The sequence below is a fragment of the Salmonella sp. SAL03688 genome, assembly GCF_046551895.1.
Lineage (GTDB): Bacteria > Pseudomonadota > Gammaproteobacteria > Enterobacterales > Enterobacteriaceae > Salmonella > Salmonella enterica.
Window position 1 is genome coordinate 57,672 of record NZ_JBGDVI010000009.1, and the last position, 115,343, is coordinate 173,014.

Annotated in this window: 94 protein-coding genes (2 of these 94 cut by a window edge); 60 read left to right on the forward strand and 34 right to left on the reverse strand. The window is 54.8% G+C overall.

The window, feature by feature from the left end; translation table 11 throughout:
- The 6 genes from sinH to shdA form a co-directional block, all read left to right on the forward strand.
- Nucleotides 1-1,842 carry the 3' portion of an intimin-like inverse autotransporter SinH gene (gene sinH / locus ACLJR2_RS11395; protein WP_000252244.1) on the forward strand. It extends 351 nt beyond the left edge of the window, so only the last 1,842 of its 2,193 coding nucleotides appear in the window; its start codon lies beyond the left edge, outside the window; its stop codon occupies nt 1,840-1,842.
- A 57-nt stretch (nt 1,843-1,899) separates the two neighbouring features.
- Complete coding sequence (locus ACLJR2_RS11400) at nt 1,900-2,865, forward strand: SinI family autotransporter-associated protein (RefSeq protein WP_001149083.1); 966 nt, start codon at nt 1,900-1,902, stop codon at nt 2,863-2,865.
- A 119-nt stretch (nt 2,866-2,984) separates the two neighbouring features.
- A complete protein-coding gene (gene ratA / locus ACLJR2_RS11405) occupies nt 2,985-8,576 on the forward strand; it encodes a DUF823/DUF824 repeat adhesin RatA (RefSeq protein ID WP_219829026.1) in 5,592 nt (1,863 codons plus the stop codon).
- Between the two features lie 165 nt (nt 8,577-8,741).
- Entirely contained in the window at nt 8,742-16,049 is a 7,308-nt protein-coding gene (ratB, locus tag ACLJR2_RS11410; RefSeq protein WP_000837128.1) for a DUF823/DUF824 repeat adhesin RatB, read from the forward strand.
- Nucleotides 16,037-16,150: an IS1 family transposase gene (locus tag ACLJR2_RS11415; RefSeq protein ID WP_001667815.1), complete on the forward strand. Its 114-nt coding sequence runs from the start codon at nt 16,037-16,039 to the stop codon at nt 16,148-16,150. The genes ratB and ACLJR2_RS11415 overlap by 13 nt, the downstream gene beginning before the upstream one ends.
- 557 nt (nt 16,151-16,707) lie before the next feature.
- On the forward strand, nt 16,708-22,653 hold the full coding sequence (gene shdA, locus ACLJR2_RS11420) for a fibronectin-binding autotransporter adhesin ShdA (protein ID WP_057515149.1): 5,946 nt from the start codon (nt 16,708-16,710) through the stop codon (nt 22,651-22,653).
- A 161-nt stretch (nt 22,654-22,814) separates the two neighbouring features.
- Here shdA and xseA read toward each other — a convergent pair whose 3' ends face one another.
- A complete protein-coding gene (gene xseA, locus ACLJR2_RS11425; protein WP_000953169.1) occupies nt 22,815-24,164 on the reverse strand; it encodes an exodeoxyribonuclease VII large subunit in 1,350 nt (449 codons plus the stop codon).
- A gap of 160 nt (nt 24,165-24,324) precedes the next feature.
- Here xseA and guaB point away from each other — a divergent pair, with 160 nt between their 5' ends.
- Both guaB and guaA read left to right on the forward strand, forming a co-directional pair.
- Nucleotides 24,325-25,791 carry an IMP dehydrogenase gene (gene guaB, locus ACLJR2_RS11430; protein ID WP_000944174.1) on the forward strand — a complete coding sequence of 489 codons (1,467 nt, stop codon included), beginning with the start codon at nt 24,325-24,327 and terminating at the stop codon, nt 25,789-25,791.
- Nucleotides 25,792-25,860: 69 nt separating this feature from the next.
- A complete protein-coding gene (gene guaA / locus ACLJR2_RS11435; RefSeq protein WP_000138293.1) occupies nt 25,861-27,438 on the forward strand; it encodes a glutamine-hydrolyzing GMP synthase in 1,578 nt (525 codons plus the stop codon).
- Between the two features lie 266 nt (nt 27,439-27,704).
- On the opposite strand, the gene ACLJR2_RS11440 is transcribed toward guaA, so the two are convergent.
- From ACLJR2_RS11440 to ACLJR2_RS11455, 4 genes are all read right to left on the reverse strand, one after another.
- On the reverse strand, nt 27,705-28,448 hold the full coding sequence (locus tag ACLJR2_RS11440) for an LEM-3-like GIY-YIG domain-containing protein (RefSeq protein ID WP_000651379.1): 744 nt from the start codon (nt 28,446-28,448) through the stop codon (nt 27,705-27,707).
- A 228-nt stretch (nt 28,449-28,676) separates the two neighbouring features.
- Nucleotides 28,677-29,216 (reverse strand): DUF5384 family protein, encoded by a 540-nt coding sequence (locus tag ACLJR2_RS11445; RefSeq protein ID WP_000755800.1) that lies wholly within the window; start codon nt 29,214-29,216, stop codon nt 28,677-28,679.
- Between the two features lie 15 nt (nt 29,217-29,231).
- Nucleotides 29,232-29,747, reverse strand: coding sequence for a glycine zipper 2TM domain-containing protein (locus ACLJR2_RS11450; RefSeq protein WP_001049612.1), 516 nt, complete (start codon nt 29,745-29,747; stop codon nt 29,232-29,234).
- A gap of 240 nt (nt 29,748-29,987) precedes the next feature.
- Entirely contained in the window at nt 29,988-30,179 is a 192-nt protein-coding gene (locus tag ACLJR2_RS11455; protein WP_000075924.1) for a YfgG family protein, read from the reverse strand.
- Between the two features lie 178 nt (nt 30,180-30,357).
- On the opposite strand from ACLJR2_RS11455, the gene ACLJR2_RS11460 reads away from it, so the two are divergent.
- Nucleotides 30,358-30,495 carry a hypothetical protein gene (locus ACLJR2_RS11460; RefSeq protein ID WP_001540598.1) on the forward strand — a complete coding sequence of 46 codons (138 nt, stop codon included), beginning with the start codon at nt 30,358-30,360 and terminating at the stop codon, nt 30,493-30,495.
- Nucleotides 30,496-30,591: 96 nt separating this feature from the next.
- Entirely contained in the window at nt 30,592-32,805 is a 2,214-nt protein-coding gene (locus ACLJR2_RS11465; RefSeq protein WP_000773642.1) for a sensor domain-containing phosphodiesterase, read from the forward strand.
- Nucleotides 32,806-32,845: 40 nt separating this feature from the next.
- On the opposite strand, the gene ppx is transcribed toward ACLJR2_RS11465, so the two are convergent.
- The 4 genes from ppx to purM all read right to left on the reverse strand — a co-directional run bounded on the left by ppx (nt 32,846) and on the right by purM (nt 38,322).
- Nucleotides 32,846-34,387, reverse strand: a complete 1,542-nt coding sequence (gene ppx / locus ACLJR2_RS11470) for an exopolyphosphatase (protein ID WP_043991101.1) — start codon at nt 34,385-34,387, stop codon at nt 32,846-32,848.
- 4 nt (nt 34,388-34,391) lie between these two features.
- Nucleotides 34,392-36,458 carry a polyphosphate kinase 1 gene (gene ppk1, locus ACLJR2_RS11475; RefSeq protein WP_000529555.1) on the reverse strand — a complete coding sequence of 689 codons (2,067 nt, stop codon included), beginning with the start codon at nt 36,456-36,458 and terminating at the stop codon, nt 34,392-34,394.
- Nucleotides 36,459-36,646: 188 nt separating this feature from the next.
- Complete coding sequence (gene purN / locus ACLJR2_RS11480; RefSeq protein ID WP_001028589.1) at nt 36,647-37,285, reverse strand: phosphoribosylglycinamide formyltransferase; 639 nt, start codon at nt 37,283-37,285, stop codon at nt 36,647-36,649.
- Nucleotides 37,285-38,322 (reverse strand): phosphoribosylformylglycinamidine cyclo-ligase, encoded by a 1,038-nt coding sequence (gene purM, locus ACLJR2_RS11485; protein ID WP_000130477.1) that lies wholly within the window; start codon nt 38,320-38,322, stop codon nt 37,285-37,287. Before purM ends, purN begins: the two co-directional genes overlap by 1 nt.
- Before the next feature lie 413 nt (nt 38,323-38,735).
- Here purM and upp point away from each other — a divergent pair, with 413 nt between their 5' ends.
- The 3 genes from upp (at nt 38,736) to ACLJR2_RS11500 (ending at nt 41,535) form a co-directional block, all read left to right on the forward strand.
- Complete coding sequence (gene upp, locus ACLJR2_RS11490) at nt 38,736-39,362, forward strand: uracil phosphoribosyltransferase (protein ID WP_000706208.1); 627 nt, start codon at nt 38,736-38,738, stop codon at nt 39,360-39,362.
- A gap of 87 nt (nt 39,363-39,449) precedes the next feature.
- Nucleotides 39,450-40,739 carry a uracil permease gene (uraA, locus tag ACLJR2_RS11495; protein ID WP_000198343.1) on the forward strand — a complete coding sequence of 430 codons (1,290 nt, stop codon included), beginning with the start codon at nt 39,450-39,452 and terminating at the stop codon, nt 40,737-40,739.
- A 94-nt stretch (nt 40,740-40,833) separates the two neighbouring features.
- Complete coding sequence (locus ACLJR2_RS11500; RefSeq protein ID WP_061835882.1) at nt 40,834-41,535, forward strand: DnaA inactivator Hda; 702 nt, start codon at nt 40,834-40,836, stop codon at nt 41,533-41,535.
- Between the two features lie 26 nt (nt 41,536-41,561).
- Here ACLJR2_RS11500 and arsC read toward each other — a convergent pair whose 3' ends face one another.
- Together arsC and bepA are read right to left on the reverse strand one after the other, a co-directional pair.
- Entirely contained in the window at nt 41,562-41,921 is a 360-nt protein-coding gene (gene arsC, locus ACLJR2_RS11505) for an arsenate reductase (glutaredoxin) (RefSeq protein ID WP_000132650.1), read from the reverse strand.
- Between the two features lie 39 nt (nt 41,922-41,960).
- The gene (gene bepA / locus ACLJR2_RS11510; RefSeq protein ID WP_000489630.1) at nt 41,961-43,424 is read right to left on the reverse strand and encodes a beta-barrel assembly-enhancing protease; all 1,464 of its coding nucleotides are present in this window, start codon (nt 43,422-43,424) and stop codon (nt 41,961-41,963) included.
- 207 nt (nt 43,425-43,631) lie between these two features.
- On the opposite strand from bepA, the gene ACLJR2_RS11515 reads away from it, so the two are divergent.
- From ACLJR2_RS11515 to ACLJR2_RS11530, 4 genes are all read left to right on the forward strand, one after another.
- Complete coding sequence (locus ACLJR2_RS11515; RefSeq protein WP_000892056.1) at nt 43,632-44,699, forward strand: AI-2E family transporter; 1,068 nt, start codon at nt 43,632-43,634, stop codon at nt 44,697-44,699.
- A 275-nt stretch (nt 44,700-44,974) separates the two neighbouring features.
- Nucleotides 44,975-46,162 (forward strand): sugar diacid recognition domain-containing protein, encoded by a 1,188-nt coding sequence (locus tag ACLJR2_RS11520; protein ID WP_001533732.1) that lies wholly within the window; start codon nt 44,975-44,977, stop codon nt 46,160-46,162.
- 67 nt (nt 46,163-46,229) lie between these two features.
- Nucleotides 46,230-47,498, forward strand: coding sequence for a GntP family permease (locus tag ACLJR2_RS11525; RefSeq protein ID WP_000200859.1), 1,269 nt, complete (start codon nt 46,230-46,232; stop codon nt 47,496-47,498).
- Between the two features lie 5 nt (nt 47,499-47,503).
- Nucleotides 47,504-48,643 carry a glycerate kinase gene (locus ACLJR2_RS11530; protein ID WP_000706377.1) on the forward strand — a complete coding sequence of 380 codons (1,140 nt, stop codon included), beginning with the start codon at nt 47,504-47,506 and terminating at the stop codon, nt 48,641-48,643.
- A 46-nt stretch (nt 48,644-48,689) separates the two neighbouring features.
- Here ACLJR2_RS11530 and bcp read toward each other — a convergent pair whose 3' ends face one another.
- Nucleotides 48,690-49,160, reverse strand: a complete 471-nt coding sequence (gene bcp / locus ACLJR2_RS11535; RefSeq protein WP_001068686.1) for a thioredoxin-dependent thiol peroxidase — start codon at nt 49,158-49,160, stop codon at nt 48,690-48,692.
- The gene (locus tag ACLJR2_RS11540; protein WP_000189061.1) at nt 49,160-49,732 is read right to left on the reverse strand and encodes a glycine cleavage system transcriptional repressor; all 573 of its coding nucleotides are present in this window, start codon (nt 49,730-49,732) and stop codon (nt 49,160-49,162) included. Before ACLJR2_RS11540 ends, bcp begins: the two co-directional genes overlap by 1 nt.
- Nucleotides 49,733-49,877: 145 nt before the next feature.
- Here ACLJR2_RS11540 and dapA point away from each other — a divergent pair, with 145 nt between their 5' ends.
- From dapA to tmcA, 5 genes are all read left to right on the forward strand, one after another.
- Entirely contained in the window at nt 49,878-50,756 is an 879-nt protein-coding gene (gene dapA, locus ACLJR2_RS11545; protein ID WP_000494020.1) for a 4-hydroxy-tetrahydrodipicolinate synthase, read from the forward strand.
- 16 nt (nt 50,757-50,772) lie between these two features.
- Nucleotides 50,773-51,807: an outer membrane protein assembly factor BamC gene (gene bamC / locus ACLJR2_RS11550; protein ID WP_000331877.1), complete on the forward strand. Its 1,035-nt coding sequence runs from the start codon at nt 50,773-50,775 to the stop codon at nt 51,805-51,807.
- A 174-nt stretch (nt 51,808-51,981) separates the two neighbouring features.
- Nucleotides 51,982-52,695 (forward strand): phosphoribosylaminoimidazolesuccinocarboxamide synthase, encoded by a 714-nt coding sequence (gene purC / locus ACLJR2_RS11555; RefSeq protein WP_001171630.1) that lies wholly within the window; start codon nt 51,982-51,984, stop codon nt 52,693-52,695.
- 130 nt (nt 52,696-52,825) lie between these two features.
- Nucleotides 52,826-53,689, forward strand: coding sequence for a neutral zinc metallopeptidase (locus tag ACLJR2_RS11560; RefSeq protein WP_001267523.1), 864 nt, complete (start codon nt 52,826-52,828; stop codon nt 53,687-53,689).
- A 15-nt stretch (nt 53,690-53,704) separates the two neighbouring features.
- Nucleotides 53,705-55,723 (forward strand): tRNA cytosine(34) acetyltransferase TmcA, encoded by a 2,019-nt coding sequence (gene tmcA / locus ACLJR2_RS11565; protein WP_001279828.1) that lies wholly within the window; start codon nt 53,705-53,707, stop codon nt 55,721-55,723.
- Nucleotides 55,724-55,749: 26 nt separating this feature from the next.
- Here tmcA and ACLJR2_RS11570 read toward each other — a convergent pair whose 3' ends face one another.
- Genes ACLJR2_RS11570 through ACLJR2_RS11580 form a run of 3 tightly spaced genes read right to left on the reverse strand, consistent with a single transcriptional unit; the run spans nt 55,750 to nt 57,465 of the window.
- A complete protein-coding gene (locus ACLJR2_RS11570) occupies nt 55,750-55,950 on the reverse strand; it encodes a YpfN family protein (protein WP_000383839.1) in 201 nt (66 codons plus the stop codon).
- Nucleotides 55,951-55,977: 27 nt separating this feature from the next.
- On the reverse strand, nt 55,978-57,105 hold the full coding sequence (gene dapE / locus ACLJR2_RS11575) for a succinyl-diaminopimelate desuccinylase (protein WP_001533777.1): 1,128 nt from the start codon (nt 57,103-57,105) through the stop codon (nt 55,978-55,980).
- Between the two features lie 3 nt (nt 57,106-57,108).
- Complete coding sequence (locus ACLJR2_RS11580; RefSeq protein ID WP_000631923.1) at nt 57,109-57,465, reverse strand: ArsC family reductase; 357 nt, start codon at nt 57,463-57,465, stop codon at nt 57,109-57,111.
- A 412-nt stretch (nt 57,466-57,877) separates the two neighbouring features.
- On the opposite strand from ACLJR2_RS11580, the gene ypfM reads away from it, so the two are divergent.
- Nucleotides 57,878-57,937 (forward strand): protein YpfM, encoded by a 60-nt coding sequence (gene ypfM, locus ACLJR2_RS11585; protein WP_001386977.1) that lies wholly within the window; start codon nt 57,878-57,880, stop codon nt 57,935-57,937.
- A gap of 101 nt (nt 57,938-58,038) precedes the next feature.
- Here ypfM and acrD read toward each other — a convergent pair whose 3' ends face one another.
- Complete coding sequence (acrD, locus tag ACLJR2_RS11590) at nt 58,039-61,152, reverse strand: multidrug efflux RND transporter permease AcrD (protein ID WP_001533680.1); 3,114 nt, start codon at nt 61,150-61,152, stop codon at nt 58,039-58,041.
- Between the two features lie 184 nt (nt 61,153-61,336).
- On the reverse strand, nt 61,337-63,037 hold the full coding sequence (gene narQ / locus ACLJR2_RS11595; RefSeq protein ID WP_000216814.1) for a nitrate/nitrite two-component system sensor histidine kinase NarQ: 1,701 nt from the start codon (nt 63,035-63,037) through the stop codon (nt 61,337-61,339).
- 185 nt (nt 63,038-63,222) lie between these two features.
- Between narQ and aegA the strand changes: the two genes are divergently transcribed.
- Nucleotides 63,223-65,184, forward strand: a complete 1,962-nt coding sequence (aegA, locus tag ACLJR2_RS11600; protein ID WP_001078937.1) for a formate-dependent uric acid utilization protein AegA — start codon at nt 63,223-63,225, stop codon at nt 65,182-65,184.
- A 448-nt stretch (nt 65,185-65,632) separates the two neighbouring features.
- Here aegA and pbp4b read toward each other — a convergent pair whose 3' ends face one another.
- Nucleotides 65,633-66,931, reverse strand: coding sequence for a penicillin binding protein PBP4B (pbp4b, locus tag ACLJR2_RS11605; RefSeq protein WP_000673293.1), 1,299 nt, complete (start codon nt 66,929-66,931; stop codon nt 65,633-65,635).
- Between the two features lie 203 nt (nt 66,932-67,134).
- Between pbp4b and nudK the strand changes: the two genes are divergently transcribed.
- From nudK to ACLJR2_RS11620, 3 genes are all read left to right on the forward strand, one after another.
- Nucleotides 67,135-67,710 carry a GDP-mannose pyrophosphatase NudK gene (gene nudK, locus ACLJR2_RS11610; RefSeq protein ID WP_000084036.1) on the forward strand — a complete coding sequence of 192 codons (576 nt, stop codon included), beginning with the start codon at nt 67,135-67,137 and terminating at the stop codon, nt 67,708-67,710.
- 124 nt (nt 67,711-67,834) lie between these two features.
- Complete coding sequence (locus ACLJR2_RS11615; RefSeq protein WP_001270670.1) at nt 67,835-68,878, forward strand: DUF1176 domain-containing protein; 1,044 nt, start codon at nt 67,835-67,837, stop codon at nt 68,876-68,878.
- Between the two features lie 127 nt (nt 68,879-69,005).
- A complete protein-coding gene (locus ACLJR2_RS11620; protein WP_000700635.1) occupies nt 69,006-69,236 on the forward strand; it encodes a hypothetical protein in 231 nt (76 codons plus the stop codon).
- Between the two features lie 62 nt (nt 69,237-69,298).
- Here the strand turns inward: ACLJR2_RS11620 and tkt are convergent, their stop codons facing one another.
- On the reverse strand, nt 69,299-71,299 hold the full coding sequence (gene tkt, locus ACLJR2_RS11625; RefSeq protein WP_001533704.1) for a transketolase: 2,001 nt from the start codon (nt 71,297-71,299) through the stop codon (nt 69,299-69,301).
- A gap of 19 nt (nt 71,300-71,318) precedes the next feature.
- The gene (gene tal / locus ACLJR2_RS11630; RefSeq protein ID WP_001072436.1) at nt 71,319-72,269 is read right to left on the reverse strand and encodes a transaldolase; all 951 of its coding nucleotides are present in this window, start codon (nt 72,267-72,269) and stop codon (nt 71,319-71,321) included.
- A 271-nt stretch (nt 72,270-72,540) separates the two neighbouring features.
- On the opposite strand from tal, the gene maeB reads away from it, so the two are divergent.
- From maeB to eutR, 18 genes are all read left to right on the forward strand, one after another.
- Nucleotides 72,541-74,820, forward strand: a complete 2,280-nt coding sequence (maeB, locus tag ACLJR2_RS11635) for an NADP-dependent oxaloacetate-decarboxylating malate dehydrogenase (RefSeq protein WP_000344299.1) — start codon at nt 72,541-72,543, stop codon at nt 74,818-74,820.
- A gap of 416 nt (nt 74,821-75,236) precedes the next feature.
- The gene (gene eutS / locus ACLJR2_RS11640) at nt 75,237-75,572 is read left to right on the forward strand and encodes an ethanolamine utilization microcompartment protein EutS (protein ID WP_001031445.1); all 336 of its coding nucleotides are present in this window, start codon (nt 75,237-75,239) and stop codon (nt 75,570-75,572) included.
- 12 nt (nt 75,573-75,584) lie between these two features.
- On the forward strand, nt 75,585-76,064 hold the full coding sequence (gene eutP / locus ACLJR2_RS11645; RefSeq protein ID WP_000820749.1) for an ethanolamine utilization acetate kinase EutP: 480 nt from the start codon (nt 75,585-75,587) through the stop codon (nt 76,062-76,064).
- Complete coding sequence (gene eutQ, locus ACLJR2_RS11650; RefSeq protein ID WP_000733867.1) at nt 76,042-76,731, forward strand: ethanolamine utilization acetate kinase EutQ; 690 nt, start codon at nt 76,042-76,044, stop codon at nt 76,729-76,731. The genes eutP and eutQ overlap by 23 nt, the downstream gene beginning before the upstream one ends.
- Entirely contained in the window at nt 76,728-77,531 is an 804-nt protein-coding gene (gene eutT, locus ACLJR2_RS11655) for an ethanolamine utilization cob(I)yrinic acid a,c-diamide adenosyltransferase EutT (protein ID WP_000997656.1), read from the forward strand. Before eutQ ends, eutT begins: the two co-directional genes overlap by 4 nt.
- On the forward strand, nt 77,528-78,544 hold the full coding sequence (gene pta / locus ACLJR2_RS11660; protein ID WP_000582922.1) for a phosphate acetyltransferase: 1,017 nt from the start codon (nt 77,528-77,530) through the stop codon (nt 78,542-78,544). The genes eutT and pta overlap by 4 nt, the downstream gene beginning before the upstream one ends.
- Nucleotides 78,545-78,584: 40 nt before the next feature.
- Nucleotides 78,585-78,875, forward strand: a complete 291-nt coding sequence (gene eutM, locus ACLJR2_RS11665; protein ID WP_000387716.1) for an ethanolamine utilization microcompartment protein EutM — start codon at nt 78,585-78,587, stop codon at nt 78,873-78,875.
- A 112-nt stretch (nt 78,876-78,987) separates the two neighbouring features.
- A complete protein-coding gene (eutN, locus tag ACLJR2_RS11670; RefSeq protein WP_001522340.1) occupies nt 78,988-79,275 on the forward strand; it encodes an ethanolamine utilization microcompartment protein EutN in 288 nt (95 codons plus the stop codon).
- Nucleotides 79,276-79,286: 11 nt separating this feature from the next.
- Nucleotides 79,287-80,690, forward strand: coding sequence for an aldehyde dehydrogenase family protein (locus ACLJR2_RS11675; protein WP_001075640.1), 1,404 nt, complete (start codon nt 79,287-79,289; stop codon nt 80,688-80,690).
- A 10-nt stretch (nt 80,691-80,700) separates the two neighbouring features.
- Nucleotides 80,701-81,540 (forward strand): ethanolamine utilization protein EutJ, encoded by an 840-nt coding sequence (eutJ, locus tag ACLJR2_RS11680; RefSeq protein WP_000929675.1) that lies wholly within the window; start codon nt 80,701-80,703, stop codon nt 81,538-81,540.
- The gene (gene eutG, locus ACLJR2_RS11685) at nt 81,530-82,717 is read left to right on the forward strand and encodes an ethanolamine utilization ethanol dehydrogenase EutG (RefSeq protein ID WP_001147501.1); all 1,188 of its coding nucleotides are present in this window, start codon (nt 81,530-81,532) and stop codon (nt 82,715-82,717) included. The genes eutJ and eutG overlap by 11 nt, the downstream gene beginning before the upstream one ends.
- 119 nt (nt 82,718-82,836) lie before the next feature.
- The gene (gene eutH / locus ACLJR2_RS11690) at nt 82,837-84,063 is read left to right on the forward strand and encodes an ethanolamine utilization protein EutH (protein WP_000512359.1); all 1,227 of its coding nucleotides are present in this window, start codon (nt 82,837-82,839) and stop codon (nt 84,061-84,063) included.
- Complete coding sequence (gene eutA / locus ACLJR2_RS11695; RefSeq protein ID WP_001097527.1) at nt 84,060-85,463, forward strand: ethanolamine ammonia-lyase reactivating factor EutA; 1,404 nt, start codon at nt 84,060-84,062, stop codon at nt 85,461-85,463. Before eutH ends, eutA begins: the two co-directional genes overlap by 4 nt.
- An 11-nt stretch (nt 85,464-85,474) precedes the next feature.
- Nucleotides 85,475-86,836 carry an ethanolamine ammonia-lyase subunit alpha gene (eutB, locus tag ACLJR2_RS11700; RefSeq protein ID WP_000769990.1) on the forward strand — a complete coding sequence of 454 codons (1,362 nt, stop codon included), beginning with the start codon at nt 85,475-85,477 and terminating at the stop codon, nt 86,834-86,836.
- Nucleotides 86,837-86,854: 18 nt separating this feature from the next.
- The gene (gene eutC / locus ACLJR2_RS11705) at nt 86,855-87,751 is read left to right on the forward strand and encodes an ethanolamine ammonia-lyase subunit EutC (protein ID WP_000372335.1); all 897 of its coding nucleotides are present in this window, start codon (nt 86,855-86,857) and stop codon (nt 87,749-87,751) included.
- Nucleotides 87,752-87,760: 9 nt separating this feature from the next.
- Nucleotides 87,761-88,420 (forward strand): ethanolamine utilization microcompartment protein EutL, encoded by a 660-nt coding sequence (gene eutL / locus ACLJR2_RS11710; RefSeq protein WP_001111056.1) that lies wholly within the window; start codon nt 87,761-87,763, stop codon nt 88,418-88,420.
- 12 nt (nt 88,421-88,432) lie between these two features.
- Nucleotides 88,433-88,927, forward strand: coding sequence for an ethanolamine utilization microcompartment protein EutK (gene eutK, locus ACLJR2_RS11715; RefSeq protein ID WP_000606271.1), 495 nt, complete (start codon nt 88,433-88,435; stop codon nt 88,925-88,927).
- Nucleotides 88,928-88,974: 47 nt separating this feature from the next.
- Nucleotides 88,975-90,027 carry an HTH-type transcriptional regulator EutR gene (gene eutR, locus ACLJR2_RS11720; RefSeq protein WP_000753666.1) on the forward strand — a complete coding sequence of 351 codons (1,053 nt, stop codon included), beginning with the start codon at nt 88,975-88,977 and terminating at the stop codon, nt 90,025-90,027.
- 199 nt (nt 90,028-90,226) lie between these two features.
- Here eutR and ACLJR2_RS11725 read toward each other — a convergent pair whose 3' ends face one another.
- The 4 genes from ACLJR2_RS11725 to amiA all read right to left on the reverse strand — a co-directional run bounded on the left by ACLJR2_RS11725 (nt 90,227) and on the right by amiA (nt 93,754).
- Complete coding sequence (locus ACLJR2_RS11725) at nt 90,227-91,504, reverse strand: DUF1963 domain-containing protein (RefSeq protein WP_000344435.1); 1,278 nt, start codon at nt 91,502-91,504, stop codon at nt 90,227-90,229.
- 128 nt (nt 91,505-91,632) lie between these two features.
- Nucleotides 91,633-91,962, reverse strand: coding sequence for a hypothetical protein (locus ACLJR2_RS11730; protein ID WP_001194342.1), 330 nt, complete (start codon nt 91,960-91,962; stop codon nt 91,633-91,635).
- Nucleotides 91,963-91,982: 20 nt separating this feature from the next.
- Entirely contained in the window at nt 91,983-92,882 is a 900-nt protein-coding gene (hemF, locus tag ACLJR2_RS11735; protein WP_000801347.1) for an oxygen-dependent coproporphyrinogen oxidase, read from the reverse strand.
- A 2-nt stretch (nt 92,883-92,884) separates the two neighbouring features.
- Entirely contained in the window at nt 92,885-93,754 is an 870-nt protein-coding gene (amiA, locus tag ACLJR2_RS11740; protein WP_000102880.1) for an N-acetylmuramoyl-L-alanine amidase AmiA, read from the reverse strand.
- Between the two features lie 212 nt (nt 93,755-93,966).
- Between amiA and ACLJR2_RS11745 the strand changes: the two genes are divergently transcribed.
- The 10 genes from ACLJR2_RS11745 to cysM all read left to right on the forward strand — a co-directional run bounded on the left by ACLJR2_RS11745 (nt 93,967) and on the right by cysM (nt 102,486).
- Nucleotides 93,967-94,392: a GNAT family acetyltransferase gene (locus tag ACLJR2_RS11745; protein WP_000406008.1), complete on the forward strand. Its 426-nt coding sequence runs from the start codon at nt 93,967-93,969 to the stop codon at nt 94,390-94,392.
- Nucleotides 94,379-94,828, forward strand: coding sequence for a DUF2919 domain-containing protein (locus ACLJR2_RS11750; RefSeq protein ID WP_000842939.1), 450 nt, complete (start codon nt 94,379-94,381; stop codon nt 94,826-94,828). The genes ACLJR2_RS11745 and ACLJR2_RS11750 overlap by 14 nt, the downstream gene beginning before the upstream one ends.
- Nucleotides 94,829-94,889: 61 nt before the next feature.
- A complete protein-coding gene (locus tag ACLJR2_RS11755; protein WP_000838968.1) occupies nt 94,890-95,465 on the forward strand; it encodes an RpoE-regulated lipoprotein in 576 nt (191 codons plus the stop codon).
- Between the two features lie 94 nt (nt 95,466-95,559).
- Nucleotides 95,560-96,459, forward strand: a complete 900-nt coding sequence (gene yfeX / locus ACLJR2_RS11760; protein ID WP_000084583.1) for a porphyrinogen peroxidase — start codon at nt 95,560-95,562, stop codon at nt 96,457-96,459.
- 237 nt (nt 96,460-96,696) lie between these two features.
- The gene (ucpA, locus tag ACLJR2_RS11765) at nt 96,697-97,488 is read left to right on the forward strand and encodes an SDR family oxidoreductase UcpA (RefSeq protein ID WP_000517460.1); all 792 of its coding nucleotides are present in this window, start codon (nt 96,697-96,699) and stop codon (nt 97,486-97,488) included.
- Nucleotides 97,489-97,645: 157 nt separating this feature from the next.
- Nucleotides 97,646-98,662 carry a thiosulfate/sulfate ABC transporter substrate-binding protein CysP gene (gene cysP / locus ACLJR2_RS11770; RefSeq protein WP_000290274.1) on the forward strand — a complete coding sequence of 339 codons (1,017 nt, stop codon included), beginning with the start codon at nt 97,646-97,648 and terminating at the stop codon, nt 98,660-98,662.
- Nucleotides 98,662-99,495, forward strand: coding sequence for a sulfate/thiosulfate ABC transporter permease CysT (gene cysT / locus ACLJR2_RS11775; protein ID WP_000881745.1), 834 nt, complete (start codon nt 98,662-98,664; stop codon nt 99,493-99,495). Before cysP ends, cysT begins: the two co-directional genes overlap by 1 nt.
- Nucleotides 99,495-100,370 carry a sulfate/thiosulfate ABC transporter permease CysW gene (cysW, locus tag ACLJR2_RS11780; protein WP_000852705.1) on the forward strand — a complete coding sequence of 292 codons (876 nt, stop codon included), beginning with the start codon at nt 99,495-99,497 and terminating at the stop codon, nt 100,368-100,370. Before cysT ends, cysW begins: the two co-directional genes overlap by 1 nt.
- A complete protein-coding gene (gene cysA, locus ACLJR2_RS11785; protein WP_000021073.1) occupies nt 100,360-101,454 on the forward strand; it encodes a sulfate/thiosulfate ABC transporter ATP-binding protein CysA in 1,095 nt (364 codons plus the stop codon). Before cysW ends, cysA begins: the two co-directional genes overlap by 11 nt.
- 120 nt (nt 101,455-101,574) lie before the next feature.
- Entirely contained in the window at nt 101,575-102,486 is a 912-nt protein-coding gene (gene cysM / locus ACLJR2_RS11790; protein ID WP_001093890.1) for a cysteine synthase CysM, read from the forward strand.
- A 32-nt stretch (nt 102,487-102,518) separates the two neighbouring features.
- On the opposite strand, the gene ACLJR2_RS11795 is transcribed toward cysM, so the two are convergent.
- From ACLJR2_RS11795 to ptsJ, 3 genes are read right to left on the reverse strand one after another with little or no spacing between them, the layout of a single operon-like run.
- Complete coding sequence (locus tag ACLJR2_RS11795) at nt 102,519-102,896, reverse strand: YfeK family protein (RefSeq protein WP_000710731.1); 378 nt, start codon at nt 102,894-102,896, stop codon at nt 102,519-102,521.
- Between the two features lie 58 nt (nt 102,897-102,954).
- Nucleotides 102,955-103,674: a GMP synthase gene (locus ACLJR2_RS11800; RefSeq protein WP_001263746.1), complete on the reverse strand. Its 720-nt coding sequence runs from the start codon at nt 103,672-103,674 to the stop codon at nt 102,955-102,957.
- A 14-nt stretch (nt 103,675-103,688) separates the two neighbouring features.
- Entirely contained in the window at nt 103,689-104,981 is a 1,293-nt protein-coding gene (gene ptsJ, locus ACLJR2_RS11805; protein WP_000565111.1) for a transcriptional regulator PtsJ, read from the reverse strand.
- A gap of 82 nt (nt 104,982-105,063) precedes the next feature.
- Between ptsJ and pdxK the strand changes: the two genes are divergently transcribed.
- Together pdxK and ACLJR2_RS11815 are read left to right on the forward strand one after the other, a co-directional pair.
- Nucleotides 105,064-105,930 (forward strand): pyridoxine/pyridoxal/pyridoxamine kinase, encoded by an 867-nt coding sequence (gene pdxK, locus ACLJR2_RS11810; RefSeq protein ID WP_000529618.1) that lies wholly within the window; start codon nt 105,064-105,066, stop codon nt 105,928-105,930.
- Complete coding sequence (locus tag ACLJR2_RS11815) at nt 105,927-106,166, forward strand: hypothetical protein (RefSeq protein WP_000844543.1); 240 nt, start codon at nt 105,927-105,929, stop codon at nt 106,164-106,166. Before pdxK ends, ACLJR2_RS11815 begins: the two co-directional genes overlap by 4 nt.
- 149 nt (nt 106,167-106,315) lie before the next feature.
- On the opposite strand, the gene crr is transcribed toward ACLJR2_RS11815, so the two are convergent.
- The 5 genes from crr to cysZ form a co-directional block, all read right to left on the reverse strand.
- On the reverse strand, nt 106,316-106,825 hold the full coding sequence (crr, locus tag ACLJR2_RS11820; protein ID WP_000522253.1) for a PTS glucose transporter subunit IIA: 510 nt from the start codon (nt 106,823-106,825) through the stop codon (nt 106,316-106,318).
- A gap of 40 nt (nt 106,826-106,865) precedes the next feature.
- A complete protein-coding gene (gene ptsI, locus ACLJR2_RS11825; RefSeq protein WP_000623122.1) occupies nt 106,866-108,593 on the reverse strand; it encodes a phosphoenolpyruvate-protein phosphotransferase PtsI in 1,728 nt (575 codons plus the stop codon).
- 48 nt (nt 108,594-108,641) lie between these two features.
- Nucleotides 108,642-108,899, reverse strand: a complete 258-nt coding sequence (gene ptsH / locus ACLJR2_RS11830) for a phosphocarrier protein Hpr (RefSeq protein ID WP_000487600.1) — start codon at nt 108,897-108,899, stop codon at nt 108,642-108,644.
- Nucleotides 108,900-109,282: 383 nt separating this feature from the next.
- Nucleotides 109,283-110,254 carry a cysteine synthase A gene (cysK, locus tag ACLJR2_RS11835; protein ID WP_000036904.1) on the reverse strand — a complete coding sequence of 324 codons (972 nt, stop codon included), beginning with the start codon at nt 110,252-110,254 and terminating at the stop codon, nt 109,283-109,285.
- A gap of 163 nt (nt 110,255-110,417) precedes the next feature.
- The gene (gene cysZ / locus ACLJR2_RS11840) at nt 110,418-111,179 is read right to left on the reverse strand and encodes a sulfate transporter CysZ (protein ID WP_000255008.1); all 762 of its coding nucleotides are present in this window, start codon (nt 111,177-111,179) and stop codon (nt 110,418-110,420) included.
- Between the two features lie 231 nt (nt 111,180-111,410).
- Here cysZ and zipA point away from each other — a divergent pair, with 231 nt between their 5' ends.
- From zipA to ACLJR2_RS11855, 3 genes are all read left to right on the forward strand, one after another.
- Complete coding sequence (zipA, locus tag ACLJR2_RS11845; RefSeq protein WP_000983131.1) at nt 111,411-112,397, forward strand: cell division protein ZipA; 987 nt, start codon at nt 111,411-111,413, stop codon at nt 112,395-112,397.
- 71 nt (nt 112,398-112,468) lie between these two features.
- Complete coding sequence (gene ligA, locus ACLJR2_RS11850; protein WP_000433267.1) at nt 112,469-114,484, forward strand: NAD-dependent DNA ligase LigA; 2,016 nt, start codon at nt 112,469-112,471, stop codon at nt 114,482-114,484.
- Nucleotide 114,485: 1 nt separating this feature from the next.
- A complete protein-coding gene (locus tag ACLJR2_RS11855) occupies nt 114,486-114,704 on the forward strand; it encodes a DUF3820 family protein (RefSeq protein WP_001519708.1) in 219 nt (72 codons plus the stop codon).
- On the opposite strand, the gene ACLJR2_RS11860 is transcribed toward ACLJR2_RS11855, so the two are convergent.
- Nucleotides 114,701-115,343: the 3' portion of a bile acid:sodium symporter family protein gene (locus tag ACLJR2_RS11860; protein WP_000765569.1), read on the reverse strand. Its footprint extends 356 nt past the window's final position; 643 of the gene's 999 nt are visible here — the last part of the coding sequence; the start codon falls outside the window, past its right edge; the stop codon is at nt 114,701-114,703. The genes ACLJR2_RS11855 and ACLJR2_RS11860 overlap by 4 nt on opposite strands.

Consider the following 115,343-nt stretch of genomic DNA (forward strand, 5'->3'; position numbering starts at 1 on the left):
GGCGAAGGCGGCGATCTGGACGGCAGTTCGCTGGATTATTTTATTCCCTGGTATGACAATCAGAGCACGCTTTTCTTTAGCCAGATTTCGGCTCAGCGTAAGGAAGACCGCACCATTGGTAACTTTGGGCTTGGCGTGCGCCAGAACGTCGGCAACTGGCTGCTTGGCGGCAACGCATTCTATGACTACGATTTTACGCGCGGTCACCGTCGATTAGGTCTGGGAACCGAAGCCTGGACGGATTACCTGAAATTCTCCGGCAACTATTACCATCCTCTTTCTGACTGGAAAGACTCCGAAGATTTCGACTTTTATGAAGAACGACCCGCGCGCGGCTGGGATATCCGCATGGAAAGCTGGCTGCCGTTTTATCCGCAGCTTGGCGCTAAATTAGTTTACGAACAGTACTACGGCGATGAAGTAGCGCTGTTTGGCACCGATAATCTGCAAAAAGATCCTCATGCCGTCACTTTGGGGCTGGAATATACGCCGGTACCGCTGGTCACGGTTGGTACGGATTACAAAGCCGGTACTGGCGACAGTAACGATTTTAGCGTTAACGCGACCGTGAACTACCAGATAGGCACGCCGCTGGCGGCGCAACTCGATCCGGAAAACGTTAAAATTCAGCACTCCTTAATGGGCAGCCGCACCGATTTTGTCGATCGCAACAATTTCATCATTCTCGAATATCGCGAGAAAGATCCGCTGGACGTCACGCTGTGGCTGAAGGCTGACGCCACCAACGAACACCCGGAATGCGTGATTGAAGATACGCCTGAGGCCGCGGTGGGGCTGGAGAAATGTAAGTGGACGGTCAACGCGCTGATTAACCACCATTACAAAATTATTTCTGCTTCCTGGCAGGCGAAAAACAACGCCGCCCGTACGCTGGTGATGCCGGTGGTGAAAGCGGATGCGTTAACCGAAGGTAACAACAACCGCTGGAATCTGGTGCTTCCTGCCTGGGTTAACGCCGATACCGAAGAGCAGCGCACCGCGTTGAACACCTGGAAAGTACGCATGACGCTGGAAGACGAAAAGGGCAATAAGCAGAATTCCGGCGTGGTGGAAATCACCGTCCAGCAGGATCGCAAAATTGAGCTGATCGTCGACAACATTGCCGATACCGATCGCAGCGATCACAGCCATGAAGCCAGCGCGCTGGCTGATGGCGAAGACGGCGTGGTGATGGATCTGCTGATCACCGATTCCTTTGGCGACTCCACGGATCGCAATGGTAACGAACTGGTGGACGATGCCATGACGCCCGTGTTGTACGACAGCAATGATAAAAAAGTCACCCTGGCCCAGACGCCCTGCACCACGGAAACCCCCTGCGTGTTTATTGCCAGCCGTGATAAAGAAGCGGGGACGGTGACGCTTTCCAGCACCCTGCCGGGCACTTTCCGCTGGAAGGCGAAAGCAGACGCCTATGGTGACAGTAACTACGTTGACGTCACTTTTATCGGCGACGACCTGAGCGCGCTGAATGCGGTGATTTATCAGGTCAAAGCCGCCAACCCTGTCAACCTTATCGGCAAAGAAGATAAGCACCCTACGGTCAATAATGCTTACCGTTTCTTGCTGTGGCGCGACAAGAATAAAGACGGCGTATTCCAGATGTCCGAGCAGCTCACGGAAGAAGAGATGGCGCTGTACGACTACCAGTGGGAGTTTACCGGGCAGAGTACAAACGGACATACCGGCGCGCTGGCCAACACCATGAATGAAGATCTTGTCCTGCCAGTAACCAATAAAGAGGCGGCGCAGAAGTTTGCCGCCAATGAGGAAGATGGCGTTCAGGGTTACGGCATACGCGTTACGTATAGCCAGAAATAGCGTCAGCGTTATGGCTGACCAGCCAGCCGCTGAATTTTGAGAAAAAGGAGAGTCTGAATGCAAGCAACAGTAAAACGGCGGCTGACGAAGGTCGCTTTAGCATTAGTAGTTGCCGGGTATTGCGCCGCGCCAGCGGTGGCGGCAAACGGTAATCTGAAATCGGGGCAGTGGCAGATTGTCTCTGAACAGACGGGCACCATTCAGGGTACGGTGCCGTGGATTACCCGTGCGGCGGATAAAACCGCAGATACCGACAAAGATCACGTAACGGTAACGGTCGATCGCGGCGATCGTACCGTTGTGACCGAAGGCGATAAGCAGTTCCACGTTGGCGATAAGGTCACGGTGAACTGGGCGATTGGCGATACGGAAGGCGACCTGGATACCGACAACGCCGCCACGAAACTGACGGTACAGTGGATGAGATACAGCGACCAGAATGGTAGCAATCCCGAAGAGATTGGCACCAAAGGTAGCGATACCTATGAAATTCAGGCGGGTGACGCCGACCACTATATCGGTATCAAAATCACGCCAACCACCACCACCGGTGATCCTGCCGTGGCAACCGAACTGCTGTTGAAAGACCTGTCGACCGATGCGGGCGGTGGTGCGGATGGTGACGATATTCCGGAAGGTCCGGTGGTGGATGAAAACGTCCATGTGGTTATTCATGAGAAAGATTCGAATACCAACCTGTTGAAGAATACAGGGACGAAACTCAAAACGAATACAACCTACCAGGTATTGCTGTGGAGCGATAAGAACGGCAACGGCACCTATGATGCCGGTGAAAACGTTACCGACCAGTATGACTACCGTTGGAAATTCGTTGGCACCAGCGCAATTGCAGGTACTGGTACCGGCGGTATCGTTAACGAAAGCTGGAACGATAAAGACCTTGTCATCCCGCTTACCAACGCCGACGCGAAAACGGCGTTCGAGGGAGCAGACGGCGGCGTTACCGTGGGTACCGACGGTGTCCAGGGCTTTGCTTTGTCCATCGACTACAGACGCAAATAAGTTGTCCTCAACATACCACTCCCCGCGGGGAGTGGTATTTTCCGCGCACTTTGCTTAGCTGCACGCTAAGCAAAGTGGGTTGAATCACGACAGAGAATGAATACGGGTGGCTATCGCTCATGAACAGGAATCGGCAAGTGAATAAAGTGGTACATTTCTTACTGACATTACTGATCATGTTTGCAGCGTCGATCTCGTCTGCGCAGGCCTTACTGAAAGGCGGGACCTGGCAAGAGTTGAACTCAGTGACTGGCGCAATTAACGGCACCGTGCCCCGTGCCGACGGCGCGATGATTCCCGTGTATCAGGGAAGCATACTGCTTGACCCAGCCAAAACCTACGAGATTGCGTTTACCGCCATGCCGCGCGATTTTAGCGCGGATGCCAGCTCAACCTCAATACGTGCGGTCAATTCCAACGATACTGAAGGCGATCTCTTTAGCGACCCGCCGACCATTACCTGGGAAAATCAACAGCCGCCGATCGTGGGCCTGTTATGGGCAGATGCCGCCACGCCCGACATGCCGCTTTCGCCGCAGCCGTTGCTTAACCAGACCTTCTGCGCCCAAAACCTCGCTGGGCGACAGCTGGTTGTCTGGCCGCAGCCAGAAGATGAAACGACCATCCCAGCGCTGTGGCTCTATACCCGCACCGGCATGCCGAATAATGCGGCCATCTCGTTGCTCAAATCGAAAGTGACGCTCAATATTGCTCCGGCAGTAGGCAATCCCGTTTCGGTCAGCGGCGATCATGTTGATGCCAGCTTTGAAGCCTCAAAAGTGAAAGTCGGAGAGAGCATCACCCTCACCATCACGACCAGAGGGTGTGATGGTGAACTGGTTAAAAATGCGCCGTTTGTCATCCGCCGTGAGGATGCCAAAAACCGTCAGGGTGTGGTCAATAACGCTAACCCAGTGCACGTTGGCGATACCGAGCTAACGACCGTGCAAACGGAGTATCGCGGTGTCACCGACGCCGGGGGTAAAGCTACAGTTGTGGTGACGCAGGATAAAGGCCCCGGCGTGAAAACGCATCTTATCGTCGCCTCGCAAAGTTATCCCACGCTGACAGACGGCGTGGATGCCATTTTCACCACCATCACCAGCCCGGACAGCGATAAGGCCAACATGTACGGCCACATGATCGAAAGCACCACTGCGACGCTAAACGGTACGACCTACACCTTCACCCGGCCAAAACTGGCGGCGGAAACCAGCGGCGACGGCACCGTTGTGGATACCAACGAAACCTGGGCGCAGTTTACCTGGAGCGGCGCCGATAACCATTGCAACATTCTGCCGGATGCCGAACAGCTGGTGCAGATGCGACATGAGCACAGCACGCTGGAAACCTGGACCGGCTGGCCGGTGGCGGGCGATGCCGAATACTGGTCGTCAACCAAAGATCAGATGAGCGACTACCACGCAGCCGTCCATATGAACAGCGCGTCGGTCGTCAGGGCCGCCAACAGCGACACGCTGTTGGTCAGTTGTGTGGATAAAGCCCAGCCCGCGGCGCACCCGCAGATAACGCTATCCCCGCAAGGGCCGTATAAAGCGCAGGTGGGGGAGTCGATTGACCTGACGATGACCGTGGTCGACAGGGACACGCAAAAGCCGCTGCCTTACCGCTACATGGAGCTGTTTATCGACCCGGCAAAAAACCGTAAAGGAGAGCATCAGGACGCGTGGGATAACCAGCGGGTCACCGTCAATTCCGAAGACATGCGCGCCTCGTCGCCGGAGCACTATACCGGCGTGACCGACGTCAACGGCCAGGCGCACCTGACGTTAAAACACGACAGCGGCATGGGCGTTGAGACGCCCATCCGCATCGTGATGCCGGACGACGAAGGCGGCAACGTCGAGCTGCCCTTTAGCGTGATATTTACCGTAATCACCAGCCCGGACGTGGACGGCGCCAATATGTGGGGCCATATGCAGGGTGTGGTGGATGCGGGCAACCTGTATAAACGCCCGCTGCTGGCGGTGGAAACGAGCCATAAAGACGGCCAGTTCAGCGAAAACAACGAAGAGTGGGCGACGTTTAACTCGGTGGAAACGGCGACCGCGCAGTGCGGCATCGGCCAGGTGCCGGATCAGTCATCGCTGGCGCATTTGTACAGCGAGCATCCGGGCGGCAAGATGGAAAGCGAACACGGTTGGCCGACCGAAGACTATTTCATCGCGGCGGACAACGACGCCTCCGGGACGGTACACGTCAACCTCGAAAACGGCGATAGCGGCAAATTTACCAACGCGCCAAACTACCTGACCTGCTCGGCCAATGAAATGGTGGCGGTGCTGGACGTTTACTTCAATGACGACCCGGCGACCAAAAACGCCGATATGACCGCCAAAGTGGGTGAACAGATTAAGCTCAACATCCATTCGCGCAACGCTCTTAACGGCATGGCGATCGCCAATACCGACTTCACCATCACCATGGCGAACGGCAGGCGGCGCGACGGGCTGACGACCGGTTTTACCGATACCAGCAACGGCGAGATGCAGTTTGACGGCGCCGGCTACGTTGCCGGGCAGGTTTATCAGGGGATCACCGACGCCAACGGCGATGCGACCATTATCCTCACCCAGGATAAGGGCGTGGGGCTGCTGACGCCGTTAAGCATCGTACCCGTCGATTCATTAATCAGTACGCCGGTTTCCCGCAGCGTGAAGTTTACCGTCGCCACCAGCCCGGATACGCCAAAAGCCAAAATGTGGGGCCATATGGCCGACACGATTACCGCTGGCGACTGGACCTTCGAGCGGACAAAACTGGCGAGTGAAGTGAGCAGCCCGCTGCGTACCCAGGACGAGAACAACGAGACCTGGACGCGCGTCGCCCACACCGACGCGGCGGGCAACCCGGACGCGGGCGGCTGCGCGGCAAACCGCCTGCCGCGTATCGACCAGCTTGAGGCGTTGTACAGTGCCAACAGCGGCGGCGCAATTAACCGCGTCCAGGGGTGGCCGACATTGCTTAACTACTGGTCGTCCACCTTCCAGAGCGCCAGCACGTGGAAACTGCTCTCGCTGTTTAGCGGCAGTGAATTTGCCAACAGCAACGTCTCCATTTACACCAGTTGCCTGGCCAGCGATAACCCGGTGGCGGCCGCCATCACCATTGAACCGGTCGATCCGTCGCAGTGGTACGACGGCAGCGGCGTGCATGCGGTTAAAGTGAAAAAGGGCGACACGATGCAGCTCAAGGTGACGGTGAAGGACGCCAGCGGCAACCCGATCCCGGAAGCGCCGTTTGTGCTCACCCGCGGCGACGGGTACGATCGCAGAGGCGAGAAGTACATCACCAGCGAAGGCGGCGATATACAAGGCATCGTGACGCCTGTGGTGATCGACGGCGAATCGCTGGCCTGGACCAACACCAAAATGGGGTCGCAGACCGGCACTGACGGCACCCGCATCATCAACGTCACCCGCCCGGACACCCACGGCACCCGCACCGCGATTAACGCGACGCTGTATGAAAACGCCGCCGTGAGCGCCAGCATCGACACTATTTTTACCGTTGTCACCAGCCCGGACGTCGACGTCGCCCGTATGTGGGGGCATATGGCGCCGTCGTTAACGGCGGCGGACGGCGCGGTATATCAACGCCCGTTGCTTGATGCTGAACTGTCGAGTGCGTCCAATATAATTCACTATCAGGAAGATAACGAAGAGTGGGCGGCGTTTTACGGGCCGGGCAGTACGAAAACTAACCCAGCCAGTTGCGCTACAGGCTATTTCCCTTCCGTTGAGGCGCTGGATTCGCTGTACAGCAAATACCCGAACCGCACGATAAAAACCGCCCAGGGCTGGCCCATCGACCGCTCTTACTGGAGCGGCTCGGCTGGCAAGTCATTCTCCAGCGCGCCACCAAATACTTATTATATCGTTGATCTGGATGATGATGCGCATCGGACGATAACCAATAGCAGTATCAACGATACGCAATATCAAATTTGCGCTACGACGCCGTTGCCGCAGGCTACGCAGATTACGCTCACCTCCCCGCAGGCGACGGATGAGGCTATCCAGGCGGTGAAGGCGAAAAACAGCGAGTCGATCCCGGTTATTGTTACCACCACCGATGTGACGGGCAACCCGATTCCTTATACGGCTTTTTCGCTTAAACGCGACGCCGGGACGGCGCGTAACGCTGACTATAAATTTAGCGCCACCAACGCCACCAACATGACGGTAACGCCGCTCGCCGGTGCGCAGCAACAGTTTTTCTATGCCTCGTCGGTTCTGAACGGCGTCACCGGCGCGGACGGTACGCTGGCCCTGACGCTTGCCGAACCCGGCGGCATAGGGGTGAAAAACGTGCTGACCGCGAATCTGTATGATACACCGACGGCGACCTCATCGCTGCCGGTGGCGTTCACCGTCCTCACCAGCCCGGACAACGACAAGGCCAATATGTACGGCCATATGCCGGAGACCTTCACCGCCAGCAACGGCGCGGAGTTTAAACGCCCGCTGCTTTATAGCGAGCTGGCGTCGACGACGAATACGTCTAACTACAAAGAAACAAATGAAACCTGGTCCATGGTGAATTATTTTAATACCGGTAATTATGGCGCGTGTTCAATGAATCAGATGGCCGCGCTGGCGGATTACCAGGCGCTGTACGGCGATCACCCCAGCGGCAAGGTCACGACCGACCTTGGGCTGCCCATCAAGAAGAAATGGTGGGCGGGCGACAGTCTGTTAAAAAATCAAACCCTTTACTGGCAGTTTATTGATCTCAGTACGAATAAAGGCGGCACCGCGCAGGAGACTCCTGGTAATTACTATTACCAGCTCTGTCTGACTGAACCGCGTCAGATGAAGATCGCGCTCTCTTCGGAAGCATGGAACGCGGACAAATCAGCGGCCGTGGCGAAAAAAGGCGAAACGATACCGATGACGGTAACGGTGACTAACGACGACGGGCAGCCGCAGGCCGGGGTGGCCGTACTGTTGACGCGTGGATACGCTTATTCGCGCGGTGCGGTGGATAAGCAATACATTAAACCAGGCGTGATTGGCGAGCCGGTTCCGTTTACAACTTCGCCTGCGAATATGATGCTGACGCCGGTTGCACCTGCGGGTACGGCAGTGGCGTTTAATAACCAGAATGGCCTCAGCACAAAATGGTCTGGCTTCACCGGCGATGACGGTAAGTTGCGGTTTACGTTAACTCAGGATAAATCGCTGGGGTTAAAAACGTCTGTCACGGCGGCGCTTGCGAATCAATTTGATGAGGCGGCGAGCGTGGATGCAATCTTTACGGTACAAACCAGCCCGGACACGCCGTATGCGTCATACTGGGGTCATATGCCGGATACCGTGCAGGTGAACGGCGTTACGCTGCGCCGCCCGTATCTGAAAGCCGAGCTCTCTGCCGCGCCCCGGGATACCTGGCCGTTTAATAATGAATTCTGGGGGACGAACTATTATTATCAGTCCGAACACGTGGAAACATCGCTGACACATCTTTGCGGATCGCAGGAAAATATGGCCTCGTTGGACGATCTGAAAGCGTTGCAGAGTGTTATCGGCACGTTGCAATGGCCGACGACATCGTCCTGGGATTATGTGTCGCAAGATGAAGGTCAAAGCAATAAGTACTACTGTTCATTTAACGAAACGACCGGCCAGACAACCTGTACTCGTGAAAAAGCGACGACCTCGGGCTTAGGCTCGTGTCGGGTGCCGTAGTGAATGGGGAATGGGGCCGGGAGCGCGTTTGAATGTTGGGTGACGCTTTGCGGCGCCCAACTTGGGTATCCCTTGTAGCTGGCGCTGTTCCGGTAGCGATGTATTTTTACGTTTTTGTATTCATGGAATGAACTGCAACGAAATGGACTTTTCTCAGGTACGTCAATGAAATCGAAAAAGTGTGTTGGTTTTTTACCCTGGCTGCTGCTATGTGCCCTCAGTTTAACGCCTTTCTTCGCGCAGGCCGTGCGAAGCAGCGGCGCATGGCAGGAACTCACTGAGCAAACTGCGGCTATTAATGGCACTCCGCCTCAGGCCGACAGTGTAACGATCCCGGTATATCAGGGCAGCGTGCAGTTGCGCTCTGATGCGGCGAATCCTGTTGACTACTCCGCGAAGCCCAGCCAGTTCAGCACCAGTGATGCTGGCAGCGCGCTGACCTTAACCAATCCGCACGACACCGAAGGCGATATCTTCGCCGTGCCGCCGCTGGTCTGGCAGGCTGAACGCGCGCCCACCGTCACGCTGGTGTGGGCCGACGCCGCCACGCCGGACACGCCGCTTGATCCACAACCCGTCAGCAATATAAGTTTCTGCGCGCAGAATCTGGCGGGCCGCCATCTGGTGGTCTGGTCGCAACTGGATACCTCAACCGCCATACCGCCGCTGTGGTTGCTTACCCGCACCGGCGTGCCTTATAACACGGCGGTCGAAGTGCTTGATCAAAAGTTTGCCGTGGATATCGCGCCCGCCGTGGGCGACCCGGTAACGCTCGCCGCCGATCATCTGGATGAGTCGCTCAACGCCGCGAAGGTCAAAGCGGGCGAAAGCATCATGCTGACGGTAACGACCAAAGACTGCGGCGGCGAACCGGAGGGCAACGTTGATTTCGTGATTACCCGCGGCGACGCGCAAAACCGCCAGGGCGTGGTAAACAATGCCGCGCCGGTGCGCGTCGGCAACACCGAACTGACCACCACCGCCACGGAATATCACGGTACGACCAACGCCGAGGGCGTGGCGACCGTGGTCGTCACCCAGGCGAACGGCCCGGGCGTTAAAACGCCGCTGATAGCGCACCCGTCGAGCGCGCCAGCGCTGAAAGCCAGCGTGGACGTGATTTTTACCACCCTCACCAGCCCGGACAGCAGCAGCGCCAACATGTACGGTCATATGGCAGAGACGTCCACCGCCACGGTGGACGGCGCAAGCTACACCTTTTACCGCCCCAAACTGGCGGCGGAAACCGACGGTGAAGACCGCACCGCCAGCATCAACAATGAAACCTGGGCGCAGTTCAACTGGGGCCACGCCGACGCGCACTGCGATATTCTGCCGGATGCACGCCAACTGGAAGGGTTAAAAATTGCGCGCGGCGATCTGGCCACCACCCTCGGCTGGCCGGTAGGGCTGACATCCGGTGATGAAGAGTACTGGTCCTCCTCCCAGGGATCGACTGCCACTGACCATATCAGCATTGATATGCGCAGCCGCGCCCTTACGCAGATGCCGGACGCCACGCAATCGCTGGTTAGCTGCGTGGATAAAGCCCCGCCTGCGGTCACGCCGAAATTAGTGATTAGCGCCGATAATTTTGATTCAACGGTCAACGCGGCGAAAGTGAAGGTGGGCGAAGAGATCAACATGAAGATCACCGTCACCGACAGCGCCACCAATAAACCGCTGCCTTATCGCTACTTTAACGTCTACCTGGGCGACGAGCAAAATCGCCAGAATCAAAAGAACGCCGATATTGATAGCGGGCATCAGTGGACGGATGATCCGGTAATTATCACCAATCTGGCAGGCAGCGACGGCCACTATCATGGCGTCACCGACGCCAACGGTCAGTTCTCGCTGGTGTTGACTCAGGATAAGGGTGCGGGCGTATTAACCCCGGTGCGCGTGGTGCTGTTCGACGGCACGGAAGCGACGCAGAACGTGATTTTTACCGTCGTCACCAGCCCGGACGTGGCGCAGGCGCGCATGTGGGGCCATATGCAGGGCGTGGTGGAAGCGGGCAATATCTACAAACGCCCGCTGCTGGCAGAAGAGGCCGCGCAGGATACCGGTTCCGAATTTGAGAATAACGAATACTGGGCGACGTTTAACTCGGTAACGGCGGCGACGAACCAGTGCGGTACCGGCCAGGTGCCGGGGCAACTGCTATTGGATACGCTGTATCAGGCCCATTCCGGTAACGCGATGGAAACGACCTACGGCTGGCCGACGCAGAAACACAGCTATATCGCGGCGGATACTGATGGTTCCACCACCGCGCACGTCAACCTGGCGACCGGCGCGGACAGCATGTTCAGCGGCGCCGAACCGAACTATCTCTCCTGCTCCGGCAATGAGTTGGTGACCAGTCTGGACGTTTACTTTAATGGCGATGAGTCGTTACGTAATGCGGTAGCCAAAGTCGGCGAACAAATCACGATGAACGTCCATTCCGTTAATGCGCTGAACGGGTTAAGTGTGCCCAACGCCAGCTTTACCGTCACCATGTCGCACGGCAAAAATCGCGACAACGCCACCACGGGCTTTACCGATCCCAGCGACGGAACGCTGGTGATGGGCGGAACGCCTTTCGGCTCTTCCCAGGCGTCGATGACGTACCAGGGCATGACCGATGCCGAGGGCAACGCCACGCTGGTGATTGAACAGCCGCAGGGCGTGGGCTTGCTGACGCCGTTGAGCGTACTGCCGGTCAACTCACTGATTACCACGCCCGTCAACCGCAGCGTGAAATTTACCGTTCCCACCAGCCCCGATACGCCGGAGGCGCAGATGTGGGGCCATATGGCGGACACGCTCACCGTAAGTGATATGGAATTCCAGCGGCCAAAGCTGGCGGCGGAAGCGACTGCCGCCACCCGTACCCAGGAGCAGGATAACGAAACCTGGGCGCGCGTCAGCCACGCCGACGCGCTGAATAACCTCAACGCCGGGGGCTGCGAGGCCGGCCATCTGCCGCGCGCCGATCAGCTTGCCGCACTGTATGCCTCCAGCGACGGCAATAAAATCCACACCGTATCCGGCTGGCCGACGACGTATGACTACTGGTCTTCCACCTTCGCCAGCGCCGCTACATGGCAGGCGGTATCACTGGCTGCGGGCGGCTATACCGCTTCCGGCGATGCGTCGGACTACGTGAGCTGTCTGGTCAGCAAAAATCCGACGGCGGCGTCTATCACCATTGAGCCGGTGGATGCGGCATTGTGGTATAACGCAAACAGCGAACACGCGGTGAAGGTGAAAAAGGGCGATACGCTCCAGCTTAAAGTGACGGTAAAAGACGCCAGCGGCAATCCGCTGCCGCAAGCGCCGTTCGTGTTAAGCCGGGGCGATGGCTACACCCGCCAAAATGAAAAACACGTTGCCGGCAGCGGCGACGGCATCGTCTCGGCGGTGGTGATCGACGGCGATTCGCTTAACGACAGCGCCACCCAAATCGGCGGCATGACCGGTGAAAACGGCAGCAAAATCATCAACGTCACCCGCCCGGACACCCACGGGACGAAAGTCGCGATTACGGCGGCGCTGTACAATAACGCCAGCGCGACGGCCAGCATCGATACTATTTTTACCGTGGTCACCAGCCCGGACAGCGACAAAGCCAAAATGTGGGGCCATATGCCGGAAACGACGACGGCGGCCAACGGCGAGGTGTTTAAGCGCCCGCTGTTATCGGCTGAAATCGCCAGCGGCGTTACCCACGGCGACAATACGGAAAACAACGAAGCGTGGGGAATCGTCGATTTTGAAATGGCGAACGACGCCTGCGGCGCGGGATACGTGCCGACCCTTGCCGATATGCAATCGCTGTACGACGCCAGGCCCGGCGGCGCCATGAATACCCAGCAGGGCTGGCCGCTGGATGGTAAAAACTACCAGGACAGCACCGCCGATTTGAGCCGGAGTACGCAAAACCGCTACGTTAAGTCGATTAATCTGCGCGACGGCGGCGTCGGTTCGCTATTGTGGAATGAACAACTCTATTTTGTCTGCCTGCAAAACGCCCATCCGGCGGCGACGCAGATAACGCTCACTTCGCCTGTGTATAACGACAGCGACGGATTCGCCAAAGCGAAAGTCGGCGAGACCATCCCGGTCATCATCACCACGCGGGATGCCCAGGGCAACCCGGCCGCCGACACGCCGGTTATCTTTACGCGCGGCGACAGCGTCGGGCGCGCGAATCAGGAGGTGAATAGCTCGGCGGCGGCGGATATACAGATAAACCACAGCGACGGGCGTAGCAGCGGCGCTAACTATTACACCGCCACGGGCGCCGACGGCACGCTGACGCTGAATATCAGCCAGGACAGCGGCGCGGGCTTTAAAACGCCGCTGACGGCGGCGATAGAACACAACGGCGTAACGAGCGCGCCGCTGCCAGTCATCTTTACCGTGGTCACCAGTCCGGACACGCCGAAGGCCAACTACTGGGGCCATATGGCGGAAACGCTGACCGACAGCAGCGGCGTGGCGTACAGGCGTCCGCTGCTGGCCAGCGAGTTTAGCGCTACGCCCGGCAAAACGCTGACCATCGCCAACGGCTACTACGACAAAGGCGAAACTTGGGGCATGATAACCGTCGATAAAGCCTGGAACGGCACCGGCGGCGGCTGTGGGCGCAACGCGCTGCCGACCGTAGCCAACCTCCAGACGCTGTACGGGACATACCCGGATAACGCCATGCGCAGCCGTAACGGCTGGCCGATGACCAGTTCAGGCAACAACAACGTCAGCCGCTACTGGTGGGCGGGGGATTACGTGATATCGTCAGACGGCACGCAGTCGCTCTACGCGGCGGTCAACCTGTTTAACGACGGCAATGATGTCAAAACGACGACCAGCACCTCGATGTACTACATGCAGACCTGTCTTGCCTCGCCGCGCAGCGCCGCCGCCAGCCTGACGCTGACGCTGGCAGGCCAGGATGAAACCACCGGAAGCGCAAAGGCGAAGAAGGGCGAGCAGATGGCCGCCACCATCGACGTGAAAGACGCCGCAGGTCAGCCGATGAAAAACGTGATGGTGAAAATCAGCCGCGGATCTTCGTACAATCGCGCCAACAGCGCCACATCGTCCTCAAGCGTCACAGACGATATTACGCTGCGTAATGTGATGCCGTCCGGCCTGGCGACATACCTGCTGGATACCTCGGCGAAATATCTGTATGCGCAAACCGATGCCCAGGGACAGGTGACATTTACCCTTGCGCAGGACAGTACCGCCGGTTTAAAAACCACTATCAGCGCCGCCACGATGGACGGCAGCAACCTGACAGACAGCAAAGACGCAATCTTTACCGTAGTGACCAGCCCGGACAGCGATAAGGCCAAATACTGGGGCCATATGCCGGAAACCTTTACCAACAGTAAGGGGGTTGAATTTAAGCGACCGCTGCTGCGCGCTGAACTTTCTTCAACGGCGGACACGTCGGGTTATACGGAAAATAACGAGACCTGGTATACCTGGAGCCGTTATCCGAATATGTATCAGGACACCGCCAGCCCGTGCGATCGGCTGGGGTTGCCGACGGTAAATGATTTACAGACGCTATATACCGATTATCCCAATGGCGCACTCACGACAACGCTTGGCCTACCGGTGGCATCAGGAAAATATTGGGGGGCGGGTAACTCAGTACCGGATGCCACGCACTCAGGCAGTCAGTTCCAGTATGTCAGACTCAGCGATAATAATACGCTGACAACCAAAGCCAATACCGCCACGGCGCAGCTTTGTCTGGCAAAGCGCCGGGACTTGTCGATAGAACTCACCTCCAGCGACATGGATGCGGATAAAGGCGCTCCAGTGGCGAAGAAGGGCGAGAGCCTGCCGTTGACCGTCACTGTGAGGGATGGTTCCGGCACGCCGCAGCCCAATACCGCTATCCGTTTGGGACGAACGCTTTCGATAGACCGGGCGGGTGTCGCTGATGGCAGTTCCGGCGGAGGCATGGTACTCACATCGGTTGCGCCGTCTACGGGCTCAATGACGTTTAACTGCACGGTATCTTCGTGCACAAGTTATTGGTATGGCATTACGGATGAGGATGGTAAAGCGCAACTCGAAGTGACGCAGGATGATTCCCGTGGCCTGAGAACACCGCTGCAGGCGATGCTTGTCGACGATCCGCTGACAGTTAGCGATATGGACGTCATTTTCACCGTCATTACCAGCCCGGACAGCGATAAAGCCAAATACTGGGGACACATGCCGGAAACCGTGACCAACAGCGCGGGCGTGAAGTTCCGGCGTCCGCTGCTGGCGGCGGAGATGACGTCGAATAGCGGTACTTACCTGGTTAACAATGAAACATGGCCCTTAGTCACCGCAGCGAACACTGAAAAAGCGGGCGCAACCGGCTGTGATGCGGAATACCAGCCGTTGTCAGGCGATCTGCAAACGTTGTATGGCGACAATCCTAACGGCGCAATCGGTACAAACTACGGCTGGCCGGTGGCGGGGAACAAATCCTGGTGGGTGGCGGATCGTGCGCCGAATACCGGATATTACCAATTTATAAACCTGAATAGCGGCGGTAAGGGCACCGCCAGTTCATCGACTGCCACCGGCGCTCAGGTGTGTCTGGTCGAGCCGCGTACTTCTACTCCTGCCAGTATTACGCTGACCTCGACGGCGATGGACAGCGCGAAAAATGCGGCGGTAGTGGCGAAGGGAAGCGCGATGCCGTTAACGGTGACGGTAAAAGATAGCAGCGGTAACCCGGTCGCCAACGTCGGTTTTACGTTGTCACGTGGCGATTCGAAAAATCGGGCAGGTATGGTGATAACGGATGGCGACGTGGCAGCGGATGCCGGAGCAGACGATCTCATGCTTAAAGAGCTGACTCCCGCAAGCGCCAGCCAAAGTATGACCACCACCGGGATTGTCTTTACCGGCACTACCGGCAGCGACGGTACGGCAACGTTTACGCTTAATCAGGATAAAAGCCTGGGGTTGAAAACGCCACTCACGGTGAAAGTGACGGACAATACGACTCTTCACGCATCGCTGGATGTGATTTTTATGGTACTTACCAGCCCGGATACGGATAAAGCGTTGTTCTGGGGAAATATGTCGGATACGACATCCGTCAACGGAAAAACGCTGCATCGTCCGTGGCTTCAGGCTGAGATGCTGTCAGGCGTGACGCCAGTATTTACCAACGGAGTGCATGCAAATAACGAGTACTGGGCGATGGCGCATATGGTGGACAACACGAAATGGGATATTGCCAAACAGTGCGGTAGCCTTAGCAAAGCACCGGATAATAACGACCTGTTGACGCTGTATCATTCAATTAGCTCGTTAGGCTGGCCGACGCTGGGCTATCCCTATTTATCTAAATCAACCTCGAGCGGCGGCATGTATTGCGGCGTAGATGAGAATACCAAGAGTCAAAACTGCGCCATTAAGCCGGCAGGCACAGCGGGTTATGCGACGTGCGTGGAGTAACGTATTATGCGTCTGGCACGAAAATAATCTGCTTTTCACATTCAATTGAGCTTCATGAAAAAGTGAAAGTAGCATTCATTGAAAAGTATATGTTCTGCTAATTGGCGTCACCACCGTTTGCCACGCGTGTGTAAAAGCGCCGTCTCCCTTCTGCAACCCGGCATCTGGCGCTACGTATATACTCTAAATAATTCGAGTTGCAGGAAGGCGGCAAGCGAGCGAATCCCCAGGAGCTTACTAAAGTAAGTGACTGGGGTGAGGGAACGCAGCCGCAGCACATGCAACTTGAAGTATGACGAGTATATTTAAAATAACGCCAGGTGTCGCATGATAATCACACCTTTTTGTTTCACGCATTTATTTATTTTAATATATGAAGTTATTAAATGTTATTCACAACATAAATATTTATTAAATGGATGAATGTATTTATATCAATTATAAATCAACCAGAAATTGACCTGGCATTGAAATAAGCCTTGAAATTAGTTAATAATTTGGCTTGGATAATATATTGTTTCAGGTGATTGCAACCATTCATAGAGCTGTATTTTTGTTATTTATTATTTAACCCATTGATATACACCATTTAAAAGCTGTTTACAGCCCAATCAAATCAAGTTTGCTTTGTGAACTTTATTAAAAGGAAGTTTAAAAATTGAACAGGACCTATAGTATTGTCTGGAGCGCCGTGCGGAGTATGTATGTCGTGGCTTCAGAACTGGCGCGAGGCCACAGCAAAGTTAAAATACAGGCGCACGCTAATGAAGTCACCCTTTCTATTGAAAAGCCTGAATCAGGATGGACAATTATTACAAAACACAATGCGCTGGCCTTCGCAATTGTTGCTGCGCTTGGGCTCACCAGTTCGCTGGCTATGGCCGATAATCCGGTGTCCTACATTGACGGAGCTGACCACGACCTGAACGCAGAAACGTCGCCGATTTCTTATTCAGGTACCGGGCAGGGTGTGGCACTGTATCTGGAAGGCCTGGCAACGGATACGGGGGGCTGGCAGGCAACGTTGGGTACAGGCACGGATGTTGTGATTGAAACAGACGGCGGCGGAGACATCCTCCCAGATGGTTCTCATGCGATCGGCACGGCGATTATGCTCGACAAGGGTGCGATGCTTAACCTTACCGACGCACAAATCTCTACGACAGGAATCTACACTGTCGGCATCGATCTCAAAGAAAAAAGTAGCATGACACTAACGCGTGGAAGCATCCTGGTCGGGGGGAATTATGGTGCCCTGACGCTCTATGGCGAGTCAAAAGCAACCTTGATAGGGACTGAGATTAAGGCGACAACGGAAAATAGCAGTGACATAGTATCGCAAGAAGGGAGTACGCTGACCATAAAGGACGACAGCATAATCACGCTGACAGACGGCCAGGTGCGCGTGATTGGCGATACGACACTCAACTCCTTTCTGAATGTGACCGAGAGTACAGTGAGTTCCACGGGTACAGACAGTACTGTTATCGCGTCCAACAAGGGCGTTCTTGATATTACGAACTCGACAGTCACGCACGATAATGCCAAAGGCGCCGCCATTGAGGCCTCAAGCGCGTCGACGCTGAACGTTTTCGGTGATGATAAGAGTCAGATGAGCGTCAACTCCAAAGGCATCGGTATTAAAATCCTTGCCTCCAGCGTGGACATTGACGGCGCCACCATCAACGCCGACGGCGACGGCATCTTTATAACCAGCAAAGGTAAAAGCAGTTGGTATGATGATACTAACGCGTTAACCGTCAATAATGCGGACGTCACTTCCAAAACCGCCGCCGCGCTGCACGTTGACAGCAAAACGAATATTAACGACCCTATCGAGCTCAACAACAGCACATTGACCGGCCCGACCGCCATCAAACTGGACAGCGCTGTGACCGTAAAGGCTACTAACAGTACAACGCTTGATGGCAACGTTGACGCGGGAATCACCGCATCGTCCTTGTCACTGACCAATTCTTCACTGCAAGGGAGCGTCAACGGCCTGAACAGTTCATTGACGCTCGACAACACCAGCCAGTGGAACATGACCGACCCGTCAATCGTCGGCAACCTGACCAACGACGGCGGCATTACGCTGAGCAACGCGAGCGGTTCGACAGGTACGCTGCTGACGGTGGACAATACCCTGACTTTGCAGGGCGGCAGCCAGATAAACGCGACGCTGGATACTGCCAACAGCTCGCCAATTATCAAAGCCGCCAACGTCACGCTGGACGGGACGCTGAACCTTAGCTCAACGGCCACCTTTGTCGCGCCCGAAACCGACGAACACTTTGGATCGGTCACGCTGATTGATTCGCAAACCGCGATCACTACCGATTTTGACAGCGTAACGCTGGATGCCGACACCTCCGCTATGCCGGATTACCTTACGATCAACGCGGGCGTTGATGCGAATGATAATACCAACTACGAGTTGTCTACGGGCTTGAGTTGGTACGCGGGCGCAAATTCTGCGCGCGCTGCGCATGGCACTTTTACCGTTGATGCAGACAGTACCTTTACCGTCACCAGCGAACTGGACGAAACCACGGCTACCTCCGACTGGGATGGCAGCAAGCTAACCAAACAGGGCGACGGCACGCTGATCCTCAGCAACACCGGCAACGACTACGGCGACACTGAAATTGTCGGCGGCATTCTGGCCGCCAAAGACGCCGCCTCGCTCGGCACTGGCGATGTGACGATTGCAGAAAACGCAACGCTTGCGCTGAGCCAGGGCACGCTGGATAACAACGTGACCGGCGAGGGCCAAATTGTCAAAAGCGGTAGCGATGAGCTGATCGTGACCGGCGATAACAATTACTCCGGCGGCACCACTATTTCCGGCGGTACGCTGACGGTTGACCATGCGGATTCGTTAGGCAGCGGCGATATCGACAACAGCGGCGTGCTTAAGGTGGGCGAGGGCGAGCTGGAAAATACGCTATCCGGCAGCGGTTCGCTGGTGAAAACCGGCTCAGGCGAACTGACGTTAAGCGGCGATAACGATTACTCCGGCGGCACCATTATTTCCGACGGCACGCTGATTGCAGATAACGCGGATTCGCTGGGCACTGGCGCTGTTGCCAACAGCGGCGTGCTGCAGGTCGGCGAAGGCGAGCTGGAAAATACGCTATCCGGCAGCGGTTCGCTGGTGAAAACCGGCTCAGGCGAACTGACGTTAAGCGGCGATAACGATTACTCCGGCGGCACCATTATTTCCGACGGCACGCTGATTGCAGATAACGCAGATTCGCTGGGTACCGGGGCTGTTGCCAACAGCGGCGTGCTTCAGGTCGGCGAAGGCGAGCTGGAAAACACCCTTTCCGGCAGCGGTTCGCTGGTGAAAACCGGTACCGGCGAACTGACGTTAAGTGGCGATAACAGCTACAGTGGCGGCACCACCATTACCGACGGTATGCTGACGGCTGACCATGCAGATTCGCTGGGCACTGGCGCTGTTGCCAATAGCGGCGTGCTTCAGGTCGGCGAGGGCGAGCTGGAAAACACCCTTTCCGGTAGCGGCTCGCTGGTGAAAACCGGCACGGGCGAGCTGACGTTAAGCGGCGATAACAGCTATTCCGGCACCACCACTATCACTGACGGCACGCTGATTGCCGCCAACGTTAACGCGCTGGGCGGCGGCAATATCGACAACAGCGGTACGCTGATGCTGGATGCCAACGGCGCATTTGAGCTTGCGAACGTCACCACCCATACCGGCGCCACTACCGCGCTGGCGGCGGGCAGCACCCTTGATGCGGGCCAGCTCACTCAGGAAAACGGCAGTACGCTAAGTATTGACCTCGGCGCGGCCACCGACGACGCCGTGATTACCGCCGACAGCGTCACGCTGGGCGGCACTCTGAATGTTACCGGCATCGGCAGCGTTACAGACAGCTGGACGCCTGAGGCATACACCTATACGCTGATTGACAGCGACAGCGCCATTACGAGCGATTTCGACGATCTGACCATTGCAGGGATGAACCGCGAAGATGTTGACTTCCTGACTATCGACGGAAAAATCGATGAAGCAGACAACACCAACTATGATCTGACGGCCTCCCTCTCCTGGTATGCGGACAGAGACAACGCCACTACCGACGCCCACGGCACCTTTACCCTGAGCGACCCTGACGGCAGCTTTAACGTTGCGGCTACACTGACAGACGTTGATGACACGCTGGATCCGGGTAGCAGATGGGACGGTAAATCGCTGACCAAAGAAGGCGCAGGCACGCTGATCCTCTCCGGCGACAACGACTACAGCGGCGGCACCACCATCAATGAGGGTACGCTGGTCGCCGCCAGTACGACGGCGCTGGGCACCGGTCTGGTAGACAATAACGCTACGCTGGTGCTGGACGCAGACGGTGAAGTCAGCGCGGTGGGCGGCATCACCACTCATAGCGGCGCGACGACCCAACTGGCGCTTGGCACCTCGTTGGATCTCGGCGACAGCGCGTTAATTCAGCAAGATGGCAGTACGCTGAACGTTGAGCTGAATAGTGACTCAGTGCAACCGCTGATCACCGGCGGCAGCGCCACGCTTGGCGGCGATTTGGTCGTCAGCGACGCCAGCCTGCAAGCGCGCGCCTCCGACGCGGAGTTCCAGTCCTTTAAACTGATGGATATGGACAGCGATATCAGCGGCGACTTTACCAGCCTGACGATGAACCTCACTGACCAGCCGGACTATCTGACCGTAACCGGGACAATCAATCCTGAAGATGCGTCAGAATATCTGCTTACCGAAGGGTTGAGCTGGAATGCGACCGCCACGTCAGCGACGCCAGCACACGGCACCTTCACTCTGGGCGCAGGCGATAGCTTTGAAGTCACCAGCGTACTGGGCGATAAAACCGGCAACGGCGACTGGGATGGTAAAACGTTGACCAAACTGGGCGCGGGTAAACTGACGCTGAGCGGCGTGAACACCTACACCGGCGATACTAACGTACAGGAAGGCACGCTGTGGCTGGCCGGAGACGGTACGATTGGCGAAGTGGGCAGCCAGCAGGCGGTGAACGTCGCCTCCGGGGCGACCTTCGGCGGCAGCAATGGTACGACCGTTAACGGTAAGGTGACCAATGAAGGGACGCTGGTCTTCGGCGACAGCGAGGAGACAGGCGCTATCTTCACCCTCAATGGCGATCTGGTCAACATGGGGACGATCGCCAGCGGCAGCACCTCCAGCACGCCGGGCAATACGCTTTATGTTGATGGCAATTACACCGGCAACGGCGGCTCGCTTTATCTGAATACCGTCCTGGGCGACGATGATTCGGCGACCGATAAGCTGGTGATTACCGGCGATGCCTCCGGCACCACCGATCTGTACATCAACGGCATCGGCGATGGAGCACAGACCACTAACGGTATCGAAGTGGTGGATGTTGGCGGCGTATCGACCAGCGATGCGTTTGAGCTAAAAAATGAGGTTAACGCCAGTCTGTATACCTACCGTCTGTACTGGAATGAAAGTGACAACGACTGGTATCTGGCGTCAAAAGCACAGTCTGATGATGACGACAGCGGCGGTGATGACACGCCTTCGGATGGCGGTGACGATGGCGGTAATGTCACGCCTCCGGACGACGGCGGCGACGGCGGCGATGTCACGCCTCCGGACGATGGCGGCGATGTCGCACCGCAGTACCGTGCGGATATCGGCGCGTACATGGGCAACCAGTGGATGGCGCGCAACCTGCAAATGCAGACCCTCTATGACCGCGAGGGCAGCCAGTATCGTAATGCCGATGGCAGCGTATGGGCGCGCTTCAAAGCGGGTAAAGCGGAATCCGAGGCTGTCAGCGGCAATATCGATATGGACAGCAACTACTCCCAGTTCCAGTTAGGCGGCGACATTCTGGCCTGGGGCAACGGCCAGCAGAGCGTTACCGTTGGCGTCATGGCGAGCTACATCAACGCCGATACCGACAGCACCGGTAACCGTGGCGCGGACGGTAGCCAGTTCACCAGTAGCGGCAACGTAGACGGCTATAACCTTGGCGTCTATGCCACCTGGTTTGCCGATGCCCAAACGCATAGCGGCGCGTATGTCGACAGCTGGTACCAATATGGTTTCTACAACAACAGCGTAGAGAGCGGTGATGCGGGATCTGAATCTTATGATTCAACCGCTAACGCCGTCTCGCTGGAAACCGGTTATCGCTACGATATTGCGCTTAGCAACGGCAATACTGTCAGTCTGACGCCGCAGGCGCAGGTTGTCTGGCAGAATTACTCAGCGGATAGCGTGAAGGATAACTACGGCACCCGGATCGATGGTCAGGATGGCGACAGTTGGACAACTCGTCTGGGTCTGCGTGTTGACGGCAAGCTGTACAAAGGCAGCCGTACGGTTATCCAGCCGTTTGCTGAAGCTAACTGGCTGCACACCAGCGATGATGTGTCGGTATCGTTTGATGATGCCACGGTGAAACAGGATCTTCCGGCTAACCGTGCGGAGCTGAAAGTGGGTCTGCAGGCAGATATCGATAAGCAGTGGAGCGTTCGCGCTCAGGTTGCCGGGCAGACTGGCAGCAATGACTTTGGCGATCTGAACGGTAGCCTCAATCTGCGCTATAACTGGTAAGTTAGACAAAACCGGGCGGGTGTTCCCTGCCCGGTTTTGAGGCGAATGACAAACCGGTTGATCGTCAGATTATGGCTACACCTTATCCGACGTGGCGCGTAGGTTGGCTGAGGCGAAGTCGAAACCCAACATCGCGCTGCAAAGGGTGGGGGAGTGTTGGATTACGTGCCCGGCGTGACGGATTTGACTTCACTTTCAAGCCAGCCGTCCTCCAGTCTCGTGGTCATGATATCGCCTGCTTTGACCTGTTTGATCTTTTTCAGCACCTTGCCGTCCGTTGTCGTCGAAACCGTATAGCCGCGCGCCAGCGTGGCTAACGGGCTGACCGCTTCCAGATGCGTGACCGCGTTGCCGAAACGCTCGCGCTGTTCGCTTAACCGTGAGCGGATATTCTCCGTCAGACGATATTCCAGCTGTTGGATGCGCGACTGCGCGCGGTGAATGCGTGGCTGCGGATTTTGCTGGCTCAGGCGTTGACTTACGCGCTGTTGGCGCTGAGTGGCCTGCTTAATCCTGGCCTCAAGCGCAAATCCCATCCGTTGGCGTAGACGTTCCAGCGCGGTTTGCTGACGGGCCAGACGCAGCTGCGGATGTTGCTGTTGCAGACGGTGAAAAATCTGCGTGAAACGGCGGCTGCGGTTGGCGAGGTAGTAGTCCATCGCCATGCCCAGACGCTGCTGGGCGGATTGAATCTGGCGCAACAACTCCTGCTGGTTGCGGCTGACAATTTCTGCAGCTGCTGATGGCGTCGGCGCGCGCAGGTCGGCGACAAAATCAGCTATCGTCACGTCCGTTTCGTGACCGACGGCGCTGACCACCGGAATACGGCTGGCAAAAATCGCCCGCGCCACGCGTTCGTCGTTAAAACTCCACAAATCTTCCAGCGAACCGCCGCCGCGTCCGACGATCAGTACATCACATTCGCCGCGCGCGTTCGCCAGTTCGATAGCACGAACGATCTGCCCCGGCGCGTCGTCGCCCTGGACCGCCGTCGGGTAGATAATTACGGGCAGGGATGGGTCACGACGCTTTAGCACGTGGAGAATGTCGTGCAGTGCCGCACCGGTTTTCGAGGTGATCACCCCCACACAGTGGGCCGGGGAGGGCAACGGCTGTTTATGCTGCTGATCGAACAAGCCTTCGGCCTGGAGTTTGGCTTTTAGCTGCTCATATTTCTGCTGCAACAAGCCTTCGCCCGCGGGCTGCATACTTTCGGCGATGATTTGATAATCGCCGCGCGGCTCGTACAGCGTAATGTTGGCGCGTACTAGCACCTGCTGCCCGTGCTGCGGGCGGAACGTCACCCGGCGGTTGCTGTTACGGAACATCGCACAGCGCACCTGAGCGGTATCGTCTTTGAGCGTAAAGTACCAGTGGCCCGACGCAGGCTGCGTGAAATTAGAAATCTCGCCGCTGATCCATACCTGTCCCATCTCCTGTTCTAACAGCAGACGAACCGTCTGGTTAAGGCGGCTTACGGTAAAAATTGAGGAAGTTTGAGAGGATAACATGTGAGCGGGATCAAATTCTAAATCAGCAGGTTATTCAATCGATAGTAACCTGCTCACGGGGGATCGCAAGCACTATTTGCAAAAAAATGTAGATGCAACCGATTACGTTCTGTATAATGCCGCGGCAATATTTATTAACCTCCCAGGTGAGATATTGCCCATGCTACGTATCGCTAAAGAAGCCCTGACGTTTGACGACGTCCTCCTTGTTCCCGCTCACTCCACCGTTTTGCCGAATACTGCCGATCTCAGCACGCAGTTGACGAAAACTATTCGTCTGAATATTCCTATGCTTTCTGCGGCGATGGACACCGTGACGGAAGCGCGCCTGGCAATTGCCCTGGCCCAGGAAGGCGGCATTGGTTTTATCCACAAAAATATGTCCATTGAGCGCCAGGCGGAAGAAGTTCGCCGCGTGAAGAAACACGAGTCCGGCGTAGTGACCGACCCGCAGACCGTCCTGCCAACCACCACGTTGCATGAAGTGAAAGCCCTGACCGAGCGTAACGGTTTTGCGGGCTATCCGGTGGTGACTGAAGATAACGAGCTGGTGGGTATCATCACCGGTCGTGACGTGCGTTTTGTGACTGACCTGAACCAGCCGGTAAGTGTCTACATGACGCCGAAAGAGCGTCTGGTGACTGTTCGTGAAGGCGAAGCCCGTGAAGTCGTGCTGGCAAAAATGCACGAAAAACGCGTAGAAAAAGCGCTGGTCGTTGATGATAACTTCCATCTGCTTGGCATGATTACCGTAAAAGATTTCCAGAAAGCGGAACGTAAACCAAACTCCTGTAAAGATGAGCAGGGCCGTTTACGTGTCGGCGCGGCGGTCGGCGCAGGCGCGGGCAACGAAGAGCGCGTTGACGCGCTGGTGGCGGCAGGCGTTGACGTTCTGCTGATCGACTCCTCTCACGGTCACTCGGAAGGTGTTCTGCAACGTATCCGTGAAACCCGTGCTAAATATCCTGACCTGCAAATCATCGGCGGCAACGTCGCCACTGGCGCAGGCGCCCGCGCACTGGCGGAAGCCGGTTGCAGCGCGGTGAAAGTCGGTATCGGCCCTGGCTCCATCTGTACCACCCGTATCGTGACTGGTGTGGGCGTTCCGCAGATCACCGCTGTTTCCGACGCGGTAGAAGCGCTGGAAGGCACCGGGATTCCGGTTATCGCTGACGGCGGTATCCGCTTCTCCGGCGATATCGCCAAAGCCATCGCCGCAGGCGCGAGCGCTGTCATGGTGGGTTCTATGCTGGCCGGTACCGAAGAATCCCCGGGCGAAATCGAACTCTACCAGGGCCGTTCTTACAAATCTTACCGCGGGATGGGTTCTCTGGGCGCGATGTCCAAAGGTTCCTCCGACCGTTACTTCCAGAGCGACAACGCCGCCGACAAACTGGTGCCGGAAGGTATCGAAGGCCGCGTAGCCTATAAAGGTCGCCTGAAAGAGATCATTCACCAGCAGATGGGCGGCCTGCGCTCCTGTATGGGGCTGACCGGTTGTGCTACCATCGACGAACTGCGTACTAAAGCGGAGTTTGTGCGTATCAGCGGTGCGGGTATCCAGGAAAGCCACGTTCACGACGTGACCATCACCAAAGAGTCCCCGAACTACCGTCTGGGCTCCTGATTTTCTTCGCCCGACCTTCGCGTCGGGCGATTTATTTAATCTGTTTCACTTGCCTCGGAATAAGCGTCAATGACGGAAAACATTCATAAGCATCGCATCCTCATTCTGGACTTCGGTTCTCAGTACACTCAACTGGTTGCGCGCCGCGTGCGTGAGCTGGGTGTTTACTGCGAACTGTGGGCGTGGGATGTGACAGAAGCACAAATTCGTGACTTCAACCCAAGCGGCATTATTCTTTCCGGCGGCCCGGAAAGCACCACCGAAGAAAACAGCCCGCGCGCGCCGCAGTACGTCTTTGAAGCAGGCGTGCCGGTATTTGGCGTTTGCTATGGTATGCAGACCATGGCGATGCAGCTTGGCGGTCATGTAGAAGGTTCTAATGAGCGTGAATTTGGTTACGCGCAGGTCGAAGTGCTGACCGACAGCGCGCTGGTTCGCGGTATTGAAGATTCCCTGACCGCAGACGGCAAACCGCTGCTGGACGTGTGGATGAGCCACGGCGATAAAGTGACGGCGATTCCGTCCGACTTCGTGACCGTCGCCAGCACCGAGAGCTGCCCGTTCGCCATTATGGCCAACGAAGAAAAACGCTTCTACGGTGTACAGTTCCACCCGGAAGTGACTCACACCCGCCAGGGTATGCGCATGCTGGAGCGTTTTGTGCGTGATATCTGCCAGTGTGAAGCACTGTGGACGCCGGCGAAAATTATCGACGACGCCGTGGCGCGCATTCGCGAGCAGGTAGGCGACGATAAAGTGATCCTCGGTCTCTCCGGCGGCGTGGATTCTTCCGTCACCGCGATGCTGCTGCACCGCGCCATCGGTAAAAATCTGACCTGTGTATTCGTCGACAACGGCCTGTTGCGCCTCAACGAAGCCGAGCAGGTGATGGACATGTTTGGCGACCATTTTGGTCTGAACATTGTTCACGTACCGGCAGAAGATCGCTTCCTGTCCGCGCTGGCTGGTGAGAACGATCCGGAAGCCAAGCGTAAGATCATCGGTCGCGTTTTCGTTGAAGTATTCGACGAAGAAGCGCTCAAACTGGAAGACGTGAAATGGCTGGCGCAGGGCACCATCTACCCTGACGTTATCGAATCTGCGGCGTCTGCAACCGGTAAAGCGCACGTCATCAAATCTCACCACAATGTCGGCGGCCTGCCGAAAGAGATGAAGATGGGGCTGGTTGAACCGCTGAAAGAGCTGTTCAAAGACGAAGTGCGTAAGATTGGTCTGGAGCTGGGCCTGCCGTACGACATGCTGTATCGCCATCCGTTCCCGGGGCCGGGCCTCGGCGTGCGCGTACTGGGCGAAGTGAAGAAAGAGTACTGCGACCTGCTGCGTCGCGCGGACGCTATCTTCATTGAAGAGCTGCGCAAAGCGGATCTGTACGACAAAGTCAGTCAGGCGTTTACCGTCTTCCTGCCGGTCCGTTCCGTTGGCGTCATGGGCGATGGTCGTAAGTATGACTGGGTTGTCTCTCTGCGTGCCGTCGAAACCATCGACTTTATGACCGCGCACTGGGCACATCTGCCGTATGACTTCCTGGGTCGTGTTTCCAACCGCATCATCAATGAAGTCAACGGGATTTCCCGTGTGGTGTATGACATCAGCGGTAAACCACCGGCTACCATTGAGTGGGAATAAGCCGATAATCCTTCCTGTGTTTACATGAACAGGTAAAAATGAATTTAACCCTCTGCTTTTGCAGAGGGTTTTTATTTATGTGCATAGATGAGTTTTCTGTGTAGTGCACAGCTTCTGGCGGCAAAGCACTGCATTGACACAATAGTGGGTTTCACTGGCAGCACACAATCAAATCTGACAGTCGGCTTCGAGCGAGGTGCGGACATTGGTAGCCTCAACAACATGACTAGCATTGAGGTGTATTAATCAACGGGAAGCAGGTCAGTTTATTCCGCCAGCCCGACTTTTACGAAAGGGCTACCATGACTACGCGATTTTTTGATTAGCTTGCCTACGTATAATTCTCTGATTTCTGGTGATGCGATTCGTCCAACAAATTCTGAACGGTTGGTTTCGGGGGGGATGACCAATTCCCGGGTAAAGTATTGCTGAGAGCCTGCCTTCAACCAGCACTGTATCTCGTAAACTTCCATCACCAAACCGCCGTAGGTGGCGTATGCAAATTGTAGGTTTTCATCTTTTGGTACTTTTGCCCAGACGCCACGCGTAGCTTCATATAATGCAAGTGCACTCATGCCAGACTTGTAGGTGCTGTTTAGCAAAAAAGCGAGCCCGGCATGTTCAGGTGCGATTTCCGTCTCTTGCTTAAGAAGAAGATGATTGAGCTCATCCAGCGTGATTCGCCCCATAAGGGAGCTGCTTCCTCGTACTTTGTTGGTCAGTTCTCCAACACCCAAGAGATCAATACATGTTGCTTCAACAAGCTTCGCGGTTGCCTCATCCATGCCATGGCGTAGTATGTCGATACCCAGATTTCCTGTTTTTAACAGATGATTAATTCGTTCTGATTTCGGAGAGTCATCATTATACTTTATATGATCAAGGCAGCGTTCTGACTTGCCTTTGCCTATATAAAACGGCTTCTTAGCTGCATCTTCAGTGTCATAAAATGCATAAACATAGAACTTAGCCATCCCTAACGCTTTTGAGTATTTTGAAAAATCTTTCAAACCTTGCTTCCTTAAGGCAAAAGTACTTAATTTTACTATCGGCACTATAGTTCAGAACTTAAGCGCAAAACAATTAGCGTATAGATTGACCTGCGTCCATTGATGGATATGGGCCAAAGTTAACAACGTCCGCTATTGGCACAGACCTGCCTGTCAGATTAGGTTTAGGTCTGTGCCATAGCTATGTCAGGTCAAATCTGAGCTAATACACATAAATGATTAGCGAAATCAGTTAAACCAGCCGCTTGCCTTTTCCTCACGGGCTTTACCTTCGCTTTGCAGCAGATCGCGACCGCCTTCAGATAGATTTCTGTTTGCATCAGCATGAGATTGAATAACATCTGTCTGGGCAGCTTTACTTTTCAGCTCTTGATCGATGAATTCATTTTCTCTTTTTACCCGGGCCTCTTCCCTGGCCAGCGCCAGTTTTTGTTTCTGAATTTCTAAACGACGAAGCTCATCTTCGTAGCTTTGATCGCGCGCTTTATCTTGCGCGGCTTCCGCTGCCAATTTTGCTTGCCGTGCTTTCCGTTCAGCTTCTGCCGCTTTTGCTCGCTGCTTAGCAACCGCTGCCGCATTGGCTTGCCTTTGTCTTTCCTGTTGAGCCTCTTGATCTCGTTTGGCTTGCAGAGCATCACGCTGTCTGTTTTCTTCATTTTTTCCTTGCTGTTCAGCCTGGGCTACCGCCGCAAGCTGATCCTGCAAAGAAGAAGATAAAACCGAGCCGCTTAGGGTGAATAAAACAGCGCCTAAAATAACTTTCTTCATAAAATCTCCCGATAGTTAGCTTTTCTCAGGACATTTCGTATTGGGTTGAATTCGCGTTTCGTTATCTTTGGTCGATATCACCATAGCCAGACCGGTGGTAAATTGGCACGTTTTTCCCACTTGGGTGGAGGTATAAACCTTCGTTCCTTCTTTGTAAGTCAAAGATACGGCTTCAACTAACGTTTTATCTTTAACTAATGAACCCGCCGCTGCGCCAACGGCTCCGCCGCCAACCGCGCCGGCAGTAGTACCCAAACCGCTACCTGAGCCCACGTTATGACCAGTAACGCCGCCCGCTACAGCCCCAAGAATTGCGCCGAAGGTCTGAGCGGTTTTTTTATTGGCGGTGTTATCTACGGCAACTTTCGCTGGCAAAACAGAGATAATATTGACGGTCTTTGTTTCTTGCTTCGCGTTTAACTGCCCGGTTTGGTAAACATCTGCGGCGTAGTCATCCGCATTGGACTGGCATCCGGCAAGAGAAAAAGAGGCAAACAAAACCAGAGGCAAAGCATTTTTTTTTAAATTCATCACAATTCCTTGTTTAGGTAATAACGCAAAAAGGAATGTATTTAAGACTAATCTTAAAAAAAGTAAACTATTGTTTCTTGTAGTTGATTGTTTTTTTAGACTAAAAAACAAAGCATTAGATAATACGATGCTTTGTTTTTATCGGTTCATGCTAAGCCAGGGAAGGGGATAACAGAGCGCTGGATAACACGGCAAACCTGTGACGATAATACCGCCATCACTATTTTAACGGATAACAGCTTAACGTTGTCCCGGCGTGGTGACAGAAAGCGATGATTGTTGCGCTTCTTTTTTATCCTGATGGTGCTGCCAGGCGCCGATAGAAGAGTAGACGAAACGTCCAAAGAAGAAGAGAAAACTGATAAGCAGTACGATACGGGTCATGCGAGTGTTAAATCGATGTCGTTTTCGCATACTGTTGGCCTGACTCACAAAGGGTTCCTTAACGTTGGCCCAGCGGTATGGGCGGGATCAGGCTGGGTTCTTCAAGGGTATTATCAAGGCGAAGAACGTAACAAGCCTGCGTTCACTCTACATTAAGGCATACTGCGAACCGATGGTCAATTCCTCTTAATGTAAAATTGCGTCAGTTGATTTATCTTATATTGTTATGGAAGATAATTTTAGTATTTACATTAATAATAAATTAATGATAACAAAGAATAAAAAGGCGAATAAAGGCTGCAGGAGAAAGGTAATAATTGACTTAAATCAAATGTTACTTTTGTTTAATAATTACAATCGATGACTATCGTGTGATGTATATCGCATCATCAATTTAAAGTCAGGTGGGATGCCTGTCTGTTAACGCCCCTTTGGGATTGGGGGGTTCTGCTGAGCATCTATGAAACTAAATAAAACTTATATAAATATCAGAGATAAATGGTGGGGACTACCGCTCATCCTTCCTTCGATTTTACTACCTGTTTTAAGTAGCGCAAATACTTATGCGCTTACCAGCACTGGAAATGTGGTTCTTTTTTACCTGCCGTTAGCTTTTATGCTTAGCCTGATGCTCTTTTTCGGCTGGGCAGCACTGCCGGGCATTGTGCTTGCTATCTTCTGGCGCAGATACCCGCAGACAGGGCTGTATGAAACCCTTTCTGTGACGATGCACTTTATCATTACTATCGTGCTAAGCTGGGGCGGCTATCGTGTCTTTTCCCCCCGGCGAAACAATGTTTCCCACGGCGACGCCCACCTGTTGTTTCAACGAATATTCTGGCAGGTATTTTGTTCAGCAACATTATTTCTGGTCATCTACCAGTTTGCCGCTTTTGTTGGCATGTACGAAAGCAAAGCCAGCCTGATGGGGGTAATGCCCTTTAATATCAACACGCTGATTAATTACCAGGCGTTACTGGTCGGTAACCTTGTCGGCGTGCCATTGTGCTATTTTATTATTCGTACTCTCCGCAATCCGCTGCACCTGCGGGGGTATTATCAGCAATTAAAGCTACAGATTGATAGCAAGGCCACTAAAAAAGAGATCGTTATTTGGCTGGCCGTATTGACTACACTAATGTTTATACTGTGTATGCCATTGACTGATAATAGTTCAATATTTAGTACCAACTATACGCTTTCGTTATTATTGCCGGTCATGCTGTGGGGCGCGATGCGCTATGGCTATAAGTTTATTTCAATTATCTGGGCCGTCGTGCTAATTACGTCGATTCATTATTATCAGCGTTATATGCCCTGGTATTCAGGTTATGATACGCAATTAGCGATTACCTCTTCGAGCTATCTGGTTTTTTCTTTTATTGTTAATTATATGGCTGTACTGGCCACGCGTCAGCGCGTAGTGAGTGGTCGCGCACGGCGGCTGGCCTATCTTGACCCGGTTGTACATCTTCCCAATTTACGTGCGTTAAACCGCGCGCTCCAAAATGCGCCCTGGTCTACGATCTGTTTTTTACACGTGCCGGGCCTGGAGCTATTGGGTAAAAATTATGGCGTCATGCTACGCATCCAGTATAAGCAAAAGCTCTCTCACTGGATTACGCCGATGCTGGCCTCAAATGAGTGCGTCTACCAGATGTCAGGGCACGACCTGGTGCTGCGTCTTAATACAGAGGCGCATCAGCAGCGTATTGAAGCGCTGGATAAACATATTAAGCAGTTTCGGTTTATCTGGGATGGACTGCCGCTACAGCCGCCTGTGGGCGTGAGCTACTGCTGCGTGCGTTCTCCGGTTAGCCACCTTTATCTGCTGTTGGGCGAATTAAGCACCAGTTCCGATCTTTCGTTGACGACTAACGCGCCGGAGGATTTACAGCGGCGCGGCGCAATGCACCTGCAGCGCGATTTGAAGGGCAGAATTGCGATGATGAATCGCCTGCAACAGGCGTTGGAGCACGATCATTTTTTCCTGATGGCGCAGCCTATTTTCGGTATTCGTGGGGACGTTTATCATGAAATTTTACTGCGACTCAGGGATGACAACGGCGACGTTATCAACCCGGACAATTTTTTACCCGTGGCGCATGAGTTTGGTTTGTCTTCCGCTATCGATCTCTGGGTGATTGAAAACACGCTGCGGTTTATGGCGGCCAGCCGGGAATATATGCCCGCGCATCGTTTTGCCATTAATCTGTCGCCAACATCGGTATGCCGCGCTCGTTTTCCTGCAGAAGTTAAGCAGCTGCTTACGCAATATCAGGTTGAACCCTGGCAACTGGTTTTTGAGGTAACGGAAAGCAACTCTCTCACCAATGCTGAGCAGGCGCAGTTGACGCTGGGACAGCTACAGCAGTTTGGCTGTCAGATAGCGATTGATGATTTCGGTACTGGCTACGCCAGCTATGCGCGGCTGAAAAACGTTGACGCCGATATTCTTAAAATTGACGGCAGTTTTATTCGCAATATAGTGTCAAACAGTCTCGATTATCAGATTGTGGCTTCTATTTGTCATTTAGCGCGAATGAAAAATATGCAGGTCGTCGCGGAGTATGTCGAGAGCGAAGAAATACGAAGCGTCGTGCTCTCGTTGGGAATCGACTATCTTCAGGGATATTTAATTGGCGAGCCGCAGCTATTATCTGAGATTCAGTAAAGGCAGACGCCGCGGCGCGGCGCGGCGTCTGATCCACAATTTACGCGGCGATCTCCGGCGAGCTTTCTTCCTCAATATTGAGACGCCAGTCAGTTACCGCTTCCCAGTACTGCTGTTCTTTTTCCAGATCAAGCAGTACCAGCGCATTCTGGCTGAACCAGTCATGCGGAAAACATAACGTCCAGTGGCTGTCATCGGTCGTTAGCCGCAGCGTCGGCGGCGTGGTGGTCGCCTGCCGCTGGTTGTTCAGTAATACGCCCAGCCGAAGTAGCTGAATTAACGGCAGATACTGTTTTTTCTTAAACAGCGTAAAGCGGGGCATATCATCCAGTTTTATGGCTTTACGATGATAACGCACCAGCGTCGCCATCATCATTTGCTGCTCCTGATTAAAGCCGGGCAAATCGCTGTGTTGCAGAATATAAGCCGAATGGCGATGTAAACCGCTGTGATTAATATTCAGTCCAACCTCATGCAGCATTGCCGCCCAGCGAAGCAACGCTTCAAGCTGCGGATGCGCCAGTTTTGGCTGCTGGGCCTGCCACTGTTCGTACATCTGCATGGTGGTTTCCAGCACGCGTCTGGCCTGTTCTCTGTCAATGTTGTATTGATTGGCCAGACTTTTTGCGGTACGGCTGCGAACATCCTGATGGCGGAAGCGGCCTTCCATTTCATACAGCACGCCTTCGCGCAACGCGCCGTCGGAAAGGCGAAGCTCGCGGATAGCCAGAGCATCAAAAACGCCGCACAGAATCGCCAGGCCCGGCACAAAGACCGCTTTTCGTTCTTCAGACAGACCCGGCAGGCTGAGCGCATTAAAGGAGCGGTGCTTCAACACTTCTGACTTCAGTTTATCGAGGCGCTCCGGCGTAATGAAGCCATCTTTCTCACCCAGCGCCAGGAGAACTTCATGAGCGGCCTTAATCGTACCGGAAGCGCCCATCGCCACGTTCCAACCCTGAATACGATACTGCCAGGTTAAGGTTTCCAGTTTTTGCGCCGCCGCCATTCGGGCGCGCTGGAAGTTTTCTTTATTGATAACGCCGCCGGGAAAGTAGAGCTGCGCGAAGCTCACGCAGCCCATACGACGGCTTTCAACCAGCCTGGGTTCGAAGTTTTCGCCAATGACCAGCTCTGTTGACCCGCCGCCGATATCGATCACCAGCTTGCGGCCTTTTTCCGGCTGCGTATGTTCTACGCCCATAAAAATCAGGCGCGCTTCTTCGTTACCGGAAATAATCTCTATCGGGTAGGGAATAACCTTTTCCGCGCGTTTGAGAAAATCAGCGGCATTTTGCGCCTGACGTAACGTATGGGTGCCTACGATACAGACGCTGGAAGGGGAGAAACCTTGTAAGCGTTCAGCAAACAGCGACAGACAGCTAAGCCCCCGTTCCATGGCTTCTTCGCTGAGTTTGTTATCTGCGCCCAGCCCGTCCGCCAGATGGACGCGCTGTTTTAAGCGCCCGATAATCTGCATTGCGCCGTCAACCACGCGGGCAATGACCATATGAAAGCTGTTTGAGCCGAGATCGACCGCAGCGAACTCCTGCGGGCGGGGGGATTTATCGTAAATTGGCATAGCGTTAGTCTGGTTGCTCGAGTGATTTGATGTAGTCATAAATTGCCAGCTGCGCCTGGACTTTACGGCGATTGCCGCGCGGTACGTAGCGATTGCTGAGTTCTTTATCGATAAAACGCGCTTTTACCGTGTCGCTAAACAGAATGTCAATGATATCCAGGACGCGCTGTTTAAGCCGCGGGTCGAGGATAGGCGTAGCGACTTCGATACGGTAGTCAATATTACGCGTCATCCAGTCAGCTGAAGAGAGCCAAACTTGCTTATCACCGCCGTTTTCGAAAATATAAACCCGATCGTGTTCCAGATAGCGATCCACGATGCTAATCGCGCGAATATTATCGCTAATGCCTTCCAGTTGCGGAATAAGAGAGCACATACCGCGCACCAGCAGATTGACCTGGACTCCCGAACCCGACGCGGCGTATAGCCTGTCGACCAACCCTTTATCGACCAGGTTGTTAAGCTTTAAGGTAATCCCTGACGGTAAGCCTTGCTGGGCATTGGCGATTTCACGATCGATCATCTCATACAGCAGACGCCGTGAGTTTTGTGGAGAAACCATCAAATAATCGAAAGTGACCGGGCGATAGGGGTTTTCAATAAAATTAAAGACCCGGCGCACTTCATTGGTAATGCGCGCATCGGCGGTCAGCAGCGAATAATCGGTATACAGCCGCGCCGTTTTTTCGTTGAAGTTACCGGTGCCGATATGCGCATAACGCACCACGTCATCGCCCTCTTTTCGTGAGATGAGAAAGAGTTTGGCGTGAATTTTCAGCCCAGGCGCAGAGAAAATAACATGGACGCCCGCTTCGGTTAACCGCTTGGCCCAGTGAATATTCGCCTCTTCATCGAAGCGCGCCTGCAACTCCACCACCACGGTGACTTTTTTGCCGTTATGGGCGGCATGGATCATCGAGTCAATAATGCGCGAGTCTTTCGCTACGCGATAAATATTGATTTTGATCGCCAGCACGCTTGGGTCAAACGACGCCTGACGCAGCAGTTCCAGCACATGTTCAAAGGTGTGATAAGGATAATAGAGCAGCACATCACGTTCACGAATCGCGTCGAAACCGTTACGAAACTTCTCTTTATCAAACCAAAGATGGCGTAACCGCGGTAACGGTTTATTGACCAGGTTGGCTTTACCGACATTCGGAAAATTAATAAAGTCTTTAAAATTGTGGTAGCGCCCGCCGGGTACGATTGAGTCATACCGGGAGATCGTCAGTTTTTCCCGCAGCACGTCGACCAGCGCGGCGGGCATATCGCGTTGGTAGACAAAGCGCACAGGTTCAGCGGTCAGGCGCTGCTTCAGGCTGGAAGACATCAGCTCCATCAGACTGGATTCCATCTCATGCACCAGGTCATATTCGGCATCGCGGGTCATTTTCATCGAATAGGCATTAAGCGCGTCATAGTCGAAGAACCCTTTAAAAATGTCATCCAGGCAGTAGCGCAGAATATTATCCAGAAGAATCATCGGTTTGCGTCTGCGCGGTGTTTCCGGCGGCAGATTAACGAAGCGTGGGACTTTGTCGGACGGTATCTCCAGCAGCGCATAGTTGATGGTGTCGCCGCGGATAATCTCCACCGCCAGATAGGTGTAATCATCCTTTAAAAACTGAACAAGATCCGTCTCCCGGTTAATGAGAATCGGGGTAATATGCTGGCGCAAATAGTGCTTAAAATAGTGGCGCAACCAGCTTTGTTGGTTCACCGAGAGCTGACGCTCGTTGATCAGAAAGATTTGATTACGCGCCATTTCCAGCAGTAATTCGTTGTACAGGCCGTCGAACTCCTGGTCTGCTTTCAACACGCGGGACTGAATTTTGCCTAACAAATGGCGTGAATGAGAATTTGAACCCTGTTCTTCGCTGATAATAATACGTCGTTTCAGTTCAGCGAAACGCACTTTGTAGAACTCGTCGAGGTTATTAGAATAGATTCCCAGGAACCGCATCCGCTCAATCAACGGGTTGGATTTGTCCGCCGCTTCCTGTAACACGCGTTCGTTAAATGCTAACCAGCTTAGTTCTTTCTCGATATATAGCTTTTCCTGACCCATTACTACCTATACTCCGTTTTATTCACGGGACACTGCCTGATGATTATGGCGAGCATTACGCGTTAATGTCCAACTGCGCCAGAAAAATATGACAATAAACTGATAGCATAAAGGAAGGGAAAAGAGTAGGCCGGATAGGCATTTATGCCGCCATCCGGCAAGCAGACACAGTCCTGTTCGATGACGTATTATTCGTCAGACGCATAACCTTGCGGCGGCAGACGACGCCCGTCCAGCCAGGCGGCGTTATCGCGCATCTTTAGACGCCCCTGCGCAAACCAGCTAATCACCAGCGGATAAATCGCATGTTCCTGAGTCTGTACGCGTGCGGTGATATCATCTTCGCTGTCGTCGGCAAAAACCGGCACCTTCGCCTGGAGAATGACCGGGCCGCCGTCGAGTTCGTCTGTCACGAAATGCACTGAGGTACCGTGCTCCTCATCGCCGTTTTCCAGCGCCTGGCGATGGGTATGCAACCCCGGATATTTTGGCAGCAGGGAAGGGTGAATATTCAGCAGACGCCCGTAGTAATGCGCGACAAACATCGGACTCAGAATACGCATAAAACCGGCCAGCACGACCACATCGGGCGCATACGCGTCTATCTTGCGAATCAACTCGCGATCGAAGGCGTCGCGGCTGTCAAACCGATCGGCAGTCAGCGCTTGCGCCGGAATGCCGGCTTCTCTGGCGCGTTCAAGGCCGAACGCGTCGGCCTTATTGCTGAATACTGCCCTGAGGGTGCCTTTAATTTTCTTCGCTTCGCAGGCATCGATAATCGCCTGTAAATTGCTTCCATTGCCGGAAATCAGCACCACAATATTCATTATTCAATAACCACACGCTGTTCGGAATCAGAGGCTTTGATGATACCGATTTTCCATGCGTTTTCACCTTTCTCGTTTAGCAGAGCAAGCGCTTTGTCCGCTTCCGGAGCGGAGAGCGCAATCACCATGCCGACGCCGCAGTTAAAGGTACGGTACATTTCATGTCGGCTGACATTACCGGCGGTTTGCAGCCAGGTAAAGATGGCGGGCCACTGCCATGACGACTCATTAATTACCGCTTGGGTATTCTCCGGCAGAACGCGCGGAATATTTTCCCAAAAGCCGCCGCCGGTGAGGTGGGCGATAGCGTGCACATCGACGTTTTCAATCAGTTCCAGAACCGATTTTACGTAGATACGGGTCGGTTCAAGCAGATGATCGGCCAGCGGCTTCCCTTCCAGCAGAGTGGTTTGTGGGTCGCAGCCGCTAACGTCAATAATTTTCCGCACCAGCGAATATCCATTCGAGTGCGGGCCGCTGGAGCCGAGCGCAATCAGCACGTCGCCTTCGGCAACCCGGGAGCCGTCGATGATTTCTGATTTTTCGACTACGCCGACGCAGAAACCCGCCACATCGTAATCTTCGCCGTGATACATGCCCGGCATTTCCGCCGTCTCGCCGCCGACCAGCGCGCAGCCGGATTGCAGGCAGCCTTCGGCAATACCGTTGATCACGCTGGCAGCGGTATCGACATCCAGTTTACCCGTGGCATAGTAATCGAGGAAAAACAGCGGTTCCGCGCCCTGAACGACCAGATCGTTTACGCACATCGCCACCAGATCAATACCGATAGCGTCGTGACGCTTTAAGTCCATCGCCAGGCGAAGTTTGGTGCCTACGCCGTCAGTGCCGGAAACCAGTACCGGTTCACGATATTTTTGCGGCAACGCGCACAGCGCACCGAAACCGCCCAGACCGCCCATAACCTCCGGGCGGCGAGTTTTCTTCACTACGCCTTTGATTCGATCAACCAGAGCGTTACCCGCATCAATATCGACGCCGGCATCTTTATAGCTAAGAGAGGTCTTATCGGTCACTGCCTGGTTCCCCACGTTTTTTCTTGCGGTAAAAGTTAAATTCGGCGCAATTCTAACAGGGAAAGCAAACGTTTGCGAGCGTGGTCTGCGCCCTGGATATCCGGACGATTTTTTTGGCATGGTTTCGGTCGCTGCTTGAAAATTTCTCTGTTGGTAAAAAAGAAAAGGATATCCAGCACTTGGTTTACGACAGGCGGTCGGGACAGGCCATTCATCCTTAAAATTGCTAAGATTCAAACGGTTGTTAGCCTTTATCGCCTGTTTCAACGTGAGTGATTTATACTCACTTTTCCGCTATCTGCGCTTTTGGTTGATCCAGGTCAAGCATACATTGTGTTGCGTCAGAGAGGAAAAGCGGTATAATCCGGCGATTTTTTTTGTGGTTGCCAGTCATCTGAGGATAGGAGAAGAGTATGAAGATCGTGGAAGTCAAACACCCACTCGTCAAACACAAGCTGGGTCTGATGCGTGAAAACGACATTAGCACTAAACGCTTTCGTGAACTCGCCTCAGAAGTAGGCAGCCTGCTGACGTATGAAGCGACAGCCGACCTGGAAACGGAAAAAGTCACCATCGAAGGCTGGAATGGCCCGGTGGAAATCGACCAGATCAAAGGTAAAAAAATTACCGTTGTGCCGATTCTGCGCGCGGGTCTGGGTATGATGGAAGGCGTTCTGGAAAATGTACCGAGCGCGCGTATCAGCGTAGTCGGGATGTACCGTAACGAAGAGACGCTTGAGCCAGTACCTTATTTCCAGAAACTGGTATCGAACATTGATGAGCGCATGGCGCTGATCGTCGACCCGATGCTGGCGACCGGCGGTTCTGTCATCGCGACCATCGACCTGCTGAAAAAAGCAGGCTGTAGCAGCATTAAGGTGCTGGTGCTGGTCGCCGCGCCGGAAGGCATTGCGGCGCTGGAAAAAGCGCACCCGGACGTTGAACTGTACACCGCCTCTATCGATCAGGGGCTTAACGAGCACGGATACATTATTCCGGGGCTTGGCGATGCCGGCGATAAGATTTTTGGTACCAAATAAGTGAATAAATAATTAAAAGCCGACTTTAAGAGTCGGCTTTTTTTTGAATAAAACAACTCATAACAAACACACTTAGAGGAAAACACTATGACGCGCCGTGCTATCGGGGTGAGTGAAAGACCGCCGCTTTTACAGACAATCCCGCTTAGTTTACAGCACCTTTTCGCCATGTTTGGCGCGACCGTGCTGGTGCCAGTTCTGTTTCATATCAACCCCGCGACGGTGCTGCTGTTTAACGGTATCGGAACGCTGCTGTATCTCTTTATCTGCAAAGGTAAAATTCCGGCCTACCTCGGATCGAGCTTTGCCTTTATTTCCCCGGTATTACTGTTGTTGCCGCTGGGTTATGAAGTGGCGCTGGGCGGTTTTATTATGTGCGGCGTGCTGTTCTGTCTGGTCTCTTTCATCGTTAAAAAAGCGGGCACCGGCTGGCTGGATGTGATGTTCCCGCCTGCGGCAATGGGCGCAATCGTTGCCGTCATCGGTCTGGAGCTGGCTGGCGTCGCGGCGGGGATGGCCGGATTGCTGCCTGCGCAAGGGCAGTCGCCGGACACGAAAACAATTATCATCTCCATGGTCACGCTGGCGGTGACGGTGTTCGGCTCCGTACTGTTTCGCGGTTTCCTGGCGATCATTCCGATTTTGATCGGCGTGCTGGCAGGCTATGCGCTGTCATTCGCGCTGGGAGTGGTCGATACCACGCCGATTGCCCAGGCACACTGGTTTGCGCTACCGACTTTCTATACGCCGCGTTTTGAATGGTTCGCGATCCTGACGATTCTGCCCGCGGCGTTGGTCGTGATCGCCGAGCATGTCGGTCATCTGGTGGTGACGGCGAATATCGTCAAAAAAGATTTAGTGCGCGATCCCGGTTTGCACCGCTCAATGTTCGCTAACGGACTATCGACGATCGTTTCCGGTTTCTTCGGCTCCACGCCGAATACCACCTATGGGGAAAATATTGGCGTCATGGCGATCACCCGCGTTTACAGTACCTGGGTTATCGGCGGCGCGGCGATTTTCGCCATTCTGCTTTCCTGTGTTGGCAAACTGGCGGCGGCGATTCAGATTATCCCGTTACCCGTGATGGGCGGCGTCTCGCTGCTGTTGTACGGCGTTATCGGCGCGTCGGGGATTCGCGTATTGATCGAATCAAAAGTCGACTACAACAAAGCGCAAAACCTGATCCTCACCTCGGTGATTTTGATCATCGGCGTGAGCGGCGCGAAAGTGCATATCGGCGCGGCAGAATTGAAAGGGATGGCGCTGGCGACCATCGTCGGGATTTGCCTGAGCCTGATTTTTAAACTGATTAGCCTGTTGCGTCCGGAAGAAGTGGTACTGGAGGCAAATGATGCGGAGCCTCCGCATCAGTAACGGGTTGCCGGGCAGCGATGCTGCCCGGTTCTATCTCAAGGGAATTATGTGGTAAACTCAGCGCGATTTTATGTCATCCTGGGTTGAGGTATCTCTGAACACACCGGCACAGCTCTCTTTGCCACTTTATCTTCCTGACGACGAAACTTTCGCAAGTTTCTGGCCGGGGGATAACGCCTCTCTACTGGCCGCGTTACAAAACGTGTTGCGCCAGGAACATAGTGGATATATCTACCTTTGGGCGCGTGAAGGCGCGGGCCGCAGCCATTTGCTGCACGCCGCCTGCGCTGAATTGTCGCAGCGTGGAGATGCGGTAGGCTACGTCCCGCTCGATAAACGTACCTGGTTCGTGCCGGAAGTGCTCGACGGTATGGAACACCTCTCGCTGGTGTGTATTGATAACATTGAGTGTGTCGCTGGCGATGAACTGTGGGAGATGGCGATCTTTGATCTCTATAACCGCATTCTGGAGTCCGGTAAGACGCGGTTATTGATCACCGGCGATCGTCCGCCAAGACAGTTAAATCTGGGCTTGCCCGATCTCGCTTCCCGTCTGGACTGGGGGCAAATCTATAAACTCCAGCCTCTTTCCGATGAAGACAAACTTCAGGCGCTACAGTTGCGCGCCCGGTTACGGGGGTTTGAACTGCCGGAAGATGTCGGGCGGTTTTTACTCAAACGTCTTGATCGCGAAATGCGTACGCTGTTTATGACGCTGGATCAGCTCGATCATGCGTCGATCACTGCCCAGCGAAAATTGACGATCCCGTTTGTCAAAGAGATTCTGAAACTGTAATACGCCGCGACGGCGGCGTTCAACGGTTAACCGAGGATGTCCAGTACCTGCTCAGGCGGTCGGCCAATGCGCGCCTGACCATTTGCCACCACAATGGGGCGCTCCATCAGTTTAGGGTGTTCAACCAGCGCCTGGATTAACGCCTCTTCACTTAGCTGGCTATCCGCCAGGTGAAGCGTTTTATAGAGATCTTCTTTCTGGCGCATCAGTTCGCGCGCGCTGGACATGCCCAACATACGCAGCAGTTCCCGCACGGTGGCGGCATCGGCGGGCGTATCCAGATAAAGCACCACTTCCGGTTCCACGCCGTTAGATTTCAGCAGGTTCAGCGTGTCGCGGCTCTTCGAGCAGCGCGGGTTATGGTAGATTTTAATCGTGTCGGTCATGAGTTCTCCTTGTGACGCCATCCGGCTAATAAACGGCGATTACATTTTCGTGTATGGCTTGAAGCGTTCCTGTAACTGGCGCAACTGGTCGATACGCGCATCGTAACGCGCCTGTTGCTGGCTACCCAGTTTTGCCTGGGCGCTGGCGCTACTGAGCAGTGAAATTGCCTGATCCAGTCGTCCCGCCAGCGCATAACTTTCAGCGCGCGCCGCCAGCTCCTGATCGCGGTTGTTCAGCGCGGCTTCGGCCTGAGCGAGCAGATCCCAGCCGTTACCGTCATCTTTATGGCTAAAGGTGTAGCGATTCAGAATGGTTTCCGCCGCTTTCGGCTGGCCTCCCTGGAGGTACGCATTGGCGAGGTTTAACTGCAGCACAGGATTAACGCGCAGATCGCGGGCATTTTTCAGGCGATTAATCGCGTCGTTGGCTCTTTTCTGCCCCAGGTCAATATCGGTGGCGAGGTCAAGATACCAGGCATTGTTCGGTTCCGCGCTTAACAGCGGCTGCAACGTTTTGCGCGCTTCATCGTACTTGCTCGCTTCCATCGCCTGCAACGCCCGGCCATATTGCGCCGCATGTTGCTGACGCACGTTGCCTTTAGACCACTGATCCAGCAGGTCGCTGGTGAGCTGGTTACGTCCGGAATTGTACATTCCCAGGGCGCGCGCTTTGGCGAAATAAAAGTCGGCGGAAGATTGCACCACGACCGGGCGCATCTGGTTGGCACGGTTGCGGGCATCCGCAAGGCGGCTTTCCGGTAAGGGGTGAGTGAGCAAAATTTCAGGCGGTCGCGTGGAGTAACGCGCCTGGTCGAGCAGTTTTTCGAGGAAAGAGGGCATCGCCTGTGGGTCAAATCCGGCGCGTTGCAGTACCTGAATACCAATACGGTCGGCTTCTTGCTCATTTTGCTGGGTGAAACTTATCATTCCCTGGCGCGTTCCCGCCAGAGTACCGGTTAGCGCCGCCATACCGGCCTGTGGGCTGGCCATGGCCAGCAAAATGGAACCCAGCGCGCCCACCCAGGTAAGCGGCGCGCTGCGCTTTTGATCTTCCATCGCGCGCGCCAGGTGGCGCTGCGTCACGTGGGAGATTTCATGCGCCATGACTGAAGCTAGCTGGCTTTCGTTATCCGCGTAGCGAAAAAGTGCCGAGTGCAGCACCACATTGCCGCCAAAGAACGCGAACGCGTTGATTTCGTCATTATTGATCAAGAAAAAATGGAAGGGCGTTTTGACGGAGTCGGCGTGCGAGACCAGACGCATACCCAGCGCGTTAATGTATTGCACCAGCAGCGGATCGTTGATTAACGGCGCGCTGCCGCGTAGCTGGCGCACATAAAAGTCGCCCATTTGCATCTCTTGTCCGATAGAAAGCGTGCTTCCTGCCGAGGTTCCCATATCGGGCAGCGTGTCGGCAGGGTCGGCAAATGCGGGCGCGACCTGACCGAGAGCCAATGCTGCAATGAGGGTTGCCACCAGGTTTTTTTTCAACTGCCTGAACATAACCTCTATCCTGTTGTTTTGAGATAGCCCTTTGACCAACGTCGTGAAATATCGTTCCACGCTCCGACACTTCATAAGTGTAACTGTGATGAGCACAGACTCACTATTTTAGTTTCCTGAATCAACGATAAAAAGCGAAGTCTTTTTTGTGACATTTCGATACAATTCGGCATCACAATCCCGCAGTTGAGTTCTGGGAAGGGTTTTATGCTCGAAATGTTAATGCAATGGTATCGCCGTCGCTTCAGCGACCCGGAGGCGATTGCCTTGCTGGTCATTCTGGTGGCTGGTTTTAGCATCCTCTTTTTCTTTAGCGGCCTGTTAGCGCCGCTGCTGGTCGCTATCGTACTGGCCTACCTGCTGGAGTGGCCGACGGCGCGCCTGCAGGCGATTGGCTGTTCCCGGCGCTGGGCAGCCTCCATTGTCCTTATCCTCTTTGTCGGCATTCTGTTATTAATGGCGTTTGTGGTGATGCCGATTGCCTGGCAGCAGGGTATTTACCTGATTCGTGATATGCCCGGTATGCTGAATAAACTGTCCGATTTTGCCGCGACCTTGCCGCGACGCTATCCGGCGCTGATGGATGCGGGCATTATTGATGCGATGGCGGAAAACATGCGTACCCGGATGCTTAACATGGGCGATTCGGTGGTGAAGTATTCGCTGGCTTCGTTAGTCGGGCTACTGACGCTGGCGGTATATCTGGTGCTGGTGCCGCTGATGGTCTTTTTCCTGGTAAAAGATAAAGAGCAGATGCTGAATGCCGTGCGCCGCGTGCTGCCGCGTAATCGCGGGCTGGCGGGGCAGGTGTGGAATGAGATGAATCAGCAGATCACCAACTATATCCGCGGAAAAGTGCTGGAGATGGTGGTGGTGGGCGTGGCGACCTGGCTGGGCTTTTTGCTGTTTGGCCTCAACTATTCGCTACTGTTGGCGGTACTGGTGGGCTTTTCGGTCCTGATCCCCTATATCGGCGCCTTTGTGGTGACAATTCCGGTGGTGGGCGTCGCGCTGTTTCAGTTTGGCCTGGGGACGGAATTCTGGAGCTGTTTTGCCGTTTATCTGATTATTCAGGCGCTGGATGGCAATCTGCTGGTACCGGTACTTTTCTCCGAAGCGGTGAATTTGCATCCGCTGGTGATTATTCTGTCAGTGGTGATTTTCGGCGGTCTGTGGGGTTTCTGGGGAGTGTTTTTCGCCATTCCATTGGCGACGCTGATTAAAGCCGTTGTCCATGCCTGGCCGGATGGTCAGGTGACAGATGCCTCATCCTGAGCGGCCTGTACAAAAGTTGTAAAGCGTGAACGACATCATAGTGCCCTGCCGCCATTTTGCGCACGCCTGATGAGGGACAAGCGCTTAGAAAGCCGCTCTTTTTTTAATGCCGCACCGTGTTGCGGCATTTTTATTGTCGGAACCTACAAAATTCTCGCTGTAAAGCCGCCAAAATTTGGTGACTTAGCCTAAGCATTCTTCTGAGAAATTCGTTAATAAGTGACATCATTGATGCGAGATTGTTTTTTTAATGTGAAGCGATAACGAAACAGGGAATGAGTGTGTTGAGAAAACATTACTTGAAAGGGTATACCGCGCGGCAAATTGTACAGCGAGCCATGAAAATTATTCCTTACTCGGTAAACGTCATGGATGAACATGGCGTCATTATCGCGTCTGGCGAACCTTCGCGGCTTCGCCAGCGTCATGAAGGAGCCATTCTGGCGCTGAAGGAAAACCGTATTGTAGAAATTGATTCCGCTACCGCCAATCAGCTAAAAGGCGTGCGATCCGGCATTAATCTTCCCATCTCTTTTCATGAACAGCTTATCGGCGTGGTCGGCATTACCGGCGAACCGGAGGAGGTTCGCGCGTATGCCGAGCTGGTTAAAATGGCGGCGGAGCTGGTGATCGAGCATATGGTGCTGATCGAACAGCGACAGTGGGATAAACGCTATCGCGAAGAGCTGATCAACCAATTGATTTTGCGAGAAAATTCAACAGAGTCGTTGCGCTCTATGGCGGCCTATCTGGGCATTGATCTGGCGGTTCCCAGAGTGGTGCTGATTATTGAACTTTCCCAGCCGGATCGCGAAGCGCTGCGCAATGTAATGGATTATTTCGAGAATCACGCGCGCAACCATTTGGTGACGTTTACCGAATTTAATGAATTAATCATTATTAAGCCTATCACGTTAAAAGAGGGAAAGTGGAATACCCGCCAGGAAATGGGTGAATTGCAGATTTTTAAATCATGGGCTGCATCATCGGGCTTTAGCCGTATTTTGGTTGGGGGCTATTTTGCCGGCGAGACGGGATTGCACCGATCTTTGCTCACTGCGAGAGCCACGCAGGCGATGGCGAAAAGACAAAAGCTGCGCAGCCAGTACATTTTTTATCATGACCACGCGCTTCCCGCGCTGCTAAGCGGGCTGTCTGAAAGTTGGCAAGTGCAGGAGTTATCGCGTCTGTGGCTGCAACTGGCGCAACATGACGCGAAAGGCGTATTGCAACAGACGCTGCGGACCTGGTTTGAACATAATTGTGACCTGACGCAAACGGCCAAAGCATTGCATATTCATGTGAATACATTGCGCTATCGCTTACAGCGCTGTGAGGATATTACGCACATAAAAATCAATGAGTTAAAAAGTACGCTTTGGCTTTATATCGGTATGGAGCTCCAGGCCGAATCTGTACCGTCCGACAAGTTACCGCTGCCAGGTCGAATCGAAATTTGTTGAAAGCTCCAGCGGATTTTTAGGCGGGTTTTTCCATACTGCGCGCTCCATGTTAAAGGAGGCGCAGTATATGACGTCGATATCCACCCTGGGAGCCATTGCCGCATTGGTTGTGGCCATCGTATTAATTTTAAGAAAAGTGTCGCCAGCCTACGGCATGATGGCGGGCGCGCTGGTCGGCGGTTTGATTGGCGGCGCCGATCTTCTGCAAACCGTGTCGTTGATGGTGTCAGGCGCGCAGGGCATCGTTAATGCCGTATTGCGTATTCTGGCCGCAGGCGTACTGGCGGGCGTATTAATTGAGTCCGGGGCGGCGAATACGATTGCTGAGACGATTGTCCGCAAAGTGGGGGAAACCCGGGCGTTATTGGCATTAGCCATTGCCACACTATGTCTGACCGCCGTCGGCGTATTTATTGATGTGGCGGTGATTACCGTCGCGCCGATTGCGCTGTCGATTGCGCGTAATGCAGGGCTGTCAAAAAGCGCTATTCTGCTGGCGATGGTCGGCGGCGGCAAAGCGGGTAACGTGATGTCACCCAACCCGAACGCTATTGCCGCCTCCGATGCGTTTCATGTTCCTCTTACCTCTATTATGCTGGCGGGCGTGGTTCCGGGCATCGTTGGGCTTATTATCGCCTATCTGTTAGCGAAACGGCTGAATAATAAAGGCGCGGGCGTCGCCGATCATGAAGTGACTCACCATGATGACTCCGTCGCCAGACCCGGCTTTCTGGTGGCGATTAGCGCGCCGCTGGTCGCTATTTTCCTGCTTTCTCTCCGTCCGTTTGCCGGCATTTCCATTGACCCGTTAATTGCCCTGCCCGTAGGGGGATTGGTCGGTCTGCTGTTGATGGGACGCGCGCGCCACTGTAACCAGTACATGGTCGCCGGTCTGATGCGTATGGCGCCTGTCGCTATTATGTTGCTGGGAACCGGTACGCTGGCCGGCATTATCGCTAATTCCGAACTTAAAGATGTCCTGATTCATGGCCTCACCGCTTCGGGATTGCCGTCCTGGCTGCTGGCGCCCGTGTCTGGCGCCATGATGTCAATGGCGACGGCCTCAACCACGGCGGGAACGGCGGTGGCGTCCGGCGTTTTCTCTCCCACGTTACTTGAACTTGGCGTTTCCGCCCTGGCGGGAGCCGCTATGATCCATGCGGGCGCCACGGTGCTGGACCATCTGCCGCACGGCAGCTTTTTCCACGCGACGGGCGGCAGCGTCAATATGCAAATTCATGAACGTTTAAAGCTAATGCCGTATGAAACGCTGGTGGGGTTAGCCATTACCTTTATTTCTACTCTGATGTTCGGTTTCTTTGGTTTTGCAGGATAATCCCTATGAAAATTGTTATTGCTCCTGATTCATTTAAAGAAAGTTTGTCCGCAATGGCGGTCGCTGAGGCGATAGAAAAGGGGTTCCGCGAAATTTATCCTGACGCCGACTACGTTAAAGTGCCCATGGCGGATGGTGGGGAAGGAACCGTACAATCAATGGTGGAGGCCAGCGGCGGGCGTTATGTCGACCAGTGGGTACAAGGCCCGCTTGGGCAACCGGTGGCCGCGCGCTGGGGAATGCTGGGCGATAGCGATACCGCCGTGATTGAAATGGCGGCGGCATCCGGGCTGCATCACGTTTCGCCTGAATTGCGCAACCCGCTTAATACCACCAGCTACGGCACCGGCGAGTTAATCGTCGCGGCGCTGGAGCGTGGCGTAAAGCGTATTATTCTGGGAATTGGCGGCAGCGCGACGAATGACGGCGGCGCGGGGATGATGCAGGCGCTTGGCGTTATATTGCGCGATAAACAGGGGCGCTCGCTTTCTCCGGGCGGCGAGGCGCTGGCGGCGCTGGCCTCTATCGATCTGTCCGGTTGTCACCCATTGCTGCGTAAGGTATCGATAACCGTGGCGTGCGATGTCAACAATCCGCTGTGTGGTCCCCAGGGCGCATCGGCCATTTTTGGCCCACAAAAAGGGGCGACAGCGGAAATGGTGAACACCCTGGACGCGGCGCTGGAAAACTGGGGCCGGCATATTTATCAGGCTACGGGACGTGAGGTGATTAATGCTCCCGGCGCGGGCGCGGCAGGTGGAATGGGCGCCGCGCTTTTAGGGTTGCTCAATGCGGAATTACGCGCCGGCGTAGAGATTGTCGTGGAAACGCTACAGCTTGAGCAGGCGGTTAAAGATGCCGATCTGGTGATTACCGGAGAAGGTCGGCTGGACAGCCAAAGTATTTGCGGCAAGACGCCGATTGGCGTCGCCAGAGTGGCGAAGCGGTATCATAAACCGGTTATCGCGCTCGCCGGTGGGCTGCAACACGATCATCACGTTGTGTATCAGCAGGGTATCGATGCGGCGCTGTCGATTTTGTCGCATATCGTTACGCTGCCGGAAGCCTTACACGAGGCGGAATATAACCTGAGCCTGTCGGCGCGCAATGTGGCGGCGATATGGCGTCTGGCGCGGCAAGCCTGACGGCGCATTCCCTTTCCAGGCCGCACATCAGCGCGGCCTGAGGCTTTTACGCGTTTTCTTTCAGCCAGTTCAGCACCACATCATGGTGATTGCTGGTTTTAAAATCATTAAAGACGTGCTCAATCTTACCATCAGCGTCAATCAAAAAGCTGATGCGGTGAATGCCGTCATACGTTTTGCCCATAAACGACTTTTCGCCCCAGACGCCGAACTGTTCACACACCTGATGGTTTTCATCGGACAAAAGGGTAAAGTTCAGCAGCTCTTTTTCAGCGAAACGGGAGAGTTTTTCAGGTTTATCGGTGCTGATGCCCAGCACGTCCACGCCTGCTTTTTTGAGCTCGTCCATGTTATCGCGTAAGCCGCAGGCCTGCACGGTACAGCCGGGTGTCATGGCTTTTGGGTAGAAATAAACCAGAACGCGCTGTCCCTGGAAGTCGGTCAAATTTACTTGTTCCCCGTCTTGATCCGGCAAGCTAAATTTCGGTGCGATATCACCGGCTTTCAGTGGATTCATTACTTAACTCCATCCTGTTCATCATGTTGTGAGTAATTGACGACGTTTATACTGCCTTGCGCATTGAGTTCTGTACATAGTGCTTTAAAGGCTTGCTCAATATTTGCGGAATTTTGCGACGCCGGGCTATGTGCGGTGATTTGAATAAATAATTGCGCAGCTTTATCACCTTCAGCCGGCTGCGTGCGGGAGACCAGCTCCGCAATATTCATTTCATGACTATTAAACAGCGCGGTGAATCGCTCAATTAAATGCGGGGAGTCGGCGACCTCAACCTGAACCCATACCGTCGCGGGCATTGCCGGGCGGGGACGGTCGGACGTCCGTTTCATCACAATCAGCAGATCCAGCTCCGCGCCTTTTAACGGCAATGTCGATTCAATCAAGGTAATCGCGTTCCACGTGCCGGACAACAGCATAATAAACGTGAATTCATCGCCCAGCATCGCCAGTCGGCTGTCTTCGATATTACAGCCGCAACTGCTGACATGGCGAGTAATGGTATTCACAATACCGGGCCTGTCGGCGCCCAGCGCAGTGATAACCAAATAGTGTTGTGATGACGGTGTCAAACCAGTTATTCCTTTGAGCGGTGAGGTAATCTTAAGGAAACCATAAAAAAAACCTGCATACAACAATCAGAACGGCTTTGGTCGCTTGCTTTTATTGCCATACCAAACGTACCATTGAGAGACTTGTTTGCACAGAGGATGGCCCATGTTCACGGGAAGTATTGTCGCGCTTGTTACGCCGATGGATGAGAAAGGTAACGTCAGTAGGTCTTGCCTGAAAAAACTCATTGATTATCATGTCGCCAACGGTACCTCGGCGATTGTTTCGGTTGGCACTACCGGCGAGTCTGCCACGCTAAGCCATGATGAACATGGCGATGTCGTGATGATGACGCTGGAACTGGCTGACGGACGTATTCCGGTTATCGCCGGCACGGGCGCAAACGCGACCGCGGAAGCGATTAGCCTGACGCAGCGTTTTAACGATAGCGGTATTGTAGGCTGCCTGACGGTAACGCCGTACTACAATCGTCCCACGCAGGAAGGTTTGTTCCAGCATTTCAAAGCCATCGCGGAACACACTGACTTGCCGCAAATTCTGTATAATGTGCCGTCCCGTACCGGTTGCGATATGTTGCCGGAAACCGTGGGTCGTCTGGCGGAAATAAAAAATATTATCGCTATCAAAGAGGCGACAGGGAACTTAACCCGCGTTCACCAGATCAAAGAGCTGGTTTCAGACGATTTTATTCTGCTTAGCGGCGATGACGCGTCTGCGCTGGACTTTATGCAACTGGGTGGTCATGGCGTGATTTCCGTTACGGCTAACGTAGCGGCGCGCGAGATGGCTGACATGTGCAAACTGGCGGCGGAAGGGCAATTTGCCGAGGCGCGCGCTATCAACCAGCGTCTGATGCCGTTACACAACAAACTATTTGTCGAACCCAATCCTATCCCGGTGAAATGGGCATGTAAGGCATTGGGTCTTGTGGCGACCGACACGCTGCGCCTGCCAATGACGCCTATCACGGACCATGGTCGTGACATCGTCAAAGCAGCGCTTCAGCATGCTGGCCTGCTGTAAAGTTTAGGGAGATTTGATGGCTTACTCAGTACAAAAGTCGCGCCTGGCGAAGGTTGCGGGTGTTTCGCTTGTTTTGCTGCTCGCTGCCTGTAGTTCCGATTCGCGCTACAAGCGCCAGGTAAGCGGCGATGAATCCTATCTGGATGCCGCGCCGCTTGCTGAACTTCACGCCCCGGCAGGAATGATCCTGCCGATAACGACCGGCGACTACGTTATTCCGGTCACGAAGGGGAGCGGCGCGGTTGGTAAGGCGTTGGATATCCGTCCGCCAGCGCAGCCGTTAGCGTTAGTGAGCGGCGCGCGTACCCAGTTCTCTGGCGATACCGCTACGCTATTGGTGGAAAATGGTCGTAGCAGCACGCTGTGGCCGCAAGTCGTCAGCGTGATTCAGGCGAAAAATTATCCGATTGAAAAACGTGACGATGCCAGCCAGACCCTGACGACCGATTGGGTGAACTGGAACCGCCTGGATGAAGACGAACAGTATCGTGGACGTTATCAAATCTCGGTGAAGCCGCAGGGCTATCAGCAGGCGGTAACGGTAAAACTGGTTAATCTGGAACAGGCTGGCAAGCCGGTCGCTGACGCGGCGTCGCTGCAGCGCTATAGCACTGAAATGATGAACGTCATTTCCGCCGGTCTGGATAAGACCGCTACGGATGCGGCAAATGCCGCGCAGAACCGTTCCGCCGCAACGATGGATGTGCAGAGCGCCGCTGATGATACCGGTTTACCTATGCTGGTCGTTCGCGGTCCGTTCAACCTCGTGTGGCAGCGCCTCCCGGCCGCGCTGGAAAAAGTGGGCATGAAAGTCACCGACAGCACTCGCTCTCAGGGCAGCATGGCGGTAACGTACAAACCGTTGTCTGACAGCGACTGGCGGGATCTGGGCGCTAGCGACCCGGGCCTGGCATCCGGAGACTATAAATTGCAGGTTGGCGATTTAGATAACCGCAGCAGCTTGCAGTTTATCGATCCTAAGGGGCATACTCTGACGCAAAGCCAGAACGACGCGCTGGTTGCCGTCTTCCAGGCAGCGTTCAACAAGTAATTTAACAGGGCTGGAGTAATCCGGCCCTTTTTTCTGATAAGATACGCAAACGTGTGCGTCGGTACAAAAACGCGATTTAACCGCTATTTCGCACCACAATTACAGGCCGGCGTCTCCGGCAGGCGTAGCAGGAAATGAATACTTATCGTTAATTCACACCCAGGAGTGTTAAAGATGCAAAAGCAAGCTGAGTTGTATCGTGGTAAAGCGAAAACCGTATACAGCACGGAAAACCCGGACCTGTTGGTGCTCGAATTCCGCAATGATACGTCAGCAGGGGATGGCGCGCGCATTGAACAGTTTGATCGCAAGGGCATGGTAAATAACAAATTCAACCATTTCATTATGACCAAACTGGCCGAGGCGGGCATCCCGACCCAGATGGAACGTTTGCTGTCTGATACCGAGTGTCTGGTGAAGAAGCTGGAGATGGTGCCGGTTGAATGTGTGGTGCGCAACCGTGCGGCTGGGTCGCTGGTCAAGCGTCTGGGCGTGGAAGAAGGCATGGAGCTTAACCCGCCGATATTCGATCTGTTCCTGAAAAACGACGCGCTGCACGACCCGATGGTGAATAGTTCCTACTGTGAAACGTTCGGTTGGGTAAGTCAGGAAAATCTGGCGCGTATGAAAGAGCTAACCTACAAAGCCAACGACGTACTGAAAAAACTGTTTGATGACGCGGGTCTTATCCTGGTGGATTTCAAACTGGAGTTTGGCCTGTATAAAGGCGAAGTGGTGCTGGGCGATGAGTTTTCGCCGGACGGCAGCCGCCTGTGGGATAAAGAGACGCTGGACAAAATGGACAAAGACCGCTTCCGCCAGAGTCTGGGCGGTCTGATTGAAGCCTATGAAGCCGTCGCGCATCGCCTGGGCGTGAAATTAGATTAATTCCGCTTCTGACCGGGGGGCAACCGCTCTCCGGTATCATCCTTTCCTCATTCTGATAGCGTTTACCTGTGGTAATCCTGCGCCTGACCGCCTACGATCATCTGTATAACAAAGAGAGAATGAGGTGATTATGCGCTGGCAAGGGCGTCGTGAAAGCAACAATGTAGAGGACAGACGTAATCGGCCTGGCGGCCCTTCGCTGGGGGGCCCTGGCTTTCGTCTTCCGCGCGGGAAAGGCGGCATCATTCTGTTGGTGGTGGTGTTGGTCGCAGGGTACTATGGGGTGGATTTAACCGGTCTGTTGACCGGTCAGCCGGTTTCGCAGCAGCAGTCGACGCGTTCGATAAGCCCCAATGATGATGAAGCGGCAAAATTTACCTCGGTGATCCTGGCGACGACCGAAGATACCTGGGGGCAACTCTTTCAAAAAATGGGCCGCGGCTATCAGCAGCCAAAACTGGTGATGTACCGTGGTATGACGCGTACCGGCTGTGGTGCGGGTCAGTCCGTGATGGGGCCGTTTTACTGCCCGGCGGACGGCACCGTTTATATCGATCTCTCATTTTACGATGATATGAAAAATAAGCTGGGCGCGGACGGTGATTTTGCCCAGGGTTATGTCATCGCCCACGAAGTCGGCCACCACGTACAAAAACTGTTAGGTATTGAGCCGAAAGTACGCCAGTTGCAGCAAAACGCGTCGCAAACGGAGGTGAATCGCCTTTCGGTGCGCATGGAGCTACAGGCGGATTGCTTTGCTGGCGTGTGGGGACACAGTATGCAGCAGCAAGGCGTACTGGAGGCGGGCGATCTGGAAGAGGCGCTCAATGCCGCACAGGCTATCGGCGACGATCGCTTACAGCAACAGGGGCAGGGGCGCGTCGTGCCGGATAGTTTTACCCACGGCACCTCAGAACAGCGCTACAGCTGGTTTAAGCGTGGATTTGACAGCGGTGACCCGGCGCAATGTAATACGTTTGGCAAAAACTTTTGATAAACTGGGGCAGGGATGTCTGATATCGATGCGCTACAGGCGTTAACGTCGCAAATGACACAGGAAGGCATTCGCCGTTTACTGGTCATCAGCGGCGATGCGGCGTGGTGCCGGGAGCGGGCCGAGGCGATACGCGCTGCATTGCCCGGTGACTGGCTGTGGGTCGCGCCAGACGCGCCCGCACAGCCGCGCTGTACGCCACAGGCGTTACAAACGCTGCTGGGCCGTGAATTTCGTCATGCGATATTTGATGCCTGGCAGGGCTTTGACGCCGCAGCGTTTGCCGCCCTGAGCGGGACCTTGCGGGCCGGAAGCTGGCTGCTTCTGCTGATGCCGCCGTACGAGACGTGGGAAAGCAGGCCTGATACCGATTCACTGCGCTGGAGCGACTGCGCGCAGCCTATCCCTACACCGCAGTTTGCACAGCATCTTAAACGGACTCTTTCCCGCGATCCGCAAACGCTGCTGTGGCGACAGCGCCAGCCGTTTTGCTGGCCATCTTATCCTTCCCGTGAACGCTGGCGACCCGCCACCGGCGAGCCGCAGCCGGAGCAGGCGGCTATCTTATCGCGTTTACGTGAAATGCCGCCCGGCGTGGCGACGGTGATTGCCCCCCGTGGGCGCGGCAAATCGGCGCTGGCCGGGCAATTCATCTCCCGGATGGCGGGCACGGCTATCGTGACCGCACCGGCGAAAACGGCAACGGATATCCTGGCAGCGTTTGCCGGTGAGCGGTTCTGTTTTATGGCGCCGGATGCGTTGCAGGCGAGCGGGGCAAGAGCCGACTGGCTGGTGGTTGACGAGGCGGCGGCAATCCCCGCGCCGCTGCTGCTGCAACTGGTTTCGCGCTTTCCCCGCATACTACTCACCACCACCGTTCAGGGCTACGAAGGCACCGGACGCGGTTTTTTACTTAAGTTTTGCGCCCGTTTTCCGCAGCTTCACCGCTTCACGCTTCGTCAGCCTGTCCGCTGGGCGCCAGAATGCCCGCTGGAAAATATCGTCAGCGAGGCGCTGATATTCGACGATGAAGCGTTTGCGCAGGCGCCGCATGGCGCGATAGCAATCTCGGCGTTTTACCAGCAGACCTGGAGGGAGACGCCCGTGTTGCCGAGGGCTGTGTATCAATTACTGTCGGGGGCGCACTATCGTACTTCGCCGTTGGATCTGCGCCGAATGATGGATGCGCCAGGGCAGCATTTCTTGCAGGCTACGGCGAATAACCGTGTGGCGGGCGCCCTCTGGCTGGTCGAAGAGGGCGGGTTATCCGCAGAACTCAGTCAGGCTGTATGGGGCGGTTTCCGGCGGCCGCGTGGAAATCTGGTGGCGCAGTCGCTGGCGGCGCACGGTAGCGACCCTTTAGCCGCGACGCTGGTCGGGCGTCGCGTAAGCCGTATCGCGGTGCACCCCGCCCGCCAGCGCGAAGGCATCGGTCAGCAGTTGATTGCCTGCGCGTGCGAGCAGGCGGCGCAGTGTGATTATCTTTCCGTCAGCTTTGGCTATACGCCGGAGTTGTGGCGCTTCTGGCAGCGCTGCGGTTTTGTGCTGGTACGGATGGGCAACCATCGGGAGGCGAGCAGCGGTTGCTATACGGCGATGGCGTTATTGCCGCTGAGCGACGCGGGAAAACGGCTGGCGCAGCAGGAACACCGACGTTTGCGCCGCGATGCGGATATCCTGACGCAGTGGAACGGCGAGGCGATACCGCTGGCGGCGTTAGATGAACAGGCGCTTAATGATGAAGACTGGCGTGAGCTGGTCGGTTTTGCGTTCGCGCACCGCCCGCTACTGACATCGTTAGGTTGCCTGCATCGTTTACTGCAATACAGCGCATTGCCATTACCGGCGCTGAGAGGGCGGCTGGAAGAAAAAGCCAGCGATGCCGAACTGTGCGCCCGGCTACGCATTTCAGGCCGTAAAGCTCTGCTGGCGTTGCAGCGTGCGCAGGCGGCGCAGGCGCTGATTGCGCTGGATGCCGGACGAACGCAGCGTTTACGCGACGTAATGCCCGGCGGTGGGGACCATGCCGGATAGCGATACCTGTCCGGCATGTTATCCGGTTACTTTTTCGGCTGATCTTTCTTCGGCCAGTCGTCTTCATCGTCCCACTTATCGTTAAAATCGCGATGCGGGGGCAGCTCAGGTTTATTGGCAAGGAATTTCTTATGGTCGATGCGTTTGAGATCTTTGATCACATTCAGCAGTACGCCTACCAGAAACACCAATACCAGAATCCACCAATATTTTGCCAGCCAGTCCATGCTTATTTCCTCTTACCGGAACGCTCATCAGGCGACGAGCTGTTCCATAATGCGTTGATACATACGGGCCAGTAGCTGGAGATCGGCGGCATTCACACATTCATTAATTTTATGAATGGTGGCGTTCACCGGCCCCAGTTCTACCACCTGCGCTCCCATACGGGCGATAAAACGTCCGTCGGACGTACCGCCCGTCGTCAGTAATTGCGGTTTAATTTCATTATAGTGCTCAATGGCGTTTACCACCGCGTCCACCAGCTTGCCGCGTGCGGTCAGGAACGGCTGGCCGGAAAGCCACCAGTCTACGGTATAGCGTAGCTGATGCTTCTCAAGCAGCGCATGTACCCGCTCTTTGATCATCTCATCGGTCAGTTCCGTGCTGAAACGGAAGTTAAACTGCACGAACAGTTCGCCGGGAATGACATTATTGCTGCCGGTGCCTGCCTGGATATTGGCTACCTGCATACTGGTGGCCGGGAAAAAGTCATTGCCCCGATCCCACTCGATAGCGACCAGTTCATTAAGAAAAGGCGCGGCGCGATGAACAGGGTTATCCGCCAGATGCGGATAGGCGACGTGCCCCTGAACGCCATGAATAGTGAGGTTACAGGTGAGGGAACCGCGGCGCCCGTTTTTGACGACATCGCCCACAATTTCAGTACTGGAAGGTTCGCCGACCAGACAGTAATCCAGCCGCTCGTTACGGGCCATCAGCGCTTCAACCACCTTTACGGTGCCATTTTTTGCGCTGGCTTCCTCATCAGAGGTAATCAAAAACGCGAGGCGGCCCCGGTGATGAGGATGCTGCGCAACAAAACGTTCAGCAGCCACCACCATGGCCGCCAGTGAACCTTTCATATCCGCCGCGCCGCGACCGAACAACATTCCGTCGCGAATCGTAGGCTCAAACGGCGGATTGATCCAGCGATCGACATCGCCAGCCGGTACGACGTCAGTATGCCCGGCGAACGCCAGCGTTTCGCCACGCCCACTCCATGCCCAAAAATTTTGCGTGTCGCCAAAATCCATATGCTCAATGGTAAAACCGATTTTACGCAGGCGTTCAATCATTAATGCCTGACAGCCTGCGTCATCCGGACTCAGGGAGGGGCGACGAATAAGTTGCTGTGTCAGCTCAATAACCGGGCACGACATAGACTACACCTCATCAAAAAACTGCTGATAACGGGATTCACTGAAACCAAGCAGCATAGGCTTCCCGGGCGCGCAGAGCAATGGGCGTTTGATGATTGCCGGCTGTTCAACCATGAGAGCAGCGGCGGAGTCGGCATCGGTAATCCCGCTGCGGTCGCCTTCATCCAGTTTGCGCCATGTTGTGCCGCGCGTATTCAGTAACGGCTGCCAGCCGAGTTCGGCAATAAAGGTATTAAGAAGAGGGAGGTCTATGCCATCCACACGGTAATCGTGAAAACGATAATCAATGCCATGCTCCTCCAGCCAACGGCGCGCTTTTTTGATCGTGTCGCAATTCTTAATGCCATAGAGGGTAATCATATTGAATCCTTTAACGCGAAATTCGAATAAATAATCAATAGTATCGTCTGCGGGATAATAAGTGTGGCTGTTAATGGTTATTTATCCAGCGCTGATCGGCAATCAATATAACATTGTTGAGTGAATGTGAATAATGATTCCAAAACGTTCCAGATGTGGCTTGTTTATAATTCGCGAGGAAAATCCTATTTTGCGCACATGCAATTGATTGTTTTTTAACCCGATTTGATAAAGTAGTAGAAAAGGTATTAATGTTGCTAAATATTGCAGTAAGTCACATAAAATTTACGGCTACAGCGCCATAGTAATATCATAGACAGCATAACCAGAGGATATCGCAACAATCGGTTAAATGAACTTCTCTCTATACCGCTAACTACGTAGAATACCCATAATAATAAGAGAGGCTATTATGATTGAACGTGAACTGGGGAACTGGAAAGATTTTATCGAAGTCATGCTTCGTAAATAAATGCCTGGAAGGCACCGCGCTCCCATAGGGGATAAGAAAAGGCGACTCAACGAAAGTCGCCTTTTTTGTGCCCGACACCTCGTATCAGGCTGGCCGGGAGCTTATTCCGGGCGCGGCTTCAGCGGGAAGCGGCGACGTATCAGCACGAAAAACAGGGGTACAAAGAAGATAGCCAGAATGGTTGCTGAGATCATTCCCCCCATCACGCCGGTTCCGACAGCATGTTGGCTACCCGAGCCTGCCCCGGTGCTGGTGGCCATCGGCAATACGCCAAAGATAAACGCCAGCGAAGTCATCAGTATCGGTCGCAGGCGCTGGCGGCTGGCGTACAGCGTGGCGTCTAACAGCGCGTGTCCCTTCTGATTCATTTCGTTGGCGAATTCCACAATCAGAATCGCGTTTTTCGCCGAGAGGCCGATAACGGTCAACAGCCCCACCTGGAAGTAAACATCGTTTTCCAGCCCGCGCATCCAGGTAGCGAGTAGCGCGCCAATGACGCCGAGCGGCACAACCAGCATCACCGAGAAGGGCACCGACCAGCTTTCATACAATGCCGCCAGACACAGGAAGACGACTAATAGCGAAATAGCGTACAGCGCGGGCGCCTGCGCGCCGGAGAGCCGTTCCTGGTAAGACATGGCTGTCCATTCCAGGCCAAAACCGCCCGGTAGCTGATGCACCAACGACTCCATGACATCCATCGCCGTCCCGGTACTAACCCCCGGCGCGGCCTCTCCGACAATTTCTACCGCCGAATAGCCGTTATAGCGTTCCAGACGCGGCGAGCCGGTTTCCCAGCGCGAGGTGGCGAAGGCGGAGAAGGGGACCATGCCGCCATCTTTGTTACGGACATACCAAAGATTAATATCATCCGGCAACATACGATATTTCGCTGCGGCCTGAACATAGACCTTCTTCACGCGGCCCCGGTCCATAAAGTCGTTGACGTAGCTCGATCCCCAGGCTGTTTGCAGGGTGTCGTTGATATCGTCAATTGATACGCCCAGCGCCTGCGCTTTCCGTTGGTCAATATCAATTTGCAGTTGCGGGCTGTCGTCCAGGCCGTTGTGGCGCACGCGGGTCAAGGAACTGTTTTTCCCGGCCAGCTCAATGAGTTGATCTCGTGCGGCCATCAGCGCGTCATGGCCTGCTCCGGCGTGATCCTGTAATTCCATATCAAAACCGGCGGAGCTGCCCAGACCGCTAATTGCCGGCGGGCTGCTGGCGAAGACGCGAGCTTCTTTAATCTGGTTAAACGCTTTTGTCGCCCGCTCAATAATGGCGAACGAGGAGCCGGTGGTGGGATCGCGCGCGTCCCAGTCTTTCAAGCGAACAAACATGCGCGCGACGTTTTGCCCATTCCCGCCGGGGCCGGAACCTACCGTCGAGAAGACCGACATAATGTTGTCTTTCTCATGGGTGAAGTAATAGTTTTCAACCTTTTCAACGACTTTCAGGGTCTGCTGTTGCGTAGAACCGCTCGGTAGCTGGATAGACGTAGTGAACATGCCCCGATCTTCTTGCGGTAGAAAGGAGGTGGGGAGACGCAAAAACAGGAACACCATGCCGCCAAGCAACAGAACATAAATCAGAATCCAGCGCAGGCTGCGATGCAAAATTTTCGCTACGCCTTTCTCATAACGTTCGGCATTACGATTGAAGGTACGGTTAAACCAGCCGAAAAATCCGCGTTGCCCGTGCTGTTCGCCTTTGTGCAGCGGTTTTAATAACGTTGCGCACAGCGCCGGTGTCAGGATCATGGCGACCAGCACCGACAGCACCATTGCCGAGACAATGGTGATAGAAAACTGACGATAAATCGCCCCGGTGGTACCGCCAAAGAACGCCATCGGCACGAATACCGCAGACAGCACCATCGCGATACCGACCAGCGCCCCCTGGATTTGTCCCATGGATTTGCGCGTCGCTTCACGCGGCGTGAGCCCTTCTTCGCTCATGATACGTTCGACGTTTTCCACCACCACGATGGCATCGTCGACCAGGAGCCCGATCGCCAGCACCATCGCGAACATGGTTAATGTGTTAATACTGTAGCCGAACGCGTAAAGCACGGAGAAGGTGCCCATTAATACTACCGGCACGGCGATCGTCGGAATCAGCGTGGCGCGAAAGTTTTGCAGGAACAGGTACATCACCAGGAAAACCAGCGCGATAGCCTCCAGCAACGTTTTGACCACATCGATAATCGAGGCTTTGACAAAGGAGGTGGTTTCATACGCGATCTTGTATTCCAGCCCTTGAGGGAAGTACTGCGCCAGCTCGTTGAGGCGATCCAGCACCAGCTTCGCGGTCGCCATTTCGTTCGCGCCGGAAGCCAGCTTAACGCCAAGACCGGAAGCCGGCTTGCCGTTAAAACGGCTGAGGTAGTCATACTTTTCCGCCCCCAGCTCCACGGTGGCGACATCGCCCAGTTTGACCTCGGAACCGTCCTGATTAACGCGCAGGGTGATATCGCGAAATTGTTGCGGCGTTTGCAGCAGTGACTGCGCATTAATGGTGGCGTTCAGCGCCTGTTTGTCGACCGAAGGCGTACCGCCAAGCTGCCCGACGGCGATTTGCGCATTCTGCGACTCAATTGCATCGGTCACGTCTTTCGTGGTCATCTGAAAACTATTCAATTTGGCCGGATCGAGCCAGATACGCATAGAGTACTGTGAACCATAAGCGTCAATATCGCCGACGCCGTTGACGCGGCTGAGCGGGTCCTGAATATTACTGGCGACGTAGTCGGCGATATCCTGCTTGTCCATAGAACCGTCGGTAGAGACGAAAGCGATGGTCAAAATATTGGTATCGCCCGTTTTGCGTACCGTGACGCCTTGATCCTGTACCGCCTGCGGCAGTTTACGCATCGCGGACTGTAACTGGTTTTGCACCTGCTGAACCGCCTCATCAGGATCGGTTCCCGCAATAAAGCTCAGGGTGATGGTCGCCTGTCCGGTTCCGCTGCTTTGTGATGACATGTACATCAGATTATCGAGGCCCGTCATATTCTGCTCAATAACCTGGGTTACGGTATTTTCCAGCGTTTGCGCCGACGCTCCCGGATAATTCGCGGTAATACGTACGTTGGGCGGCGCCAGATCGGGATATTGTTCAACAGGTAAAGAGAAAATGGCTAACGCCCCTGTCAGACACAACAGGATAGCCAGCACCCAGGCAAAAATGGGGCGATCGATAAAAAAATTCGCCATTAAAGGGAAACCTCGTGTTTCTACATATCGTTATAGATTTGAACTGCTTCACTGTAGCGGCAAGCTACGAGCCAAACGTGGAGAAATAAAGGAGATAATGTAAATTATCATGCGCTTTTACAGCATACTTTTTGTGCCAACGCCGGAAAGCCTGACATCTGGCCTTCCGGCGATTTGCCGTTCTTTACGTTAACTGACTCTCTTCCTTGTTGGAGGAGCGAAAACTGATACTGACCAGTGTGCCGCCGCCGGAGGGTTGCGAAAAATTCAGCGTGCCGCCAAGGCGCTCCGCGCGCTCACGCATTATATTCAGACCATAGTGTCCGGCAGGCTCATGCGGTTCGCCGATACCAATGCCATTATCGCGAATATAAACGGTATGATCGCCGTCAGGCGCGGTGACGCAGCTCACGGCGATTTCGCTCGCGTTGGCGTGTTTAATGGCGTTCAGGACCGCTTCGCGCACAATTTGCAACAAATGCACCTGCATTTGCGCATCCAGCGCCAGCGTGGGTAAACGGCAATCCAACGTGAGTTTGGCCGGGGTCTGACTCTGTAAATCTTCCAGCATCTCATGCAATGCGGAGGGTAAATCGGCCTGCTGTAACGTCAGACGGAACGTGGTGAGTAGCTCGCGAAGCTGACGGTAGGCGTCGTTCAGCGCTCTGGAAAAATCCGCCATGATGCTTTGCGCGCCGGCGTTATCCTCAGGAATAGCGCGCTTCAAAAGCGTTAACTGAATACGTAAATAAGAAAGTACCTGCGCCAGCGAATCGTGTAGCTCACGGGCAATCGTCGCGCGCTCTTCCATTAACAAAAGTTGCTGGAAGTGTTTTTGCGCCTGATTAAAGTACAAACCACGCCCCAGCATCGTGGAGACGCTGTTCAGCAGCGGCGTAGAGGCATTAACGTTGGGGCTTTGCCAGTGGAGTTCGCCATAGACCGTGTCCTGCATCGTCACTGGCAGCATTTGCATCGGCAGGTCGGGGCTTTGCGTGCCTTCGCTAATCCGCCAGTTATCGCCCACGGTTAACTCCAGATACCAGGCGGCGTCATGTTCACGGACAATTTGCAAAATATGGCGAAAACAGTGGACGTCGATTTGGCTGGTATTCAGCGCCTGAGAGCACTGGTATAACACCTCCAGGCGGCGGTGCGCTTCGTGCAGATCGTGCGTTTTTTCTTCCACCGAGGCTTCCAGCGAACGGTAAAGTTTATGCAGCTCGCTCGACATCTGGCTAAACGTTTTCGCCAACAATCCCAGCTCATTGGGTAAGCTGGTATCCAGCGGCAGCGGGGCGAACTGACCATGTTCAATACGCTGACTGGCGGTGACCAGTTGATTCAGCGGGCGAACGACCTGCTGGCGAATACGCCGTAGGGTAAAAAAGACCAGAGTAAATATGCCGATACCGCCCGCCAGCGATATGGCGACGACCAGCATGACTTTACGCTCGGCGTAATGCTGTAACGCCAGAACGAAGAGATCAATTTGATCGACATAATTGTTGATATTGGTCTGATACCAGGCAATGTCGCCGTCCTGTAGGCGGCTATTCATCTCCAGCCAGTTGGCGTGCAGGCGCGCGTAGCGAGTTTTCACCGCCTGCGGCACATACCAGGCGTTGAGATTTTGCAGTACCGGCGAGTTGAGCGCGTGCTGGAAAAGTTGACGATGCGCATTAATCTGCGGGCTACGGCTTTGCAGATCGTAACCCAGCCGATAGCTCTGCATTCGTAGCGAACCGGCGATATTGATCGCTTCGGCATCCCGTAAACTGCTGGTCAGCGTCAGTAATGCGCTGCCGGTGGACAGAATAGACAACAGCACAATATAGAAAAAAGCCTTAGCCAGACTGGCTGAGACCGGGCGTTTAACCGTCACGCTGGCACTCCCCGCATTTAGCTGAATCGCAATTGCATTTGCTTTGAAATAAATTGATCTGCCACAGGTTCTGGACAGATAGTTGTGCTTCCTGGGCAGATGAACATTGCCGACCCCGCCTTCGTCAGTTAATAACAATGCTCATATAAAGAATAAGGTTTTTACAACCAAAACAGAAGGATGCCATGAATCGTTTTATTATGGCCAATAGCCAGCAGTGTCTGGGCTGCCATGCCTGCGAGGTCGCCTGCGTAATGGCTCACAATGATGAGCGACATGTCCTGACGTCACAGCGCTATCAGCCCCGAATTACTGTCATTAAACATCAGCACCAGCGCAGCGCGGTCACATGTCACCATTGCGAAGATGCGCCCTGCGCCCGTAGCTGTCCGAACGGCGCGATCGCGCATATTAACGACAGCGTGCAGGTCAATGCGCAGAAGTGCATCGGCTGTAAATCCTGCGTCGTCGCCTGCCCATTCGGCACCATGCAGATGGTATTGACGCCTGTCGCGCCAAACCAGTTCAAAGCCAGCGCGCATAAATGCGATCTGTGTCAGGGACGTGAACAGGGTCCGGCCTGCGTGGAAAATTGCCCGGCGGATGCGTTGCAACTGGTCACCGAAGACTCGTTGACCCGTCTGGCTAAAACGCGACGGCTGCGTACCGCCCGGCAGGAGATTCGCCCCTGGCATACCGTGGATACACAACACAGTGGGGCAGCAAGCAGCAAAGCCGAGCGTATGCAGGCGACGCCGCCGCGCGGCGAACCGGATAAACTGGCGATTGAAGCGCGTAAAACCACCTTTGAGGAAATTTATCTGCCGTTTCGCGCCGCGCAGGCCGAGCGTGAAGCGGCCCGCTGCCTCACATGCGGGGAACACAGTATCTGCGAATGGACCTGTCCGCTGCATAACCATATTCCCCAGTGGATCGAACTGGTGAAAGCCGGCGATATTGATGCGGCGGTAGAGCTTTCTCACCAGACCAACTGCCTGCCGGAAATTACCGGGCGCGTCTGTCCGCAGGACCGGCTATGCGAAGGCGCGTGTACACTCCGCGATGAGTATGGCGCGGTTACCATCGGCAACATTGAGCGCTATATCTCCGATCGCGCTCTGAGCAAAGGCTGGCGTCCCGACCTGTCGGACGTACAGAAGAGCGACAAGCGCGTGGCGATTATCGGCGCGGGGCCGGCAGGTCTTGCCTGCGCTGACGTGCTGGCGCGCCATGGCGTAAGCGCCACCGTCTACGATCGCCATCCGGAAATCGGCGGTTTGCTCACCTTTGGTATTCCGGCTTTCAAACTGGATAAATCTCTGCTGGCGCGCCGTCGGGAAATCTTCAGCGCGATGGGGATTCGTTTTGAGCTTAACTGCGAAGTGGGGAAAGATATTTCTCTGGAGACGCTGCTGGAGAGTTATGACGCCGTCTTTGTCGGGGTAGGGACCTACCGTTCCATGAAGGCTGATTTACCGAATGAAGACGCGCCGGGGGTATATGATGCGTTGCCATTCCTCATCGCCAATACCAAACAGGTGATGGGCCTTCCGGCGTTGCCTGACGAGCCGTTTATTGATACTGCGGGTCTTAACGTGGTTGTGCTGGGCGGCGGTGACACCGCAATGGACTGCGTACGTACGGCGCTGCGTCATGGCGCTGCTAACGTCACCTGCGCTTATCGCCGCGATGAGGCCAATATGCCGGGGTCGAAAAAAGAGGTGAAAAACGCGCGGGAAGAGGGCGCGAACTTTGAATTTAACGTTCAGCCGGTTGAGTTGGTGCTGGATACGCACGGGCGCGCCAGCGGTATTCGCTTTTTGCGTACGCGGCTTGGCGAACCGGATGGTCAGGGGCGACGCCGCCCGGTACCTGTACCGGACAGCGAGTTCGTGATGCCGGCGGATGCGGTCATTATGGCGTTTGGTTTTCATCCGCATGGTATGTCGTGGCTGGAATCGCATGGCGTGAAGGTGGATAACTGGGGACGTATTGCCGCCAGCGTCGAGAGCGAGTTTCGTTACCAGACGTCCAACCCGAAAATTTTCGCCGGCGGAGATGCGGTGCGCGGCGCCGATCTGGTGGTGACGGCGATGGCAGAAGGCCGACATGCCGCGCAGGGGATACTCGACTGGTTAGCTAAATAAGCATATTTGTAGGCCGGTTAAGGCCTGGAACGGTTAAATGATTGAGTGATAAAAAATCTTAAACTTATTGGCTAACCTTACTCCGTTTGCAGAAATGTTGACGCTCGCAGGGCTGGACGCCCTGCGATAAACATTTTCCCGTCGGGTCGACGTTTAACAGGCCTGATGAGGCCAATCTTAGTATTGAAAATAGAGTGTAAATTGAAGGAAGGGACGCTATCAGAATCCCTTCTTAGAGCCTATCCCATTAGGGCTATTTTACTTGCCATTTTGGTCCTGGGCAGTGCTCGCCAAAACGCGTTAGCGTTTTGAACGCCGCTTGCGGCGGCCCGAAGGGCGAGCGTAGCGAGTCAAACCTCACGTACTACGTGTACGCTCCGGTTTTTGCGCGCTGTCCGTGTCCAAACTGGCTGCGCCAATAACGCCTGGTGGGACAGGCTCTTAATTTTTATTTTAAGGAACCATATATCTGGTCAACAATCCAGCCATATGTCGCCGCAGGTAATAATCCACTGACAAAAACATTCGGATTCACTTTAGGATTTGCTACCGGCGAGTGCGGCCTGTTACCTAAAATCACAATCGCCATATGATTAACCGGATCGATAGACGTCAGCGTTCCGGTCCATCCGGTATGTCCATACGTTTGCGGACTGGCTAATACCCCGAACGTGGGGGTCATTGAGGCGTTGCCGTTAACGCGCCACCCCAGACCAAAGGTAGCGTCTTCTGGCGAGCGGCGAGTAAACTGCGCAACCGTTTTGTCGTCGAATAGCTTCACGTTACCGTAGCCGCCCCCATTGAGCATGACTTGCATTAACACAGCCATATCATGGGTGTCAGAAAACAGTCCGGCGTGTCCTGAAACGCCGCCCATTGAGTACCAGGCTTTTTCGTCATGCACCTGGCCCCATAGTGTATTGGTGCGAATATTGGGGAAATGAATCACGCCGTCACGCGTGTTGCCGTGTAGTTCCGTTGCGGCGATTTGCGGCGGCGTGAAGCCTTTCATCAGCGGGTTAAAGACGGTATGTTTTAATCCGAGCGGTTTATAAATGGTGGTTTCGACGTAGCGATCTAATGGCATTGCCGTTATCGATTCAATGATAAAACCAAGAATCATATAATCCACGTCGCTGTAGATATGCTTCGACCCAGGTTGATATTCCAGCGGTGTCTTTTTAATCATCTCCAGAGTAGTGCTTTTACTCTGTGAAAATAATTTACCGGCGACGTTTTTATTGGGATATTGTGGGTCGGCAGGAAAGCCCGCGACGTGATGAAGAATATCAATAATGCGGAGTTTATCTTTGCCTTTTATTTTATCCCCAGGCATATCCTTAAAGCCGGGGATATATTTTGATACCAAATCATTGACATCTATTTTTCCTTCATACACTAGTTTTTGCAATGCGAAGTTAGTGGCATACATTTTTGTGTTTGAAGCCAGATCATACATCGTATTAGTGGTCGCCCGAATGGGATGGGCTAACAGCGTGGAACCGTCATATTTTTTGGCATAGCCCCAGGCTTTTTGTAGAACAATATGATTATCTTTTATCACCAGAAGATTGATGCTGGGATATCCGGCATCAATTTGATTTTGAATCCAGCCATCAAGTCGGTGAAGTTTTTGGCTATCAAACCCTACCTGATCAGGGCTCGCGGTGGTCAATACCGGATACTCAACGGCAAAAGCTGAAAGGGAAAACGTCAGTAGAACCGTCGCAACGAGAGTAAATTTCATGATGATTCCCTCAGTCTCACTCCGGCCGTCAAATCATATCGCGAGCATGGACTCTGCGGCCCGGAGAAGCAGAATATAGTCATGGCAGTGACAGAAAAATATGGCTGTACGTCCGTTCAGTCGGCATTAAGGATTAACCCTTCAGCAGACAAAACCGACCTCACGGCGTAATATTAATGCTCTTTTTACACCCTGGAGCCAGCATGTCGCAAACCATTACGCTTATTAAGGATAAAATTCTTTCTGATAATTATTTTACTCTGCGCAACATTACCTATGACCTGACCCGTCGTAATGGCGAGGTTATCCGTCACAAGCGTGAGGTTTACGATCGCGGGAATGGCGCAACTATTCTGCTTTACAACTCAACTAAAAAAACCGTGGTTCTGGTTCGTCAGTTTCGCGTGGCGACATGGGTCAACGGTAATCAAGACGGTATGTTAATTGAAACCTGCGCTGGCCTGCTTGATAACGACGAGCCGGAGGTCTGTATCCGTAAAGAGGCCATTGAAGAGACAGGGTATGACGTTGGTGAGGTACGCAAGATATTTGAGCTTTATATGTCGCCAGGCGGCGTCACGGAGCTGATTCATTTCTTCATTGCCGAATATCATGATAGCGAGCGTGCCAACATCGGCGGCGGCGTGGAGGACGAAGAGATTGAGGTGCTTGAACTGCCGTTTTCCCGGGCGCTGGAAATGGTGCGCTCAGGCGAGATTCGGGACGGTAAGACCGTGTTATTGCTTAACTATTTACAGACGTCTCATCTAATGGACTGAAAAAAAAGAAATATATTTCTTTACACAAAAAAGACCAATCCGATAAATCTGATTGAGAACCCTGAGGCGCGCAAGGAAGATACCGCCTTAGCTGTGTTGTTCTGAATCTGGGGTTGTTCCGTTCATGCGCTACCGCGTTATTCTTTTTTGTCTGTTTGGCCTGTTGCCGGTCCAGCTACTGTGGGCTGCGCCAGCGCAACGGACTTTTTCCGACTGGCAGGTCACCTGCAATAACCAAAATTTTTGCGTAGCGCGCAATACTGGCGAACATCATGGGCTGGTGATGACATTAAGCCGCAGCGCCGGGGCGCGTACCGATGCGGTACTGCGTATCGACCGCGGCGGTTTGGCGCCGCCCGACGCTAAAGAAGCCGCAATTGCGCCTCGCTTATTGCTGGATGGCAAACCGCTTTCGTTCAACAGTCCACACTGGCGCGTGTCGCCCTGGCATCTCATGACCGGCGATCCTGCCACCATCACCGCATTTTTACAGACGATTCAGGATGCGCAGGCTATCACCTTAAAAAACGGCGTTCAGACGCTTTCGCTGGCGGGATTAAAAGCGGCATTACTGTTTATCGACGCGCAACAAAAACGTGTGGGCAGCGAAACCGCCTGGATTGAAAAAGGAAACGAACCGCCGCTCAGCGTGCCCCCGGCACCGGCATTGAAGGGGATCGCCGTGATTAATCCAACGCCCGTACCGCTGAGTGAGGAAGAACGCGACGATCTGCTGGACTACGCCGCATGGCGGGTAAACGGCATTCGTTGTTCGCTTGACCCGCTGCGTCGCGAGACGCAGGTCAGCGCGTTGACGGATGATAAAGCGTTATTGATTGTTAACTGCGAAGCCGGCGCCTATAACACTATTGATCTCGCCTGGGTAGTTTCACGCAAAAAAACGCTCGTCTCGCGCGCCGTACGTTTGCGGCTGCCGTTTAATCGCGGCGTCGAAAGTAATGACATGGAGTTGATGAACGCCTTCTTTGACGAGAAAACGCGCGAGCTGGTGACGTTGGCGAAAGGGCGGGGGTTAACCGACTGTGGTATCCAGACGCGCTGGCGTTATGATGGCGATCGTTTTCGTCTGGTACGTTATGCCGAAGAACCGAGCTGCGATAACTGGCACGGGCCGGATGCCTGGCCTACGCTGTGGATCACGCGTTGAATCCTGGTTGTTATCCCCTTTTCAGAATAGGGATACACCTATTGAGGTTTCATTTATGGTATAGAGATTGCTACGTTACGGTAGGATTGTTACTTTACCCGATAGCCTCACCACAGCAGGAAATAGTATGAAAATAAATAATGGCCCCGTATTATGCCCCCATTGTGGCTGCCTGAGCGCTTATTATGAAATAGATCGGCTGGCGGCGATAAGAGAGAAAGTGAATAAAGAAGGCGGATCAGCGGCATGGGATTCAACATTACAGGCGCATAAAAAAAAGGCCTTTTGCCTGATGTGCCATAAATCCATTGATGAGGTCGTCATCGGGCAGTCAGATGCGCCTGAGTCTACGAAGTAATTTTGCACAGCCTACAGAACAGGTCTGCAGACTGTGCAAAGTCTGTGTTGCTAACGCTCGCCTTAGCCTTTGATGTTCAGCACCCGGCGGGCTTTTTCTACAATATTTTCCACGGTAAAGCCAAAATACGGGAACAGTTTGTCAGCCGGAGCGGATTCACCGTATCCCGTCATGCCGATAATTGCGCCTTTTAGGCCAACATATTTATACCAGTAGTCGGCTATACCGGCTTCCACCGCGACGCGGGCGGTCACGTGCGCCGGTAGCACTGATTCGCGATATGCCTCGTCCTGCGCATCGAAAATATCCGTTGAAGGCAACGACACCACGCGAACGTTATGCCCCTCGCCAGTCAATTTTTCCGCCGCCTGGAGGGTAATTTCCATTTCCGATCCGGTAGCGATCAGAATGATATCCGGCTTGCCGCCGCTATCTTTCAGAATATAACCGCCGCGAGCAATCGCTTTCACCTGTTCCGGCGTGCGTTCCACCTGCGCCAGATTCTGTCGCGAGAGAATCAACGCCGTCGGCCCGTGCTGACGTTCAATGGCCAGCTTCCAGCCGACCGCCGCCTCAACCTGATCGCAGGGACGCCAGGTGCTGAAGTTTGGCGTTAAGCGCAGGCTCGCCAGTTGTTCCACGGCCTGGTGCGTCGGGCCATCTTCGCCCAAACCGATGGAGTCGTGGGTATAGACCATAATCTGCCGGGCTTTCATTAAGGCCGCCATACGTGCCGCGTTACGCGCATATTCGACAAACATCAGAAACGTGGCGGTATACGGTACAAAGCCGCCGTGGTGGGCGATGCCGTTGGCAATGGCGGTCATGCCGAATTCGCGCACGCCATAGTGGATGTAATTACCTGCCGGATCCTCTTTCAACGAGGTCGAACCTTTCCAGATAGTCAGGTTGCTCGGCGCCAGATCCGCCGATCCGCCCAACAGTTCCGGCAACAGGGGACCGTAGGCATTGAGCGTATTTTGCGATGCTTTACGGGTGGCGATTTTGGCCGGATTAGCCTGCAAGTCGTTAATAAATTTTTGCGTGGCGGACTCCCATGTCTCCGGCAGTCCGCCGCTCATCCGGCGGGTAAACTCCGCGGCCAGCTCAGGATAAGCCTTCTCATAAGCAGCAAACTTTTCCTGCCACTGCTGCTGCGCTTTCTCGCCTTTTTCACGGCCATCCCACGCGCGGTAAATTTCTTTTGGGATCTCAAACGCCGGATGATGCCATCCCAGCTTCTGGCGGGTCAGCGCCACCTCTTCTTCGCCCAGCGCCGCGCCGTGCGACTCCTCCTTCCCGGCTTTATTCGGCGAGCCAAAACCTATCACCGTCCGACAGATAATTAGCGAAGGTTTATCTTTTACGCTCTGGGCTTCCAGAATGGCTTTTTTCACCGCCTCCGGATCGTGCCCGTCAATGTCATGCACGACATGCCAGTGGTAGGCTTCAAAACGTTTGGCGGTATCGTCGGTAAACCAGCCTTCGGTTTCGCCATCAATGGAGATGCCGTTGTGATCGTAAAAGCCGATCAGTTTGCCCAGTCCCAGCGTACCAGCCAGCGAACACACCTCATGCGAGATCCCCTCCATCAGACAGCCGTCGCCCATAAAGACATAGGTGTAGTGGTCGACAATCTCATGGTCCGGCCGGTTGAACTGTGCGCCTAACGTACGCTCGGCAATCGCCAGCCCGACGGCATTCGCCAGCCCCTGGCCCAGCGGCCCGGTGGTGGTTTCAACGCCGGGCGTATAGCCAATCTCCGGGTGACCTGGCGTTTTAGAGTGCAGTTGACGGAAGTTTTTTAGCTCCTCCAGCGGCAGGTCATACCCGGTTAAATGCAGCAGACTATAGAGCAGCATGGAGGCGTGACCGTTGGAAAGGATAAAACGGTCACGGTCATACCAGGTCGGATCGGTGGGGTTATGTTTAAGAAAATCGTTCCATAGCACTTGAGCGATATCCGCCATCCCCATCGGCGCGCCGGGGTGCCCGGAATTGGCTTTTTGAACGGCATCCATGCTCAGCGCACGAATCGCATTGGCAAGGTCTTTACGGGACATAAATCACTCCATGCAAGGTTTATAGTTTGGCGGCAAGCAGGTCTTCCAGTTTGCGCTGGTCAACAGCAAAAAGACGGATACCTTCCGACAGCTTCTCTACGGCCATCGCGTCCTGATTATGTTCCCAGCGGAACTCCGCTTCCGTCATTGGCGTAGGGCGGTGGAACATCTGCGAGGAAGGCACCAGTTTACGGATCACCGGTTCTTCTTTTTCTTTCAGCTCTTTAAGCAGGTTAGGGGAGATAGTCAGTCGATCGCAGCCGGTTAGCGCGAGGATTTGCTCAGTACGGCGGAAACTTGCGCCCATCACGATGGTTTCATAGCGATGTTGTTTAAAGTAATCGTAGATATTGCGTACCGATTTCACGCCGGGATCTTCCTCCACGACATACGGCTCCAGCGGACTACGCGCCTGATACCAGTCGTAAATTCGGCCCACGAACGGAGAGATTAAATAGACGCCCGCTTCGGCGCAGGCGCGCGCCTGGGCAAAAGAGAACAACAACGTCAGGTTGCAATTAATGCCCTCTTTTTCGAGCTGCTCGGCGGCGCGAATACCTTCCCAGGTCGCGGCGAGCTTGATCAGAATGCGTGATTTATCAACATCCTGCTGCTGGTAGAGATCCACCAGATGGCGCGCTTTCTCGATACTTTTTTCTTTATCGAACGATAACCGCGCGTCGACTTCAGTGGAGACGCGACCGGGAATACTTTTCAGTATTTCCGCGCCAAAATTGACCGCCAGTTTATCGCTGGCTGCTGCAACCTGCTGTTCCTGCGTACCGCCGTGTTTTTTCCCCCAGGCAATCGCATCCTCAATCAAATGACCATACTGCTCAAGCCCGGCGGCTTTTAACAGTAAAGAGGGATTTGTCGTGGCATCCTGCGGCTGGTAGTGGCGGATGGACTCAATGTCGCCGCTGTCGGCGACGACGGTAGTGAATTGTTTGATGCCGTCTAGCTGGTTCATAGGAAATACTCCTTGAAAAGTAAAGTGTTAGATGAGTGTGTTGATTCACACTTCTGAAAGATTGATACACTACATAACCAAAAAGCATAGCAGACAGGCATGGTATTGCTGGTATAAGCAGGTAACATGGCCGTTATAAGTTGATAACAAACTCTTGCGCCGTGTCGTGATAGTTTGCAGACCTTCAAAGTTTGTGTTGCGCAGTACGGTGATAATGTGCGGCGCACCAGGCCGCGTCACTTTTTGAACGATACGTGAAAGGAACAACAAGATGGATGAGCAGTTAAAACAAAGCGCCCTTGATTTCCACGAATTTCCGGTACCCGGTAAAATTCAGGTTTCTCCGACTAAGCCCCTTGCCACCCAACGCGATCTGGCGTTGGCTTACTCGCCAGGCGTGGCGGCACCCTGCCTGGAAATCGAAAAAGATCCGCTGGCAGCCTACAAATACACCGCGCGTGGCAACCTTGTCGCGGTCATTTCCAACGGTACAGCGGTGCTGGGGTTAGGCAACATTGGCGCGCTGGCCGGCAAGCCGGTCATGGAAGGCAAAGGCGTTCTGTTTAAAAAATTCGCCGGCATCGATGTGTTTGACATTGAAGTCGATGAGCTTGATCCGGACAAATTTATCAATGTGGTCGCAGCGCTGGAGCCGACCTTTGGCGGCATTAACCTCGAAGACATTAAAGCGCCGGAATGTTTCTATATTGAACAGAAACTGCGCGAGCGCATGAACATCCCGGTTTTCCATGACGATCAGCACGGAACGGCGATCATCAGTACTGCCGCCATTCTTAATGGCCTGCGAGTCGTAGAGAAAAATATTTCCGACGTGCGGATGGTCGTCTCCGGCGCAGGGGCGGCGGCAATCGCTTGTATGAACCTGCTGGTCGCGTTGGGGATGCAAAAGCACAACATCGTGGTGTGCGACTCTAAGGGCGTTATTTACAAAGGCCGTGAGCCGAATATGGCGGAGACCAAAGCGGCCTATGCGGTAGACGACAGCGGCAAGCGCACGCTGGATGAGGTCATTGACGGCGCGGATATTTTCCTCGGCTGTTCAGGCCCGAAAGTGCTGACTCAGGAGATGGTGAAGAAAATGGCCCGCGCGCCAATGATTCTGGCGCTGGCCAACCCGGAACCGGAAATTCTGCCGCCGCTGGCGAAAGAAGTGCGTCCGGACGCCATCATCTGTACCGGTCGTTCCGACTATCCGAACCAGGTGAACAACGTATTGTGCTTCCCGTTTATCTTCCGCGGCGCACTGGACGTCGGCGCGACGGCGATCAACGAAGAGATGAAACTGGCGGCGGTCCGTGCGATTGCCGAGCTGGCGCACGCCGAACAGAGCGAAGTGGTGGCCTCGGCCTATGGCGATCAGGACCTGAGCTTTGGGCCGGAATACATTATTCCGAAACCGTTCGATCCGCGTCTGATTGTCAAAATCGCTCCGGCGGTCGCGAAAGCGGCAATGGATTCCGGCGTGGCGACGCGCCCGATTGCTGACTTTGATGCCTATATCGATAAACTGACCGAGTTTGTCTACAAAACTAACCTGTTCATGAAACCGATCTTCTCGCAGGCACGCAAAGATCCGAAGCGCGTAGTGCTGCCGGAAGGGGAAGAGGCGCGCGTGCTGCACGCAACCCAGGAGTTGATAACCCTGGGGCTGGCGAAGCCCATCCTGATCGGGCGTCCGAGCGTGATCGAAATGCGTATCCAGAAACTGGGGCTACAGATCAAAGCGGGCGTTGATTTCGAGATCGTGAATAATGAATCCGATCCGCGCTTCAAAGAGTACTGGAGCGAGTATTACCAGATCATGAAGCGTCGCGGGGTAACTCAGGAACAGGCGCAGCGTGCGATGATCGGCAACCATACGGCCATTGGCGCGATCATGGTGCAGCGTGGGGAAGCGGATGCGATGATCTGCGGCACCATCGGCGACTACCATGAGCATTTCAGCGTCGTGAAAGCCGTCTTTGGCTACCGTGACGGCGTGCATACGGCAGGGGCGATGAACGCCTTACTGCTGCCAAGCGGCAACACTTTTATCGCCGATACTTATGTTAACGAAGATCCCACGCCGGAACAGTTGGCGGAGATCGCCGTAATGGCGGCGGAAACCGTTCGCCGCTTTGGTATTGAGCCGAAAGTCGCGCTGTTGTCGCACTCTAACTTTGGTTCCTCAAATTCGCTGTCCGCCAGCAAAATGCGCGAAACCCTTGAGCGGGTACGCGAACGAGCGCCCGATCTGATGATTGACGGTGAGATGCACGGTGATGCGGCGTTGGTGGAAAGTATTCGTAATGACCGGATGCCGGATAGCCCGCTGAAGGGAGCCGCCAATATTCTGGTGATGCCGAATATGGAAGCCGCCCGCATTAGTTACAACTTACTACGCGTCTCCAGTTCCGAAGGCGTCACGGTCGGTCCGGTCCTGATGGGCGTGTCTAAACCGGTACATGTATTAACGCCGATCGCCTCTGTACGCCGTATCGTGAATATGGTGGCGTTAGCGGTAGTTGAAGCGCAAACCACGCCGCTTTAATAACGCATTACTCTCTCTTCTGGCGCAGGTTCTCCTGCGCTTTTTTTATGCGCCGCTGGGCTTCGCCATGGCATGAAAGGCTCGGGTGGGGATATTCTGGAACCTATTGCGTTACCCCTACTTATTTCACTGAATCTGTACTATGCACAAATCGAGTGATACGCATTATTTTTATCAATGGTAGTAATACAAAGAATAGTCGGTGAGTATTTATTGCGGAACAGGCTTAAATTCAGAATGACGCCTGAAAATGTGATGCACCACGATATTTATCGTTAACACCTTCGACAGAAGTCCCTTTTATTTTCTTTCTCTTAGTGATCTACCTCACCTTTTACATCACCTTGCCGAATTTTGTTATTTACTCCGACAAAAAATTGCCACGATGACGGCAGTTTCAGTGGAGACGGTGAGCAATGAATAAAGAACGCATTATTCAGGAATTTGTGCCGGGCAAACAGGTCACGCTGGCGCATCTCATTGCGCACCCTGGTGAAGAACTGGCGAAAAAGATCGGCGTTCCCGATGCCGGCGCGATTGGCATTATGACCTTAACGCCGGGGGAAACGGCCATGATCGCTGGCGATTTAGCGATGAAGGCTGCGGATGTACACATCGGTTTTCTCGACAGATTTAGCGGCGCGCTGGTGATTTATGGCACCGTCGGCGCAGTAGAAGAAGCGCTATTACAGACGGTCAGCGGGCTGGGGCGATTATTAAACTTTACCCTGTGTGAGTTAACAAAAAGTTAATTGGTGGCGGTAATGAAACGTATTGCTTTTGTCGGCGCGGTCGGCGCCGGAAAGACAACGCTTTTTAACGCGTTACGGGGAAATTATTCCCTCGCCAGAAAAACGCAGGCCGTGGAATTTAATGATCATGGCGATATCGATACGCCGGGTGAATATTTTAGCCATCCCCGTTGGTATCACGCCTTAATTACCACGTTGCAGGATGTGGACACGCTGATTTATGTCCACGCGGCAAACGATAAAGAAAGTCGCTTACCTGCCGGGTTATTGGATGTTGGAACCCGTAAACGACATATCGCCGTTATCAGCAAAACGGACATGCCGGATGCCGACGTCGCCGCTACGCGGCAGTTGCTTTGCGAGATTGGGTTCCGGGAGCCGATTTTCGAGCTCAACGGCCACGACCCGCAAAGCGTGCGGCAGTTGGTGGATTATCTGGCGGCTTTCAGTGAACAGGAGGAAGAGGCAGGTGAAAAAACTTATCACAGCTAACGATATTCGTGCGGCCCACGCCCGCGGCGAACAGGCGATGTCGGTAGTGCTGCGCGCCAGCATTATTACCCCGGAGGCTCGCGAAGTGGCGGAACTACTGGGCTTCACGATTACCGAATGCGACGAGTCCGTCCCGGCATCCACATCGGCGCAGGCGTGTAAAAGCGAAAGCCAGCGCATTCGGGAAGCCATCATCGCGCAGCTCCCGGAAGGGCAGTTTACTGAAAGCCTGGTGGCGCAGTTGATGGAAAAAGTGCTGAAGGAAAAGCAGTCGCTGGAACTGGGGACGATGCAGCCGAGCTTTACCTCCGTCACGGGTAAAGGCGGCGTGAAAGTCATTGACGGCAGCAGCGTGAAATTTGGCCGCTTCGACGGCGCCGAACCGCACTGCGTCGGCTTAACCGATCTGGTTACAGAGCAGGATGGCAGCAGCATGGCCGCCGGGTTTATGCAGTGGGACAACGCCTTTTTCCCGTGGACGCTGAACTACGACGAAATCGACATGGTGCTGGAGGGCGAATTGCACGTACGCCATGAAGGCGAAACCATGATTGCCAAAGCCGGAGATGTGATGTTCATCCCTAAAGGCTCCAGCATTGAATTTGGCACGCCAACGTCCGTGCGCTTTCTGTACGTCGCCTGGCCTGCAAACTGGCAATCCGTATGAACGATTTCATCACCGAAACGTGGCTCAGAGCGAATCATACGCTCAGCGAAGGATCGGAGATCCATCTGCCCGCTGATGCACGACTGACGCCCTCGGCCCGGGAACTGCTGGAAAGCCGCCGCCTGCGCATTAAGTTTCTGGATCCGCAAGGCCGGCTGTTTGTCGATGATGACGAACAGCAGCCGCAGCCGGTACATGGCTTAACCAGTAGCGATACGCACCCACAGGCCTGCTGTGAACTGTGCCGCCAGCCGGTGGTGAAAAAGCCCGATACGCTGACCCATCTGACGGCGGACAAAATGGTCGCCAAAAGCGACCCGCGCCTCGGCTTTCGCGCCGCGCTCGACAGCGCCATCGCGCTAACCGTGTGGCTACAAATCGAACTGGCGGAACCCTGGCAGCCGTGGCTTTTCGATATCCGCTCGCGGCTGGGCAACATTATGCGCGCCGACGCTATAGATGAACCACTGGCGGCGCAGTCTATCGTCGGGCTGAACGAGGATGAGCTGCATCGGCTTTCCCACCAGCCGCTGCGCTATCTCGACCACGATCACCTGGTGCCGGAGGCCAGCCACGGTCGCGATGCGGCGCTGCTTAATCTCCTGCGAACCAAAGTCCGCGAAACGGAAACCCTCGCCGCACAAGTGTTTATTACCCGTAGTTTTGAGGTCTTGCGCCCGGACATTTTACAGGCGCTGAACCGTCTCTCCAGCACGGTTTACGTGATGATGATTTTGAGCGTGGCGAAACATCCGCTGACGGTCGCCCAAATTCAACAACGGTTGGGAGAGAAGCCATGATCATTGAACGCGCCCGCGAACTGGCGGTACGCGCCCCCGCCAGAGTCGTCTTTCCCGATGCGCTGGACGAACGCGTGCTGAAAGCGGCGCATTACCTGCAACAGTACGGTCTGGCTCGCCCCGTTCTGGTCGCCAGTCCGTTTGCGCTGCGTCAGTTTGCCCTGAGTCATCGTATGGCGATGGATGGCATTCAGGTCATCGACCCACACAGCAACCTGAGTATGCGCCAGCGTTTTGCGCAACGCTGGCTTGCCCGTGCCGGAGAAAAAACGCCGCCGGACGCAGTGGAAAAGCTTAGCGACCCGCTAATGTTCGCTGCCGCCATGGTGAGCGCCGGTGAGGCTGATGTGTGTATCGCAGGCAACCTGTCGTCAACGGCGAACGTGCTGCGCGCAGGGCTGCGGGTGATTGGCCTGCAACCCGGGTGCAAAACATTGTCGTCTATTTTCCTGATGCTGCCGCAGTATGCTGGTCCGGCATTAGGGTTCGCCGATTGCAGCGTAGTGCCGCAGCCGACGGCGGCGCAGCTGGCGGATATCGCTATCGCCAGCGCCGACACCTGGCAGGCCATTACCGGCGAAGAGCCGCGCGTGGCGATGCTGTCATTTTCAAGCAACGGCAGCGCCCGTCACCCCAATGTTGCCAACGTGCAGCAGGCGACAGAGCTCGTTCGCGAACGTGCGCCGCAACTGCTTGTGGACGGTGAATTGCAGTTTGACGCCGCTTTCGTCCCGGAGGTCGCCGCGCAAAAAGCGCCTGACAGCCCGCTGCAAGGCCGCGCCAACGTGATGATTTTCCCGTCGCTGGAGGCGGGCAATATTGGCTACAAAATAGCTCAGCGTCTGGGAGGCTATCGCGCGGTTGGGCCGCTAATTCAGGGGCTTGCCGCGCCGATGCACGATCTCTCCCGAGGCTGTAGCGTGCAGGAAATTATCGAACTGGCGTTGGTGGCAGCCGTGCCGCGCCAGGCTGACGTGAGCCGCGAACGCAGCTTACACACACTGGTTGAATGAACGGTCCCGTTCTGGACCCCTTTAATGAGAGGAAAACACGATGGAAGCATTAGGAATGATTGAAACCCGGGGCCTGGTTGCGCTGATTGAGGCCTCCGATGCGATGGTAAAAGCCGCACGCGTGAAGCTGGTCGGCGTGAAGCAGATTGGCGGTGGCCTGTGTACGGCCATGGTGCGTGGCGACGTGGCGGCGTGCAAAGCCGCAACCGATGCTGGCGCCGCTGCGGCGCAGCGCATTGGCGAGCTGGTCTCCGTACACGTGATTCCACGCCCGCACGGCGATCTGGAAGAAGTGTTCCCGATCAGCTTCAAAGGCGACAGCAACATTTGATGGTAGGCCGGATAAGACGCGCAGCGTCGCCATCCGGCATGAATGCGCGCCATTGCCTGATGGTGCGCAGATTCAAGGCCTACGACCCAACGGGCAATCCATGGAGGCGGATATGAAACTGGCAGTCGTCACAGGACAAATCGTATGTACCGTCCGCCATCAGGGACTGGCGCATGACAAATTGCTGATGGTGGAAATGATCGATGCCCAGGGCAACCCCGACGGGCAGTGTGCCGTCGCTATCGACAGTATCGGGGCGGGAACCGGAGAGTGGGTACTGCTGGTCAGCGGCAGTTCCGCACGCCAGGCGCATCGCAGCGAATTATCACCGGTCGATCTGTGCGTCATTGGCATCGTCGATGAAGTGGTGGCTGGCGGGAAAGTGGTTTTCCATAAATAGGACTGAACATCATGAATCAACAGGATATTGAACAGGTGGTGAAAGCGGTACTGCTGAAAATGAAAGACAGCAGCCAGCCGGCCAGCACTGTTCATGAGATGGGCGTTTTTGCCTCCCTGGATGACGCAGTGGCGGCAGCAAAACGGGCCCAGCAGGGGCTGAAGAGCGTGGCGATGCGCCAGCTTGCTATTCATGCCATTCGCGAGGCGGGCGAAAAACACGCCCGAGAATTAGCGGAGCTTGCCGTCAGCGAAACCGGCATGGGACGCGTTGACGATAAATTTGCTAAAAACGTGGCGCAGGCGCGCGGCACGCCGGGCGTCGAGTGTTTATCTCCGCAGGTGCTGACCGGCGATAACGGCCTGACGCTGATTGAAAATGCGCCGTGGGGCGTGGTGGCCTCGGTCACGCCGTCCACCAATCCGGCGGCGACGGTGATTAATAACGCCATCAGCCTGATTGCCGCAGGCAACAGCGTCGTGTTTGCCCCGCATCCGGCGGCGAAAAAGGTCTCTCAGCGGGCAATCACCCTCCTCAATCAGGCGGTGGTCGCCGCCGGCGGCCCGGAAAATCTGCTGGTCACCGTGGCGAACCCGGATATCGAAACCGCCCAGCGGTTGTTCAAATATCCCGGTATTGGCCTGCTGGTGGTGACTGGCGGCGAAGCGGTGGTGGACGCGGCGCGTAAACATACTAATAAACGCCTGATCGCCGCCGGTGCCGGTAATCCCCCGGTGGTGGTGGATGAGACCGCCGACCTGCCGCGCGCTGCACAATCCATCGTCAAAGGCGCGTCGTTTGATAACAACATCATCTGTGCCGACGAAAAAGTGCTGATTGTGGTGGATAGCGTCGCCGACGAGCTGATGCGTCTGATGGAAGGTCAGCACGCGGTGAAACTGACCGCCGCTCAGGCCGAACAGCTCCAGCCGGTGCTGCTGAAGAATATTGATGAGCGCGGCAAAGGCACCGTCAGCCGTGACTGGGTCGGTCGTGACGCGGGCAAGATCGCCGCAGCCATCGGCCTGAACGTCCCGGATCAAACGCGCCTGCTGTTTGTGGAAACGCCCGCCAACCATCCGTTTGCCGTCACTGAAATGATGATGCCGGTACTGCCGGTGGTGCGGGTCGCCAACGTCGAAGAAGCCATCGCCCTGGCGGTACAACTTGAAGGCGGTTGCCACCATACGGCGGCGATGCACTCGCGCAATATCGACAACATGAACCAGATGGCGAACGCCATCGACACCAGCATTTTCGTCAAAAACGGGCCGTGCATTGCCGGGCTTGGATTGGGCGGAGAAGGCTGGACCACCATGACTATCACCACGCCAACCGGCGAAGGGGTGACCAGCGCGCGCACCTTTGTGCGGCTGCGTCGATGCGTGCTGGTGGATGCGTTTCGCATTGTATAAGGGATGACTCATGGCGCACGACGAACAACTCTGGCTCACCCCAAGACTGCAAAAAGCGGCGGCCCTGTGTAACCAGACGCCCGCCGCCAGCGATACACCGCTGTGGCTGGGCGTCGATTTGGGCACCTGCGACGTGGTGTCGATGGTGGTCGACGGCAACGCCCAGCCGGTGGCGGTGTGCCTTGATTGGGCCGACGTTGTGCGTGACGGCATCGTCTGGGATTTCTTCGGCGCCGTCACCCTCGTGCGCCGCCATCTCGACACCCTTGAACAGCAGCTCGGCTGCCGCTTTACCCACGCGGCGACCTCGTTCCCGCCGGGCACCGACCCGCGTATTTCGATCAACGTGCTGGAGTCTGCCGGGTTAGAAGTCAGCCACGTACTGGATGAACCGACGGCGGTGGCGGATCTGCTGGCGCTTGATAATGCAGGCGTGGTGGATATTGGCGGCGGCACTACCGGCATTGCCATCGTCAAACAGGGCAAGGTGACTTACTCCGCCGATGAAGCCACTGGCGGGCACCATATCTCCCTGACGCTGGCGGGCAACCGCCGTATTCCCCTGGAAGAGGCGGAACAGTACAAGCGCAGCAATGCGCAGGAGATTTGGCCGGTAGTGAAGCCGGTGTACGAAAAGATGGCGGAGATCGTTGCTCGCCACATTGAAGGGCAAGGAATTGCTGATTTATGGCTGGCGGGCGGTTCCTGTATGCAGCCGGGCGTGGAGGCGTTATTTCGCCAGCGTTTCCCGGAGTTACAGGTGCATTTGCCGCAGCACAGCCTGTTTATGACCCCGCTGGCGATAGCCAACAGCGGGAGAGCGAAAGCGGAGGGACTCTATGCAAGCTGAACTACAGACGGCGCTATTTCAGGCATTCGACACCCTGAATCTGCAACGGGTGAAAACGTTCAGCGTACCGCCGGTCACGCTGTGCGGGCTTGGGGCGCTCGGCGCCTGTGGACAGGAAGCGCAAGCGCGAGGCGTAAGCCATTTGTTTGTGATGGTCGACAGCTTCCTGCATCAGGCGGGAATGACCGCGCCGCTGGCACGCAGCCTGGCGATGAAGGGCGTGGCGATGACGGTCTGGCCGTGTCCGCCTGGCGAGCCGTGCATCACCGACGTCTGCGCGGCGGTCGCGCAACTGCGTGAGGCGGCGTGCGACGGCGTAGTGGCCTTTGGCGGTGGTTCGGTGCTGGACGCGGCGAAAGCGGTCGCCCTGCTGGTGACTAACCCTGACCAGACGCTGAGCGCCATGACCGAGCACAGTACATTACGCCCGCGTCTGCCGCTGATTGCGGTGCCGACCACCGCCGGAACCGGTTCTGAAACCACCAACGTGACGGTGATTATCGACGCGGTCAGCGGGCGCAAGCAGGTGCTGGCGCACGCGTCACTAATGCCGGACGTGGCGATTCTTGATGCTGCCGTGACCGAAGGCGTTCCGCCAAACGTGACGGCGATGACCGGTATCGATGCGTTGACGCATGCGATTGAGGCCTACAGCGCGCTCAACGCCACGCCGTTTACCGACAGCCTGGCGATTGGCGCGATAGCGATGATTGGCAAATCGCTGCCGAAAGCCGTGGGTTACGGCCACGATCTGGCGGCGCGTGAAAATATGTTACTGGCCTCCTGTATGGCGGGAATGGCCTTTTCCAGCGCCGGTCTGGGGCTGTGTCATGCGATGGCGCACCAGCCAGGGGCGGCGCTGCATATTCCGCACGGCCAGGCCAACGCTATGCTGCTGCCAACGGTCATGGGCTTTAACCGGATGGTATGCCGCGAACGCTTCAGTCAAATCGGCCGGGCGCTAACCAATAAGAAATCGGACGATCGCGATGCGATTGCGGCGGTGAGCGAGCTGATTGCCGAAGTGGGGCAGAGCAAACGGCTGGCTGACGCTGGCGCCAAACCCGAACACTACAGCGCATGGGCGCAAGCCGCGCTGGAGGATATTTGTCTGCGCAGTAACCCACGCACCGCCACACAGGCACAGATTATCGACCTGTACGCGGCTGCCGGGTAATGCCTGTAGGCCGGATAAGGTGCTCGCACCGCCATCCGGCAATAACACGGCGTTAATGCCGGAGGCGACGTAAACGTCTTATCCGGCCTACAAATCATAAATGGCAGGGAGTAAGGGCTATGGGAATTAACGAAATCATCATGTACATCATGATGTTCTTTATGCTGATTGCCGCCGTGGACAGAATCCTGTCGCAGTTCGGCGGGTCGGCGCGCTTCCTCGGTAAATTCGGCAAGAGTATCGAGGGGTCTGGCGGCCAGTTTGAAGAGGGCTTTATGGCGATGGGCGCGCTGGGACTGGCGATGGTCGGTATGACCGCGCTGGCGCCGGTGCTGGCGCATGTACTGGGGCCGGTTATTATCCCGGTATACGAAATGCTGGGCGCGAACCCATCCATGTTTGCGGGTACGCTACTGGCCTGTGATATGGGCGGATTCTTCCTCGCCAAAGAGCTGGCCGGCGGTGATGTCGCGGCGTGGCTATACTCAGGATTAATACTTGGGTCGATGATGGGGCCGACCATTGTGTTCTCCATTCCGGTGGCGCTCGGCATTATCGAACCGTCTGACCGCCGCTACCTGGCGCTTGGCGTACTGGCGGGTATCGTCACCATTCCGATTGGCTGCATTGCGGGGGGACTGATCGCCATGTACTCAGGCGTGCAGATCAATGGTCAGCCAGTGGAGTTTACCTTCGCGCTGATCCTGATGAACATGATCCCGGTATTGATCGTCGCGGTGCTGGTAGCGCTGGGGCTGAAGTTCATCCCGGAAAAAATGATCAACGGTTTCCAGATTTTCGCCAAATTTCTGGTGGCGCTGATCACCATCGGTCTGGCGGCTGCGGTGGTTAAATTCCTGTTGGGCTGGGAGTTGATTCCGGGACTCGACCCGATCTTTATGGCGCCAGGCGACAAACCCGGCGAAGTGATGCGCGCCATTGAAGTGATCGGCTCTATCTCCTGCGTGCTGCTCGGCGCGTATCCGATGGTGCTGTTACTGACCCGCTGGTTTGAAAAACCGTTGATGAATGTCGGTAAGCTGCTGAACGTAAATAATATTGCGGCGGCAGGCATGGTAGCGACCCTGGCGAACAATATCCCCATGTTCGGCATGATGAAGCAGATGGATACCCGCGGCAAAGTGATTAACTGTGCATTTGCCGTCTCTGCGGCGTTCGCGCTGGGCGACCATTTAGGCTTCGCCGCCGCCAACATGAACGCCATGATCTTCCCGATGATTGTCGGCAAGCTGATCGGCGGCGTGACGGCGATTGGCGTGGCGATGATGCTGGTGCCGAAAGATGACGCCGCCCAGGTGAAAACCGAAGCGGAGGCGCAATCGTGAACACTCGCCAGCTACTGAGCGTCGGTATCGATATCGGCACCACCACCACGCAGGTGATCTTCTCGCGCCTGGAGTTGGTTAACCGTGCGGCGGTGTCGCAGGTGCCGCGCTACGAATTCATCAAACGCGACATTAGCTGGCAAAGCCCGGTCTTCTTTACGCCCGTGGATAAGCAGGGCGGTCTGAAAGAGGCCGAACTTAAAGCGCTGATTCTGGCCCAGTATCAGGCCGCAGGCATCGCGCCTGAATCGGTGGACTCAGGGGCTATCATTATCACCGGCGAAAGCGCCAAAACCCGCAACGCCCGTCCGGCGGTCATGACGCTCTCGCAGTCGCTGGGCGACTTTGTGGTCGCCAGCGCCGGGCCGCATCTGGAATCAGTCATTGCCGGTCACGGCGCCGGAGCGCAAAGTTTGTCTGAGCAGCGGATGTGCCGGGTGCTGAATATTGATATCGGCGGCGGCACGTCTAACTACGCGCTGTTTGACGCGGGAAAAGTCAGCGGCACCGCCTGCCTTAACGTCGGTGGTCGCCTGCTGGAAACCGACGCTCAGGGGCGCGTGGTTTATGCCCATCAGCCGGGGCAGATGATTATCGATGAGGTGTTCGGTTCGGGTACTGATGCTCGCGCCTTAGCTGCCGCACAGTTGGGGCAGGTGGCGCGGCGGATGGCGGATCTCATCGTCGAGGTTATCACCGGCGCGCTCTCGCCGCTGGCGCAATCGCTGATGCAAACCGGGCTGCTGCCCGCCAATATTACGCCGGAGGTGATCACCCTTTCCGGTGGGGTAGGTGAATGCTACCGCAACCAACCTGCCGATCCGTTCTGCTTTTCTGATATCGGGCCGCTGCTGGCGACCGCGCTGCATGAGCACCCGCGTCTGCGCGAGATGAACGTGCAGTTTCCGGCGCAAACCGTACGCGCCACGGTCATTGGCGCTGGGGCCCATACGCTCTCGCTTTCCGGCAGTACTATCTGGCTTGAAGACGTCCAACTGCCGCTGCGCAACCTGCCGGTGGCGATCCCGCAGGATGACGCCGATCTGGTGAACGCCTGGCGGCAGGCGCTTCTCCAGCTTGATCTCGACCCGCAAACCGACGCTTACGTGCTGGCGCTTCCCGCCACGCTTCCGGTGCGTTACGCCGCATTACTCACGGTCATCAACGCGCTGACGGCTTTTGTCGCGCGTTATCCCAATCCACATCCCCTGCTGGTGGTGGCCGAGCAGGATTTTGGTAAAGCGCTGGGCATGTTATTGCGCCCACAGTTACCGCAACTTCCGCTGGCGGTCATCGATGAGGTGGTCGTGCGGGCGGGAGACTATATCGACATTGGTACGCCTCTTTTTGGCGGATCGGTTGTGCCGGTGACGGTGAAATCACTCGCATTTCCTTCCTGAGGGAACGACTTATGAAACTAAAGACCACATTGTTCGGCAATGTTTATCAGTTTAAGGATGTAAAAGAGGTACTGGCTAAAGCCAACGAACTGCGTTCGGGGGATGTGCTGGCCGGGGTTGCCGCGGCAAGTTCGCAGGAGCGCGTAGCGGCAAAACAGGTACTGTCGGAAATGACGGTGGCGGATATCCGCAACAATCCGGTGATTGCCTATGAAGAGGACTGCGTGACGCGCCTGATTCAGGACGACGTCAACGAAACGGCCTATAACCGGATTAAAAACTGGAGCATCAGCGAACTGCGCGAATACGTGCTGAGCGATGAAACCTCCGTGGACGACATCGCGTTTACCCGCAAAGGCCTGACCTCCGAAGTGGTGGCGGCAGTGGCGAAAATCTGCTCCAACGCCGACCTGATCTACGGCGGCAAGAAAATGCCGGTGATCAAAAAAGCCAATACCACCATCGGTATTCCGGGCACCTTTAGCTGCCGTTTGCAGCCGAACGATACCCGTGACGATGTACAGAGTATCGCCGCGCAAATCTACGAAGGGCTTTCTTTCGGCGCAGGCGATGCGGTGATCGGTGTTAACCCGGTGACCGATGACGTGGAGAACCTGACCCGCGTGCTCGACACCGTTTACGGCGTTATCGATAAATTCAATATTCCGACCCAGGGCTGCGTGCTGGCGCACGTCACCACCCAGATCGAAGCGATTCGTCGCGGCGCGCCGGGCGGACTGATTTTCCAGAGCATTTGCGGCAGCGAGAAGGGCTTAAAAGAGTTCGGCGTGGAACTGGCGATGCTCGACGAAGCGCGGGCTGTGGGGGCGGAGTTCAACCGCATCGCCGGGGAAAACTGCCTGTACTTTGAAACCGGGCAAGGCTCGGCGCTGTCGGCTGGTGCGAACTTTGGTGCCGACCAGGTGACGATGGAAGCGCGTAACTACGGGCTGGCGCGCCACTACGATCCGTTCCTGGTGAACACCGTGGTGGGCTTTATCGGGCCGGAGTATCTCTACAACGACAGGCAGATTATCCGCGCCGGTCTCGAAGATCACTTTATGGGCAAGCTGAGCGGCATCTCGATGGGCTGCGACTGCTGCTATACCAACCATGCCGACGCCGACCAGAACCTTAACGAAAACCTGATGATTCTGCTCGCCACTGCCGGCTGTAACTACATCATGGGGATGCCGCTCGGCGACGACATCATGCTCAACTACCAGACCACCGCTTTCCACGATACCGCCACCGTCCGTCAGTTGCTGAATTTACGGCCATCGCCGGAGTTTGAACGCTGGCTGGAAACGATGGGCATTATGGCAAACGGTCGTCTGACCAAACGGGCGGGCGATCCGTCACTGTTCTTCTGATGACGCGGGGATAACACCATGGATCAAAAACAGATTGAAGAAATTGTACGTAGCGTGATGGCGTCAATGGGACAGGACGTACCGCAGCCCGCCGCGCCGTCAACGCAGGAAGGCGCAAAGCCGCAGTGCGCCGCGCCGACGGTGACCGAAAGCTGCGCGCTGGATTTAGGTTCCGCAGAGGCAAAAGCCTGGATTGGCGTCGAGAACCCACATCGTGCGGACGTGCTGACCGAACTGCGTCGCAGTACCGCTGCTCGTGTATGTACCGGGCGCGCTGGCCCACGTCCACGTACCCAGGCGCTGTTGCGCTTCCTGGCGGATCACTCCCGTTCGAAAGACACCGTGCTCAAAGAAGTGCCGGAAGAGTGGGTCAAAGCGCAAGGGCTGCTGGAAGTACGTTCGGAGATCAGCGACAAAAACCTGTACCTGACGCGCCCGGATATGGGGCGTCGCCTGAGCCCGGAAGCCATTGACGCGCTGAAGTCACAGTGTGTGATGAACCCGGATGTGCAGGTAGTGGTCTCCGATGGCCTCTCTACGGATGCGATCACCGCCAACTATGAAGAGATCCTGCCGCCGTTGCTTGCCGGTCTGAAGCAGGCCGGGCTGAACGTCGGCACGCCGTTCTTTGTGCGCTATGGCCGCGTGAAGATTGAAGATCAGATTGGCGAAATTCTCGGCGCGAAGGTCGTCATCCTGCTGGTGGGCGAACGTCCGGGGCTGGGGCAGTCGGAAAGTCTTTCCTGCTACGCCGTCTATTCCCCGCGCGTGGCGACCACCGTCGAGGCCGACAGAACCTGTATTTCAAACATTCATCAGGGGGGGACGCCGCCAGTAGAAGCTGCCGCCGTGATTGTGGATTTGGCCAAACGGATGCTGGAGCAGAAAGCGTCCGGCATCAACATGACCCGTTAAGGAGACATCATGCCTGCATTAGATTTGATTCGACCTTCAGTGACTGCCATGCGCGTGATTGCCTCCGTGAATGACGGCTTTGCGCGGGAACTTAAATTACCGCCACATATACGTAGCCTCGGACTCATCACGGCAGATTCTGATGATGTGACCTATATTGCCGCTGACGAAGCGACCAAACAGGCGATGGTGGAAGTGGTCTATGGCCGCTCCCTCTATGCCGGGGCGGCTCACGGGCCGTCGCCTACCGCTGGTGAGGTGTTGATTATGCTGGGCGGACCGAACCCGGCGGAAGTGCGCGCCGGTCTGGATGCAATGGTCGCCAGCATTGAAAACGGCGCGGCGTTCCAGTGGGCGAACGATGCGGAAAATACCGCATTCCTGGCGCATGTGGTTTCGCGTACCGGCTCGTACCTCTCGTCTACCGCAGGTATCGCGCTGGGCGATCCGATGGCCTATCTGGTGGCGCCGCCGCTGGAAGCGACATTCGGCATTGACGCGGCGATGAAATCCGCTGACGTTCAACTGGTGACTTACGTGCCGCCGCCGTCGGAAACCAACTATTCGGCCGCGTTCTTAACGGGAAGCCAGGCCGCGTGTAAAGCCGCCTGCAACGCCTTTACCGACGCCGTGCTGGATATCGCCCGTAACCCTGTCCAGCGTGCGTAACGGAGGCTGCCAATGATCAATGCCCTGGGATTACTGGAAGTGGACGGAATGGTCGCCGCCGTCGATGCGGCGGATGCCATGCTGAAAGCGGCCAACGTGCGTTTGCTTAGTCATCAAGTGCTCGACCCTGGCAGGTTAACGCTGGTGGTGGAGGGCGATCTGGCGGCGTGTCGTGCGGCGCTGGATGCCGGAAGCGCCGCCGCGCAGCGCACAGGCCGTGTGATTAGTCGCAAAGAAATTGGTCGTCCGGAAGAGGACACCCAGTGGCTGGTTGGCGGGTTTGCGCGTGCGACAACGCCGACTGAGAAAGCGCCCCAGGTACCCGCAACGCCTGAGTTCGCTGAAGCGTTACTGGCGCTGCTGGCATCAGTACGCCAGGGAATGACGGCGGGAGAGGTGGCCGCGCATTTTGGCTGGCCGCTGGAGCAGGCCAGAAACGTGCTGGAACAACTCTTTTCTGACGGAGCGTTGCGTAAACGCAGTAGTCGCTATCGCATCAAAAATTAATCTGTCGGAGGGCCGGGCGTCCTGGCGGGCGTCCGGCATAGAAGATCATGAAAAAGACCCGTACAGCGAATTTGCACCATCTTTATCATGAAGCGTTACCCGAAGACGTTAAACTTACGCCCAGAGTCGAGGTGGACAATGTTCATCAGCGACGGACGACGGATGTCTATGAACATGCTCTGACTATCACCGCCTGGCAGCAGATCTACGATCAGTTACACCCGGGTAAATTTCATGGCGAGTTCACGGAAATCCTGCTTGATGAGATTCAGGTGTTCCGTGAATACACCGGCCTGGCGCTGCGTCAGTCGTGTCTGGTTTGGCCAAACTCTTTCTGGTTTGGTATTCCGGCGACGCGCGGCGAACAGGGATTTATCGGCGCGCAGGGGCTCGGCAGCGCCGAGATTGCCACCCGACCGGGAGGCACCGAGTTTGAACTGAGCACGCCGGATGATTACACCATTCTGGGCGTCGTTATCTCGGAAGATGTTATTTCCCGTCAGGCCACGTTTTTGCATAACCCGGAAAGGGTGCTGCATATGCTGCGTAACCAGTTAGCGCTGGAGGTAAAAGAGCAGCATAAAGCGGCGCTGTGGGGCTTTGTGCAGCAGGCGCTGGCCACCTTCAGCGAGAGTCCTGAAACCCTGCATCAACCTGCGGTGCGTAAGGTCTTGAGTGATAATTTATTGCTGGCGATGGGCACGATGCTGGAAGAGGCGAAGCCGATTCATAGCGCCGAGAGCATCAGCCATCAGGGATATCGTAGGCTACTGTCGCGGGCGCGGGAATATGTGCTGGAAAATATGTCGGAGCCGCTGACGGTGCTCGACTTATGTAACCAGCTACACGTTAGCCGCCGCACGCTGCAAAATGCGTTTCACGCCATTTTGGGCATTGGCCCCAATGCGTGGCTGAAACGTATTCGCCTCAATGCAGTGCGCCGGGAGTTGATTAGCCCGTGGTCGCAGAGCACCACGGTCAAAGATGCCGCGATGCAGTGGGGATTCTGGCATCTGGGGCAATTTGCCACCGATTATCAGCAATTATTTGCCGAAAAACCGTCGTTGACGCTGCATCAACGGATGCGGCAGTGGGCTTGATATTGATGGGTAGGCTCTCCGGTTGCTGATAACGTGCGCGTGTCGGGAATTACCCGGTGGCGGCTGGCGCCTTACCGGGCCTACGGATTCGCTGCCGTCTGTGGTTGGTAGCCCGGACAAGGCGCGCCAGCGCCGCCTCCGGGGAACCGCGCGCACAACGTGCAAAACAGTTTTGTCATCAGGTCATGAGGATGAACGTTTATGTTTGCTGATAAGACGTTGCCGTTGTTTGGCAGGAGGGGCAGATAAACCCGTAAAGCATTCCTTCCGCATATTCCTCTTCCTCAATATCTTCATAGCTTAGCTGCGCAAGAAACATCATCGTTTGCGCGCACGTTGGGCACGTGGGGTAGTCTGCATCCTGAACCCATGCGGGATGGCCGCCGAGCTGTGAGAAGGTGGTGGGTAAAAATATTTCAGCAGCGAATAGCGGCAAACGGGATTCCCCGGGGTGCAGAACATCAAGCGGTAGCGTTATCCAGTCAGAGGAATTCTCCACCGCCAGCGTCGAGAGCGCATTTTTTTCGTACCATCGCGGCTGGCCTTGCGGATCGACGGTGGCGAAAACGGTGTTATATGCCGTACAACACTGACAGGTCAGAATACGAATTTGACCGGGCCAACCCTGCGTGCTGAGGCCGACGGCGCTCGGCGCAACCTCAAACAGATTGATTAGCGGCAGGGAACAGTGTGGGCAGTTTTCACCATATTCTGCGACGGCGCGAAAAACGGCAGGCTGTTCAGGTGCCTGTTTTACCAGATGGGTACATTGCGTAAAGTAAAGATCGCGCCTGCGGCCATTTTCAGTGAGCTCCCATCCCGCCTGGTGAGCATAGCGATGAGGGAGGATATGAAGTGAAGCACTCCACGCAGGTGGTTCCTGGCGCCAGCGGTTAAAATGCTCAACGACAACCTCATCGCCAATCCAGGCCAGGGCGCAAAGAATGCCGTCACGGTTTTCGTCATCGGTTTCCACCTTCTGCAAAAGCGCGTCGCGTACGTCAGGCGGCGCACGGTGAAAAGGTAGGGGTGAAGAGAGCTCCAGTTCCTCTTCATTTATTACCTGGCGCAGGAAATTATCCAGATTGGCCTGGGTAAATGCCGCCAGGCACAGCGCAATTTCCTGAGCTTCCTCCTGCCATCCGGAATCAAATAATTCTTCTGCATAATCGACCATGTCGCGGCTTTCATCATCGGAGAGCTTTTTGTAAAGCTCATCGGTCGGAATGGGGCAGGGAATCCACTCGATTAACGGATCGTGTTCCCGGGGTTCATGAACGAGTTTAAGCATTTCAACAGGGTTGGTAATGCCACTGAACGCGTCGATCGTTTTTCTGTTTTTCCGGATATATTCTTCCTGCTCTTGCCGATAGCGCGCCTGGACGCAGGGCATGCAATAGCCCTCCGTGCGGGCAGCCGTTGCTGGCAGGATGAAATGTGAGCATTGCGGGTTTTTACAAGGAATACGCTCGTCCATGTGGTAGTGCTCCACTGCAAATTCTACGAGTGCTTACTGTACTGTTTTACTAATGATAACGGCAGCGGGCGGTTATCCGAATTCTTTATCTACAATGAACTCGTTTATTTCTACGAGCCTGCTTTTACTCAACGGCCAACCGGATAGGCGATAAACAAACCGGCTATCGTCAGAATACATGCCAGTATGCATAGCAAGATACAGTTAACGCTTTTACGCGGAATATGAATAATAAAGCAGAGTAATGCTATCAGGGCCATGACCACAGGGATGGTCACCATATTGATAACCAGAAGCACGATCAGACCGAAGCTCACCCCTCCGCTATGAGGGATGAATATTCTTTCTTCAAAATATATTTCTAGCGTAATGGCAAGCAGGCAGCCAATAAAACTTATACCCAGATGGGGATGCCATTTGGCGTCACTGGTTACTACTTTCCGTGTATTTGTTTGCATTGTTTTACTTTATAAATAAGTTAAATCCAGTCGCGTACCTGAATAAACTCGCTCAGCGCCGCTTCCGGGCTACCCGCTTCCGGCTGCCAGTCGTACTCCCAGCGCACCAGCGGCGGCATCGACATCAGGATAGATTCAGTGCGCCCGCCGGTTTGCAGACCAAACAGGGTGCCTCTGTCCCACACCAGATTGAACTCCACGTAGCGACCGCGGCGATAAAGTTGAAAATTACGCTCCCGCTCTCCCCAGACCATCGCTTTGCGTCGTTCGACAATCGGTAAATACGCCCGGGTGTAGCCGTTGCCGACCGCCTGCATAAAGTCGAAGCAGTAGTCGAAATCCGGCGTATTCAAATCGTCAAAAAACAGGCCGCCGATACCGCGCTGCTCGTTACGATGCTTGAGGAAAAAGTAGTCATCGCACCACTTTTTATAGCGCGGATACACATCGTCACCAAACGGCTGGCACAGGTCGCGGGCGGTGCGGTGCCAGTGAACGGCATCCTCTTCAAAGCCGTAGTAGGGCGTTAAATCGAACCCGCCGCCAAACCACCATACCGGATCGGCGCCCGGTTTTTCGGCAATAAAAAAGCGCACGTTAGCATGGCTGGTGGGAATATACGGATTGTGCGGATGCACCACCAGCGATACGCCCATCGCTTCAAAACTACGCCCGGCCAGTTCTGGCCGATGTGCGGTGGCGGACGCGGGCATTGCATCGCCGTGAACGTGAGAGAAATTAACGCCCGCCTGTTCGAAAATTCCGCCGTTGCGTAATACCCGGCTGCGTCCGCCGCCGCCCGCTTCGCGTCGCCAGCTATCTTCGACAAAGTTTGCGCCATCCACAGCGGATAACGTTTGGCAAATATCATCCTGCAGGCGTAGCAGAAACTGTTTTACGTGATGTGCATCGGGTTTCATGATTACCGTTTCTTCGTGTGTGCTTTCTGATTATCAAACCAGTGAAAATAACTGATGATGCCGTTGGCGATCGCCGTAGCGATTTTCTGGCGAAACGCCGTCGTGCCCAGCAGGCGTTCTTCTTCCGGATTGGTAATAAACGAGGTTTCGACCAGTACCGACGGAATTGACGGTGATTTTAGCACCACGAAAGCCGCTTGTTCGGTAGTGCGGCTGTGTAATTTATGTATCGGTTTGATTTTCTTGAGAATATGCGAACCCAGCGTCAGACTGTTTTTAATCGTATCGGTTTGCACCAGATCAAACAAAACTTGTTGTAATAGATGATCCCGGTCAGTGGCTTTTTTACCCGCCACTTCGTCCGCGCGGTTTTCACGCTCGGAGAGATACTTCGCCATGGCGCTACTGGCCCCGCGGTTGGAAAGCGCAAAAACGGAAGCGCCCGCCGCTTTCGGGTTGGTAAAACCATCGGCATGAATGGACATAAATAGATCCGCGCCGTGCTTATGGGCGATTTCCACCCGATCGTACAGCGGAATAAAGGTATCCCCTGTCCGGGTTAAACGCGCATCGATTCCGTGATTTCGCAAAATAGCGCGTACGTTTTTGGCAATTGCCAGTACGACGTGTTTTTCCTGAGAACCGTTGCGGCCAATCGCGCCGGTATCGATGCCGCCGTGTCCGGGGTCGAGCATCACCAACCGTTTACTGCCGGTTTTTTTGGTTTTGGGTTTGCTGTGACCATTACTGGTTTTTAGCGTTTCTTCTTTGGCTATTGCGTGCGACATACCTGACAGCGTCAGGGCCGCCAGACCTGTTTTGAGTACCTGGCGGCGCGAAGTGAGAGTTTTTAGGAGTTTAAAAGTGCTCATACGGCCTGAGTTGTGAAAATTAAGTTCAAGATGTTATATCGTATCGCGTAATCCGTTACGACGGTTGGTGATGAGAATTGTTTTACTTTTCATTTCAATACGTGACACATCGCCATTATGCCATTTTTTCCGCTACATCGCGTCAGATATTGGCTGAATCAGATGTTTGCGCCATAATCTTGGTTTTTCCACCCGAAAAGGCAACGAATACCATGGAAATACGCGTTTTTCGCCAGGAAGATTTCGAAGAGGTGATTACCCTCTGGGAGCGTTGCGACCTGCTGCGTCCATGGAACGATCCTGAAATGGATATTGAACGCAAGGTGAATCACGATGTCAGCTTGTTCCTCGTTGCGGAAGTTAGCGGCGAAGTCGTCGGTACGGTAATGGGCGGTTATGACGGGCATCGCGGCTCGGCGTATTACCTGGGCGTTCACCCGGAGTTCCGCGGGCGCGGCATTGCGAATGCGTTGCTTAACCGGCTGGAAAAAAAACTCATCGCCCGCGGGTGTCCGAAAATCCAAATTATGGTGCGCGATGATAACGATGTTGTGCTGGGCATGTATGAACGTCTGGGGTATGAGCATTCTGACGCCCTAAGTTTGGGTAAACGCCTGATTGAAGATGAAGAGTACTGAGTTTCATCCAGCCGATTATGATGTACACGGACGTTTACGCCTGCCGTTTCTGTTCTGGTGCGTACTGCTACTTCAGGCGCGCGCCTGGGTACTCTTTGTCATTGCCGGTTCATCCCGTGGACAGGGTAATACTTTGTTAAACTTTTTTTATCCCGACCATGATAATTTTTGGCTGGGGCTGTTGCCCGGCGTTCCGGCGGTAGTGGCATTTTTACTCAGCGGGCGGCGTGAAGCGGTTCCTGGTGTGTGGCGCTGGCTGCGCGGACTCCTGATCCTTGCTCAACTGGTGTCGTTGTGCTGGCTGCCGGCGATGTGGCTGGGGGGCGACCCGGTCAACGGCGTCGGGCTGGCGCTGCTGCTGGCGGACATTGTCGCGCTGATCTGGCTGTTAACCAATCAACGTTTGCGTGCCTGTTTTTCCCTTGAGAAAGAATAACGGCACTTTTTGGCGAACCCGCACTCCAACCAACGTTAATTAATAAAAGAAAGGAAGTGAGATGAAATCGCTGCGTTTGACTTTACTCGCACTGCCGCTGGCGCTGACCGGCTGCTCGACGCTCTCCTCGGTCAACTGGTCTGCCGCAAATCCATGGAACTGGTTTGGTTCTTCGACAGAAGTCACTGAGCAAGGCGTGGGAGCGCTGACCGCCGCCACGCCGCTGGAAGAGCCGGCTATTGCAGAGGCATTAGATGGCGATTATCGCCTGCGTAGCGGTATGAAAACCGATAACGGCAACGTGGTGCGCTTTTTCGAAGCGATGAAGGGCGACAACGTCGCGATGGTGATCAACGGCGAGCAGGGCACCGTGAGCCGTATTGATGTGCTGGACAGCGACATCCCAACCGCCGCGGGGGGCAAAATCGGTACGCCGTTTAGCGACCTTTACAGCAAAGCGTTTGGTCACTGCGAGCCGGTTTCCAGCGATAGCCATACCAGCGTCGAATGTAAAGCCGAGGGAAGTCAGCATATTAGCTATGTTTTCTCCGGCGAGTGGAGCGGACCGGAAGGCTTAATGCCTCCTGATGACGTCTTAAAAAACTGGGACGTGCGCAAAATTATCTGGCGTCGTTAATTTGCGCCTGAACAAACCGCTTCGCTTAAAAACAAGGTAAAATAGCCTCCATTAATGCCACGACTGCGTGGCATTCTCATTTTCAGGAGGAATCATGTCTCAGGTTCAAAGTGGCATTTTGCCGGAACATTGCCGTGCGGCAATTTGGATTGAAGCCAATGTGAAAGGCGACCTGGACGCCCTGCGCGCGGCCAGCAGAACATTTGCCGATAAACTGGCGACCTTCGAAGTCAAATTTCCGGACGCCCATCTTGGGGCCGTTGTGGCGTTTGGCAACAACACCTGGCGCGCCCTGAGCGGCGGCGTCGGGGCGGAAGAACTGAAAGATTTTATTCCTTATGGTAAAGGGCTGGCGCCGGCCACGCAGTATGACGTGCTGATCCATATCCTTTCCCTGCGCCACGATGTGAATTTTTCTGTTGCCCAGGCGGCGATGGAAGCCTTCGGCGACTGTATCGATGTGAAAGAAGAAGTTCACGGCTTCCGTTGGGTGGAAGAACGCGATCTGAGCGGCTTTGTCGACGGGACAGAGAACCCGGCAGGCGAAGAGACGCGTCGTGAAGTGGCGGTGATCAAAGATGGCGTGGATGCCGGCGGCAGTTATGTGTTCGTGCAGCGTTGGGAACACAATCTCAAGCAACTTAACCGGATGAGTATTCACGATCAGGAGATGATGATCGGGCGTACCAAAGAAGCCAATGAAGAGATTGACGGCGATGCGCGTCCGGCAACATCTCACCTGAGCCGCGTCGATCTCAAAGAAGATGGCAAAGGGCTGAAGATTGTGCGTCAGAGCCTGCCATACGGCACCGCCAGCGGTACTCATGGTCTCTATTTCTGCGCTTACTGCGCACGCCTGCACAATATCGAACAGCAGCTTCTGAGTATGTTCGGCGATACCGACGGTAAACGCGACGCAATGCTGCGCTTCACCAAACCGGTGACTGGCGGCTACTATTTTGCGCCGTCGCTGGATCGCCTGTTAGCGCTATAAGGTAAAACCCTGTCGGATGGCAGCGCAAACGCTTTATTCGACCTACGATTGGTAGGCCTGATAAGCGCAGCGCCATCAGGCAGAACAGCATAAAAATGCCCATCCCCGCCTCCGCGGGGATTTTTTTACCTAATATTTACCTGAATTAGTGAGCTATTCCTCAGCACTTATTTGTTATTACTGTATTTTCAGTGTTAATGGAGTGTAAGACTCCATATTCAAAAGGAGACATTGAAAATGGGTAAACTCACGGGCAAGACAGCATTGATTACGGGCGCATCGCAGGGCATTGGCGAAGGGATCGCTCGCGTATTCGCACGCCACGGCGCGAACTTAATCTTGCTGGATATCTCCGATGAGATTGAAAAGCTGGCGGATGAGCTGGGCGGGCGCGGACATCGCTGTACTGCCGTTAAGGCTGACGTCAGAGATTTTGCTTCGGTGCAGGCGGCGGTTGCGCGCGCCAAAGAGACTGAAGGTAGAATTGATATTTTGGTGAATAACGCTGGCGTGTGCCGTCTGGGCAATTTCCTCGATATGAGTGAAGAAGATCGCGATTTCCACATTGATATTAATATTAAAGGTGTCTGGAACGTCACCAAAGCCGTCCTGCCGGAGATGATTAAACGTAAAGATGGCCGCATTGTGATGATGTCTTCCGTTACGGGAGATATGGTGGCGGACCCGGGTGAGACGGCCTATGCGCTGTCAAAAGCCGCCATTGTCGGTTTAACCAAATCGCTGGCGGTAGAGTACGCGCAGTCCGGTATTCGTGTGAATGCCATTTGCCCCGGTTATGTAAGAACGCCGATGGCGGAAAGCATTGCCCGTCAGTCTAACCCTGACGATCCGGAATCGGTATTAACGGAAATGGCAAAAGCCATTCCGCTACGCCGTCTTGCCGATCCGCTGGAAGTAGGGGAACTGGCGGCATTTCTGGCTTCCGATGAGTCCAGCTATCTTACCGGAACGCAAAACGTCATTGATGGCGGCAGTACCCTGCCTGAAAGCGTAAGCGTAGGCGTCTGATTGATGCCGGTCTCCTCCTCACGCCGCGTGGGGAGGGATTCTCTTATTCCCTTTTCAACTTTCAAATCATCAAACGGTATATAAAACCGTTACTCCTTTAGCGCTGGTTATAAATATGATGACCATAAGAAAGTCATTAAATTTATAAGGGTGCGCAATGGCCGTTAACTTACTGAAAAAGAGACCCCTGACGCTGGCAGCAATGCTGTTACTGGCAGGGCAGGCGCAGGCAACGGAGCTGCTGAACAGCTCATACGATGTCTCCCGCGAGCTGTTTGCCGCCCTTAACCCGCCGTTTGAGCAACAATGGGCGAAGGATAACGGCGGCGATAAGCTGACGATTAAGCAGTCTCATGCCGGGTCATCAAAACAGGCGCTGGCGATTTTGCAGGGACTGAAGGCAGACGTCGTGACCTACAATCAGGTGACCGACGTACAGATTCTTCATGATAAAGGCAAACTGATCCCTGCCGACTGGCAAAGCCGTCTGCCGAACAACAGTTCGCCATTCTATTCCACTATGGGCTTCCTGGTGCGCAAGGGGAACCCGAAAAATATTCACGACTGGAGCGATCTTGTACGTTCCGACGTGAAGCTGATTTTCCCTAACCCGAAAACCTCCGGCAACGCCCGTTACACGTATCTGGCGGCATGGGGCGCGGCGGATAACGCGGACGGCGGCGATAAAGCCAAAACCGAACAGTTTATGACCCAGTTCCTGAAAAACGTCGAAGTGTTTGATACCGGCGGTCGCGGCGCTACGACTACCTTTGCCGAGCGTGGTCTGGGCGATGTGCTGATTAGTTTTGAATCGGAAGTGAACAACATCCGCAAACAATATGAAGCCCAGGGATTTGAAGTGGTGATCCCGAAAACGAACATTCTTGCTGAATTCCCGGTTGCCTGGGTGGATAAAAACGTGCAGGCCAACGGCACAGAAAAAGCCGCCAAAGCTTACCTGAACTGGCTGTATAGCCCGCAGGCGCAGACCATCATTACCCATTACTACTACCGCGTGAATAACCCGGAAATCATGGGCAAGCAAGCAGATAAATTCCCGCAGACCGAACTGTTCCGCGTGGAAGACAAGTTTGGCACGTGGCCTGAGGTGATGAAAACGCACTTTGCCAGCGGCGGCGAGCTGGACAAACTGTTGGCGGCGGGGCGTAAGTAATGCTTGCCGTTTCTTCCCGACGCGTGCTGCCCGGCTTTACGTTAAGCCTCGGCACCAGTTTGCTGTTTGTCTGCCTGATCCTACTGTTGCCGTTGAGCGCGCTGGTGATGCAGCTCTCACAGATGAGCTGGGCGCAATACTGGGATGTCGTGACCAACCCTCAGGTGGTGGCTGCCTATAAAGTGACGCTACTGGCGGCATTTGTAGCGTCGATTTTTAACGGCGTGTTTGGCCTGTTGATGGCGTGGATTTTAACCCGCTACCGTTTTCCAGGGCGCACGTTACTGGATGCGCTGATGGATCTGCCATTTGCGCTGCCGACAGCGGTGGCGGGGTTAACGCTGGCCTCGCTGTTCTCAGTGAACGGTTTCTACGGTCAGTTTCTTGCGCAGTTTGATATCAAAGTGACCTATACCTGGCTCGGTATTGCGGTGGCGATGGCCTTTACCAGCATTCCATTTGTGGTGCGCACCGTCCAGCCGGTACTGGAAGAGCTGGGGCCGGAATATGAAGAAGCGGCACAAACGCTGGGGGCCACCCGCCTGCAAAGTTTTCGCAAAGTCGTGCTGCCTGAGCTGTCGCCTGCGCTGATTGCCGGCGTGGCGCTCTCTTTTACCCGTAGCCTTGGCGAGTTTGGCGCGGTGATTTTTATCGCTGGAAATATCGCCTGGAAAACAGAAGTGACCTCGCTGATGATTTTTGTGCGTTTGCAGGAGTTTGATTACCCAGCCGCCAGCGCCATTGCCTCGGTGATCCTTGCGGCGTCACTGCTGCTGCTGTTCTCAATTAACACTCTGCAAAGTCGCTTTGGTCGACGTGTGGTAGGTCATTAATGGCGGAAGTGACTCAATTGAAGCGATACGACGTCCCCCGTATTAACTGGGGAAAATGGTTTCTGATTGGCGTCGGGATGCTGGTTTCGGCGTTTATCCTGCTGGTGCCGATGATTTACATCTTCGTGCAGGCGTTCAGCAAAGGGTTAATGCCGGTACTGCAAAATCTGGCCGATCCGGACATGCTGCACGCCATCTGGCTGACGGTGTTGATTGCCTTGATCGCAGTGCCGGTGAATCTGGTGTTCGGCATTCTGCTGGCGTGGCTGGTGACGCGCTTTAACTTCCCCGGACGTCAGCTATTGCTGACCCTGCTGGATATTCCCTTTGCCGTCTCACCGGTGGTGGCCGGTCTGGTTTATCTGCTGTTTTATGGCTCCAACGGCCCGTTGGGCGGCTGGCTGGATGAGCATAATTTGCAAATGATGTTCTCCTGGCCGGGGATGGTACTGGTCACTATTTTTGTCACCTGCCCGTTTGTGGTGCGCGAACTGGTGCCAGTGATGCTCAGTCAGGGCAGTCAGGAAGATGAGGCGGCGATTTTACTGGGCGCATCCGGCTGGCAAATGTTTCGCCGCGTGACGTTGCCGAATATTCGCTGGGCGCTACTCTACGGCGTGGTATTAACCAACGCCCGCGCGATTGGCGAGTTTGGCGCGGTGTCGGTGGTGTCCGGCTCGATTCGCGGCGAAACGTTATCGCTACCGTTACAGATTGAATTACTGGAGCAGGACTACAACACCGTCGGCTCCTTTACCGCCGCCGCATTGTTGACGCTAATGGCGATTATTACCCTGTTTTTGAAGAGCATGTTGCAATGGCGTCTGGAGAATCAGGAAAAACGCGCGCAACAGGAGGAAAATCATGAGCATTGAGATCGCCAGAATTAAGAAATCGTTTGGTCGTACTCAGGTACTGAATGATATCTCGCTGGATATTCCTTCCGGCCAGATGGTTGCCTTGTTGGGGCCGTCAGGTTCCGGCAAAACGACGCTGCTGCGCATTATTGCCGGGCTGGAACATCAGTCCAGCGGCCATATTCGTTTCCACGGTACGGACGTTAGCCGCCTGCACGCGCGTGAGCGTAAAGTCGGTTTTGTGTTTCAGCACTATGCGCTGTTTCGCCATATGACGGTGTTTGACAACATCGCTTTTGGCCTGACGGTGTTGCCGCGACGCGACCGCCCAACTGCGGCGGCGATTAAAACGAAAGTGACGCAATTGCTGGAGATGGTGCAACTGGCGCACCTCGCGGATCGCTTCCCCGCCCAGCTTTCCGGCGGACAAAAACAGCGCGTGGCGCTGGCGCGCGCGCTTGCCGTAGAACCGCAAATTCTACTGCTGGATGAACCGTTTGGCGCGCTGGATGCCCAGGTACGTAAAGAGTTACGTCGCTGGTTGCGCCAGCTACATGAAGAACTGAAATTCACCAGCGTCTTTGTCACCCACGATCAGGAAGAAGCGACGGAAGTGGCGGATCGGGTGGTGGTGATGAGTCAGGGCAATATCGAACAGGCTGATGCGCCGGATCGGGTGTGGCGTGAACCGGCAACCCGCTTCGTACTGGAGTTTATGGGCGAGGTGAACCGCCTGACAGGCACCGTCCGCGGCGGGCAGTTTCACGTTGGCGCGCATCGCTGGCCGCTGGGTTATACGCCCGCGTACCAGGGGCCGGTCGATCTGTTCCTGCGTCCGTGGGAGGTGGATATTAGCCGCCGCACCAGCCTGGATTCTCCGCTACCAGTACAGGTCATTGAGGCCAGCCCGAAAGGTCACTATACACAGTTAGTGGTACAGCCGCTGGGGTGGTATCACGATCCGCTGACGGTGGTGATGGCGGGTGACGACGTCCCGCAGCGCGGCGAGCGTTTGTTTGTCGGCTTACAGAACGCACGTCTCTATCATGGCGACCAGCGTATTGAGCCCCATGAGGTGCTTGCTCTTGCGGAGTCTGCCTGATAGGTTAATTTGCATAGTTATCGCCCGGTGGCGCTTCGCTTACCGGGCCTACAGCGTATATCGTGATTTTGTAGGCCGGGTAAGCACAGCGCCACCCGGCATTTTTATTGAGCTGAAAACGTGAATACATTAGAACAAACCATCGGCAATACGCCGCTGGTCAAATTACAACGGCTGGGGCCGGATAACGGCAGTGAAATCTGGGTCAAGCTGGAAGGCAATAATCCGGCAGGATCGGTGAAAGATCGCGCGGCGCTATCGATGATTGTCGAGGCGGAAAAGCGCGGGGAAATTAAACCGGGCGATGTCCTGATTGAAGCGACCAGCGGCAACACTGGCATTGCGCTGGCGATGATCGCCGCGTTGAAAGGTTATCGCATGAAGCTGTTGATGCCGGACAACATGAGCCAGGAGCGTCGGGCGGCAATGCGGGCCTATGGCGCGGAACTGATTCTGGTCACTAAAGAGCAGGGAATGGAAGGGGCGCGCGATTTAGCGCTCGCTATGTCTGAACGAGGCGAGGGCAAACTGCTCGATCAGTTTAATAATCCTGATAATCCCTACGCCCACTACACGACCACCGGCCCGGAAATCTGGCGGCAAACGTCAGGTCGCATCACCCATTTTGTCTCCAGCATGGGCACGACCGGCACCATTACCGGCGTGTCGCGTTTTCTGCGCGAGCAGAAAAAGCCGGTGACGATTGTCGGTTTGCAGCCGGAAGAGGGCAGCAGTATTCCGGGCATTCGCCGCTGGCCTGCCGAGTATATGCCAGGGATTTTCAACGCCAGCCTGGTGGACCAGGTGCTGGATATTCACCAGAATGATGCCGAAAACACCATGCGTGAACTGGCCGTTCGTGAAGGCATTTTCTGCGGCGTGAGTTCCGGCGGCGCGGTAGCGGGCGCGTTACGCGTCGCACGAGCCACGCCCGGCGCGATAGTGGTGGCGATCATCTGCGATCGCGGCGATCGTTACTTGTCTACCGGCGTGTTTGGTGAAGAGCATTTCAGCCAGGGGGCAGGGATTTAAACGAGGTGCCATCGTCGTATGACACCCGTGTGTTATAGCGTTTTATCCGTTTCCGCAATAAGCGCATGTAAATAAGGCTGCGCGTTTTCATCGCTTTTACCGGGAATTTTAACGATATAGGGTTTTCCGGTGATGGACGACGACGACGCGACTTTATCGATAAACTGTTCGGCGGTGTCGATACGATTGCGTGTGTTACCCAGTTTTAAGCGCAGGTGCGATACGGCTTCCTCGCAGTTATGCGCATCACCGTTACGAACGAATGTCAGATCCTTTTTCTGCGCCAGCGCATTCAGCATGGCGTTAATGCGCGCTTCTTCATGGGCGTTTAGCTTCGCCCAGGCGGGTAGGGTCAGCAGGAGCGCAACGACGGCGCAGACAATTTTCTTCATGGTAAAATCCTTTTTCATGCGATAATCACTGCACCTCAGACCGTTAGCCGGGTAATAAGTTGCACTCCTGGTGTGGTTATTTCTGTGAGTGCGCCAGCGTGAGTTCATCCAGAAAACGCCACAGCTTTTCATTCATTTGCTGGTAATCCCATGCGCGCATCTCGGCAACCGAGCGGATAAAACGCTTCCCTTGCGCGTCAGCCAGCTCCTGCTGCGAATGTTGGATTAATCCTTCAACCGCCTCGACGGTAAATTCCATATGACACTGGAAGCCGTAGACAAAATTGCCGTACTGCACTATCTGACGTGGACAGCCTTCGCTTTCGGCCAGCACGGTCGCCTGATCGGTGAGTCCTGGCATATCGTTGTGCCAGTGGCCGACGGTTAACGGGGGGCCAAAGTGGGCGATAAGCGGATGCCGCAGACCGGCTTCAGTGAGCGTAATAGGGTAGTGACCAATCTCTTTTTCCGGACTTTGGCACACAGCGGCGCCCAGCGCCTCGCCAATGAGCTGTGAACCAAGACAAATGCCGATAACCATTCGCCGGGCCGAAATCGCCTGATTAATTAAGTGCTGTTCGGCGCGAGAGTCAAAGTACGGGCACTCTTCGCGGGTGGTGCGCGGCGACTGCGGACCGCCAAATACCACGAGCATATCGAACTCATCGGCATTGGGCGGTAGCGCTTCTCCGGCATAGACGCGCGACCATGAAATGGTATAACCGCGATCTTCAGCCCATTTCAGATAAGCGCCAGCGGATTCAAACGACTCATGGACAACAAAATGAACTCGCACGTTATTTTCTCCTGTTAGCGATTTAGCGCCTGATGGATATCAGCCGCCAGCGTGTTGATCTCGCTGTCATTTAATGTCGACAGCGTGATACGTAGACCGTGAGACGGCGCGCTTACGCCAAAGGCTTCTCCCTCACGTACCAGCCAGCCGGATTTTGCCAGCGTAAACGCGGTAGCCTGGCTATGGGTGTCCAGCGGGAGCCAGGCATTCACGCCGTCGCCGGGAGAAATGGCGATGCCATATTGCTGTAGGGCGCGGGCCAGTTTTTGTTGCCGGGTGGTGTAAAACAGCCGCGTTTGCGCCAGCCTGTGCTGATACTCAGGGTCGGTCAGGCAGGCGTAGACCAGATCCTGTAACAGATGGCTGACCCACTGACTACCGGCATTTAGCCGTAGCCGAAGTTTTGCCGAGGTCGCGCTGTCGCTGGCGACAATAGCAAGACGTAAATCAGGGCCGAGGGCTTTGGAAACGGAGCGTATCACCGCCCAGTGTTGCGTTGTCTGCGCAATAACCGACTGCCAGGGCGACGAAGAAAGTAGAGCGAAGTGATCGTCGATAATGACCAGTACCTGAGGGTAACGCGCCAGTATATTTTGCAGCGCAGCGGCACGGCGAGCGCTCAGGCTACAGCCGGTAGGGTTGTGTGCGCGCGGCGTTAAGATCACTGCCCGCGCGCCCTGGTTTAGCGCCTGTTCCAGCTTTTCAGGCTGCATTCCTTCGCTATCCACACTGACCGGGCTGGCGCTAAAACCGGCATAGCGCAGCATATTGATACTGCTTAAAAAACAGGGATCTTCCACCGCGACGCTGTCGCCCGGCAGCAGATGCGCGCAAAGCAGTCTTTCGATAGCGTCGATAGCTCCGCTGGTGATATCAATTTCGCCTGCGACGGGGGTGGCATCCCGTAGCCAGCGCGCCGCCCAGGCGTGTAGTTCAGGGGAAACGGGCGCATCGCCGTAGAGATGCGGCGTGCGGCTGAGACGAGCAAAATAACGGCTAAGGTCAGGCAGACGCTGCGGATCGGGATTGCCGCCGGAAAGGTCGTGCAGAGGCGTATGCGGATCGCCGCCTTCCAGCGCTACGGGAGACGGACTGCCTTTAATCACCGTCCCATTGCGGCCTAAACTTTGCGCCAGTCCCGCCGTTATCAGCCGTTTATACGCCGCTGCGACGGTATTGCGGTTCACCTTTAATTCGCTTGCCAGCTCCCGTACCGGCGGGAGCGAATCCTCCGCCCGTAACGTGCCGGCGATAATGTGTTGACGGATACTGTCAAAAATTTCGTTAGCGGTTTTTCCGTCGATCATTATTGACCTATGACAAAATGAATTTTAGCATATGACAATGATAATGAGGCGGTAGCCTGCTGTCCAGCGAGAGGAAAATTTTATGGGACAAGAGAGTGATATTCAGTCAGTGCTCTTCGACGACAACCATCGGGCGTTACAGACCGATATCGTCGCCGTCCAGTCACAGGTCGTGTACGGCAGCGTAGGCAACAGTATCGCTGTTCCGGCCATTAAAGCGCAGGGACTACGCGTGACGGCGGTCCCGACGGTGCTATTCAGCAATACGCCGCACTATAAAACCTTTTATGGCGGCATTATTCCCGCCGAGTGGTTTGCAGGCTACCTTACGGCGTTGAATGAGCGCGATGCGCTACGTGAATTAAAAGCGATTACCACCGGTTACATGGGCAGCGCAGACCAAATTGTCTTGCTTTCGAAGTGGCTAATGGCGATCCGGGCTTCGCATCCGGAGGTGTGTATTCTTGTCGATCCGGTCATTGGCGATACCGACAGTGGAATGTATGTGCAGGCGGAAATTCCGCAGGCTTATCGCACACATTTGTTGCCGCAGGCGCAGGGGCTAACGCCGAACGTATTTGAGCTGGAGATGCTGAGTGGTAAACCGTGTCGCACGCTGGAAGAGGCGGTGGCGGCGGCGCAATCGCTGCTTTCCGATACGCTGAAATGGGTGGTTATCACCAGCGCGCCGGGCGAATCTCTGGAGACCATAACGGTTGCGGTCGTTACTGCGCAGGTCGTGGAGGTCTTTGTCCATCCGCGGGTGGCGACGGAATTAAAAGGGACGGGAGATCTCTTCTGCGCCGAGCTGGTCAGCGGTATTGTGCAGGGAAAAAAACTGACGACCGCGGCAAAAGATGCGGCGCAGCGCGTGCTGGAGGTGATGACCTGGACACAGCAGTGTGGCTGTGATGAGTTAATTCTGCCGCCGGCAGGGGAGGCGCGATGAAGAGTTATCGGCTGGTGGTTCGCCAGCAGGGACGTATCGTGGGGCATTTTGAAACGAGCGGGCTGGACGCGCTGGAAGATATTTGCGTAGCGCGGGCGATGTTTGGCATCACTGGCGGCTATCAGTGCGAGTTGCAAGTGTCCGATTCCGAACGCAGGATGCTGGAGAGTGGCCCGAATGGGATGAAGATCCTGATGCGCGAGAAGTGCTTTCGCCCGGTGACCTCGCAGTTGTAACCCGTGGATTGGCGCTGAAATGTTCGCAACCTTGTAGGCCTGATAAGCGTAGCGCCATCAGGCAGTGCGCCGCACCATCGCCGGATGGCGGCGCAAGTACAGGCAAAAAAAATGGCGCCCAAAGGCGCCATTCTTCACTGCGGCAAGAATTACTTCTTAATGCGGATAACCGGAGTTTCACCCACGGTCACGCTACCGGACAGTTTGATCAGTTCTTTGATTTCATCCATGTTGGAGATAACAACCGGAGTCAGGGTAGACTTGGCTTTTTCTTCCAGCAACGGCAGATCGAACTCGATGACCGGATCGCCAACTTTCACGCGCTGACCTTCTTCAGCAATACGCTTGAAGCCTTCGCCTTTCAGCTCAACGGTGTCGATACCGAAGTGAACGAACAGCTCAATGCCGCTATCGGATTCGATAGAGAACGCATGGTTGGTTTCAAAGATTTTGCCGATGGTACCGTCAACAGGGGCGACCATTTTGTTACCGGTTGGTTTGATAGCGATGCCATCACCAACGATTTTTTCAGCAAAAACTACATCCGGCACGTCTTCGATGTTGACGATCTCGCCAGAGAGCGGGGCAACAATCTCAATAGTTCCGGTGTCTTTCTTATCATCAGAAACCAGAGATTTTAGTTTATCGAACAAACCCATGATCTTCTCCTAAGCAGTAAATTGGGCCGCATCTCGTGGATTAGCAGATTGTTTTTTCTTCAATGAACTTGTTAACCAGCGTCATTAACTCGTCCGTTGTCGGTTGAGCAAGAGCCTGCTCTGCTAACACCTTCGCATCTTCGAAGTTCGTGTTACGGATAATCTTCTTAATGCGCGGGATAGAAATGGCGCTCATAGAGAATTCGTCCAGACCCATCCCCAGCAACAGAAGTGTAGCACGTTCGTCGCCTGCAAGCTCACCACACATGCCAGTCCATTTACCTTCTGCATGAGAAGCATCAATAACTTGCTTGATCAAGTTCAGTACGGACGGTGACATTGGCTGGTAAAGGTGTGAAATCATATCATTACCACGGTCAACTGCCAGGGTGTACTGCGTTAAATCATTGGTGCCGATACTAAAGAAATCAACTTCTTTGGCTAAATGACGCGCAATTGTCGCCGCAGCCGGTGTTTCCACCATCACGCCAATCTCAATGCTTTCGTCAAATGCTTTACCTTCGTCACGCAGTTCCTGTTTGTAGATTTCAATCTCTTTGCGCAGCGCGCGAACTTCTTCAACAGAGATGATCATCGGGAACATAATGCGCAATTTACCGAAAGCGGAGGCACGCAGAATCGCGCGAACCTGGTCACGCAGGATCTCTTTGCGATCCATGGCGATACGCACGGCGCGCCAGCCCAGGAACGGGTTCTCTTCTTTCGGGAAGTTCATGTACGGCAGCTCTTTGTCGCCGCCAATGTCCATGGTACGGACGATAACCGCCTGCGAGCCGCACGCTTCAGCGACCGCTTTATAGGCGGCAAACTGCTCTTCTTCCGTTGGCAGCGCGTCGCGATCCATGAACAGGAATTCAGTACGATACAGACCAACGCCTTCCGCGCCGTTACGCTCAGCGCCTTCAACGTCGCGAACGGTACCGATGTTGGCGCAAACTTCGACCTGATGTCCATCCAGCGTGATTGCCGGCAGATCTTTCAGTTTTGCGAGTTCCGCTTTCTCGGTCGCAACCTGCTCCTGGACGGCGCGCAGTTGCTCAATAACATCGTTGGTCGGGTTGACGTAAACCTGGTTGTTTACGGCATCCAGAATCAGATAGTCGCCGTTTTTCACCTGAGAGGTGACGCTACCGGTACCTACGATCGCTGGCAGTTCCAGAGAACGCGCCATGATGGAGGTATGAGACGTACGTCCGCCCGCGTCGGTGATGAAGCCCAGCACTTTCTGCAGGTTCAGCTGTGCGGTTTCTGACGGCGTCAGGTCAGCGGCAACCAGGATAACTTCTTCCTGAATCGCGCTCAGATCGATAATGGCCAGACCCAGGATGTTGCGCAGCAGGCGCTTACCGATATCACGTACGTCAGCCGCACGCTCTTTCAGGTATTCGTCATCCAGTTCTTCCAGGGCAGTAGCCTGACCTTCGATAACTTCATGTGCGGCTGCGTCAGCCGTCATGTGCTTATCTTTAATCAGGGCTATGATTTCCTGCTCCAGCTCCTCATCTTCGAGCAGCATAATATGCCCTTCAAAGATGGCTTCTTTTTCTTCACCGAACGTTTTACCAGCTTTTGTCTTGATCGCTTCCAGTTGCGCAGATGCCTTGGCACGACCGCTCAGAAAACGTTCAACTTCCTGATCAACCTTGTCGGCAGAAATTTTTTTCCGGTCAATGACGATTTCGTCTTCTTTCAGCAGCAGTGCTTTGCCGAAAGCGATACCCGGGGATGCTAAAATGCCTGAAATCATAACCCTACCTTACTTGTGACTGATTTTTAAAAGAACCCGGAAAAAAACTTACTCGAGTTCCGCCATCAGTTTGACCAGATGTTCAACCGCTTTCTGCTCATCTTCACCTTCTGCGGAGATGGTGACGACGGTGCCTTGAGTCAGGCCCAGAGTCTGCAGTTTAAACAGGCTTTTCGCGCTGGCGCTTTTGCCGTTGGAAGTCACAGTAATCTCAGAAGTGAAGCCTTTTGCTTCTTTAACAAACTGAGCAGCAGGGCGGGTGTGCAGACCGTTCGGAGCGGTAATGGTAACTTCTTGCTGGAACATTGTATTTCCCCAACTTATAGGTTTAGTGTTGTGGAACTAAAGTCTAGCCTGGCGGCTCAACTTTAGCCTGTATTGTTAGCGCCGGCGTAAACGGGACGCGACACAAAAGGTGTTCTACGCAATCCGTTGCTGGCAACTTATGGCCGCTGACGTTTCGCTCGTCATTAAACATTATGCCGCGAAAGGAAGATTTGAACCAAATCATAAAATCGATTCAGCTAACGCTTTTCCTGTAACGATTAATTTCGCGCATCAAAATAATTAGTCTGGTTAAATACCAGTTCCGGCAGGGTGAATCAATGCCAGGTGAGGTGAAAGTTTGAAGCAGGCCACAAAAAAGCACCCAAAAAGGTGCTTTTTTACGCGTTTTTAACATGTTGGCATCACTGTTGCAGTTCTTTCTCAGTAAAGAGATCGGCGAACAACGCGGTGCTCAGATAACGCTCACCTGATGAGGGTAGGATAACCACAATATTCTTATTGGTAAAGCTTTCATCTTCCTGCAGCTTAAGCGCTGCAGCAACCGCGGCGCCGGAAGAAATTCCCGCCAGAATACCTTCCTCTTCCATCAGACGGCGCGCGGTAGAAATGGCTTCTTCATTGGTGATGCCAACCACTTTATCAATCAGTTTCAGATCCAGGTTGCCCGGGATGAAGCCTGCGCCGATGCCCTGAATTTTATGTGGGCCCGGTTTGATTTCTTCACCAGCCAGCGCCTGGGCGATAACCGGGGAGTCAGTGGGTTCTACCGCAACGGTGATAAGATCGGTTTTACCCTTCGTCCCTTTGATATAACGCGTGACGCCGGTTAACGTACCGCCAGTACCGACGCCGGAGATAAACACATCCACCTGACCATCGGTGTCTTCCCAGATTTCCGGGCCGGTGGTTTTTTCATGGATTTCCGGGTTGGCAGGGTTGCTGAACTGCTGGAGCAGGAGATATTTTTGCGGATCGCTGGCGACAATTTCTTCGGCTTTCTGAATAGCGCCTTTCATCCCTTTCGCCCCTTCGGTCAGCACCAGATTCGCGCCTAATGCTTTGAGTAGCTTGCGGCGTTCAATGCTCATGGTCTCCGGCATGGTCAGGGTGAGTTTGTAACCGCGCGCGGCGGCGACATACGCCAGCGCAATACCGGTGTTGCCGCTGGTCGGCTCCACCAGTTCCACGCCAGGTTTCAGTACGCCACGCTTTTCGGCATCCCAAATCATATTGGCGCCGATACGGCACTTGACGCTGAAGCTCGGGTTGCGCGACTCCACCTTCGCCAGAATGCGTCCATTACCGATACGGTTCAGTCGAACCAGCGGCGTATGACCGATAGTCAGCGAGTTATCTTCATAAATCTTACTCATGGCCTGTCCTTAACTGTATGAAATTGGGATACCTTCCCAGCATACCTTCCAGCCAGATATGGGGAAGTAAGGATTTCGCATATCTATATGCTGATGGGGAATAATGGTTATCAGTATGGAATAAGAGACAGCATAAGCCATCTCTTATTTATACATTTTTACGTTATTTCCATAACGCGTGCTTAGCACGCCAGCAATCAACCCACATTGCCGTCGCGCCACAGACGGCGACAGGCATAATGAACAGGTTAAGCACCGGAATCATCGTAAAGAGGCTGGTGAGCGCGCCAAATTGCATATTCGCCACCTTCTGCGTGCGCAACGCGGCGCGCATCGTTTTAAACGGCACTTTGTGGTTATCAAACGGGTAGTCGCAATACTGGATCGCCAGCATCCAGGCGCTGAACAAAAACCACAGCACCGGCGCGATGGTTTGGCCAATGCCAGGAATAAAATAGAGAACCAGCAGCACGATAGCGCGCGGCAGATACCACGCCAGCTTTTGCCATTCACGTTTCATAATGCGCGGTACATCTTTCATGATGCCGAGTATGCCGGTATCTGGCGGCGTTGCGCCGGTTAACCGCGCCTCAAGCTGTTCGGCTAAAAGGCCGTTAAACGGCGCGGCGATCCAGTTGGCGAGGGTAGAGAAAAAATAGCCAAAGACCAGCAGAACAGAGATAACCGCAATCGGCCACAGCAGATAGCTCAGCCATTGCAGCCAGTCCGGCACATGACTCATCAACGAAGGTATCCAGGCGTCAAGCTGGGTAAACAGCCACCAAAATGCGCCGCCCATCAGCACAATGTTGACCAGCAAAGGTAAAATAACAAAGCGGCGGATTCCCGGTAGGGTGACTAACTTCCATCCTTGCGAGAAATAATAGACGCCGCTACGTGGTACGGTTGTGGATGATGAAACCATATTCAGGACATACTCCTTTTTCTTAAAGCCCTGGGTAAACGTGGGATATCTTACCCGGTTATCAGACGGTGGATAGTTCGGAAATGTTCGAAAAAACAGCAAAAAGCACATTTTCCTTCATCTTTATGCTGCGAAAGCCAACAGTACACTTGCACTTGACGTAATCGGCAAATACTCTTAGTGAGTAAATGTTTGCCGTGGTGGCAAGGTGTTAGAACAACAGAGAATATAATGATGCAGGATTTGCGTCTGATATTAATCATTGTTGGCGCGATCGCCATAATCGCTTTACTGGTACATGGTTTCTGGACCAGCCGTAAAGAACGATCTTCTATGTTCCGCGATCGTCCACTAAAACGCATGAAATCGAAACGTGACGACGACTCGTATGACGACGATGTCGAAGAAGACGAAGGCGTGGGTGAAGTTCGTGTTCACCGCGTAAATCATGCCCCCGGCCAGTCGCAGGAGCATGATGCCCCTCGTCAGTCGCCGCAACACCAGTACCAGCCGCCTTATGCGTCTGCGCAACCGCGTCCAGCGGCGCCGCCGCAGCCGCAAGCGCCGATGCAACAGCCGGTTCAGCAACCGGTCCAACCTGCGCCGCAGCCTCAGCAGGTTCAGCCATCTGCGCCGCCGGTACAGCCGCCGCAACAGCAGTCTGCACCGCCGTCGCAAGCGCCGCAGCCTGTTGCGCAGCCCGCGCCGCCGCCATCAGCGCAAACCTTCCAGCCTGCGGAACCTGTGGTTGAGGCGGAACCGGTAGTGGAAGAAGCGCCGGTTGTGGAAAAACCGCAGCGTAAAGAGGCGGTCATCATTATGAACGTCGCGGCCCATCATGGCAGCGAGCTTAATGGTGAAGTGTTACTGAACAGTATTCAGCAGTCAGGCTTTAAATTTGGCGATATGAATATTTTCCATCGTCATTTGAGCCCGGACGGCAGCGGCCCGGCCTTGTTCAGTCTCGCGAATATGGTCAATCCGGGAACGTTCGATCCTGAAATGACGGACTTCACTACGCCTGGCGTCACTATCTTTATGCAGGTACCGTCTTACGGCGATGCGCTGCAGAATTTCAAGCTGATGCTGCAATCCGCGCAGCATATCGCTGATGAGGTCGGCGGCGTCGTGCTGGATGACCAGCGTCGGATGATGACGCCGCAGAAACTGCGCGAATATCAGGACCGCATCCGCGAGGTGATGGACGCTAACGCCTGAGGTTAACGCAGGTGTGACATTTTTAACGTAACCCCCGCCTGTCGGGGGTTTTTTATCATTGATGGTGTGATATGGAACCAATCGAACAACAACTGACAGAACTGCGAACCACGCTTCGCCATCATGAATATCTGTATCATGTGATGGATGCGCCGGAGATTCCCGACGCCGAATATGACCGCCTGATGCGGGAACTGCGAGAGCTGGAGGCGCAACGTCCGGACCTTATCACGCCGGATTCGCCCACGCAGCGTGTTGGCGCGGCGCCGCTGACGGCATTCAACCAGATTCGCCATGAAGTACCGATGCTGTCGCTCGATAACGTATTTGATGAAGAAAGCTTCCTGGCGTTTAACAAGCGAGTGCAGGATCGTCTAAAAAGCACGGAAAATGTCATCTGGTGCTGCGAACTAAAACTGGATGGCCTGGCGGTCAGCATTCTGTATGAAAACGGCGTGCTGGTGAGCGCTGCGACGCGTGGCGACGGCACCACCGGTGAAGATATTACTTCAAACGTGCGCACGATTCGCGCCATTCCGTTAAAGCTGCACGGCGATAACATTCCGGCGCGTCTTGAAGTTCGCGGAGAGGTATTTTTACCGCAGGCCGGGTTTGAAAAGATCAATGAAGACGCGCGCCGCACTGGCGGCAAAGTGTTTGCTAACCCGCGTAACGCGGCGGCGGGCTCGCTGCGTCAGCTCGATCCGCGTATTACGGCGAAGCGACCGCTAACATTTTTCTGCTACGGCGTCGGTATTCTGGAAGGCGGCGAGTTGCCGGATACGCATCTGGGACGTTTGCTGCAATTTAAAGCGTGGGGGTTACCGGTCAGCGATCGCGTGACGCTGTGCGATTCTCCCCAGGCGGTACTGGATTTTTATCACAACGTCGAAAAAGATCGCCCCACGCTCGGTTTTGATATCGACGGCGTGGTGATTAAGGTCAACTCGCTGGCTTTGCAGGAACAATTGGGCTTTGTGGCCCGCGCGCCGCGCTGGGCGGTGGCGTTTAAATTTCCTGCTCAGGAGCAGATGACTTTTGTGCGCGATGTTGAGTTTCAGGTCGGGCGCACCGGGGCGATTACGCCGGTGGCGCGTCTGGAACCGGTTCAGGTGGCTGGTGTGCTGGTCAGCAATGCCACGTTGCATAATGCCGATGAAATTGAGCGGCTTGGCTTGCGCATTGGCGATAAGGTGGTTATCCGTCGGGCAGGCGATGTGATCCCTCAGGTGGTCAACGTGGTTCTGTCCGAACGCCCCGAAGAGACGCGTCCGATTGTGTTTCCAACGCACTGTCCGGTGTGCGGATCGGACGTAGAGCGCGTTGAAGGCGAAGCCGTTACCCGTTGTACCGGCGGGCTGATTTGCGGCGCGCAGCGTAAAGAGTCGCTGAAACATTTTGTGTCGCGCCGGGCGATGGATGTAGACGGGATGGGCGATAAGATCATCGACCAACTGGTGGAAAGGGAGTATGTCCATACGCCAGCGGATCTGTTCCGTCTGACGGCGGGTAAACTGACCGGCCTGGACCGAATGGGGCCAAAGTCCGCGCAAAATGTTGTTAACGCGCTGGAAAAAGCCAAAGCGACGACCTTTGCGCGTTTTCTCTATGCGCTGGGCATCCGTGAAGTGGGTGAAGCGACGGCGGCGGGGCTGGCGGCTTATTTCGGCACGCTGGAGGCGCTGCAGGCCGCCACCATTGACGAGTTGCAGAAAGTACCTGACGTGGGGATTGTGGTCGCTACGCACGTCTTTAACTTTTTTGCCGAAGAGAGTAATCGTGACGTGATTGGGCAGCTACTGGCGGAAGGGGTGCACTGGCCCGCGCCGGTAGTCATTAATGTGCAAGAGATTGATAGCCCGTTTGCCGGTAAAACCGTGGTACTAACCGGTAGCCTGAACCAGATGTCTCGCGATGACGCTAAAGAGCGTTTAGTGGCGCTGGGCGCGAAAGTGGCAGGCAGCGTATCGAAGAAAACCGATCTGGTGATTGCCGGTGAAGCGGCGGGTTCCAAACTTGCCAAAGCGCAGGAACTGGGCATCAATGTCATTGATGAAGCGGAAATGATCCGCTTACTGGATGCCTGAGATGGAAAAAGAGCAGCTGGTTGAAATCGCCAACACCGTGATGCCGTTCGGCAAATATCAGGGACGTCGATTGATCGACCTTCCGGAAGAGTATTTGCTGTGGTTTGCCCGTAAAGATCAGTTTCCGGCGGGTAAACTGGGGGAGTTGATGCAAATCACGCTGCTGATTAAAACCGAGGGGCTGACGCAACTGGTGCAGCCCCTGAAACGCCCGCTTTAAGCTTTCGCGGCGCGGCTTTCCTGCTGCGCCTGTAACTTCTCGGTCTGGCGTTTGTAGCGCCGCGCCAGCCCTGCGCAGACCATCAGTTGGATCTGGTGGAAGATCATCAGCGGTAATACCATCATACCCAGCACTGACGTCGGAAACAGAATATTGGCCATCGGGATCCCGTTGGCCAGGCTTTTTTTCGAACCGCAGAAAACAATAGTGATTTCGTCGGCTTTATTGAAGCCGCATTTACGGGCGACAAAGACGTTAATGGCGATGACGATCGCCAACAGTATGAGGCTGACCACGACGATAAACAGCAGCGATCCCCAGCCGACTTTGTGCCAGATGCCGTTGACCACCGCTTCGCTGAACGCCGAGTAGACCACCAGCAAAATAGAGGTCTGATCTGTTTTCGCGATCCACTTTTTGTTGCGCGCGACCCAGTTGCCGATCCACGGGCGAGACAGGTGTCCCAGCACAAAAGGCAGCAGCAGTTGCAGCATAATTTTGCCCACCTCTTCCAGACTGCCCTGCGCGCCATGAATATTCATTACCAGACCGACCAGCAGCGGCGACAGGAAAATGCCCAGCAGACTGGACGCAGACGCTGAGCACACCGCGGCCGCGACGTTACCACCCGCGAGTGAA

Bases quoted from the DNA above. Each gene is read 5' to 3' on its own strand.
- ACLJR2_RS11400 (WP_001149083.1), top strand. From the start codon at position 1,900: ATGCAAGCAACAGTAAAACGGCGGCTGACGAAGGTCGCTTTAGCATTA.
- ratA (WP_219829026.1), top strand. From the start codon at position 2,985: ATGAACAGGAATCGGCAAGTGAATAAAGTGGTACATTTCTTACTGACA.
- ratB (WP_000837128.1), top strand. From the start codon at position 8,742: ATGAAATCGAAAAAGTGTGTTGGTTTTTTACCCTGGCTGCTGCTATGT.
- xseA (WP_000953169.1), bottom strand. From the start codon at position 24,164: ATGTTATCCTCTCAAACTTCCTCAATTTTTACCGTAAGCCGCCTTAAC.
- guaB (WP_000944174.1), top strand. From the start codon at position 24,325: ATGCTACGTATCGCTAAAGAAGCCCTGACGTTTGACGACGTCCTCCTT.
- guaA (WP_000138293.1), top strand. From the start codon at position 25,861: ATGACGGAAAACATTCATAAGCATCGCATCCTCATTCTGGACTTCGGT.
- ACLJR2_RS11445 (WP_000755800.1), bottom strand. From the start codon at position 29,216: ATGAAGAAAGTTATTTTAGGCGCTGTTTTATTCACCCTAAGCGGCTCG.
- ACLJR2_RS11450 (WP_001049612.1), bottom strand. From the start codon at position 29,747: ATGAATTTAAAAAAAAATGCTTTGCCTCTGGTTTTGTTTGCCTCTTTT.
- ACLJR2_RS11460 (WP_001540598.1), top strand. From the start codon at position 30,358: ATGGAAGATAATTTTAGTATTTACATTAATAATAAATTAATGATAACA.
- ACLJR2_RS11465 (WP_000773642.1), top strand. From the start codon at position 30,592: ATGAAACTAAATAAAACTTATATAAATATCAGAGATAAATGGTGGGGA.
- ppx (WP_043991101.1), bottom strand. From the start codon at position 34,387: ATGCCAATTTACGATAAATCCCCCCGCCCGCAGGAGTTCGCTGCGGTC.
- ppk1 (WP_000529555.1), bottom strand. From the start codon at position 36,458: ATGGGTCAGGAAAAGCTATATATCGAGAAAGAACTAAGCTGGTTAGCA.
- purN (WP_001028589.1), bottom strand. From the start codon at position 37,285: ATGAATATTGTGGTGCTGATTTCCGGCAATGGAAGCAATTTACAGGCG.
- upp (WP_000706208.1), top strand. From the start codon at position 38,736: ATGAAGATCGTGGAAGTCAAACACCCACTCGTCAAACACAAGCTGGGT.
- uraA (WP_000198343.1), top strand. From the start codon at position 39,450: ATGACGCGCCGTGCTATCGGGGTGAGTGAAAGACCGCCGCTTTTACAG.
- arsC (WP_000132650.1), bottom strand. From the start codon at position 41,921: ATGACCGACACGATTAAAATCTACCATAACCCGCGCTGCTCGAAGAGC.
- bepA (WP_000489630.1), bottom strand. From the start codon at position 43,424: ATGTTCAGGCAGTTGAAAAAAAACCTGGTGGCAACCCTCATTGCAGCA.
- ACLJR2_RS11515 (WP_000892056.1), top strand. From the start codon at position 43,632: ATGCTCGAAATGTTAATGCAATGGTATCGCCGTCGCTTCAGCGACCCG.
- ACLJR2_RS11520 (WP_001533732.1), top strand. From the start codon at position 44,975: ATGAGTGTGTTGAGAAAACATTACTTGAAAGGGTATACCGCGCGGCAA.
- ACLJR2_RS11525 (WP_000200859.1), top strand. From the start codon at position 46,230: ATGACGTCGATATCCACCCTGGGAGCCATTGCCGCATTGGTTGTGGCC.
- ACLJR2_RS11530 (WP_000706377.1), top strand. From the start codon at position 47,504: ATGAAAATTGTTATTGCTCCTGATTCATTTAAAGAAAGTTTGTCCGCA.
- bcp (WP_001068686.1), bottom strand. From the start codon at position 49,160: ATGAATCCACTGAAAGCCGGTGATATCGCACCGAAATTTAGCTTGCCG.
- dapA (WP_000494020.1), top strand. From the start codon at position 49,878: ATGTTCACGGGAAGTATTGTCGCGCTTGTTACGCCGATGGATGAGAAA.
- bamC (WP_000331877.1), top strand. From the start codon at position 50,773: ATGGCTTACTCAGTACAAAAGTCGCGCCTGGCGAAGGTTGCGGGTGTT.
- purC (WP_001171630.1), top strand. From the start codon at position 51,982: ATGCAAAAGCAAGCTGAGTTGTATCGTGGTAAAGCGAAAACCGTATAC.
- ACLJR2_RS11560 (WP_001267523.1), top strand. From the start codon at position 52,826: ATGCGCTGGCAAGGGCGTCGTGAAAGCAACAATGTAGAGGACAGACGT.
- tmcA (WP_001279828.1), top strand. From the start codon at position 53,705: ATGTCTGATATCGATGCGCTACAGGCGTTAACGTCGCAAATGACACAG.
- ACLJR2_RS11570 (WP_000383839.1), bottom strand. From the start codon at position 55,950: ATGGACTGGCTGGCAAAATATTGGTGGATTCTGGTATTGGTGTTTCTG.
- dapE (WP_001533777.1), bottom strand. From the start codon at position 57,105: ATGTCGTGCCCGGTTATTGAGCTGACACAGCAACTTATTCGTCGCCCC.
- ACLJR2_RS11580 (WP_000631923.1), bottom strand. From the start codon at position 57,465: ATGATTACCCTCTATGGCATTAAGAATTGCGACACGATCAAAAAAGCG.
- acrD (WP_001533680.1), bottom strand. From the start codon at position 61,152: ATGGCGAATTTTTTTATCGATCGCCCCATTTTTGCCTGGGTGCTGGCT.
- aegA (WP_001078937.1), top strand. From the start codon at position 63,223: ATGAATCGTTTTATTATGGCCAATAGCCAGCAGTGTCTGGGCTGCCAT.
- pbp4b (WP_000673293.1), bottom strand. From the start codon at position 66,931: ATGAAATTTACTCTCGTTGCGACGGTTCTACTGACGTTTTCCCTTTCA.
- nudK (WP_000084036.1), top strand. From the start codon at position 67,135: ATGTCGCAAACCATTACGCTTATTAAGGATAAAATTCTTTCTGATAAT.
- ACLJR2_RS11615 (WP_001270670.1), top strand. From the start codon at position 67,835: ATGCGCTACCGCGTTATTCTTTTTTGTCTGTTTGGCCTGTTGCCGGTC.
- ACLJR2_RS11620 (WP_000700635.1), top strand. From the start codon at position 69,006: ATGAAAATAAATAATGGCCCCGTATTATGCCCCCATTGTGGCTGCCTG.
- tkt (WP_001533704.1), bottom strand. From the start codon at position 71,299: ATGTCCCGTAAAGACCTTGCCAATGCGATTCGTGCGCTGAGCATGGAT.
- tal (WP_001072436.1), bottom strand. From the start codon at position 72,269: ATGAACCAGCTAGACGGCATCAAACAATTCACTACCGTCGTCGCCGAC.
- maeB (WP_000344299.1), top strand. From the start codon at position 72,541: ATGGATGAGCAGTTAAAACAAAGCGCCCTTGATTTCCACGAATTTCCG.
- eutS (WP_001031445.1), top strand. From the start codon at position 75,237: ATGAATAAAGAACGCATTATTCAGGAATTTGTGCCGGGCAAACAGGTC.
- eutP (WP_000820749.1), top strand. From the start codon at position 75,585: ATGAAACGTATTGCTTTTGTCGGCGCGGTCGGCGCCGGAAAGACAACG.
- eutT (WP_000997656.1), top strand. From the start codon at position 76,728: ATGAACGATTTCATCACCGAAACGTGGCTCAGAGCGAATCATACGCTC.
- pta (WP_000582922.1), top strand. From the start codon at position 77,528: ATGATCATTGAACGCGCCCGCGAACTGGCGGTACGCGCCCCCGCCAGA.
- eutM (WP_000387716.1), top strand. From the start codon at position 78,585: ATGGAAGCATTAGGAATGATTGAAACCCGGGGCCTGGTTGCGCTGATT.
- eutN (WP_001522340.1), top strand. From the start codon at position 78,988: ATGAAACTGGCAGTCGTCACAGGACAAATCGTATGTACCGTCCGCCAT.
- ACLJR2_RS11675 (WP_001075640.1), top strand. From the start codon at position 79,287: ATGAATCAACAGGATATTGAACAGGTGGTGAAAGCGGTACTGCTGAAA.
- eutJ (WP_000929675.1), top strand. From the start codon at position 80,701: ATGGCGCACGACGAACAACTCTGGCTCACCCCAAGACTGCAAAAAGCG.
- eutG (WP_001147501.1), top strand. From the start codon at position 81,530: ATGCAAGCTGAACTACAGACGGCGCTATTTCAGGCATTCGACACCCTG.
- eutH (WP_000512359.1), top strand. From the start codon at position 82,837: ATGGGAATTAACGAAATCATCATGTACATCATGATGTTCTTTATGCTG.
- eutB (WP_000769990.1), top strand. From the start codon at position 85,475: ATGAAACTAAAGACCACATTGTTCGGCAATGTTTATCAGTTTAAGGAT.
- eutC (WP_000372335.1), top strand. From the start codon at position 86,855: ATGGATCAAAAACAGATTGAAGAAATTGTACGTAGCGTGATGGCGTCA.
- eutL (WP_001111056.1), top strand. From the start codon at position 87,761: ATGCCTGCATTAGATTTGATTCGACCTTCAGTGACTGCCATGCGCGTG.
- eutK (WP_000606271.1), top strand. From the start codon at position 88,433: ATGATCAATGCCCTGGGATTACTGGAAGTGGACGGAATGGTCGCCGCC.
- eutR (WP_000753666.1), top strand. From the start codon at position 88,975: ATGAAAAAGACCCGTACAGCGAATTTGCACCATCTTTATCATGAAGCG.
- ACLJR2_RS11725 (WP_000344435.1), bottom strand. From the start codon at position 91,504: ATGGACGAGCGTATTCCTTGTAAAAACCCGCAATGCTCACATTTCATC.
- ACLJR2_RS11730 (WP_001194342.1), bottom strand. From the start codon at position 91,962: ATGCAAACAAATACACGGAAAGTAGTAACCAGTGACGCCAAATGGCAT.
- hemF (WP_000801347.1), bottom strand. From the start codon at position 92,882: ATGAAACCCGATGCACATCACGTAAAACAGTTTCTGCTACGCCTGCAG.
- amiA (WP_000102880.1), bottom strand. From the start codon at position 93,754: ATGAGCACTTTTAAACTCCTAAAAACTCTCACTTCGCGCCGCCAGGTA.
- ACLJR2_RS11745 (WP_000406008.1), top strand. From the start codon at position 93,967: ATGGAAATACGCGTTTTTCGCCAGGAAGATTTCGAAGAGGTGATTACC.
- ACLJR2_RS11750 (WP_000842939.1), top strand. From the start codon at position 94,379: ATGAAGAGTACTGAGTTTCATCCAGCCGATTATGATGTACACGGACGT.
- ACLJR2_RS11755 (WP_000838968.1), top strand. From the start codon at position 94,890: ATGAAATCGCTGCGTTTGACTTTACTCGCACTGCCGCTGGCGCTGACC.
- yfeX (WP_000084583.1), top strand. From the start codon at position 95,560: ATGTCTCAGGTTCAAAGTGGCATTTTGCCGGAACATTGCCGTGCGGCA.
- ucpA (WP_000517460.1), top strand. From the start codon at position 96,697: ATGGGTAAACTCACGGGCAAGACAGCATTGATTACGGGCGCATCGCAG.
- cysP (WP_000290274.1), top strand. From the start codon at position 97,646: ATGGCCGTTAACTTACTGAAAAAGAGACCCCTGACGCTGGCAGCAATG.
- cysT (WP_000881745.1), top strand. From the start codon at position 98,662: ATGCTTGCCGTTTCTTCCCGACGCGTGCTGCCCGGCTTTACGTTAAGC.
- cysW (WP_000852705.1), top strand. From the start codon at position 99,495: ATGGCGGAAGTGACTCAATTGAAGCGATACGACGTCCCCCGTATTAAC.
- cysA (WP_000021073.1), top strand. From the start codon at position 100,360: ATGAGCATTGAGATCGCCAGAATTAAGAAATCGTTTGGTCGTACTCAG.
- ACLJR2_RS11795 (WP_000710731.1), bottom strand. From the start codon at position 102,896: ATGAAAAAGGATTTTACCATGAAGAAAATTGTCTGCGCCGTCGTTGCG.
- ptsJ (WP_000565111.1), bottom strand. From the start codon at position 104,981: ATGATCGACGGAAAAACCGCTAACGAAATTTTTGACAGTATCCGTCAA.
- pdxK (WP_000529618.1), top strand. From the start codon at position 105,064: ATGGGACAAGAGAGTGATATTCAGTCAGTGCTCTTCGACGACAACCAT.
- ACLJR2_RS11815 (WP_000844543.1), top strand. From the start codon at position 105,927: ATGAAGAGTTATCGGCTGGTGGTTCGCCAGCAGGGACGTATCGTGGGG.
- crr (WP_000522253.1), bottom strand. From the start codon at position 106,825: ATGGGTTTGTTCGATAAACTAAAATCTCTGGTTTCTGATGATAAGAAA.
- ptsI (WP_000623122.1), bottom strand. From the start codon at position 108,593: ATGATTTCAGGCATTTTAGCATCCCCGGGTATCGCTTTCGGCAAAGCA.
- ptsH (WP_000487600.1), bottom strand. From the start codon at position 108,899: ATGTTCCAGCAAGAAGTTACCATTACCGCTCCGAACGGTCTGCACACC.
- cysK (WP_000036904.1), bottom strand. From the start codon at position 110,254: ATGAGTAAGATTTATGAAGATAACTCGCTGACTATCGGTCATACGCCG.
- cysZ (WP_000255008.1), bottom strand. From the start codon at position 111,179: ATGGTTTCATCATCCACAACCGTACCACGTAGCGGCGTCTATTATTTC.
- zipA (WP_000983131.1), top strand. From the start codon at position 111,411: ATGATGCAGGATTTGCGTCTGATATTAATCATTGTTGGCGCGATCGCC.
- ligA (WP_000433267.1), top strand. From the start codon at position 112,469: ATGGAACCAATCGAACAACAACTGACAGAACTGCGAACCACGCTTCGC.
- ACLJR2_RS11855 (WP_001519708.1), top strand. From the start codon at position 114,486: ATGGAAAAAGAGCAGCTGGTTGAAATCGCCAACACCGTGATGCCGTTC.